The sequence below is a fragment of the Streptomyces chiangmaiensis genome (assembly GCF_036281785.1).
Lineage (GTDB): Bacteria > Actinomycetota > Actinomycetes > Streptomycetales > Streptomycetaceae > Streptomyces > Streptomyces chiangmaiensis.
In genome coordinates this window covers 1-96250 of the sequence record NZ_JAYWVC010000009.1, presented here as the reverse complement: position 1 = coordinate 96250, position 96250 = coordinate 1, and the positions used below count along the sequence as shown (strand labels likewise).

Below are 96250 nucleotides of genomic sequence, written 5' to 3'. Positions count from 1 at the left end.
TGCGTACCGGCCCCGCGACGTCGCCGGTGCTCAGCCCCCTGCCAGGGGCCGGGCCGGGGTGGTGCCGCGCGAGACCCGGTCCGAGTGCGGCGGGCGGCGGTTGCCCACCGGGGTGACCGGAGTGCGCTCCGTGCGGCTCGTGTGCGGACCGGGAGCCAGATAGACGGGCGCCCTGGTCGACCGGGTGGCGCCCACCGGCTCGCGGACCTGGGCCTCCGCGTCCGTGGAGGTGCGTGGGGTGACGACGAGACGGCCCGCACCCACCGGGGCCGGAGTGGGTACCGGGGCGACACGGCGGCTGCGCCGGCGGTCCCGCAGGTCGAGGATGGCGATCTCGGCGCGGGCGATCAGCGGCTCGAACCAGGGCAGTGCCAGCAGGATCAGCAGGCCGGCGGCCCAGCCGAGGAGCACATCGCTGAGCCAGTGCGTACCGAGGTAGACCGTGGTCAGGCCCACGCCGAGGGAGGTCACCGCAGAGAGCGCGGACAGCCAGCGTCTGGCGCGCGGCGTCGAGGCCAGATAGGCCAGGATTCCCCAGGTCACCACGGCGTTCGCGGTGTGGCCCGAAGGAAATATATCGCCGCCGCGCCACATCTCGTTCGATCCGATGACGGTCGCGTAGTGCGGTCCGAGGCGGCCCATCCCGTACTTGGCGGCGCCGACCGTGATGTTGAGCAGGAGCAGCGAGGCGCCCAGCGTGAGCAGCGGGCGCAGGGTGTGCTGGCGCCAGGAGCGCCACCCCAGCCAGGCCGCGACCATCACCGCGGTGGGGCCACGCTGACCCAGCACCACGTAGTAGTCGAGGAAGGCGTGGATCTGCGGCCACTGCTGGTACGGCCGGAAGAACATGACCTGCCAGTCGAGGCGGATCAGCCACGAGGAAACGACCACTGCCCACACGATCGCCGTGTAGAAGGCCAGAGTTGCCGAGAAGAGAACCACTCGGTGCCGACTCATCCTGGGCACGTCAATGTGGGCCGGCCGTTCCGGCTCACGGTCCAACCGGGCGAAGACCCGGTCCGGACGGCTCAGCTTTCGTTGGGTACGCACTCAATCGACGTTACAGCGAGTGAGCTGCGCACCCGCGCGAATCACCGAGGTTGTGATGACGATGTAATGTGGGATTCCTCTCAACAGCAGGTTTATTTCTGTGGATTCCGTAATCGCGGTCGTGTTCGGCCTTCAATTCCTTTGATCGACAAGGGTCTCCGTTTTATGGCCCTTATCTATTCGTTCACCGAATGCTGGGGTGGACTTGGTCGGACGCTCACCGCCTGTCGTCACGTGATCATGGTGGTCCGGAGCCGTTCAGCCAGAACGCTCCGTAGACGGCCGACACCACTGCGACACCGCCGAGGACCGCTGCCGACCTGGATGGACGCACTCGGGCGAGGGCCCGGGCCAGCGGCAGCAACAGGGGGAAGGCGGGCAGCAGGAGGCGCGGTTTGGAGCCGAAGTAACTCGACGCGCACAGGGCGAGCGCGGTGACGACCCCGGTGTACACGAGCAACGGCAGCGGCTGACGCTGGCGTACACACACCACGAAGAGCCAGACGATCAGTGCGACCCCGATGATCAACCCGACTCCCACCAGGGCCGAGGGCAAGGCGGTGAACTTGCCCGCGATGAAACGGGCGAAGGCATAGCCGCCGTCGAAGCCGTTGCGCCAGCCCGCTTGTACGTCGAGATAGCCGAGGGGGCCCTGGCCGGTGCGCCGACCGACCCACAGGACGTAGCTGGCGGCGCCGAGGGGCGCGAGGAGTACGCCCAGCACCCGGCCCAGGGCCGGTACTTCGCCGGCCGGCAGCGCACGCCGGTCCCGCACGTACGAGGTGATCGCCGCCGCCCAGACGGCCGCGACCACGGCCGCCCCCACCGGACGGGTCAGCCCCGCCAGCGAGGCGAGCCCGCCCGCCGTCAGCCAGCGGTCGGTCAGGACCGCGTACAGCGACCAGGCGGCGAGCGCCGTGAAGAGGGACTCGCTGTAGGCCATCGACTGCACGATCCCGACCGGCAGCACCGCCCACAACAGGACCGCGCAGACACCGGCCCGGCTTCCGTACACCTGGTCGGCGACGGCGAAGATCCCCCAGGCCGCGGCGAGCGAGGCGAGTGTCGTAACGAGCAGACCTGCGTCGGCGAACGACAGAGGGGTCAGCGCCTCGCCGAGCCGCTCCAGCCAGGGCAGCAGCGGGAAGAACGCGAGATCGGAGTGCACGTCGCCATTGGGCAGGCGGACTTCGTAGCCGTAGCCCAGGGCCGCGACCCGGGTGTACCAGAGCGAGTCCCAGCGGGCGGTCAGCAAGGTGTGCGGGCTCGTGCCGCGTGCCGCGCTCCACAGCGCGAGCGCGACGAGGCCCAGGGCACGGACGGCCACGTATCCCGCCAGGGCGGGGGCGGCCCGGCGCACGGCGCGGGTGGGGGCCGGCGCCGGGCGCGTTCCAAGATCGGTCACGCGCTCGATTATCGACGTCGTACGGAACCGAAGGCCCTCATGACATCGCGAGGGACCGGGGAGAGGTGGCGTACGCCACACCGTCTCGCCGCGAACGTGAGAGGTCCGCCACGCGACGGCCGCGGGGACTCGCGTACTCTGACGACTCACTCGCTTCGTTGCATGGGCCCGGGAGTACCGCGCCTCCCGGTCGCTGCCGCGGGGATGTCCCCACCCCGTGGATACGCCGATGCGAGGGACCAGCTGGGAGGTACGTACATGTCCGGGACGACCACGGCCGCCGCTGGGCTGCGCCGTCGGACGGCCGGGGCCGGTGCGAGCCGCTGGGTCGTCCTTGTCGTTCTCTGTGTGAGCCTGCTCCTTGTCGCCGTCGACGCCACCGTGCTGCACGTCGCGATGCCGGCCGTCACCGAGGACCTCAAGCCCGGCGCCGTGGAACTCCTCTGGATCGTCGACACCTATCCACTGGTCTGCGCCTCGCTGCTGATCCTCTTCGGCACGCTGGGCGACCGGATCGGCCGCAGACGGGTGCTGCTGCTCGGATACGGCCTCTTCGGCATCGCCTCAGGTGCCGCGGCCCTCGCCCAGGACGCACAGGTACTGATCGGCGCGCGGGCCCTGCTCGGCGTCGGCGGCGCAATGATCATGCCCGCGACGCTGTCCATCCTGCGCCACGTCTTCCCCGACCGGCGCGAGCGCGCGCTGGCCATCGGCATCTGGAGCGCGGTGGCCGCGGTGGGCGCCGCGGTCGGGCCGCTGCTCGGCGGCTTCCTGCTGGAGCACTTCTGGTGGGGCTCGGTCTTTCTCATCAACATCCCGCTGATGCTCGTCAGTCTGCCGGTCGGGCGGCTGCTGCTGCCGGAGTCGACGGGCGACCCCGACGGGCCCTGGGACGTCGTCGGCGCGCTCATGGCGGCGGCCGGCCTCTTCGGACTGGTCCTGGGCGTCAAGCGGCTGGGCGGTGGGGAGCCACCGCTGGACCCCTTCACGCTGCTGCCGCTCCTGGTGGGCGCCGCCCTGCTGGTGGCCTTCGTACGGCGTCAGCGGGGCCGTACCCATCCGCTGGTGGACCTGCGGATGTTCGCGCGTCCGGCGTTCAGCACGTCGGTCGGTTGCATCGTGCTGGCGATGCTGGCGCTGGTGGGCCTCGAGCTGATCGCGGCCCAGTATCTGCAACTGGTGCTGCACCTCTCGCCGCTGCAGACCGGACTGCGGCTGCTGCCGCTCACGTTCGCCGCGATGGCGGCGGGTCTGTTCGGCTCGAAGATGCTGCACCGCTTCGGCCCGCGGCGCATGGTCGCCTTCGGTTTCTGCCTCACGGCGGGGTCGGTGATCATGCTGACGGCCATGGGGGGGCAGGACAACGCGGCGCTGCTGCTGTCCGGTTTCGTCCTGCTGGGCTTCGGTATCGAGACGACGCTCTTCGGGGCCTACGAGTCGATGCTGAGCGAGGCGCCGCATGCGCAGGCCGGCGGTGCCGCGGCGATCGGCGAGACGTCGTACCAACTGGGTGCGGGCATCGGGATCGCGCTGCTGGGCAGCGTGATGAACGCCGCGTACGCGCCGGGTCCGTCGTCGGTGCCCGGGGTACCCGCCGCGGCCTCCACGGCCGCCGGTCATTCGCTGGGGGAGGCCTACGAGGTCGCCGACCGGCTGGGCGGCGCGCGGGGCGCGGCCCTGCGCCACGCGGCGCGCGACTCCTTCGTGCACGGTCTGCATGTGACGCTGCTGGTCAGTGCGGGGCTGTTGCTGCTGGGAGCGGTGATGGCACTGAGGCTGCCGCGGATCATGAACTGCGAGCCGCCGCCCCCGGCCGGCGCGGCCACGGTTCCCGCACAGCGGGAGGCCGCGGACTCCCGCGTCTCGGCGTGACGGGGCCGGTCGACCGGGTGGCGACCCGCGTCAGCCGACGCCCGGTACTGGACGTGCGGCGCGGGGCGTCGTACCGTCGGGCCGTCCGGTTCGGCTAGCGCTGCTAGTTTTCAGTGTCACGGAGGCTGCCCCCATGTCCGCGTCCTCGACGTTGCCGCCTTTCGAACCCGCCGATCCGCTCGGGATCGACGACCTGCTGGACGACGAGGACCTCGCCATCCGGAACACCGTGCGGACCTGGGCGGCCGAACGCGTGCTGCCGCACGTCGCCGACTGGTACGAGAAGGGGGAGCTGCCGCAGATCAGGGAGCTCGCCAGGGAGCTGGGCTCCCTCGGTGCCCTCGGCATGTCGCTCGTCGGATACGGGTGTGCCGGGGCCAGCGCCGTGCAGTACGGGCTGGCCTGTCTGGAACTGGAGGCCGCCGACTCCGGCATCCGGTCCCTGGTCTCCGTCCAGGGATCCCTCGCGATGTACGCCCTTCACCGGTTCGGGAGCGAGGGGCAGAAGCAGCAGTGGCTGCCCCGTATGGCCGCCGGCGAGGTCATCGGGTGCTTCGGGCTCACCGAACCCGACCATGGCTCCGACCCCGCCTCGATGCGCACCCATGCCAAGCGCGACGGCGGGGACTGGGTCCTCAACGGCCGCAAGATGTGGATCACCAATGGGTCCGTCGCCGGGGTCGCCGTCGTCTGGGCCCAGACCGACGAGGGGATCCGCGGTTTCGTCGTCCCGGCCGACAGCCCCGGCTTCTCCGCCCCCGAGATCCGGCACAAGTGGTCCCTGCGGGCCTCCGTCACCAGCGAACTCGTCCTCGACGACGTGCGGCTGCCCTCCGACGCCGTACTGCCGGCAGTGGTCGGGCTCAAGGGACCGCTCAGCTGCCTCTCCCACGCCCGGTACGGGATCGTGTGGGGTGCCATGGGGGCGGCCCGATCGTGCTTCGAGACCGCCGTCGAGTACGCGAAGAGCAGGGAACAGTTCGGCAGGCCCATCGGAGGGTTCCAGCTCACCCAGGCCAAACTCGCCGACATGGCGGTCGAACTGCACAAGGGGATTCTGCTCGCCCACCATCTGGGGCGGCGCATGGACGCCGGACGGCTCCGTCCCGAGCAGATCAGCTTCGGCAAGCTCAACAATGTGCGTGAGGCCATCGAGATCTGCCGTACCGCGCGCACGATCCTCGGCGCCAACGGGATCTCCCTGGAGTACCCCGTGATGCGGCACGCCACCAACCTGGAGTCCGTGCTCACCTACGAGGGCACGGTCGAGATGCATCAGCTCGTGCTGGGCAAGGCGCTCACCGGGCTCGACGCCTTTCGGTGACCCGGGCCCGAAGCGGGCAGGGCCGGTGAGCGGCCCTGCCTCAGCTCTGGTTGAAGAAGCCGCCGGCCCGCCGGCTCGCGGCGTCGCCGCTGACGATCTCCGTGTTCGCAGGGGTCAGCAGGAAGACGCGGTTGGAGACGCGGTCGATCGAGCCACGCAGGCCGAAGATCAGGCCGGCCGCGAAGTCCACCACGCGCTTGGCGTCGGCGGCCTCCATGTTCGTGAGGTTCATGATGACCAGGACGCCGTCCCGGAAGAGTTCGCCGATGACGCGGGCGTCCCGGAAGCTGTCCGGGGTGACCGTGCCGATCCGGCGGCCCTTCTCCTCCGCCGCGTCGGAGGCGACTCTCACGCGCGGGTCGGTCACCCAGGCGTCGCCGTGCTCCTGGCTCTCGGCGTAGTCGTCGTCGTAGTAACGCTCGTCATCGTTGTCGTCGACGAGGCCGAGCCAGGCACTCGCCTTGCGTACAGATCCCATGGACGCCTCCTCTCACAGCGGTCTTTCTAGCTTTCCGCAACCCCATGGTCGTCCATGATGCGGATGTAGCGCCAAGTGGATAGACGCCGCGCGGGGGTTTCGTGACGGTACTGGTGCACACCCAATACGTCGAGAGCCCGTAGACCCCAAGGGCTGTGACACATATGGCTGCTGACAGAGAGTGAAATAATATCGTCGTCGGCGTTCGGGTGGCGGGCGGTGCGTACGGGTGAACGAAGTGGCAGATAGGCTGCCGCAGCTCAACGTCGGACGAGCCTCGGGGGAGTGTCGTGTTCGGAATGGTCCGGCCTTGCCGTCATCGATTGAGTGAAGGCCTGAGAACGCAGTGGATGGCACATCTGTGCGGGCTGTGCCTCGCGCTGCGCGCAGACCACGGGCAGTTGGCGCGGGTCGTCACCAACTACGACGGGCTGCTCGTATCGGTCCTGACGGAGGCTCAGGCGGAGCGGACCACGGGATGGCGGCGCACCGCCGGGCCCTGCCCGCTGCGGGGCATGCGCACCGCCTCCGTGGCGCGGGGTGAAGGGGCGCGGCTCGCGGCCGCCGTCTCGCTGGTGCTCGCCTCCGCCAAGGTGCGCGACCACATGGCCGACGGGGACGGTCTGTTGGCACGCGGACCGGTGGCGTTCGCCGCGCGCCGGGTCGCCGTGAGATGGGACAGGGCCGGTGCCCGCACCGGCTCCGACGTCGGGTTCGACACCGCCGTGCTCGTGGACGCGGTGGACCGGCAAGTCGGGATCGAGGCGCTCGCCGGGCCCGGTACGCCGATCCTGACCGTCACCGAGCCGACCGAGACGGCCACCGCTGCCGCCTTCGCGCACACGGCGATCCTGGCCGGGCGGCCCGGCAACGCGGAGCCGCTGTCCGAGGCGGGCCGGCTGTTCGGGCGGCTCGCGCATCTGCTGGACGCCGTGGAGGACAGGGAGGCCGACGCCGCGTCGGGCGCCTGGAACCCGCTGACGGTCACCGGGACGTCCCTGGCGGAGGCCCGCCGCCTGGCCGACGACGCGCTGCACGGCATACGGCTCGCACTGCGCGAAGTGGCCTTCACCGACGGCCGGCTCGCGCATGTCCTGCTCGCGCACGAACTGCGGAACTCCGTCGACCGGGCCTTCGGCACGACCGCCTGCTCGCACGCGCCCGAACTGTACGGACCGCCGACCGCCGGGCCGTATGCGCCCGGTGGTCCGGGAGGCCCGGCCGGAGCGCCGCCCCCGGAGCCGCCCCGCCGTGACCGGCGAGGGCTGATCGCGGGCTGCGCCGTGTGGCTCGGGCTCGCCTGCACCTGCCAACTCTGCTGCGGAACCTACGAGGATCCCTGGACCCGGGAGCGCAAGGACGCGGCCTGCCAGGACTGTGGGGACTGCTGCGAATGCTGCGGCAATTGCTGCAGTGGGTGTGATGGTTGCGATTGCTGCGACGGCTGCGACTGCGGCTGCGACTGCTGACACCCGGGCGACGTCCACCGCATGCCTGGACCTGAGGTGATGGGGTCCGTCCGGCGAGGAGGGGGTGACCGTCCGACGGACCGTCATCCGGGCCACCACCGGCCGTCCTTCGTCGGCACCTCCGAGGCCCGCCGCGCCACCGGGCCGACGAGTTCGTCCGGACGGACGCGGCCGATGGGTTCATCCTCGGGCGCCGTTTCACCCCGGGAATGCGCGATGAGTTCGCGGGCCGGGTCGTGCCGTTGATCCCGGAGCGCGGTGCGTTCCGCGCGGAATACAGGGGCACCACGCTGGGCTCGCACCCCCGGCCTGCGGATTCCGTATGGAAGGGTTGATCACATGACGACGGACGTATCCGACGAGTGGAAGCAGTGGCACGAGCACCGTACCGCGCAGGTGTCGAAGCCCTACGGACCGCTCGCGCTGACCGGCACCTACTGGCTGGAGGACCATCCGGAGGGGCGGATCCCGGGCGTCCCCGGGCGGTGGACGGACGACGGTGACGCGGTGGTGCTGACGGCCACCGAGGAGGACGGACTGACTGTCGACGGGGAGCCGTTCACAGGCAAGGTCCGTCTCGAGGCCGACCCGGGACCCGTGTCCGCGGCCCGTGTCACGGCCGGCGAGCGCCGCCTGGTCGTCCTCGTCCGCGAGGGTGCGTGGGGTCTGCGCGACTACGACCCCGGCTCCCCGGCACGCCGGGCCTTCAAGGGGATCGACGCCACGCCGTACGATCCGCGCTGGTCGATCGAGGGCCACTTCACCCCGTACGGCGAGCACCGCACCGTACGGGTCGAGAACGCCGACGGACGGCACCGCGGGCTCGGCCTCGGTGGTGTGCTCGCCTTCACGCTCGACGGACAGGACCTCACCCTCCAGGTGTCGGTCGAGGACGACGGCTCGCTGTGGGCCGTCTTCGCCGACAACACCAGCGGGGACGGCAGTTACCGTTTCCGGTTCCTGCGGCCGTCGGCGCCCGGCGCCGAGGGGCGTACGACCGTCGACTTCAACCGGGCACTGCTCCCCCCGTGCGCGTTCGCCGACCACTTCGTCTGCCCCTTCCCGCCGCCGGGCAACACGCTGGCCGCCGCGATCGAGGCGGGGGAGCGGACTCTGCTGTAGAAGGTCCGTCAACCTGTCCGTCCGTCTGTAAGTTGAAGGCCGTACGGCCGAAAGGTGCCCTTGCGCCGGTCGGTCGTACGGCCGAATACTCCCCCACAGCGCTTGTCAGGGCCACGACTTGTCCGGAATCCGAGCAGGCCGTCCTTGGCTGCGCCTCACGGGCCCCAACCCCCACGTGGGCCCCCGACTTCCCTTGGAGGGAACGAAAAGTGAGGATCAAGCGCACCACCCCCACGAGCGGTTTCGCGAGACGGACCCGGCTGATCGCCGTGGCCACCGGATTCGTGGCCGCTGCCGCGATCGCGGTCCCCAACGCGAACGCGAGCGACGCCAAGACCTTCAGCGTCAACCAGCTCACCCAGGTGAGCGACTCGGTGCTCAAGTCCGATGTCGCGGGCACTGCCTGGGCCGTCGACCCCACGACGAACCGCGTGGTCGTCACCGTCGACAGCACGGTCTCCAAGGCGGAGATCGCGAAGATCAAGAAGGAGGCCGGAGGCAACTCCGGCGCCCTCACCATCAAGCACACCCCGGGCAAGTTCAACAAGCTGATCTCCGGTGGCGACGCGATCTATGCGAGTAGCTGGCGCTGTTCGCTCGGTTTCAACGTCCAGAGCGCCAGCGGCACCTACTACTTCCTCACCGCCGGTCACTGCACCGACGGCGCGGGCACCTGGTGGTCCAACTCGTCCCACACGACCACCCTCGGCACCACCGCCGGCTCCTCCTTCCCCGGCAACGACTACGGCATCGTGCGCTACACCAACAGCTCGGTGAGCAAGCCGGGCACCGTGGGCAGCCAGGACATCACCAGGGCGGCCACGCCCTCGGTCGGCACCACCGTCTACCGCCGCGGCTCCACGACCGGGACGCACAGCGGCCGGGTCACCGCGCTCAACGCGACGGTCAACTACGGTGGCGGCGACATCGTCTACGGCCTCATCCAGACCACGGTCTGCGCCGAGCCGGGTGACTCCGGCGGCCCGCTGTACGGCGGCTCCACCGCCTATGGCCTGACCTCCGGCGGCAGCGGCAACTGCACCTTCGGCGGTACGACCTTCTTCCAGCCGGTCACCGAGGCCCTCAGCGTCTACGGGGTCCACGTCTACTGACGCAACCCCGACCGGCGCACCCCCCACGCCCCGACCTGCAGCCGGCAGGAGGCGAGCCCTCGCACGCAACTCGGCGTGCGGGGGCTCCCCTTCGCCCGCTCGACGGAGTTACCGTCGAAGGACACACGGCACGTACGCGTGTACTCCCCTGAGCACGCCACTTCGGACCCTGGGGGCAGACATGGTCGAGGAGCTGGTGACGGCGGGCGTGGCTCTCGCGTCCGTCGGGGCCGTCTACGTGATGGCGGCGGCCCGGGTCGTCAAGCAGTACGAGCGGGGGGTGGTGTTCCGCCTCGGGCGGCTCAGGCCCGAGGTCCGGGGCCCCGGGCTCACGATGGTCGTCCCCTTCGTCGACCGGCTCAGCAAGGTCAACCTGCAGATCGTGACGATGCCGGTGCCCGCGCAGGAGGGCATCACCCGGGACAACGTCACGGTGCGCGTGGACGCCGTCGTCTACTTCAAGGTGACCTCGCCCGCCGAGGCGATCGTCCGGGTCGAGGACTACCGGTTCGCGGTGCTGCAGATGGCGCAGACCTCACTGAGGTCGATCATCGGCAAGAGCGAGCTGGACGATCTGCTCTCCAACCGCGAGAAGCTCAACCAGGGTCTGGAACTGATGATCGACAGCCCGGCTGTGGAGTGGGGCGTCACCATCGACCGCGTCGAGATCAAGGACGTGTCGCTGCCGGAGACGATGAAGCGGTCGATGGCCCGGCAGGCCGAGGCCGACCGGGAGCGGCGCGCTCGCGTCATCAACGCCGACGCGGAACTGCAGGCGTCCAGGAAACTGGCGGAGGCGGCACAGCAGATGGCCGACACGCCCGCCGCGCTGCAACTCCGGCTGCTGCAGACCGTGGTGGCGGTCGCCGCGGAGAAGAACTCCACGCTCGTCCTTCCCTTCCCGGTGGAACTGCTGCGGTTCCTGGAGCGGGCGCAGCAGCCGGTGGTGGTGACGCCCGAACAGCAGACCCCGGTGGCGCCGGCGTCGTCGCCCCGGACGGGTGAGCAATCGGTGCAGGAGCAACTCCCGCCCGCCGTACCCGATCTGGATCCGGAACCCGAGGGGCCGAAATCCGGACAGGACTAGACCTCGCCAGCGGCAGAGGGATAACCCTCGCGCGGCATTTGCAGCGGGAATCGAGCCGGGGAGAACAGGGATGGTCAAGCGATTGGGGGCGCACGCTCGTTGACCTGCGCGCGTCCTGAAGTCGGTCTTGTGTGCCCCCTGTGGGCCTCGGAATAGTGAGCGCCGCACGGTGGGTACGGACGTGGCTTCTGCGGTGTGCCGTCTCCGTGCCCCTACGCCTTCCGGCCGCGGCGGTCCCCACAGTCTCCGCAGCCGACCCCCCACAGGAGGACGTGAGTTGAAGCATCGACGCATATCCAGGCGGCGAGCCGCCATGGCCGGCGCGGCCGTCGCCGCACTGATCGCCGCGGGCGTCACCTTCCAGAATGCGAACGCGAGCGAGACCCCGAAGACCGGGGCGCCCCGCACCCTCTCGGTCGAAGCGGCCGGAAAGCTCGCCTCCGCGCTCGACAAGGACCTGGGTTCCGACGCGGCCGGAACGTATTACGACGCGAAGACGAAGCAGCTCGTCGTCAACGTGCTCGACGAGGCCGCCGCGCAGGCCGTCCAGGCGGGCGGCGCCAGGGCCAGAATCGTCCAGAACTCCCTGGCCGAACTGGCGGGCGCCCGCACCGCGCTCAAGAAGGACGCGACCATCCCGGGCACCTCCTGGGCGACCGACCCCAGGACCAACAAGATCGTCGTCACGGCCGACAGGACCGTCTCGAAGGCCGAGTGGGCCACGCTCACCAAGGTGGTCGACGGGCTCGGCGGGAAGGCCGAGATCAAGCGCTCGCGGGGTGAGTTCAAGCCCTTCATCGCGGGCGGCGACGCCATCACCGGCTCCGGCGGGCGCTGCTCGCTCGGCTTCAACGTGGTCAAGGACGGTCAGCCGTACTTCATCACCGCCGGACACTGCACCGAGGCCATCTCCAGCTGGTCGGACTCCAGCGGCAACGTGATCGGCCAGAACGAGCAGTCCAGCTTCCCGGGCAACGACTTCGGCCTGGTCAAATACACGGCGGACGTCGACCACCCGAGCGCGGTCGACCTCTACGACGGTTCCATGCAAGCGATCACCAAGGCGGGCGAGGCGACCGTCGGTGAGAGGGTGACCCGCAGCGGTTCGACCACCCAGGTGCACTCCGGCACGGTCACCGGTCTGGACGCCACCGTGAACTACGCGGAGGGCACGGTCAGCGGTCTCATCCAGACGGACGTCTGCGCCGAGCCCGGCGACAGCGGCGGTTCGCTCTTCGACGGTGACGCCGCGATCGGCCTCACCTCCGGCGGCAGCGGTGACTGCACCTCGGGCGGCGAGACCTTCTTCCAGCCGGTCACCGAGGCGCTTTCGGCCTTCGGCGCCCAGATCGGCTGATCTCCCGCAGCCCGACGGAGTCCCGCTCCCGGATCGTCTGGGAGCGGGACTTTTCCGTGTGCCGTGCGCCGGCGAGCCCCCGGCCGCTTCGCCCCTCGGGACCGATGGGGCCCACGGCCGGTCACCCCTCGGGGCCGGGGGGTCACTCGGTGTTCGCCCAGGTGGGGCGGGCTTGAACGGACGTCGCACGATAGTTCGAAAGGTGGTCTATGGTGGGAGCGGGGGATGGGAACGGATGTTCGAGAGCCGCATGCGGGGCTCACGGGTACGGGAGGTGCGTGTGCCGGGTTTCACGCATCTGCACACCGTCTCCGGGTTCTCCCTGCGATACGGCGCCTCGCACCCGGAACGGCTGGCCGAGCGCGCCGGTGAGCTGGGCATGGACACCCTCGCGCTCACCGACCGGGACACCGTCGCGGGCACGGTCCGGTTCGCCAAGGCCTGCGCGGCGGCGGGCGTCCGGCCACTGTTCGGGGCGGAACTCGCGGTGACGGAGCCCGAGCCCGTACGGCGGGTGGCGGTCCTCGCTCATGGGGATCCCGCCGATCGAGCGGGGGAGGAGCCGAGAGCTCGGGGGAGGCGCCGTGCCCCCGTGCGCGGGGGTGCCTTCATCGACGAGTCGACACCACGTGTGACCTTCCTCGCCCGGGACGGCGCCCGCGGCTGGGCCGACCTGTGCCGGCTCGTCACCGCCGCCCATACCGTCGAGGGCATCCCCCTGCTGCCCTGGGCCGACAACCATGCCGACGGTCTGACCGTCCTGCTCGGCCCCGCATCCGACGTGGGCCGCGCCCTCGCCGCGGGGCGGCCGGACCGCGCGGCGAGGCTCCTCGCACCCTGGCGCGAGGTCTACGGCGACGCCCTGCGTCTGGAGGCCGTCTGGCACGGCCGCACGGGTACCGGACCGGGCTCGTTGCGCCTGGCCGCCCGCACCCTGGGATTCGCCGCCGAGCAGGGTGTCCGTCCCGTGCTCAGCAACGCCGTACGGTACGCGGACCCCGGCCTGGGCCCGGTCGCCGATGTCCTGGACGCCGCCCGCCGCCTCGTCCCCGTCGACCCCACCAAGGAACTGGACTCAGGAGAGGCCTGGCTCAAGGACGCACCGGCCATGCTCAAGGTCGCCGAACGCATCGTCGAGGCCGCGGGCTACCGGCGCGACGCCGCGTACCGTCTGCTGGAGCAGACCCGGGACACCGCCGCCGAGTGCCTGGTCGACCCCGAGGACGACCTCGGTATCGGCACCGTCCACTTCCCCGAGCCCCACCTCGTGGGCGCCGGGCGCCGCACCGCCCAGCGCGTGCTCGCCTCCCGGGCTGCGGCGGGCATGGTGCTGCGCGGCTACGGCACCCGGCGCGCCTACTGGGAGCGTATGCACGAGGAGCTGGACATCATCGCCCACCACGGCTTCGCCTCCTACTTCCTCACGGTCGCCCAGGTGGTCGACGACGCACGGAGCATGGGCATCCGGGTCGCCGCGCGGGGCTCCGGCGCGGGCTCCCTCGTCAACCACCTCCTCGGCATCGCGCACGCCGACCCGGTCGAGCACGGGCTGCTGATGGAGCGCTTCCTGTCCAAGCGCCGCCTGGCCCTGCCCGACATCGACATCGACGTGGAGTCCGCACGTCGCCTCGAGGTCTACCGCGCGATCATCGACCGCTTCGGAACCGAGCGGGTCGCGACGGTCGCGATGCCGGAGACCTACCGTGTCCGCCACGCGATCCGCGACGTGGGCGCGGCCCTGTCCATGGACCCGGCCGACATCGACCGCATCGCCAAGTCCTTCCCGCACATCCGCGCCCGCGACGCCCGCGCGGCCCTCGACGAACTGCCCGAACTCAAGTCCCTGGCCGCGGAGCGGGAGAGGTACGGAAACTTCTGGGAACTGGTCGAGGCCCTCGACGCCCTTCCGCGCGGAGTCGCCATGCACCCGTGCGGGGTACTGCTCTCCGACGCCTCTCTCCTCGCCCGTACGCCGGTCATGCCGACCAGCGGCGAGGGCTTCCCGATGTCGCAGTTCGACAAGGACGACGTCGAGGAACTCGGGCTGCTCAAACTCGACGTGCTCGGGGTGCGGATGCAGTCCGCGATGGCGCACGCGGTCGGGGAGGTGCAACGGACGACGGGGGAGCGGCTCGACCTGGACTCCGTGGAGCCGGGCGACCCGGCGACGTACCGCCTCATCCGCTCCGCCGAGACGCTGGGCTGCTTCCAGATCGAGTCGCCGGGCCAGCGGGACCTGGTCGGGCGGCTCCAGCCGGCCGACTTCCACGACCTCGTCGTCGACATCTCGCTGTTCCGGCCCGGTCCGGTCGCGGCCGACATGGTGCGGCCGTTCATCGAGGCGCGGCACGGGCGGGCGCCCGCCCGCTATCCGCACCCCGACCTGGAGGAGCCACTGAAGGAGACGTACGGCGTCGTCGTCTTCCACGAGCAGATCATCCACATCCTGGACATCATGACCGGCTGCGGACGCGACGAGGCGGACCGGGTGCGGCGCGGGTTGTCCGACATGGAGTCGCAGGGGCGGATCCAGGTCTGGTTCGCCCAGCAGGCGGCGGCGAACGGATACACCGCGGAAACGATTCAGCGCACCTGGGAGATCATCGAGGCATTCGGCTCCTACGGCTTCTGCAAGGCGCACGCGGTCGCCTTCGCCGTGCCGACGTACCAGTCGGCGTGGCTGAAGGCCCATCACCCGGCCGCCTTCTACGCGGGACTGCTCACACACGACCCCGGGATGTACCCGAAGCGGCTGCTGCTGGCGGATGCGCGGCGCCGGGGGGTGCCGATCCTGTCGTTGGACGTGAACAGGTCGGGGGTCGCACATCGCATCGAACTGGTGTCTGAATCAATGGGCTCCACCGGTCGCTGGGGACTCCGGCTCGCCCTCTGTGACGTCCACGGCATCAGCGAGGCCGAGGCGCAACGGATCGAGGCCGGACAGCCGTACGCCTCCCTGCTCGACTTCTGGGAACGGGCCCGGCCGAGCCGTCCCGTTGCCCAGCGGCTCGCGCAGGTAGGCGCACTGGACGCGTTCGGTGCCAACCGCCGCGATCTGCAACTGCACCTGACCGAACTCCACCGGGGCGCCCGAGGCGCGGGCGGGGGCCAGCTCCCCCTGGCCGGCGGGCGGAGAACGGCCTCGGCGGGGCTGCCCGACCTCTCCGCGGCGGAGCGGCTCAGCGCCGAACTGGGCGTGCTCTCCATGGACGCCTCGCGCAATCTGATGGACGACCACCGCGCGTTCCTCGACGAGCTGGGCGTGGTGTCGGCGCACCGGCTGCGCTCGGCGCGGCACGGGGAGACGGTGCTGGTCGCGGGTGCCAAGGCGGCCACCCAGACCCCGCCCATCCGCTCCGGCAAGCGGGTCGTCTTCACCACCCTTGACGACGGCACGGGCCTGGTCGACCTCGCCTTCTTCGACGACTCCCACGACGCCTGCGCCCACACCGTCTTCCACTCCTGGCTGCTGCTGGTGCGCGGGGTGGTGCAGCGAAGGGGGCCGCGCAGTGTCAGCGTGGTGGGCACCGCCGCCTGGAACCTCGCCGAACTCGTCGAACTGCGTGCCGAGGGCGGCCTCGACACGGTGGCGGAGCGGCTGGCGGAACCCGCGCCGCGGCAGCCGGACGGCGACGCGGCGAAGGGCCGCCGTATCCGCATGGCCACGGGGTACGAGATGAACCCCTGGTCCGATCTGCGTCCCGCGGGCGAAGGCCCGGCGGGTGGAAAGAAGTTGTGGCACCAGAGTCCGGGGAGTGCGGGATGACCATCCTCTGCGTACGTTTCCAGCTGGCTCCGATGTACGAGGCGGCCCTGCCGGGGCTGCTCGGACTCCTCGAGGAGTTCACGCCCGTCGTCGAGGCGCTCCCGCCGGACGGGGCACTGGTCGATCTGCGGGGCGCCGAGCGGTACTTCGGGCGGGACGCCGCCGAACTGGCCACGGTGATCCGCGTGCGGGCCCTCGCGCACCACGGGGTCGACTGCGCGATCGGGGCCGGCCCCGGGCCGATGCTGGCCCGTATGGCGCTGCGGGAGGCGGCGCCCGGGGTGATCCGCCTGGTGCCCGAAGGGCGTCGGGCGGCCACGGAGTTCCTGGCCGGCCTGCCCGTCAGGGCGCTGCCCGGGGTCGGCGCCGTCACCGCCCGCACCCTGTGCGAGTACGGGCTCGACACCGTCGGCAAGGTCGCCGCCGCGCCCCTGTCCACGGTGCAGCGGCTCATCGGCGCCCGGGCCGGGCGCGAACTGCACGAGAAGGCGAACGGCGTCGACCGGGGCCGGGTCGTGCCGAACGGCGTGTCGCGCTCTTTCGTCGCCGAACGCCCCTTCACCCGCGACGAGCTGGACCCCGACCGGCACCGGCGCGCACTGCTGTCGGCCGCCGAGGAGCTGGGCTCCCGGCTGCGCAATGTGGACCGGGTGTGCGGCGTGCTCACCCTCACCGTGCGCTACGCCGACCGGTCCTCGACGACCCGCAGCCGCACCCTTCCCGAGCCGACCGCGCACTCGGCGGCGCTCACCGCCGAGGCGTACCGCATGTACGAGGCGCTCGGTCTGCAGCGCGCCCGGGTGCGCGCGCTCGCCCTGCGCGCCGAGGGGTTGACCCCCGCCGAGCAGGCGGCCCATCAGCTCACCTTCGACCCCGTGGACGACAAGGTCCGCCGGATCGAGGAGGTCGCGGACCGCGCGCGAGCGAGGTTCGGGCCGCGCGCGGTGATGCCGGGGACGCTGGCCGCGTAGGCGTCAGCGTGCCCACGGGGGAGCGATCCGCGTGCCGTCGGCCGGTTCCGCCTCCAGCCCGATGGAGGTGGCGACCCAGCGGAGCTGCTGGGAGAGGGCGAAATCCGTTCATTGCAACGTCAGTTGCTGCGTATCGCACCCTATGGGCCGGTCAAGCCCGCATGGTGATGAGTCGTCACATACGCCTGGGCCATTACCAGGAACCCCGGTGGTGTGGGGAGACAATCGAAATTTTTTACTGACGCGTAACTTCACAGTTGTCCTACTCGTCCGTAACTTGACGAGTGAACAGCATCCCGTGATCCGGATCGCAGGGGCGCAAGGCCGTCGCACCTCCCTCGAGCCGCAAGGAGATCACCCGATGCTGCCCTGGAAACGCCTGTTCAGACCGCTCGCAGCGCTCCTGCTGACCACCGCGGTCGCCGTCGTCCCCGCCGCCGGAGCAGAGGCCGCCGCGCCGAGCGGGGGAACGCCCTCGCTCCAGCAGAGCCAAGAGTCCGGGAGCGGCTGGAACGACTACTCCTGCAAACCGTCCGCCGCCCACCCCCGCCCCGTCGCCCTCGTCCACGGCACCTTCGCCAACTCCGTCGACAACTGGCTCGCCCTCGCCCCCTACCTGGAGGACCGCGGCTACTGCGTCTTCTCCCTCGACTACGGCCAGTTGCCGGGCGTCCCGCTCTTCTACGGACTCGGCCCCATCGCCGACTCCGCCGGGCAGCTTCGTACCTTCGTCGACAAGGTGCTCGCCGCGACCGGCGCCGCCGAGGTCGACATCGTCGGGCACTCGCAGGGCGGCATGATGCCCCGCTACTACCTCAAGTTCCTGGGCGGCGTGGCCAAGGTGAACGCCCTCGTCGGCATCGCGCCCGACAACCACGGCACCACCCTGAACGGCCTCACCAACCTGCTGCCGTACTTCCCCGGTGCCGAGGACCTGCTCTCCAGCGCCACCCCGGGCCTCGCCGACCAGGTGGCCGGCTCGGCGTTCCTGACCAAGCTCAACGCGGGCGGCGACACCGTACCCGGTGTCCACTACACGGTCATCGCCACCAAGTACGACGAGGTGGTCACGCCCTACAGCTCGCAGTTCCTCAGCGGATCCGACGTCCACAACGTCCTGCTGCAGAACCTGTGCGTGCTCGACCTCTCCGAGCACGTGCTGATCGGGCTGACCGACCGGATCGCCTTCCATGAGGTGGCCAACGCCCTCGATCCGGCGCACGCCACCCCGACCAGCTGCGCGTCCGCCTTCAGCTGACGCGCGACAGCCACCGCCGGACCTCCGCAGCCGCTGCGGCCGTCGCCGGGGCCTGTCCGACCTGAGCCGCCGGACAGGCCCCGGAGCCTCACCGCCCGACCCCGCCGTCGCCTCCACGGCGTGGGGCCACAGGGGGAGACTCCTCGGAACCATCCCGTGGGGGTGGTCAGCAAGCTAGCCCCAAGAAACCGTGAAATCCCCTGCTGGGGGCGGGTGGAGGAGATCCTTATGGCGCCGTTAAGGCAGGTCTAAGCGAGGGCTGAGGAAGAGGGGTTCGGAGGCCCCGGCTCACCTGCGCCTGTGGCCCCACCGTCCGCGGCAGTCCTTGTTCGTCCGCAGCCGGACGCCACGATCGGCTCCCAGAGTGGCTCCCCGCGTCGACGGCGCGCGCCCTTCAGGCCCTGGCGCTTCTTGCGCAGGAAGTGTGTAGGCCCGGATGCGACCTCACGCGATCTACGTCGGTGCAGTGCCGGCCGTTGATCGAACGGTCGTTGCTGGTCGTCGTTGGTCGCTGTGGGTCCCCCTTCGACGGCCCACGGACGGCCTCAGCGCCCCGCCCTATCGGCACGACGGTCGCTGAGGTCTGCCGAGCACGTCGGCCGGTCGCCTGGGGCTGGTAGCGCTCGGTTGCGGCCGCGGCGGTTGCTGTACCTGTACAGCAACCATGGCGACCACCGCTTCAGGATCCGTAGAGGCCCGGATAACCTCCCGCGGTGACCTCACCTGACCAGCCCCTCGTGGGCCCCGGTTTCGTCCTCCCGCACCCGCCTGCCACCGACCGCTTCCGCCTGGAGCCCCTCGGTCCTCAGCACAATGCTGCCGACCACGCCGCCTGGACCTCCAGCATCGCCCACATTCGGGCCAACCCCGACTTCGCCGGCCGCTCCTGGCCGCCGCCAGGGGGCATGACCCTGGAGGCCAACCTCGACGACCTGCGCCGGCACGCGGAGGACTTCGTCCGGCGCGTCGGCTTCACCTACACCGTCCTGTCGGTCCCCGGGGATGACGTCATCGGCTGTGTCTACGTATACGGCTCACGCCAGGAGCCTGGTGTTACTGACGTCCGCTCCTGGGTCCGCGCGGACCACGCTTCCCTCGACGCCGAGCTCTACCGCGTCGTCAGTGACTGGCTAGCCCGCGAGTGGCTCTTCGAGCGCGTGGCCTACACGCCTCGCTGAGCAGAGGAAGACCTGGACCTCGTGCTCCACCTCGGCGGGTGGCCCCTGACCGGCGGTGATGCCGGCCAGGGGCCCCTTGACGCGATCAGGCTGTGCTGACCGGCCTACGTCAGCCGTCGTTCTCCGCCGACGGGATGAACGCGCCCGGCACGTCCTGAGGCGTGTAGATCTTCTTCTCACCCGGGTACGGCTTCGTCCAGTTGTACCGCTCGTACCAGGCCAGGTGGTTCATCTGCGCGGGGGGAGCGTAGTCAGGCACGGCGTGGGGACCGGACAGCCGCTGCTTCGACTTCCACTGGTCCCACTCGGCGGCGAGGTTCTTCATGTCCGCCGGCACCGAGGCCGACGGCACGGCCGCCGCCGTCGGGTTCTGCGCCGCGGGGGTGTCCAGACCACAGGACGGCGCGCCGTTCTTCACACCGTCGGTCAGCGAGACCCGGTTGGGCAGCGCGCTGAACGGCGTGAAGTCCGGGCTCTGGGTGAACGCCGAGGCCATCGGGCTGGCCGCGGTGTCCTTCTGGTTCATCGGCTGGATCCCGAGGATCTGCTCGATGGTCCGCATCATGTTGATCTGCGAGTAGTAGTGGCTGTCCACCGTGCCGTGCTTGGCCCAGGGGCTGATGATCTGGACCGGGGCACGGTGGCCGTCGACGTGGTCGAGACCCGCCTGGGAGTCGTCCTCGACGACGAAGATCGCCGAGTCCTTCCAGTACTTGCTGTGCGAGATCTCGTCAACGATCTTGCCGACGGCGAGGTCGTTGTCCGCGACCTGGGCGGCACCGCTCACCGGGCCACCGGTGTGGTCGCTGGAGAGCCAGAACATGTTCAGGTTCGCCGGACCGTTCTTCTCGAAGTCCTTCTTCCAGATCTCGGCGCGGTAGACGTCCGGGACGCTGGTGTCGAACTTCGGGAAGCCGTGCACCGACACGTCGTTGAGCGACGGGATCGGCGACGTCGAGTTCAGCGGGTAGGCGGTGTCCTGACCGGTCGACGCCATGTTCTTGCTGTCGCAGTACAGGTTCTGCCAGCTCGCCCCCGACGGCTTGGTCAGGAACTGCTGGAACTCACCGAAGTTCCGCACGGACTTGCCGGCGTCCTGCGCACCGGTCCAGATGAAGCCGGTCCGCTGGTGGCCGAGGGCGTCGTCCTCGGTGTCGTAGCTGCGCGTGTACTCACCGGCGGAGGACTCGGTGTACTCCGGGTTGTCGGACTGCATCAGCCAGTTGTGGCCCTCGGCGGAGTTCGTGCCGATGTCGTACGTGTTGTCGTACAGACCGAACTGTTTGGCCAGGGCGTGCTGGTTCGGCGTGACGTTCTCGCCGTACTGCGCCAGCGACGGGTCGCCGTTGCCCTCCGGGATGTCACCGAAGACCTGGTCGTAGGTCCGGTTCTCCTTGACGAGCAGGAAGACGTGCTTGATCGTCGAGGGGTCGCCGAGCTTGACCGGGACCGGCACCGGCTTCGCCGGGGAGCCGTCGGTCTTCTTGAGCGACTCGCCGTTCCAGCCGTTCTGCTTGAAGACCTTGCCGGTGTAGGACCTGATCACGCTGTCGTCGGGCAGCGTGAACTTCTGCACGCTCGACGTCGTGTCGTGGGTGCCGTGACCGCTGGCCTTACGGCGGGCGTCGATACCACGGGTGTTGGAGACGTAGACCTGGTCGCCGACGGTGGTGATCTCCGAGGGGAAGTAGTCCGTCGGGAGCAGGCCGACGTAGCTCACCGGCTCCTGCGCGGAGGTGTACCGGTAGACGGCGACCGCGTTGGCACGGCCGAGGGTCACCAGCAGGTGCCCGTCGTCGGTGAGGGTCACCGCGTCGGGCTCGTAACCCACCGAGGCCTCGGCCCACGGCCGGGTGGCGATGGTCTGGACGACCTCGTCCTTCGCCGTGTCGATGACCGACACGTCGTTGGTCGCGGTGTTGGTGACGAACAGCGCCCCGTTCTTGGCGTACAGGGCGGTCGGGTGCAGACCGACCTCGATGCTGGAGACGGCGGCGTCCTGGTTCGTCAGGTCGATGACGCTGACCGTGCCGCTGGTGGTGGCAGCGGTCTTCTGGTCGGCGAGTACCTGCGTGCCGTACGAGTTGATCGTGGGCTCGCCGGGCTTGGCCGGGCGGCCGCCCTCGTTGCTGACGTAGAGCTTGTTGCCGACGACGATCATGTCGCGCGGGGCGTTGCCCACGGCCCAGCTCTGCTTGATGGTCCCGGTCGCCGCGTCGATGGCGACGACCCGGTTCTGGCCGTTGACCGCGGAGTACACGGTGTTGCCGTCGGCCGAGAACACCGCCTCGCCCACCAGGGCGTGCTTGGACCCCTGCGCCGGAATGGTGACGGTCCTCGGGCTGGAGACGCTGCCGTCCGCGTTCACGGTGAGCACGGTGTAGCCGTCCGGCTGGCCCAGCCACAGCTGCTTGCCGTCGGGCGAGTACGTCGGGCCTTCCTGGCCCACGTTGTTGCTGCTGATGCGGGGGTTGGACGACGCGGCGTTGCTGACGAGCTGCTGCGTCTTGAAGTTCTTCAGGTCCACGATGGCCAGGGCCGCGCCACCGTCGGTGACCGAGGCGGCCATGTGCGTGCCGTCCGGGCTGACCGAGGACGACATGATCTTGCCCTGGTTGATGACAAGACGGTCGCCGTACGGGGCGATGTACTGGTTGCTGGAGACGACCTGGCCGTCGTCGGTGACCTGACCGACCTGGTCGTAACCGAACTGGTGGGTCTGCGCGAGCGCCGTGCCGGCGGCCACGAGGGCGACAGCGGTGGTGCCCGCCGTCAACAGCGGTATCCGGCGGCCGATGAGTCTACCGAGGAGGCTGATCCGAGCTTCCTCGGCGAGCCTGCGGCGGCGAGTTACCTGCATTGGGTGCTATCCCTTCAGGGTGGTGTCGAGCAGTTCGACGTTGCCGTCGAACTGCCACAGCGGGTTCGGTGCGTCTCCTTCCGGGGTCCGCACCAGGAAGTAGCCGTTCACTTCCTTCGGTCCATCGCCGTCGGCCATGAACCGCCCGTCTGGGGTGACGTCGAGTTGGTAGATGGCCTGGCCTGTGGCCTCGACGCCGGGGAGATGCCAGGTGACGACGCAGCGCCAGTCGTTGCCCGGGCCTTGCGCTGCGCCCCTGGTGCTTCCCTTGTTGCACGCCGCCGTGGCCTTCAACTGGGCCTCGGTGACGGCGGGTCGGTTGAGTTGGTCGGTCTGCATGCGGTACAGGTGCGCGAACGCCGTGGCGACCGAGCGCTGCACCTTGTCCTGCTCGATCCCGGAGCCCGTCGCCGAGGTCGTCGCGGCGACGACAGCGAACGACACGGCGGCCACCCCGACGAGCGGCAGGACTCCGACGGTGATCGCGCGGCGGCCCGAACCGTCGTGGCTCAGGTTGGTGAATTCGCGCCGTACGAAGAGCACATAGGCCAGCACCGTCGCGACCATGGCCCATACGAGGCTGACGACGATGCCGATCAGCAGCGGGCCGAGCTGCTGCGGGCTGGTGAACAGTTCGTTCCAGGAGATGAAGGCGTAGCTGGGCAGGGCGACCCGGACGGCCACGGGGAGTGGCAGCATCTGGGCGACCGCCATCGCGAGCGACACGAGCACGGGCACCAGCAGCCCCATCGGGGACCGTCCCAGCGTGACCGACCCGAGGAAGCCGAGCGCGGCGAGCGCCAGGGTCGGAGCGAGGACGCAGATCCAGGAGAGCAGGACCTGGACGGCGGCGTCCGACGGTGCCAGGAGGTGGCCGTCGAGGCCGACCAGCGGCTGGTTGCCGACCGCCAGGAGGCCGCCGACCGTGCTGGAGACCGCAAGCCCGGCCACGAGCAGCAGCAGGACGGTGAGACTGGCGACCACCTTCGCCACGAAGATCCGCCGAGTCGAACGGACCGCCACGAGCAGCTGGCGCCAGGTGCCGAGCCGGTCTTCGGAGGCGAACACGTCACCGGCCACGACCGAGGTCAGCAGCGGGAGCGCCCAGGTCCCCGCGAAACCGAGCATCACCAGCGGCCCGGCCCACCCGGAGGCGTGCATCCACCGCCCGAAGAGGGTGTCCACGGGAAGCGTGCTCTGCCGGCTCACGCCGGCGACGAACAGGGCGGGAGCGATCCAGCAGGCGAGGACCAGCAGGCGGATCCGCCACTGGGAGACGAGCTTGACGAACTCGAAGCGGCACACGCGGGTGACGGGGACGCGACGGCCCCGGGTCACCTGCTCGTGTTCCTGTTCCCGGCTCTGGGTGAGGGTCGCGGTCATCGGCCGGCCTCCGGCTGCTCGGTGAGGGCGAGAAAGGCGGCTTCGAGCGGCGACACCACGGGAGTGAGCTCGCGCAGCGCGACGCCCTCCTCCACGAGCCGCACCACAAGGTCGTCCAGGGCGGGCACCAGGGCGCGTACGACGAGCAGTTCGGCGTCCTGCCGTACCCCGGCGTCGTCGACGACCCGGACCCCGGGCGCTTCGTCGGCCACCCGGCGGGCGGCCTGCGGGTCTGAGGTGAGCAGCCGGTAGTCGAGTTCACGGTTGTCGGTGGCCAGCTTGTTCAGCGGGCCGGAGAAGACGACACGTCCGGTGGCGACGATGGTCACCTCGGAGCACAGCGCCTCGAGGTCGTCCATGTTGTGGCTCGAGAGGACGACGGTGGTCCCGTCGGCTGCGAGCCGGTTGAGGACACCGTGCACGTGCTTCTTGCCCGCCGGATCAAGGCCGTTGGACGGTTCGTCGAGCACGAGCAGCCGGGGCTTGGTCAACAGGGCTGCGGCGAGTCCGAGCCGCTGGCGCATGCCGAGGGAGAAGCCGCGGGTGCGGTCGTCGGCGACGTCGGTGAGGCCGACCTCGGCGAGTACGTCGTCGATTCCCGCCGTGCGTGCGTCGTGGCCGCGGAGTGCGGCCAGCGCGGCGAGGTTCTGCCGTGGGGTGAGTGAGGGGTAGAGAGCAGGACCGTCCACGAAGCCGGCGACACCGTCGGGAGCGTCGAGTGCCCGTCCGACCGGTGTGCCCAGGACTTCGAGGCGACCGCTGTCGGCAACCGAGAGCCCCAGCAGAAGGCCGAGCAAGGTCGTCTTCCCGGCGCCGTTCGGTCCGACCAGGCCGTGGATATGCCCCTGCGTCACATCGAGGTCGATGCCGTCGAGCGCGACGACGTCACCGAAACGTTTTGTAACGCCGCGAGCCCGGATGGAGAGGAGTTGTTCCATGGGTCCCTTCCTTACAAAGGCCTTAAGGACCCTAGGGACTGACCAAAGCCGCTCAGGGGGTGAGGAGTTGAATGTTGAGGGAACGTGAAACGACTTGGCGTGCGCGACGTGATCGACGTCCGGCGGCCTGCCCCTGTCCCGTCAGCCTCGGGCGGCCAGGTACGGGAAGGGGTGGCCGAGGTGATGGCGGAGATGTCGACGAACTCCTCGGTGGCGTCGGACGTGGGGCCGGACGTCGCGACGGTGGGTGATGAGACGGCGTTGCCATGAGCAGCCGATACGGTGACCTTGCCTGCCGCGTGTCCGCCTGGCCGGGCCCGACAACCCTGACACTGCGACGACAAGGAGCCCGCCCATGCCCGAGGCCGGCAAAATCGCTGAAGTCGTATCCCACCCGATCGGCTGGGTGTCCGGTGGACGCCACGAGGTGTTCGACGACGCCTGGGGCGAAGTTGCAGCGATCATCCGGCTCGACGACAACCGGTTCGGGCCCGAAGCGCTCGCCGGCCTGGACGCCTTCTCCCACCTGGAGGTCGTCTATCACTTCGACCGCGTCCCGGTCAGCAGGATCGAGACAGGCGCCCGCCACCCGCGCGGCAACACGGAGTGGCCGCTGGTGGGCATCTTCGCCCAGCGCGGCAAGAACCGGCCCAACCGGCTCGGCGTCTCGCGCTGCCGCCTCGTCCGCGTCGTCGGCCTCGAAGTTCACGTACAGGGCCTGGACGCCGTGCACGGCACCCCGGTGCTGGACATCAAGCCCTACATGAGCGAGTTCGCACCCGAGGGCGTCACCAGCCAGCCCGCGTGGTCCACCGAGATCATGCGCGATTACTACTGATCCGGCAGACGTACAGGCGCGCTCATGGCCCCGCACCTCACCGGTGTGGGGCCTTCGTCAGACGGCCCCGGGGTCTTTGGTGTTCGCAGTCGACGACGCCAGGAACGGATCAACGCCACTGAGGAAAACGTGATCATCAGGAGGCCGGGGCACTGCATTGCCTTTGCGGAGCCTCTTGATCAGCTGATACGCCGGAAGTCTCCCCACGACAGAGAGGTCGGCGCAGTCGCCGGGACGGGGGAGGGGGGTCAGGTCGGCCGTTGCCGCCGATGTACCGGCGGTGCGGGCCGTGACCGATGCGGTCTACCACCCCCAGACCGAGCGCATCGGGGTGGTGCCGCAGCCCATGGAGGCGGACCATGCGGCGAACGTGGCCCATCGCAAGCGGCTGGACCGAGATTCCTTGACGTGCCGGGGGTGAAGGACGGGCTCAGCCGTCCGGCCACCAGATGCGTGCGATGTCCTTGCGCACCTCCGGGCGCTCCACGGGGCGCTCTTCGGCTTCGTCCCGGAGTCGGCGGGAGTCGGTCCTCTTCAGGGGCTTGTGCACAGTCACTCGGCGCATGGCTGCCTCCTTGTGCCTACCGGGTTCCTCGTTTGTCCGGAGGTAGACCCTTTGGGCGAGGGTTCCTCATCGATCGCGGTCTGTCTGTGGCGGCTGTCACGATTTCGGTGTCAGTGGCGGCTGTCACCCTGGCCTCATGACCAGGTACATGACCAAGAACATGGCCAGGAACGGGAACTCCGAAACCTCGGCGGGCGGAGGCGGGGGCGTGGACTGGGACGCCGCGGCCTCGACCTTCGACGACGAGCCGGACCACGGACTGCGCGATCCGCTGGTGCGCGAGGCGTGGGCCGCCCGGCTGGGGGAATGGCTGCCGGCACGGCCCGGCGATGTGCTGGATCTGGGCTGCGGCACAGGCAGCCTGTCACTCCTCGCCGCCGAACGTGGGCACCGTGTCACCGGTGTGGATCTGTCTGCGGCCATGGTGGCCCTGGCCCGCGCCAAGCTCGCGGGCCGTGACGCCGTGTTCCTCGTCGGTGACGCCACGGCTCCACCGCTCGGCGAACAGCTTTTCGACGTGATTCTCGTCCGGCATGTGCTGTGGGCCCTGCCCGACCCGGGCCGGGCCCTGCGGCACTGGCGGGGGCTGCTGCGCCCCGGGAGTGCGTCCCACGCAGGCGGCAGCGAGGGAGGACGTCTGGTGCTGGTCGAGGGTGTGTGGGGCACGACGAGCCCGGTCGGCCTCCCCGTCGACCGCCTGACGGCGCTCCTCGCACCCCTCGCCCTCGATGTGCGTGTCGAGGGGCTGTCGGACGACGCCAGGCTGTGGGGCAAGGAGGTCGACGACGAGCGGTATGCGGTGGTGGCGGTGTCCTGACCGGGCGGCTCAGGCCAGCAGTGTCTCGAAGCCGCCCTCCCGGGCGAGGAGTTCGAGGTCGTCCAGGGCCCGTGCCGCGGCCCTGGACGCCTGCGGGTCCGACACCGCGAGCCCGCTCGCCGCGAACTCGTCCTCGTCCAGGCGGACCACGGTCCGGCCGTCCGCGGAGCGCCACAGGTCCAGGTCGAGGTCCTCGACGACCAGTTCGCCGTCCGAGAGAGTGGCCGGGCGGGTGACGTCGCAGTACCAGCCCTTCAGCGCGCCCTGTCCGTCGCGGACCTCCTTGACCGCGTACCAGCGGTCGCGCCAGTAGTACTCCGTGAGGACGTCCCCGGGTTCGAACCGTACGAAGCCGAAGTCCCGGACGCCGTCGCCCGCCCAGGGCGCGCGTACCGCGATCCGGGTGCCGTCGTCGTGGAGCAGCTCGGCGCGGTAACGGATCTTCGTACGGCCCGCCTTGACCAGGACGACCTCCACCGGGTCCGGAACGTCAGCGGAGCTCGCGGACATACTGCACCTCCGTCGCGCAGATCTCGTAGCCGAACCACTTGTTGATCGCGAGCATGGGTCCGTTGCCGACGTCGTTGCCCGTGAACGCCTCGGTCAGCCCGGCGGCGCGGGCGCGGTGCAGGGAGTGGTTCTTGGCGAGCTTGGCGAAGCCGCGGCCGCGGTAGGCGCGGAGGGTGCCCGTCATGACGGTGCCGTAGCGGGTACCGTCGGTGCGGGCCGCGCTGAAGGCGACCGGACGGCCGTCCACGACCGTCACCGAGGTCAGTTCGCGGGACAGGAGCGGGTGGTTCCAGGTCTCCTTCAGCCACGCCTCGTAGTCGGTGAACTCACGGTCGACGTCACTCGGTTCGTCCTCGATCGTCTCCGCGTCCAGCGCGAACAGGGGGCGGGGGTCGTCGCCGAAGTCCGTGCCGGTGCGCAGATCCACGCCCGGCGGAGGGGGCTGCAGCGGGGGCAGTTGGCCGAGCGCCAGGTCGAGACGGAGGAAGTGGGCGGAGCGGCGGGGGCGATAGCCGCGCTTCTCGGCGAAGGCGCGCGGGGCGGGCGCGTCCGGCACCCAGGTGTGCAGCCTGGTCGCGCCCAGGCCGCGCAGAAACTCCTCGGCGGTGCGCACCAGCAGGGAGCCCGCGCCGCGCCCCACCCGGTCCGGATCGACGCAGACATTGAGGAATGCGTGGCCGGGCTCGGGGCTGTCGTACACCAGGCCGACCTGGGCCGTGCCGATGGGCTCGCCGTCCTCCACCGCCAGCAGGGGCCGGTAGTGGGCGTCCGGGTGGATGTGCCGCAGGTCGTAGGCGAGGGACGCGCCGGTGGAGATCATGTACGGCAGCGTGCGGCGGCGGATGCGGGCGAACGCGTCGGTGTCTGCCGGTGTCTCGGGACGGATGTCGCGCACGGTCACGGTCATGGGGCGCACGGTACGCGGCGGTTGCGGCCCGGTGCCTCCGAATTTTTTGCCGCTGAGGGACAATCGGCCTGTGACGTTGAAGATCCACATTGCGGAGGAGGGCGCTCCGTACGAGCAGGTGCGCGCCCAGATCGCCGAGCAGGCCCGGTCGGGGGCGCTGCCGGTGGGATACCGGCTGCCGACCGTGCGCGGGCTGGCCGAGTCGCTCGGTCTGGCGCCGAACACGGTGGCCAAGGCATACCGGGCGCTGGAGACGGACGGGGTGATCGAGACACGGGGCCGCAACGGGACGTTCGTGGCAGCCGCGGGCTCGGCCGCGGAGCGTGAGGCGGCGGGCGCCGCCGCCGCGTACGCCGAGCGCGTGCACCGCCTCGGCCTCACCGAGGCGGAGGGACTGGCCGCGGCGCGGGAGGCCCTGCGGGCGGCGTACGCGAAGTAGGGTTCGGCTGCCGGCCCGGACCGGGTCGTGATGGGCGAGGGCCGCCGCCGCGGAAGGCAGGCCGCGCCGGCGGGGAGGGGTCATCGCCGTGCGGCGTGCCTAGTGCTGCGCCGTGTCCATGGCAGCCGCCGGCAGGTGGCGCGGAGTGCGTGTCACTCGCAGGCCCGCCGCCGTCGCCACGCGGGCGAACGTCATCGCGTCCAGGACCGCCGCAGCGTGCGGGTCGTTGTTGAAGTAGGCGTAGACGTCCCGGCCGTCCGGCCAGGCGGCATCGATGCGCTGGACCCAGGACGTGAGGGACCGGCGGCCGTAGTGCGGCCACGGACGGGCGCGACCCGCGTGGAAGCGGACGTAACCCCAGTCGGCGGTGCGCCACAGCGGGGTGACCGGGCGGGACAGCACATCGGCCCAGCACAGCGCCGCACCCCGGGCCTCGAGCACCGCGCGGACCTCCGGTGTCCACCACGAGTCGTGGCGCGGCTCGACCGCGATCCGGGTGCCGCGGGGGAAGCAGGCGAGGCAGTCGTCGAGAAGGCCCGGGTCGGCGCGCAGGGTGGGCGGCAGCTGGAGCAGAACCGGCCCGAGCCGGTCGCCGAGGCCCGCCGCGTGGCTCATCAGGCGGTGCACCGGCTCCTCCGGGTCCCGCAGTCGTTTGATGTGCGTCAGATAGCGGCTCGCCTTCACCGCGACCACGAAGTCCTGCGGCACCCGCTCCCGCCAGCCCTCGAAGGTCTCCTCGGACGGCAGCCGGTAGAACGCGTTGTTGATCTCGACCGTTGCGAACCGGGTCGCGTACTCCTCCAGCCACAGGCGCATGGGCACGCCGGACGGGTACAGGACGCCTCGCCAGTCCTTGTACTGCCACCCCGACGTGCCGACGAACACGGTCATACGACCATCAAAGCACCGCTCGCGGGCTTTCCGCCGGTGCGGCTACAGGTACAGTCCCGAGTCCGTTCCCGACCGCTGATCCGGCACCGCCGTCGGGGACGTGCCCCGCTGCAGCGCGTAGAGCTCCGCCAGGGTCGCCCCTTCGCGGCGCACGCCGTCCTCCCGGCCGAGCCAGTTCACCGCCTCGGGGCGGGTCAGAGGGCCCACCTCGATCCGGGCCAGACAGCGGCCGGGGCGGACGACGGCCGGGTGGAGCCGCTCCAGGTCCTCGTTCGTGGTGACGCCCACCAGCACGTTCCTGCCCTGTCCGAGCAGTCCGTCGGTCAGGTTCAGCAGCCGCGACAGCGCCTGTCCCGCGGTGTGCTTCGCCTCGCCGCGGATCAGCTCGTCGCAGTCCTCCAGCAGCAGCAGACGCCAGCGCCCCTTGCCCGCCCCGTCCTCCTCGCCGATGGCGATGTCCATGAGGTAGCCGACGTCGGAGAACAGACGTTCGGGGTCCAGGACGCAGTCCACCTGGCACCAGTCCCGCCACGAGCGGGCCAGCGTGCGCAGGGCCGACGTCTTGCCCGTGCCCGGCGGGCCGTGGAGCAGCAGCAGTCGGCCCGCGATGTCCTCCGGTGTCGTCTTCATCAGGCGGTCCATCGCATCCGCCACCGGCGCCGTGTAGTTGGGGCGGACCTCTTCCCAGGTGCCGGCCGCGATCTGCCGTGTCGTACGGTGCGGTCCGCGTCTCGGCGACACGTACCAGAAGCCCATGGTCACGTTCTCCGGCTGCGGTTCCGGCTCGTCCGCCGCGCCGTCCGTGGCCTGGGTGAGCACCTTCTCGGCAAGCTCGGCGCTGGTCGCGGTCACGGTGACGTCCGCGCCGCGGTTCCAGCGGGAGACCAGCAGGGTCCAGCCGTCGCCCTCCGCGAGAGTCGCGCTGCGGTCGTCGTCGCGGGCGATGCGCAGCACCCGGGCGCCCGGCGGCAGAAGCGTGGCCCCGGAACGTACGCGGTCGATGTTCGACGCGTGCGAGTACGGCTGCTCGCCCGTCGCGAAGCGGCCGAGGAACAGCGCGTCGACGACGTCGGACGGCGAGTCGCTGTCGTCGACGTTGAGCCGGATCGGCAGAGCGTCGTGTGGGTTCGCGGACATGTCGCCATGATCTGTCACGCGGGCGTCCCGTGCACCCGCTTTCCGAGGTGCGCCGGGTGTGTCGGCTGTGCCCCGTGCTCCCGGTCCGTCCCCTACGTCCTGTTACAGGGCTGTCGCAGACGGAATCTGTCCCTGGGTCGATCCCCGCCGTTAGTGTGGCCCATGATGGGACGTCATGAGTGGGATACGGGGGCATGGCGGTGGCGGCTCACCGCGCTGCTCGGGGTGGGGGTGGCCGCTCTGGCCCTGGTGGTGACGCTGATCAGCCAACTGCCGGGGGACGGTGGGAGCACCAGCGGTACGACGCGCGACGGCGACAAGGTGCACGGCACGCCGGCCACTCCGCCGAAGGAGGCGAAGCCGGACGTCGGCTGGGGTTTCACGCACACGCAGTACAGCGCCGACGAGGGCAGCGGCAGCGCCACCGCGCGTGTCGAGGACCTGCTCTCGGGTACCGGGCTGCCGGAGAACCAGCACATCATGGGCTGGGGCGCGGACAATCCCGAGCCGGTCAAGGGCCATTACGACTTCGGAGCGATGGACCGCCGTATCGACTTCGTCCGAAAGGCGGGCGGCACCCCGGTCGTCACCCTGTGCTGCGCCCCGGACTGGATGAAGGGCGGCAAGGCGGGCGCGAACAACACCGACTGGAGCAAGACCGCCCTGGAGACCGCCCCGGCGCCCGACCACTACCAGGACTTCGCCGCGCTCGCGGCGACCGTCGCCAAGCGCTATCCGGACGTGCGCCACTTCGTCGTCTGGAACGAGTTCAAGGGCTTCTGGAACAACTCCGAGGCGCGCTGGGACTACGAGGGCTACACCCAGCTGTACAACCTGGTCTACAAGGCGCTCAAACAGGTCAACCCGGAGATCATGGTAGGCGGGCCGTACCTGGTCATGGACAGTGTCGACCCGCGGCAGAAGGAGAACGCCTCCACGGCCCAGCGCGGCTCCTGGGGAGCCATGGACCAACGGGTCCTCGACGCCTTCGACTACTGGAACAAGAACAAGGTGGGCGCCGACTTCGTCGTCGTGGACGGCTCCAGCTACACCAACGACGACGACCTGCTGCCCGACGAGTTCGCCGCCACCGACAAGCTCACCGCCGTCGGTGACTGGGTACGGCAGCAGACCCACGACCTGCCGTTGTGGTGGGCGGAGTACTACGTCGAACCCGCCGACGGCAACGACGACCGCAAGGGTTGGACGGAGGCCCACCGTGTCGCCGTGCAGGCCGCCGGGATGATCGCCATGGTCAAGGGCGGCGCCGCCTCCGGCTTCTACTGGAACCCGGAGGAGAAGACGGGCACCGACTGCCCGGGCTGTCTGTGGACGCCGACCGACACCGCGGACGGCGGCAGGGCGCTGCCCATGTACGACCTGGTCTCCCGCTTCGGCAAGGAGTTCCCGCCGGGCACGCGGTACCGGACGGTGCCGGTCGCCCAGGACGACGTCCCCAACGTCCGCGTGCTCGCCACCGACACGGTCGTCCTCGTGGTGAACACCCTCGACCGGACGATCAGCGCCCGGATCGACGGCAAGCGGTTCGACATGAAGGCGTACGAGGTGAAGTGGCTCAAGCGCTGAGCCACTTCACCTCGTACGCCGGAGGACGCTCAGCCTTTCCCCATGGTCAGGAACCGCTGCACCAGCGAGGCCAGCAGCACTGCCAGCAGCGGCAGCGAGAACCAGAAACTGGACTGCAGCCAGCGCAGTTTCCGCACGCCCGGCCGGACCGCGACACGTACGATCTCGCGTGCCGTGAGCATCAGGACCAGGGCAACGGCCGCGAGGCCTCCGACGACCGACCACGGTGTCCAGGTCACGCGCGGTCCGATCGGGCCCGGATCCGGCTTGGCGACGCTGCCGGCGGGCTGCTCGCGCAGCGCGTACATGGTCACGTCGTCGTTGGCGAGGACCTTTGTCAGTTCCTGGCGGTCGTCCAGGTTCTTGATGAGCCGGGACTCCCACGTCGCCGAGTAGCCCACGTCCATCCGGAGGTAGGTCACCTGGCTGACGTTGATCATGAGGTAGGAGTTCGGGCCCGCGTCCTTGAGCGACTTGACCAGGCCCGACACCAGGACCGGATCCGCGGGCGCGAGAGTCGGTACGTACTGCACCTTCTCCATGTCCCTGGCGCCCCACGGCATCGCCGGCGTGACGTTGTCGACCGTGTCGTTGCTCAGCCACAGCAGCCGTACCGTCGGGTCGTCATGGGCGTACACGTAGTCCATCGCCGCGACCTCGCCCGGGCGGATCCGCTCGAAGGACTCGTTGCCCCAGCGGGCCACCAGGAAGCCGCCCATCAGCAGCAGACCCGCCATGAGGGCCGCGAGCGGTGCGAGACTCGCCCGGTCCTTGTCCCGCTCCTCGGACGTGGCACCCGTGCGCGGGAAGAGGGCGAGCCCGGCGAGCAGGGCCGCGCCCGGCACGGCGAACATGAAGACGCGCAGGGCCATTTCGCCGCCGTAGGACTGCATGCCGAAGCCCAGGAACGGCACGAAGGTGAGCACCAGCAGCGACCGCTCGCGGTACTTGTTCTCCCGCCGCCGCCACCAGCCCCAGCAGGCGAAGGCCATCACGGCGCCGGCGAGCGCCACCCGCGTGTAGAGGACGAGCTTGTGCGTCGAGTCGCCGCCTTGGATGCGTCCGGAGACGGACGTCGACACATTGCTGCCGACGCCGCCGACGCCGCCGAAGAGCTCGTTGAAGTGCCCGGACCAGTAGGGCTCGGCCATGAAGCCGAGCCAGAAGGCCACCAGCACCGCGAACAGGACGGGCAGGCCGCGCAGTTCGGAACGGCCGATCAGGACGAGCGCCGCGAGCACGCCCAGCATCACGAACGGGGTGAGCTGGTGGGCCGGGACGCTGGCCGCGTACAGGCCGATCAGCACCATCAACAGCACGGCGCGTTGCCCGCGCCCGGTCGGCTCGACCTCCGCCTCGCCGGGGCGTGCCTTCGTCCAGATCACGCGCGGTGCACGGAACCACACCAGCAGGATGGCCACGAAGGCCAGGTAGAGCAGATAGGTGAAGCCCTGCGGGGAGAAGTAGTCCTGGCCTACCCAGCCGCTGAGCACGAAGATCCACAGGCCGGTCCACTTGGCGCGCCAGCTCGCCCGCAGGGAGCGCAGCAGCAGGAACATCGGTGCCAGGTAGAGGAGCTGGACGGTCAGCGGCCACCAGCGGATGACCTCGGTGAGATCGGTGACCCCGCACGCCTTCGCGACGAACGCCGCCACCGCGAAGAAGCCCGGCCAGCTCCAGCGGGCGTCCAGATCGGGCACGGCCGACCCGGTCCGGTCGATGTAATCGAGGAACCCGAGGTGCTGCCAGGCCGTCGCGAACCGCGGTTCGGTCTCGATCGCGGCGGGCAGGGCGTGCAGCGACACGACCGTGGCCAGGAGCGTGACCAGCAGCAGGCCCTTGGACTCGCGGCCGCGCCACAGCAGCGCGGCGAACACCACGACCAGCAGGGCAGCCCCGACGAGGGTCGGCAGCGGCAGGACCGAGATCAGCCCCAGACCGCCCATCCGCTCGAGCGAGCCGTCGTCGAGGCCCAGCACGGGCACCCAGTAGAGCAGCAGGGCCGAGACGAGCAGACAACCGAGGAGCAGTCCCCCGAGCGAACCGAAGGGGCGCGGGTGCTCCTTGGGCTGCGGCTCCGTCACGGCAGGGCGTGCGCGCACGGTGGAGCCGCCCGATGTCGCGTCCCGCGCCCCTGACAGGGCACGCTCCTCCGTGCCCGGCTTTCGTTCCTCCACCGGCAGGCCGACCGGACGGACCGGTCCCGGCAGCCCGAGCGGCCGCGTGGGACGGTCACCCTCGCCGGAGACTGCGGGTGTTCCGCTGGGCGGGGTGCCCGGACCCGGGCGTACGTCGGGCCGGCGCTCCACGTGGTCGAAGTCGACGTGGATGCCGAGCGCGAGCGTGTCGGCGTCGAGTTTCTTCGCCCAGGACGGACCCCTCCGCGGCACGGGGACCTCACGTGCCCCCAGGTCGGCGAGGTCCCCGTCCGGTGCCGCGTTCTCGGGCACGGCGTCCGCCGGGGCGGCACGCACGATCGTGAACAGCTTCGGCGCGGCGATCGCCACGATCACCGCGAGGCTGGAGATCTCCGCGACACCCGCGCCGGTCAGCCCCATACGGGGGAGCAGCAGCACGGTCAGCCCGAGCACCAGAACGCACAACAGGCCCTGGAGGTAGGCGAGTCCCAAGGTGCGGCTCTGGGCGCGGAGCACCGCGAAGTACGTCTCCATGACGACCCGCAGCAGCGCTCCCACCGCGAACCAGCGCAGCAGCGAAGTCGCCGCGTGGGCGTAGCCCTCGCCGAAGACGCGCAGGATGTAGGGCGCGCCGAGGAACAGCAGCCCGCACACCGGCAGCATGATCCGGGCCATGCGCTTGAGCGCGGCCCGGGTGTTGGCCGCGAGCCGTGCCGGGTCGTGCGAGCCCTCGACGGTCAGCGAGGCGCCCATGTTGATGGCGAGCAGGTTGGTCGTGCCGCCGATGGTGGTGGTGATGTAGAAGTACGCGTTGTCCGCGGCGCTGACCTGCGAGGCCACGATGACCGGGACGAGGTAGACCACCGCGAGGGAGAACAGCGAACCGGTGTAGTCGCCCGCCAGGAAGCGCCCGATCTCCTTCACCGACGGCGGCGCCGCGTGGTCCTCCGTCGCCTTGACGTGCCGGGGCACCAGGCGCCGGAACACCATCCAGCCGAGCGGCAGCACGGATGTGGCGATGGCCGCGACCCAGGAGACGAAGACGCCCATCACGGGGATCGCGGCGGCGAGCCCGATGAGCAGCACCAGCTTCACCGCGGAGAACACGGTGTTGCCCACCGGGACCCACAGCGCGCTGCGCAGCCCGGTCAGCACACCGTCCTGGAGGGTGAGCAGGTTCCAGGCGATGACGGCCACCACGAAGACGAGCGCCGGGGCGGGCCCGTGCAGGAAGCGGTACGAGGGTCCCCACACGTGCAGCGTCAGCAGGAAGACGCCGGCGGCGAGCGCCACGACGATGGAACTACCCGCGTAGGTGCGGAGGATCAGGCGGCCGGTGGTCCGTCCCGAGATCGGGATGAAGCGGGCCAGGGCGCCGGTGAGGGTCACCGCGGTGAGGCCGGCGAGGAGCTTCATCGCGGCGATCGCAGCCGAACCCTGGCCGACCGCGGCGTCCGAGTAGTAGCGGGCGGCCACCAGCCAGTAGCCGAGGCCGAGCACCGCTGAGATACCGGTGTTGAGCATCAGCGCATAGGCGTTGCGGAACAGCTGACTGCCGCCGCCCCCGCCGCGTCCGGGCAGGCGCAGGCGGCGCCCGGACTGCTCGGGCGCCGCGGTCGAGGTCTGTTGAACCTGGGCTGTGGTGGTCGTGTCAGACACGGGAACCGATGGCCTTCCGGCGAACCTGTCGTGCTCTTCGGACCACGGCGTACCCCTTGGTGAGGGCGCGGTCCCTGGCGAAATTGAGGGCGATCGCACGGCCCTGGACGAGCCGCTCGAACTCCTCGGCGCCGGTGCCGCGGCGCACGGTGACACGTTGCAGCGCGTACGGTCCCTGGCGGCGGCGCGCGAGACCGTTGCCCACGGCGAGCGACTGGCGGTATCCCGCCTCGCGCACCCTCCGGCGCACCCGGCGACTGGAGTAGCCGTACGGGTAGGCGAACGAGACCGGGACGGAGCCCAGTTCGTCGGTGACGATCTCCTTGCAGCGCAGCAGCTCGAACCACAGCGCGTCGTCGTCGACCTGGTCCAGCTGCGGATGGGTGTGGCTGTGCCCGCCGATCTCGACCCCGCCGCCCGCGAGGTCGCGTACCTGGTCCCAGTCGAGCATGGTGTCCAGGCCGCCGCCGGTGTCGTGGGCGCCCCGGATCCAGCCCGTCGAGACGAACAGTGTGGAGACGAAACCGTGCTCGGCGAGCACGGGCAGGGCATGGCGGTGCACGCCCTCGTAGCCGTCGTCGAAGGTGATGAGGACGGGCCGCTCGGGCAGTGGACCGCCCTCCCGCCAGCTGCGGGCCAGCTCGGTGGTGGTGACGGGCGTGCATCCCAGGTCCGCGAGCTGAGCCATCTGCTCGGCGAAGGCCTCCGGCGCCACCGACAGGGCGTGCGTCGCCTCGTTGGGCGCCGTCGCCACCGAGTGGTACATGAGGATCGGCACGGCCTGTCCGCTCATGCGATGTCCCCCTCGCAGACCGGGATCCGCACCACGGAGAAGGCGGCGCCGCCCCTGGGCGCCCGGACGCTTCCGAGCACGTACCCACCGGCGGCCGTGAGTACCCCGGCGACGATCGCGCCGGCCCGGCCCGCGCCGCCGGGGCGGGCCAGCAGTGCGTCACGCAGTCCGCGGACCACACCGGCGGGCAGCACCCGGGTGGTGTAGCGGCGCTCCGACTCCAGCCCCTTGTCGGAGCCGACGCTGCGGGCCACCAGCGCCTTGGAGAGGCCCTCGGCGTAGGTACGGGTGCGGAAGTACGCGAAGTGCTCACGCGGCTCGGGCACCCGGTGGTGGATCACCGCGCGGTCGTCGATCAGCAGGATCGCATCCGGCCGGGCCCGGCTGAGGCGGATGCACAACTCCGTCTCCTCGCAGCCCAGGGGACGCTTGTCGCCGTCGCGTCCGATGCCCGTGGCGAAGCCGCCCGCCGCCACGAACGCGGTGCGGCGGAACGAGGCGTTGCCGCCGAGGACGTTGCGCACCCGTGCCCGGCCGGGCGGCAGCCCCTTGTATGTGCAGCCCACCACCCAGTCGAACTCCTCCGGGAACCAGGCCGGGCGGCGGCCCGACGCCCAGATCGGCATCGTACGGCCGCCGACGGCCATGACCCGCGGGTCCTCATAGCCCTCGGCGAAGTGCTTCAGCCAGTCCCGCTCGGCCACGGCGTCGTCGTCCAGGAACGCGATGATCTCCCCGTGCGAGGCAACGATCCCGGTGTTGCGGCCCGCGGACAGGCCGCGGGGGCCCGCGTTGGCGAGCACGCGGACCTCCTCCACCTCCTTGTACTCCCCGGTCAGCCGCTCCAGCAGAGTCTCGTTGTGGTCCACGACGAGCAGCGTCTCGCGGGCCGGCCGGGACTGCGCCCGCACCGAGGAGACCGCCGCGAGGATGTCCTCCCAGCGGTCCTCGGTGTAGACGCAGATCACCACGGAGATGTCCCGACTGTTCAAGACACCTCTCCCTGGGTTGAGTTGAGTGCGATCGCGTGCGGACGGCTGCGCAGGGCACGCCGGTTGGAGCGCTCCTTGAGGATGACCTTCAGCACCCGGAGCCCGTCGCGCACCGCACGCAGGTTGCTCGCGCCGTGGATGCGGAGGTACTCGTGACTGGGAATCTCCTGCACCTTGAGCCCGGCCTTGACGACCCGGATGTTCATCAGGGTCTCCACCTCGAAGCCCGTGCAGTCGAGGTCGATCTTGTCGAGGCAGTGCCGCCAGAACGCGTTGTATCCGTAGCAGAGGTCGGTGTAGCGGGCCCCGAACTTGGCGTTGACGATCGCGCACAGCACCCGGTTGCCCAGTTTGCGGATCGGCGTCATGTCGGAGGTGCCGCCGCCGTTCGCGAACCGCGAGCCCTTCGCGAAGTCGGCTCCTGACACCAGTGCGGAGACGTAACTGACGATCTCCTGACCGTCGGCCGAGCCGTCGGCGTCGACCATCACGATGATGTCGCCGGTGCAGGCCTCGAAGCCGGTGATCAGGGCGTCCCCCTTGCCCTTGCCCCGCTGTCCGACGACCTTCACGTCCGGCCACAGATCACGTGCGACCTGGACCGTGTCATCGGTGGAATTGCCGTCCACAAGGACCACTTCGTGAATCCAGTCGGGAAGTGTCTTGAAGACGTACGGGAGATTCTCCGCCTCATTCATGGCGGGGATCACCACGCTCACCGGTGGCGCGATGGCCAGGTGAGAGGAGATGGGCCGATATTTGCCCTGAGTTAACGGACCTTGATCCGAAACTGCAGGGCGCAGAACAGAACTCATGAGTCTTGTCCCTCTCGTCCGGTGGACCGTCCGCCCCTGGACGGTCCGGCTCTTTGTCCGGTTCGAAAGGGGGGTTCTCACTTACGGCATGCCGAAATGGATCTCCGTGCATGCCGGGTGAGCTGGCAAAGCTGGCCGCCTGCCGGGAAAACGGCAGCCGGTCGCGCGGCACGACTCGAACGACTGTGGTCGCCGAGCACGGCACCCCCCTACCGCGCCCCGCGCCGGGACCATCGCGGTACCTGAGCCCTCCCCTGGAGCCGCTTGATGGTGGACCGATGCGGTTGATGTATGACGGTATTGACGATTGCGACTTTATGGCAAGACCTGGGATGTGTCCCCGGTTTTGGCCGATATGGTCGAAACTCGACCCCCGGAACGGATTTTCCCCATCCGTTTGAGGATCCGGTCGGCCGGCTCGAAGAGTTCCGGCCGAGACAGCACCGCATTGCGCAGTGCCCGGACCGGGGCGCGGTGCGCCCTGTGTCCGAACGCGACAGGGTGACGGCGCGTCACCCACCCTTCGGACACGTAGAGATCGCGTGTCTTCAGGGAGTCCTTGTATTCCTTCTGGCCCCGCCCGAGATCCAGATGGGCGATGCCGTCGGCGGCGGCCGCCCCGGCCATCCGCAGATGCAGGACGAGGCCGGGCGAGTACTTCGCGAACGCCGGGTCGTAAGCCGGGAACCAGCAGGCCAGCACCCGATCGGTGCGCAGTCCGAAGTGGGCCGCGATCGGCCGTCCGTCCGCGTAGAGGACGGACAGAATCCCCCCGAACCGCTCCGCGCGGGTGTGGAACAGCTGCTGCACCAACTGGTTGATCCAGGCGTGCGCGAAGCGGTCGCTGCGCCCGGTCCTGCGGTACTGAGCGGACTTCCAGCTCATCAGCGTCTGCAGGACGGCCGGGTCACGCTCGTCGTGGACATAGCGCACCTCTCCGGTGTCCCGCCCGAGCCTGCGTTCCTTGGCCAGCGTCGTGCGTGTGAACTTCGGTGATCGCGCGCGCAGTTGGCGCATATACGCCTCGTACCCCTGGTCGACGTCCAAGACCGGGGACGGGAAGGTACCGGAGGCTCCCGCCTCGAACGGCGCCTGGCCTTCCACCAGGTGGTCGAACTCCCAGACAGCGAGCCCAGAGGCCCGCAGGACTTCAGAAGCGTCCCACGTGAAGCCGGGCCGGTGCACCATGCCCTGGCAGTCCGAGACTCCCAGGCCGACGGCCCGGCCGACTCCGGCGGCCGTTCTCTGGAACGGGAAGAAGGCGGCCGGCTCGCCGTCCTCGCGGACGATCGCGATGCGAACGCCACGCCTCGTCCGGCCCACGGCCAGCGCGAACTCGGGCGACAAGAAGGGGTTCGACAGTTCGGGCGACCCGTTGAGATGGGCTTTCGACTGCAGAGCCGTCCATGCCGCCCGGTCGGCGGCCCTGAGTTCGCCGGGGCGGTACACGCTGATGTCCACGTCTTCAGGCCCGTCTTCTCGCCGTACGGTGGCGTTGCCGCCGTACCGGAATCAGCAGGAGAGCGACGGCGCTGATCACGGTCACCACGACGATGCCACCGGTGACCGACCACCGGTGCACCGCCAGCATGCCTTGGGCGATCAGCAGATCGATCGCGATCGCTCCGGCCACGGACACCACCGTGCGGGCGAAGGGTTCCAGCCCCCGCAAGCTGGCGCCGAGCGCCGATGCCGGCGCGGCGAGCAGGAAGAACAGCGTGAACGGGCCGCGCAGCGGCGAGTCGGTGCCGTTGAGCGCGAGGAACGCCCCGACCCCTGCGACGACGACCGCCGCGCCGGCGAGCAGGGGGAACAGGCCCCTCCCCGGATCCTGTCCCGGTCCCCCGTCCTTACCTGATGACGGTGGCTTGATGCGTATGGTCTGCATTGGCGACTTTGCCCCCCGAAGCGCCGGATGCCGGGCTTCAATGTGGCGCAGTGGGCCGGGGGCCGTCAAGATGCGGAGGCGCCACCCACAGGGCATCGGCTCCGTTCGCACAGGTGTTGCCCGGAAGTGCGGGTGCTCCGGGGAACCGGCGTCCGGGCCTCGAGCGGTGTTACGGGGCCGTCCTCGGGACAGCGTTCAGTGAACCGCTGCCCCGAACACGGGGATTGACGCTCCGCCGGGCGAATGTCATGCGCGCGTGGTCGAACGGGACGGTGAACGGACCGCGTGCGTCGTCACGCGCCGAAAGTCTTGGCATGGACACTTCCTGTCAACACGCGTAGCTGCTACCACAGTTGTGGCAGAGATCCTGCTAAAGGGAGGTTCCATGATACGTTCCCGATTTGCGGCGTACGTGACTTCACTGCTCCTGGCCGTCGGCTTCGCCCTCACCGGGGCGGCCGCGGCGCAGGCGTCCCCTCAAGCGGCGGCCACCGGCTATGTGGCCCTCGGTGACTCCTACTCCTCGGGTGTCGGCGCCGGCAGCTACATCAGCTCCAGCGGCGACTGCGACCGCAGCACCAAGGCCTACCCCTACCTGTGGCAGGCCGCCCACGCCCCTGCATCGTTCAGCTTCATGGCCTGCTCGGGCGCCCGTACGACGGACGTGCTCAACAATCAGCTGGGCACGCTGAGCGCGTCGACCGGTCTCGTCTCCATCACCGTCGGCGGCAACGACGCCGGGTTCGCCGACGTCATGACGACGTGCGTGCTCCAGTCCGACAGCTCCTGTCTGTCGCGGATCGCGACGGCCAAGGCGTACGTGGACTCGACCCTGCCCGGCCGGCTGGACAGCGTCTACTCGGCGATCAGTGCCAAGGCCCCGTCGGCCCATGTGGTCGTGCTGGGCTACCCCCGTTTCTACAAGCTCGGCACGACCTGTCTCGGGCTGTCCCAGACCAAGCGGTCCGCGATAAACGGCGCCGCCGACCACCTCGACGCCGCGATCGCCAAGCGCGCCGCCGACCACGGCTTCACCTTCGGCGATGTGCGCACCACCTTCACCGGCCACGAGATCTGCTCCGGCTCCTCCTGGCTGCACAGCGTCAACTGGCTGAACATAGGCGAGTCCTACCACCCGACCGCGGCCGGCCAGTCCGGCGGCTATCTGCCGGTCCTGAACGGCGCGGCCTGACGGTCATGAACTCGAGGGGGAGGCCCCGTCCGTCGGGGTCTCCGTCTCACAGGTCACCGAGAACGGCACGGAGTCGGACGTGACCCGCACCGGATCGCGCACCTCCACACCGATCTTGTTCTGCACCGAACCGCCCGCGTCGTACGTGGTCACGACGACCTGCCGCTGCTGGGTCCGCCCACCGTCCGCGGGGAACGACAGGGTCTTCCAGCCGGGGTCCGAGACGTGTCCCGTCCCGGTGACCCAGCGGTAGGTCAGGTCGACCGGCACCCGGCCCACGGTGAACGTGGCCGTGAACGCCGGGGCCTGCGCGTCCGGCGGCGGACAGGTCCCGGAGTAGTCGGTGTGCACGCCGGTGACCGTCACCCGGACCGACTGAGCGGGCGGGTTCGTCGTACGACCGCCTCCGCCGTTTGAGGTGCCTCCGCCGCTCGGAGCGGGGCTCGAGCCGGTGTCCGTACCGGGACCACTGGAGTTCGTGCCGTAGGCGTCGTCGCTGTGCGTGGACCCGCTGCTGGTACCGCCGTTGCCCCCGCCGTTCTCTCGGTTCACCAGCACGTATGTCAGCCCCGCCACGGCCAGTACCAGGGCGGCCAGACCCGCGATCAGGACCACGGCGGCACGGCGGTCGCGCTCGGGCGGCTCGGCGGGGGTCCCGTACCCGGGCCGGGACTCGGTGGTGGGGACATGGGCCGGCTGCGCGGGCGTGGGCGGCTCGCTCCGGTACGCAGCGACCGTCGGCGTGTACGCCGGGACGGCGCCGGTGCGCGGGGTGCCGCCCGCGCCGACGATCCGCAGGTCCCGCTCCGCCTGCTCCGCCGGGATGCGCTCCGCCGGATCCTTGCGCAACAGCCCCTCGATCACGGGGGTCAGCGGACCCGCCCGCCGTGGCGGCGGCAGTTCCTCGTCGACGACAGCCCGCAGAGTGTTCAGCGGAGTGTTCTGCCGGAACGGCGAGTTGCCCTCGACCGCCGCGTACAGCAGCACGCCGAGCGACCACAGGTCGGACTCGGGGCCCGGGGTGCGGCCGAGCGCACGCTCGGGGGCGAGGAACTCGGGCGAGCCGATGACCTCGCCGGTCATGGTCAACGCGGAGCTGCCCTCGACCATGGCGATGCCGAAGTCGGTGAGGACCACCCGGCCGTCGTTGGCCAGCAGCACATTGCCGGGTTTGACGTCGCGGTGCAGCACTCCGGCCGCATGCGCGGCGCGCAGGGCGGCCAGCACCTCCGCGCCGATGTGCGCCGCACGTTGCGGGGAGACCGGCCCCTCCGCGTCCAGCAGGTCCGACAGGGCGATGCCGCGGATCAGCTCCATCACGATCCACGGCCGCCCGTCCTCGTGGGCCACGTCGTAGACCGTCACGACATTGCGGTTGGCCACCCGGGCCGCCGCCCAGGCCTCCCGTTCCAGCCGGGTGTACATGCGCTGGACCTCGGACGCCGGAAGTCCGGCCGGGGCGCGCACCTCCTTGACGGCCACCTCGCGGTGCAGCACTTCGTCACGGGCGCGCCATACCGTCCCCATGCCGCCCTGGCCGAGCGGGGACAGCAGACGGTAACGGCCCGCGATCACACGTTCATGGCCTGGATCTTCGGACACGGGCGTCCCCCATTCGCATCCGCGTGATGTATCCACTCCGCGCGTTTTCTCCCCAAAAGTAGCTCAACCGAGCGCGGATGCGGCCCCCTTGAACAGCAGTCCGGCCCCGAGGGCCACGACGACGAAGGCCGACCCGAGCGGCGCGGTCCTGCGCACCAGCGCGGCCATCGGCCCGGCGGTCCAGCGCGGGCGCCGTTCCAGTACGCGGTTCATCCCGCTCCCCAGCTTGACCACGGCGACCCCTGCCGCGGTCAGTGTCAGGGCCAGGCCGACGCCGTAGGCGACGACGAGCAGGAGCCCGAACCAGGCCTGGCCGAGCGCCGCGGCACCGACCAGGACGACCACGGCGGAGGGGCTGGGCACCATCCCGCCCGCGAAACCGAGGAGGATCGTGCCCCGGAGCGTGGGCGCGGTGGGGTGGGTGTGCGTGACCCCGCCGTGGGTGTGGGGGATGCCGGCGTCATGCCGGTGACCGTGTTGTCCGTGTGTTGGGTGGGTGTGGCCGTGATCGTGCGTGTGACCGGAGTGTCCGGGTGCCCGGCCGTGCCGGTGCGCCTCTCCATGGCCGTGACGTCGGTTGTGCCACGCCCGGCGCACGAGCGACGCGCCGGCCAGGGTGACCAGGACACCACTGGCCAGGCCCAGCCAGGCGATCACCGACGGCGTCGCCGCGGAACCCGCCGTGACCAGCAGCCCCAGGGTGACCACGCCCAGGGTGTGGGTGACCGTCACCGACGCGGCCAGGGGCAGTACGTCCTTGAGCCTCGCCCGGCCGCCGCGGGCCGCCGCGGTCGCGGCCATCAGGGTCTTGCCGTGGCCGGGCGCGAGCGCGTGCATCGCGCCGAGGCCGATCGCGATGACCAGGGCGAGCGCGGCGAAGCCGAAGGTGAGGTCGTGCCGGGCGACCAGGTCGTCCAGGGCCCGGGTCCAGCGGTCGGCACCGCGGGGAAGGACGGAGGCGGCCGGTGCGTCCGCCCGCTCGCCGCCCAGGGCGGGGCCCCCGGGCCGCACCCGCAGGGAGGCCGTGACCGTATCGGCCGGTGAGGAGAGCAACTGCGCCGGGTAGCCGGTCAGTTCGCGGGACACGGAGCTTTTCGGCACGTTCGACGCGAGGAGCGTCGTTCGGTCGCCGCGTGCGGTGATCTCGCGCCAGCCCGGCCCGGTGGCCCCGCCCGCGCTCCGGAAGCCGAGGCCGACGGTGCCGGCCTTGGGCAGCGGCGCCGTCAGCCGGCACTCCACGCGCAGGGTGTTCAGGCCGGCCTGACCGGGCCGCAGCCGGGCGTGGCTGGTGCCGACGGTGAGCGGCACCGAGCGCCCGCCGACGGTGAGCCTGCTGCCCTCGGCGGCCTCGGCGCACCGCCGCCGGGCCCAGCCGGTCAGACCGAACTCGGCGATGTCGGGCTTGGCCTGGGTGGCCGGGATCTCCGCGAGGTCCTCGACGTGGTCGATGCGCAGGTGTCCCGGGGCGGCGACCAGGCCGTCGTAGCGGTTGACGGTGAAGTTGCCGAGCGGGTGGGCGCTCGCGGGGCCCGAAGGGACCAGAACGAGAGCGCAGGCGGCTGTGAGGACCGCCGCGCCGGAGGCGACGAGGCGACGGAGGTTCACTTCATCGCCTCCAGGGCCTTGCGGGCCTCACGTGCGCCCAGCGGTGAGAAGCCGGCGTTGAGCTCCAGGGCCGCGGTGAGCGAGGCGCGGGCCCGGTCCGCGTCACCGGTGGCGCGCTCGATCATGCCGCGGTGGTACAGGAAGGTCGCGTTGCGGTAGCCGGTGGCCGTGGCGCGCCGCGCGTACGGGAGGGCCTCCGCGTCACGTCCGTTGACGTGCAGCGCCCAGGCGAGGGCGTCCGCGGTGTGCACGGTGTGGCGGCGCCTCCACTCGGCGCGAGCCGCTGTCAGCGCGGCCCTGCGGTCGCCGTGGTCGGCGGCGGCGAGGGCGGTGTCGAGGTCGGCGTCGACGCCGTTGGCCCGGGCCAACGAGACCCAGGCGTCCACCAGGGCGTACTGGTCACGGGCCTTGTCCCGGTCGCCCCGCCTGCCGCGCACCTCGTACAACTCGCCCAGCGCCACCAGCGGTTGGGGAAGCGGATAACGGTCGACGACCAGCTCCATGCCGCGGATCGCGTCCTCGATGTCGCCCTGGGCGGCCTGGGCACGAGCGCGTCCTTCGAGTGCCGGAAGGCAGGTGTCGTCCGCGGCCAGCGCGCGGGCGTAGTGAGCCAGGGCCGTCCTGTCGTCACCCTGGTTCCAGGCCAGCTGGCCCAGTGCCGTGGCCACGTACGCGATGTCGCCGCGGGAGGTGGCCGTGGCGAGCGCCTGCTCCAGGACACGGCGGGCGGTCCCGACGTCGCCCCGCAGTTCGTGGACGTAGGCGTAGCGGGTGAAGACCGGGACGCCGGGGCGGCGGGAGCCGGCAAGGTCCGCGGCCTTCGAAGCGTCCGCGTAGCGGCCGAGTTCGACGAGCGCGTCGATACGGGAGGACAGGGCCCGCTCGCTGTACGGGTTCTGAGTGAGGGCCAGGTCCGCGTACCTGAGGGCGCCGGTGAAGTCGTGGCGGGCCGCGGCCAGGGCGGCGCGGCCGGCGAGTGCGGCGTCGTTGCCGGGGCGCAGCCTCAACGACCGGTCGAGGGCGCGCTGCGCCTGCGGATAGCGGGAGGGGTCGCCCTTGCCACGGGCCTGCTCGACATACGCGAGGCCCAGGGTCGCCCAGCCGCCGTGGTCCCGTGGCTGGGCACGGAGGTGAGCCTGCAGGGCACGGATGCCCGCGTCGAGATCACCACCGGCGAGCAGTTCGGGGGAGACACCGCCGGGGGAGGAGGCGACGGGGACCGTACCTCCGCCGTCCCGAACAGCGCTGATGACCACGGTGCCGGCGATGAGGGCGACGGCCAGCGACGCGGCACAGAGCCCGAGCTGCGCGGCCCGCCACCGCCGCCCGGACGCCGAGAACCGCCGCAGGGCCACGACGCGCTCGTGGGTGCGGCCGGACGGCTCGGGGACCACGTCTGTGCCGTCCTTCGGACGGGACGACGACTTTCCGGCGTCCGGGGAGCTCCGCTCGGGCGTGGTCTCCGCCGCGCGGGAGGTAGGGCTCGCCTGCCCGGCCTCCCGCCGGTCGCCGGGCCCGTTCTCCGGCGCGCTCTCGTTCGTACGCGGGGACATGCCCTTCTCCTCGATCTCCTGGGCGGAAGCGGTCGTTGTGGGGGTGGGGCGGCGCGGCCCGCGCCGTGGGGGATGGAGGGGTACGGGCCGCGCCGGTCGAGAGGACGGGGCCGTGGGGACGGCCCCGTCCGGTGGGCGGTCAGTACGGCCGGTAGCGGCTGGTGCGCCGGCGCCACCAGAACACCGCGGTGCCGATCAGCAGCACCCCGGCGACGCCCGCCGCCGCGGAGCTCGCGATCAGCGTGGTGTCGGTACCGCTCGTACCGGTCGGCTGGAGTCCGCCGCCCAGTTGGCTGCGCACGTCGGTGCCGGTGCCGGTGCCCTTGGCCAGCGGGCCGCGCGAACCCGAGGCGGGTTCGGCCAGATACGGGAAGGAGCGGCCGAACTCCTTGTCGTTGGCGTTGACCGCGTCACCCAGGTCGTTCTTGGACCCGACCAGTTCGCCCTCGACGACCTGAAGAGCCTCGTCGAGCACGTCGTCGGTGAGCCGGCGCCCGTTCGGGAATCCCGCGTTGTCGCCGTCGAGCACGCCGAGCCGCTTCGGGGAGACGGTCGGCTTGATCGAGGTGTTGAGCCGCAGCTCCTCCGCCGGACGTACGTGCGGCGGCTGGTTGAGGCCCTTCACACCCTTGAGGAAGACGTCCACGAGGTCGTTGCGCGGCTCGGCCGGCGCCTTGATCTTGTAGATCGCCTCGATCAGCTTCGGCACCTCCGGGTTGGTCACGTTCTTCAGGAACTGCCCGTCGTTCCACGGCGCGGACGCGTTGAACCTGTCCTTGTCCTTCTGCGGGTTGACGACCTCGTTGACGAGCGGGTTGCCGAGCCGCGAGACCTGCGTCCAGTCGCCGCGTGCGTCCTTGCGCTGGACCGTCGACCAGATGCCGACGATCGGCTGCTGTGCCGAGGATCGGATGTAGTCGTTCGGCACCTGCAGCGCCAGGGAGTTGACGTTGTATCCCTTGAGCGTGTCGTTGCCGACCTCCGAGAGGTTCCCGCCGTACAGCAGGTCGAAGACGCGCAGGTCGGCGAAGAACGGGTCGTCCGCCTGCCCGGCGAACGTCGTCGAGCCGCCCGCCAGCTCGTGGACGGCCTGGTCGCGCAGCTTGCCGTAGTCCGGCATCGACGCCTTGCCGACGTTCGACGGGGCCACCGGCACGTCGTCCGCGATCTTCGTCCGGGAGACCAGCTTCTGGTTGTGCAGCTTGAGCAGGTCGATGTCGTACGTCTGGGTGATGTTCAGGTCCGGGTCGTCAAGGCTGGTGACCGGACCCGTGTTGTAGAGGAAGGTGCTCTTGTTCTTCGTGTGTGTCTTGAAGGTGTAGCGGAAGAGCAGTTCGCCCTGCGCGTCACCGTTGTTGTCGATGTGGATGTCGTACTGGGCGTCGTCCGCGAACGTGTAGAAGTTGGGCCCGCCCGCCGGTTCCTCGAACGGGACGAAGTTCGCGATGACCGTCGTCGTGTCCGGCTTGTCGGGGCTCACGAACGCGTACAGGTCCGTGTTGTCGTACTGCGGCTGCCCCGAGATCAGCGGGGCTTCCCGGTGGGAGGAGGCGGAGGCCGCCCCCGGTTCCAGCGCGGTCACGCCGGCGGCTGCGAGCCCCCCGGCGGCCAGCGCACCACAGATGAGGGCCGCGATACTCCTGCGCCCCGAGCCGCTCCTCGCGTTTGGTGTCATGCCGTCCGTCCTCAGTGCCAACTTGCCTGACGCACCGGGATTCGGAACTGCCGCCGCGGCGGATTGGTCGATTCTGAAAAATGTTTTCGTGCCTGTTCGACCCGCGTTTCGGGCCCGCTGATCCGTATCCCATCCGAGGGCGCGAGCGCAGCGAATGCCACAGTGGAGCGAGCAGGCCGTGCACGGCGGCGGAGAGGGGGGTCACGGGTGGAGGCGGACGAACTTCTGGTGCTGGTGGCCGGGGGTGACCAGAAGGCCTTCGAGGAACTGTACGGACTGGTGTCCGGGCCGGTGTTCGGCCTGGTACGCCGGGTGGTGCGGGACCCGGCGCAGTCGGAGGAGGTGGCCCAGGAGGTGCTGCTGGAACTGTGGCGTTCCGCCCCGCGGTTCGACCCCGGACGCGGCAGCGCCCTGTCCTGGATCCTCACCCTCGCGCACCGCCGCGCGGTCGACCGGGTGCGCAGTGCCCGCGCCGCCGGAGAACGCGAGCAGCGCGAGGCCCGGCGCGCCCACCACCCCGCCTTCGACCAGGTCGTCGAGGAGGTGGAGGCGGGTCTCGAGCGCGAGTGGGTGCGCCGCTGCCTGGACCGGCTCACCGCCCTGCAACGCCAGTCCGTCACACTCGCCTACTACGACGGTTACACGTACCGTGAGGTGGCCGAGCGGCTCTCACTGCCCCTCGGCACGGTCAAGACGCGGATGCGCGACGGACTCACCCGGCTGCGCGAATGCCTGGGAGGAGTCGCATGAGCGCCCCGTACCGCCTGTCCGGGGCCCGGCGCACCCGCGCGGTGCCGCTGCCGGACCACGCCCTCCGTACTCGCGGGGGAGGTGGCGCATGAGTCTCTTCTCCCGTCTGCGCTCCGGCGATCTGCACTCGCTCGCCGCCCCCTACGCGCTCGACGCCCTCGACCCCGACGAGCGGCGGCGGTTCGAGCGGCACCTCGAGGGCTGCGACCAGTGCGCCGCGGAGGTGCGGGCCCTGTCCCAGGACGCCGTCCGCCTCGCCTGGTCCACGACGGCCATCGCCCCGCCGGGGCTGCGCGACCGCGTCCTCACCGCCGTACGGAGCACTCCTCAGGACCCCGCACCCGTACCGGATCCGCCGGCGTCCCGGGCACGCGCTCCGCATCTACCGCCGCATGTGTGGGGCGCAGAACCGCCACCCGCGCGCGTGCGTGCGCCCCGGCTTCGCCCCCTCTTCGCCCCCCTCGCCACGGCCACGGCCGCGGCTGCACTCGTCGTCGCCGCGCTCTTCGGCGTCCAGGCCGCTCAGACGCAGGACAAGCTCGACGCCGAGCGCGCACAGGCGCGTGAGATCGCCCACGTCCTCGCTGCCCCGGACGCCCGTGCGACCAGTGACAAGGACGCCGAGGGCCGAGGTATCGGAGTAATCGCTTCCGCATCCGAGGGGCGCGCGGTTGTGACTCTCAGCGGGCTCGATGCGTTGCCCGGTGGGCGCGTACATCAACTCTGGCTGATGCGCCCCCATGCGCAACCTCGCTCCCTCGGGCTCTTCCACGGCGACACGCCCCTGGTCGCGAGCGGTCTGACCAAGGCGGCGACGTCACTCGCCGTGACGGTCGAACCCGAAGGCGGATCACCGAAGCCCACCAGCCAGCCGGTCGTCCAACTCGCCCTGCAATCCCTCGGTTTCGGACAGTAGTCGTCAACCCCCTTACAAGGAAGGTGAATCCTGTGCCCGCGATACACGAGTGCCGCCTGGGAGCGATAGGGTTACTCTGCCCGGGCCGGGTGGACTCGTACGGGTGGGGAGTGACATGGAACAGATAACAGTGCGCAGGGCCAGGGTCCCTGCGATCACCTGCGGGAGCAGCGCGACCAGTTCGCGTCTCGACCGCCATCTCTCGGTGCTGGCGGGTCCTGCCGTCCCGCAGCGTGAGACGGCCGAGGCGACCTCACTGATGCGCGAGCTGACCGCACATGACTCCACGCACGAGCGCAGTGCCAGGGGTAAGCGAGTGAGCAAGGTCTCCCTGTTCGCGCCGCTGCGCCGGCTGCGTCGTTCGCTGTTCGGCGGGCGCTGAGCTCCGGCGTTCCTCATCATGGCGCCCGCGACGCGGGCGCTCGGCAAGGGCCCGCGCTCAGGCCGCCGCACCGTCCCGGCGCAGCACCGCGACCACGTCGTCCGTCATCCCCACGGCAGGCGGCAGCGCCCCGGTGTGCGTCCCGAGCGCGGGTACATTCCCCGTCCGTGTCTCGTTCCCGCCCGGCAGCGTGATCGACGGCAGCAGCGCTCAGGGTCCCCGCCCCCACCATCCGCCACCGCTCTCCGGCCGTCGGCGGCGGATGGTCGGCCACGGCCCACAGCTCCCTGAGGTGCGCGTATACGATGGCGGTCGCCTCCGGGCCGGGTCTCCGCCTCGCTCGCGTCGAGCGCGCCCAGCGCCGGCCGACCAGCTCGTCCATGTGTTTCCGTCGAGGCGCTGACGGCGTGCGCCGGCCGGGTGCGCGCCGAGGGAGTGCAGCGTGCATCGCATGGCGCTGGGAGCATGCCCAGGGAGCGGTGGCTTCCCGGGCGGCCGGTCACCTCTGCCCGTCAGCCGTTCACCGTTCCCCGTGGGCGTAGCGACGGACGGCGAGGGGGGCGAACACCGCGATCAGCACCGTGCACCAGGCCAGCGACCCGGCTACGGGGTGGGCCACAGGCCAGGCGGCGCCACTGGGGAGGGGTGCGTTGCCGAAAAGGGCGGGCCGGGGGCCGAAACCGGCCTACAGCCGTGCCGACATCGCGGCCGCCGCGGTGCGGATCGCCGACGCGGAAGGGCTCGACGCGGTCTCCATGCGCCGGGTGGCGGCCGAGCTCGGCTGCGGCACCATGTCGCTGTACAACTACGTCCCCCGCAAGGAGGACCTGTACGAACTGATGGTGGATGCCGTCAGCGGCGAGCACGAACTGTGGGAGCCGTCGGGCGACTGGCGGGCCGACATGCTGCGGGCGGCGCACCAGACCCGCGGCCTCATGCGCCGTCACCGCTGGCTTCGGCGCCTGATGTCGAGCCTCTACGGCTTCAGCCCCAACGCCCTGCGCTACCTCGAGCACTGCCTGGCCTGCCTCGACCCGCTCGAGGTGTCCTACGGCACCAAGATGGAACTGGTCGCGATGGTCAACAGCGTGGTGACCATGTACGTGGCGAACGAGCTGGCCACCGCCGAACGCGCCCGGTCGTTGCCCTGGTCGGAGGAGCAGGAGAGCGCGGTGCGGATCGCCTGCCTCGGCGGGCGGATCGCCACCGGCGCGTGTCCGCGGATGGCGGCGGCCTTCGCGGAGGACGCCGGGCCGATCGACCTGGAGGCGGTGTTCGAAAGGGCGTTGGGGCGGGTGCTGGACAGCTTCGAGCCCAGGAGCTAAAGCAGCGCGAACTGGCCCGCAGGGCCCTCCTCGTGGTGGTCGAGCACCGACGCCGGCCGGCGTGCCGCGGTCGGTACCGGCAACACCCCTGCCGTGCGCAGCGCGGTGGCCGTGAGAGGGGCGGTCACCTCCCCTGAGGCCTGCCGCGGACGCAGCTCCGCGAGGAGCGCGAGGATCGTGATGAGCTCCAGCAGCTCGGACGTCCAGGTCTGTGGCCAGGTCGCCGGGCGGATCGCCTGCAAGGTGCCGGGCCCGGCCTCGAAGGTCCGGGCCGCGAACCACTGCTCCAGGACGCGGTCCCCGCCCACCTCGAAGTCCCAGGCCTCGGGCGGTACCGGGGAGATACGGCCGTCCTCGAGGTGCAGACTCTCCTCGCCACGGTCGTAGTGCAGCGTCAGGGGGCGTCCGGGCAGCGGGGCACGGACATAGGGCCGGCGGCCGCCGGGGAGCTTCGGTCGCTCGCCGTCGCGGCGCATCAGCCAGAGGATGCGGTGTCCCAGTTCGACGCCGTGCGTCCAGACGTCCGGGTCCTCGGTGAGGGGGACGGCCGGTCCGCCGGGCCCGGGACGTACCGTCGCCATGGTCCAGGCGAGGACGTCCACCGGGGTGGGGGACAGGCCCAGACGGGCGCCGAGGTGGTCCAGCAGGCCGGGCGTCAGGTTGGGTTCGACGCCGCCGGGACGTCGGTACAACGGGCGGATACGGCGGGCCCGGAGTACGGGCGGCAGCGAGGTCGCGAGCAGGACCGGGCCGGGCGAGTCGGGCACGGCGGCCGTCTCCACGGCGAAGATCTGGTGCTCGTCCGCGACCCGCCACAACTCCGGTCGAGCCACGTCGATCAACCGGTGGTCGGGGATCAGCCACTGCTCGTCGAACGGCGCGTGCAGGACGCGGACGGGCTCCGGGCAGGGGCCCGAGGCACGCACCAGCTTCTCGGTGCCGCCGGCCCGGCCCGGCAGTTGTCCGACCGCCGAGTACAGCGTGCGCGAACGCGTCGGCTCCAGCAGTGCCTCCCGGTCGGGCCCTTCGGCCTTCACGAAGGCGTCCCATCGTGCCTTCAGCGAGGCCGGGTCGGGCGCCGACGGCCAGGCGCGGCCCGGCCGCAGGGGTGCGACGGACCACGGTATGAGGTCCGCGAGCAGCGGAGCGTCGTCGTGCGTCACGCTGGGCATCGTACGACGTGGTCAGGTGGCCTCGAGGGTGACCGTGAAGGAGAACCGGTCCCCGCGGTAATGGATCACCGCCACGTCGAGCGGCCGCCCATTGGCGTCGAACGTGATGCCCGTGTAGTGCAGGATGGGGCTGAGCAGCGGGACTTCGAGCAGGCGGGCCGTCTCGGGATCGGCCAGCCGTGCCTGCACGGTGTCCGTGATGCGGCTGATGTCCGCACCCACCACGTCCCGCAGCACCTTGGTCATCGGCCACCGCACCAGGTCCTCGCGGTCGATGCGTTCGGCCAGTTCGGGACGGACGTAGTTGCGGGCGTGATTGGTCGGCTCGCCGGTCTTCTCGTCGCTGCGCAGCCGGTGGTACGTCGCCACCTCGGCGAGATCCGGGAAGTGGTCGGCGAGTTCCGCGGGCACCGGGGCCCTGCCGTGGTCCAGCAGTTCGGTCGTCATCCCGGACTGCTGTGCCACGATCGCGTCCACCGAACCCAGCAGCCGCACCGGGGTGCCCCTTCTCGCGCTGGGCTCGATGAATGTGCCGCGCCGGCGATGGCGCGAGATCAGCCCCTCGTCCTCCAGCTCCTTCAGTGCCTGCCGCATGGTCAGCACGCTCACCCCGTAGTGCCCCGCCAACTGCTCCTCGGTGGGCAGGCGCAGCGGGTCCCGGGGCGAACGGCCGAGTATCGAGGCGCGCAGCGACTGCGACACCTGGTACCAGAGCGGCAGCTTGCGGTTGAGGACGATCGAATCCGGGGCGAAGGAGGTCACGGGCTATCCGTACCGGTCGTGGGCGCTCAGTGCAACGGGCGGAAGTGACGCTCGAGGCCCTGCCAGACCCCGTCGTACCCACGTTGCAGGTGATCGGCGCGGGCCGCGTGTGCGGCCAGGGTCACCGGCCAGCGGGTCTCGAACATGAACGCCAGCCCGTCATCGATCTTCCGGGGGCCGAGCTCGGCGGCGCTCGCCTGCTCGAACGTGTCCCGGTCGGGACCGTGCGCCGACATCATGTTGTGCAGCGAGCCCCCGCCCGGCACGAAACCCTCCGCCTTGGCGTCGTACGCACCCTCGACGAGACCCATGTACTCGCTCATCACGTTCCGGTGGAAGTACGGGGGCCTGAAGGTGTCCTCGCCCACCAGCCAGCGCGGCGCGAAGACCACGAAGTCGACGCCCGCCAGACCGGGAGTGTCGCTCGGCGAGGTCAGCACGGTGAAGATCGACGGGTCCGGGTGGTCGTAGCTGATGGTGCCGATCACATTGAAGCGGCGCAGGTCGTAGACGTACGGCACATGGTTTCCATGCCAGGCGACGACGTCCAGCGGCGAGTGGTCGTACATCGCCGACCAGAGGTTGCCGCAGAACTTGTTCACCACCTCGACCGGGCCCTCGACGTCCTCGTACGCGGCGACCGGCGCCCGGAAGTCCCGGGCGTTGGCAAGGCCGTTGGCGCCGATCGGGCCGAGGTCGGGAAGGCGGAAGGGGGCTCCGTAGTTCTCGCAGACATAACCGCGGGCGGAGCCGTCGAGCAACTCCACGCGGAAGCGGACGCCCCGCGGAATCAGCGCCACCTCGGCGGGCTCCACGTGCAGCAGCCCGAACTCCGTGCGCAGCAGCAGCCCGCCGCGCTCCGGCACGATCAGCAGCTCGCCGTCGCCGTCGCTGAAGACGCGGTGCATGGAGGCGTTGGCGTGATACAGGTGCACGGCCATGCCGGTGCGCTGAGTGGCGTCGCCGTTGCCGCCGAGCGTCCACAGGCCCGCGAGGAAGTCCGTCCCCGGGGCCGGCTCGGGCAGCGGGTTCCAGCGCAGCCGGTTGGGGTCGGGCACCGTCTCCGTGAACGGCGCCGAACGGATCATCCCGTTGTCCGCACGGCCGAACGCCGGGTGGGCGGCCGACGGGCGGATGCGATAGAGCCACGAGCGCCGGTTGTGGGCCCTCGGCTCGGTGAACGCCGTACCGCTGAGCTGCTCCGCGTACAGCCCGAGCGGCGCGCGCTGCGGTGAGTTGCGGCCCTCGGGCAGTGCGCCCGGCACCGCCTCCGAGCTGTGCTCGTTGCCGAAACCGGAGAGATAGGACAGCCCCTCCGCGGTCTTCCTCGCGTCCCCGCTCATCGCCGCTCCCTCATCGCTGATTCCTATGCATCACCGTAGGATTCGGTGATCGGGTGCGCAAGGGGGCAGGCGGACATGAGCCCCGAGAGTGCCCGAGTCGCGGGACCGCCGGGCCCTCGAGGGCGGAAGAACCAGCCCTGAGGGGGATTCCGCCGTCGGACGGGTGCAATACGCTCCCGGCCATGTCGTGGACGCGCGGACTGCTCGCAGAGCTCGCGGTGGGTGCCCTGTTCGGCGGCTCGGCGGGCTGCGGCCCGGGTGACGCGCGCGAGCGGGGGAGCGAGGTGTCGGTTTCGCCGGTGGGCAAGGTGCTGGACGACACGGACGAGGAGGGACGGCACTACCGTGAGGTCGACGAGAAGAGCGCGCCCCAGGTGGCGATCCAGGTGCAGCCCGACCCCGGTGACGACTGGGACGCGCGGCTGACCGTCCACAACTTCCGCCTCTCGCCCGACGGAACGCGGCCGGTGGCCGAGGCCGGTCGCGGTGTCGTCCGGCTCTACCTGGACGGACGCGCTCTCACCCGGCTGAGGGTCGTCGACTACCACCTTCCCGCCAGGCTCGTCCCGCGCGGCACGCACCATGTGACGTCCCGGCTGTACGCGGACGACCGGACGGTGTGGGCGGTGCACGGCAAGCCCGTGGAGAGCACCGCGGACATCACCGCGTCCGGTGCCGGGACGACGGCGAACCGGGAGGAGGAGTGACCGCGGGGGTCGGCCGATGAGTGCTGAGCCCACCGGTTTCCGTACGGACGGGCGAGATTCACCGGTCCCTGGCGGAGAGGCATCATGAAGCCCGTGCCCCGAGCGACATCGCTGCGCCGTGCGCCCGTCCAACGCCGCAGCGCCGAACGACTGACCAGAATCCTCGACGCCTGCGCCGAACTCCTCGACGAGGTCGGCTATGACGCCCTGAGCACCCGGGCGGTGGCGCTGCGCGCGGGTGTGCCCATCGGCTCCGTCTATCGCTTCTTCGGCAACAAGCGGGCGATGGCCGACGCCCTCGCGGAACGCAACCTGGAGCGCTACACCGAGCACGTGACCGGCCGTCTGGCGGGCGCGGAGGGCGAGGGGGGCTGGCGCTCGGCCATGGACGTCGTGCTCGACGAGTACCTGGACATGAAGCGCACGGCCCCGGGCTTCTCCCTCGTCGACTTCGGCAACCAGATCCCGGTCGGCTCCCGGTACGGCGAGCCCAACCACCGCGTCGCCGACCGGCTGACGGACCTGCTCTCGGCCTACCTCGACCGCGAACCGGACGACGACCTGCGGCGCACGGTCCTGATCGCCGTGGAGACCGCCGACACCCTGGTCCATCTCGCCTTCCGGGTGGCCCCGGAGGGGGACGAGAAGGTCATCGAGGAGACGCGGGAGTTGCTACGGGCCTATCTGGGCAGGGTGCTCGACTAGTGCCGTGCCGGGCGTCGCGAGGCGGTGAACCTGTCCGGTCGCGGCACCTGGCAGTCACCGGTGGCGGGCGAGCGCGCCGGGGTCCTCGGGGCGGTGACGGCCGGAGCCTGGTCCACCCCTCCCCCTGGTCCATACCGGTCGGTATGCTCGGCCCCGTTCGTGCGTCACCGCCGCCACCCCTATGGGAGGACCCGTGTCCCGCACCGCCCTGCGCATCTGTCCCCTCTGCGAGGCCACCTGCGGACTGACGCTCACCGTCGAGGGTTCCCGTGTCACCGGTGCCCGGGGCGACCGTGACGACGTGTTCAGCCAGGGATTCATCTGCCCGAAGGGCGCCTCCCTCGGGGCCGCCGACTCCGATCCGGACCGGCTGCGCACGCCCCTGGTGCGTCGCGAGGGAGAACTGCACGAGGCCACCTGGGAGGAGGCGTTCGACGCCGTGGCCGCGGGGCTGCGGCCGGTCGTCGAGCGGTACGGGCCGCACGCCGTCGGTGTCGTTCTCGGCAACCCGAACGTGCACACCATGGCCGGTGCTCTCTACCCGACCGTCCTGCTCGCCGGTCTGCGCACCCACAGCCTCTTCACGGCCTCCACACTGGACCAGATACCCAAGCACGTCTCCAGCGGCCTCCTCTACGGGGACGCGAACGCCATCCCCGTGCCCGACCTCGACCGCACGGACCACCTGCTGCTGATCGGCGCCAACCCGCTGGAATCCAACGGGAGTCTGTGCACCGCCCCCGACTTCCCCGGCAAGCTCAAGTCCCTCAGGGCCCGGGGCGGCACCCTCACCGTGATCGACCCGCGCCGCACCCGGACCGCCCGGCTCGCCGACCGGCACGTCGCCGTCCGCCCCGGCACCGACGCGCTGCTCCTCGCCGCGATGGCCGACGTCCTCTTCGAGGAGGACCTCGTCGACCTGGGGGACCTCACCCCGCATGTGCAAGGTGTCGAGGAAGTGGCCGCGGCCGTACGGGACTTCACACCCGAGGCCGCGGCCGGGGCGTGCGGCGTGGAGGCGGACACCATCCGTACCCTCGCCCGCGAGCTGGCCGCCGCACCCACCGCCGCCGTCTACGGCCGCATCGGCAGCTGCACCGTCCCGCACGGCACCCTGGCCAGCTGGCTGGTCGACGTGCTCAACGTCCTCACCGGCAACCTCGACCGGCCCGGCGGCGCCCTCTTCCCGCTGTCGGCCACCGACCGGACGCCCCGGCCCGCTGGGCCGGGCCACGGGTTCGCGCTCGGGCGCTGGCACTCGAGGGTGAGCCGGCACCCGGAGGCCAAGGGCGAACTGCCGATCTCCGCGCTCGCGGAGGAGATCGACACCGCCACCGGCGAGGGCAGCCCGATCCGCGCGGTCATCGCCGTCGCCGCCAACCCGGTGCTCTCCGCGCCGGACGGGGACCGTCTCGACAAGGCGCTCGGCTCGCTGGACTTCATGGTCAGCGTCGACCCGTACCTCAACGAGACCTCGCGCCACGCGCATGTTCTTCTGCCGCCGCCCCCGCCCTCCCAGGCGCCGCACTTCGACTTCGCCTTCAACACCCTGGCCGTGCGCAATCAGGTCCGCTACACCCGTGCCCCCGTCCCCCTGGGGCCGGGGCGCATGGCGGAGACCGAGATCCTCGCGAGGCTGGTGCTCGCCGCGACCGGCATGCACGGCGCCGACCCGGAGGCCGTCGACGCCATGGTCGTCGACCAGACCCTCGCCAGGGCGGTCACCGAGGCCAACTCGCCCGTCCACGGCCGCGACCCGCGCGAGCTGGCCGGTCTGCTCACCGGTGACAGCGGCCCCGAGCGGCGGCTCGACATGATGCTGCGCCTCGGCCCCTACGGCGACGGATTCGGCACCCGGTCCGACGGGCTCAGCCTGGAGAGGCTGCTCGCCCACCCGCACGGCATCGATCTCGGACCGCTCCGATCCCGCCTCCCGCGACCGCTGAAGACGGTGAGCGGAAAGGTCGAACTGCTGCCGCAGCCGATCGCGGACGACCTTCCGCGCCTGAAGCAGGCCCTGGGTGAACGCGCCGACGGTCTGGTGCTCGTGGGGCGGCGTCATCTGCGGTCCAACAACAGCTGGCTGCACAACGTGCCCGCGCTCACCGGCGGATCCAACCGGTGCACCCTGCACATCCACCCCGAGGACGCCGATCGGCTCGGGCTCGTCGACGGCGAGCCGGTGCGGGTCAAGGGGGCGGGCGGGGCGGTCACCGCGCCCGTCGAGGTCACCGACGGCATCCGGCGCGGCGTCGTCAGCCTGCCGCACGGCTGGGGCCACGACCGACCCGGCACCCGGATGAGCCACGCCGCCCTCGACCCGGGCGTCAATGTCAACCAGCTCCTCGACGGCAGCCTTCTCGACCCGCTGTCGGGCAACGCTGTGCTCAACGGCGTACCCGTCGAGCTCGCACCGCTCCACACGCCGGGCTGACCCGGACGGCCACGCTGACTGCCCGCGCCTGGACGGCCTCGTCCTCCATCGCACTCCGCTCGCCCCGAGGCCGGCCCGGGAGACGGACTCGGCGCGCGGTTCGCGGCTCGGGGACGACCGTGGGCTGCCGGCGCGACATCCGATGTGTCGTGGCCCGGGCGTGAGATCGTCGCACCGTGAGCGGGCTCCGCGCCCACGGGCCCGGAGGCCTCTGGCGCGCCAAAACTAACGGCGCTAGTTTGGGGCCGGACGAGGCTGCCCGGCCCGGGAGGAACGACGATGAAGGCACATGACGGCATGTACATCGACGGCGCCTGGCGTCCCGCCGCCGGTCCGGACGTCATCGAGGTGGTGAACCCGGTCGACGAGCAGGTCATCGGCCGGGTCCCGGCCGGGACCGCGGAGGACGTCGACGCCGCCGTGCGTGCCGCCCGCACCGCCCTCCCGGCCTGGTCGGCCACCTCGCCCACCGAGCGCGCCGCCCGGCTCACCGCCCTCCGGGACGTGCTCGTGGCCCGCAAGGACGAGATCGCCGAGACCGTCACCGCCGAGCTCGGCTCACCACTGCCGTTCTCACAGAACGTCCACGTGGGCATGCCCATCATGGTCGCCGGCTCGTACGCCGAACTGGCCGCCACCCACGCCTTCGAGGAAAAGGTCGGCAACTCCACCGTCTACCAGGAGCCGGTCGGGGTCGTGGGCGCCATCACCCCCTGGAACTACCCTCTCCACCAGGTCGTCGCCAAGGTCGCCCCGGCCCTGGCGGCGGGCTGCACGGTCGTCCTCAAGCCCGCCGAGGACACCCCGCTCACCGCCCAGCTCTTCGCGGAGGCGGTCCACGAGGCGGGCGTGCCGGCCGGGGTGTTCAACCTCGTCACCGGACTCGGCCCGGTCGCGGGCCAGGAGCTGGCCGCGCACCAGGGCGTCGACCTGGTCTCCTTCACCGGCTCCACCGCGGTCGGCCGGCAGATCGGCGCGACGGCCGGAGCCGCCGTCAAGAAGGTCGCACTGGAGCTGGGTGGCAAGTCCGCGAACGTCATCCTGCCGAGCGCGGACCTCGCCAGGGCCGTGAACGTCGGCGTCGCCAACGTCATGTCCAACTCCGGCCAGACGTGCAGCGCCTGGACGAGGATGCTGGTGCACCGAGAGCAGTACGAGGAGGCGCTCGAGCTCGCCGCCGCGGCCGCGGCGAAGTACGGCGACCGCATCGGCCCGGTGGTGAACGCCAAGCAGCAGGCGCGGGTGCGGGGTTACATCGAGAAGGGCATCGAGGAGGGCGCGCGCCTGATCGCGGGCGGCCCCGGATCCCCGCGTGAGCGCGGCTACTTCGTCCGGCCCACGGTCTTCGCCGACGTGAGTCCGGACATGACGATCGCCCAGGAGGAGATCTTCGGCCCGGTGCTCTCCGTCCTGCGCTACGAGGACGAGGACGACGCCCTGCGTATCGCCAACGGCACCGTGTACGGACTCGCGGGCGCCGTCTGGGCGGGCGACGACGCGGAGGCTGCCGCGTTCGCGCGGCGGCTCGAGACCGGGCAGGTCGACATCAACGGCGGACGCTTCAATCCCCTTGCGCCCTTCGGCGGTTACAAGCAGTCCGGGGTGGGCCGTGAACTGGGTGCGCACGGGCTCGCCGAGTACCTCCAGACCAAGTCCCTCCAGTTCCAGGAGCGCTGAGCCAGATGGTCCGTGCCGCCGTCCTGCCCGCCGTCGGTGCCCCGCTCGAGGTCACCGGCATCGAACTTCCCGAGCCGGGCCCCGGCCAGGTCCGGGTCCGATTGGCCGCCGCCGGGGTCTGCCACTCCGATCTGTCCTTGTCCAACGGCACCATGCGGGTGCCGGTACCCGCGGTGCTCGGCCACGAGGGCGCGGGAACCGTGGTGGCGGTGGGGGACGGGGTCACCCATGTCGCGCCGGGCGACGGCGTGGTCCTCAACTGGGCCCCCTCCTGCGGGACCTGTCACGTCTGCACGCTGGGAGAGGTGTGGCTGTGCGCGAACGCCCTGGCCGGCTCCGGTGACGTCCACGCCCGCCGTGGCGACGACGGCACCGACCTGTATCCAGGTCTGAACGTCGCCGCGTTCGCGGAGGAGACGGTGGTGGCGGCGTCCTGTGTGCTGCCGGTGCCCGACGGTGTGCCGCTCGCCGACGCGGCCCTGCTGGGCTGTGCCGTGCTCACGGGATACGGCGCCGTGCACCACGCGGCGAAGGTCCTGCCCGGGGAGACCGTGGCGGTCTTCGGTGCGGGCGGCGTGGGCCTGGCGGCACTGCAGTCCGCACGGATCGCGGGGGCGGAGCGGATCATCGCGGTGGACGTGTCCCCCGACAAGGAGGAACTGGCGCGGCGTGCGGGCGCCACCGACTTCGTGCTCGCCTCCGACACCACACACCGTGAGATCCGCGGCCTGACGGACAAGCAGGGCGTCGACGTGGCCGTGGAATGCGTGGGCCGCGCCGTCACCATCCGCGCGGCATGGGACTCCACGCGCCGCGGCGGCCGTACCACGGTCGTAGGCATCGGGGGCAAGGACCAGCAGGTCACGTTCAACGCCCTGGAGATCTTCCACTGGGGCCGCACGCTCTCGGGCTGTGTCTACGGCAACTCCGACCCGGCCGAGGACCTGCCGGTCCTGGCGGAGCACGTGCGGGCCGGGCGCCTGGACCTGGGCGCGCTGGTGACCGAGCGGATCGCGCTGGAGGGGATCCCCGCGGCGTTCGAGAACATGCTGGCGGGCAAGGGAGGTCGCGCGCTGGTGGTGTTCTAGGACTCCGCTGCCGGTACCGTCGCGCGCGGCTTCGGGACCGGTACCGTCCGGCATGGGCGCGACCGGGAGACCGCCACGCCGGCCAGGCCCAGCACGCCACCTTCGAGCGTCAGCAGCCCCGGCACCTCACCCAGGAAGAGCCACCGCCCGCTCGGAACCGATGCGCACGCACCAGCCGGCCTCCAGGGCGGGCCGGCACAGGGTCGCGCCCGCCGCGCCCGCGAGATGGGGACGGCGCTCGGTCCAGTCGAGGCAGGCGCGGACCAGCGGGCGGCGGCCCCGGCGGTCGAGATCGATCCCGGCGGCGTCGAACCACGCCATGCCCGCGTCGGTGAGCGCGAACCCGGTGTCCTGGCGCAGCAACCCGCCCGCCGTCAGCGCATCGGTGACGGCGATGCCCAGCCGACTACCCGGGACGCCGTGACTGCTCGTACTGCCGCTCCAGCCCGTCCAGCAGCGCCTTCAGGCCCGTCTCGAAGGCGCGTTCGTCGATCTTCACCTGCTGCTCGGCGAGGAGATGAGCCTGGCCGAGGTGGGGGTAGTCGGCCGGGTCGTACGCCGTCTCGTCGTCGACGAAGCCGCCCGCGAAGGAGCCGAGTGCGGAGCCCATGACGAAGTAACGCATCAGCGCGCCGATGGAGGTCGCCTGCGCGGCCGGCCAGCCCGCGTCCACCATCGCGCCGTAGACGGCGTCCGCGAGGCGCAGCGCGGCCGGGCGGCGGCCGGGGCCGTGCGCGAGGACCGGCACGATGTTGGGGTGCTCGCGCAGCGCCGCCCGGTAGGAGACCGCCCAGTCGTGCAGCGCCGTCCGCCAGTCCCGGCCGTCCTCGAACATCGACAGGTCGACCTGGGCGCTGACCGAGTCGGCCACCGCCTCCAGGATCTGGTCCTTCGTACGGAAGTGGTTGTAGAGCGAGGGCCCGCTGACCCCGAGTTCGGCGGCGAGCCGTCGCGTGGAGACGGCCGCGAGGCCCTCCGAGTCCACCAGTGACCGCGCCGTGGCGACGATGCGGTCGGTGCTGAGGAGGGGCTTGCGGGGTCGGGCCATGGCGCACATAGTAGGGCTGCCCTCCGAAACTAGCAGTGCTAATTTAAATGTGCGGCATTCAATGACCATCCGGACCTTCCCTTGGGGTGACGCATCGTGAACCTGGAGCTCAGCGAGGAGCAGGTCGCCGTCCGGCGGCTGGCAGAGGACTTCGTGGAGCGTGAGATCGCTCCGCACGTGGTCGCCTGGGACCGGGCCGAGGAGGTCGACCGGTCGATCGTGAAGAAGCTGGGCCAGGTCGGGTTCCTCGGCCTCACCATCGGCGAGGAGTACGGCGGGTCGGGCGGCGACCATCTCGCGTACTGCCTGGTGACCGAGGAGCTGGGCCGCGGCGACTCGTCCGTGCGCGGGATCGTGTCCGTCTCGCTGGGGCTCGTCGCCAAGTCCATCGCGACCTGGGGGAGCGAGGAACAGAAGCGGCGGTGGCTGCCCGGACTCACCTCCGGCGAGTACGTCGGCTGCTTCGGGCTCACCGAGCCGGGCACCGGTTCCGACGCGGGCAATCTCGCCACGAGGGCGGTTCGGGACGGCGACGACTACGTGATCAACGGCACCAAGATGTTCATCACCAACGGCACCTGGGCCGACGTCGTGCTGCTGTTCGCCCGCTCCACGGACGCCCCCGGCCACAAGGGCGTGTCCGCCTTCCTCGTACCGACCGACACGCCGGGGCTCACCCGCCGCACCATCCACGGCAAGCTCGGACTGCGCGGCCAGGCCACCGCCGAGCTGGTCCTCGAGGACGTCCGGGTGCCTGCCTCCGCGATGCTGGCACCCGAGGGCAAGGGTTTCTCCGTCGCCATGTCGGCCCTCGCCAAGGGGCGCATGTCGGTCGCGGCGGGCTGTGTCGGCATAGCCAGGGCCGCCCTGGACGCGGCCGTCCGGTACGCCACGGAGCGCGAACAGTTCGGCAGGACCATCGCCCATCACCAGCTGGTGCAGGAACTGATCAGTGACATCTCCGTCGACGTGGACGCGGCGCGGCTGCTCACGTGGCGCGTCGCGGATCTGATCGACCGGGGCCTGCCCTTCGCCGTGGAGTCCTCCAAGGCGAAGCTCTTCGCCTCCGAGGCGGCCGTACGCGCCGCCAACAACGCCCTCCAGGTCTTCGGCGGCTACGGGTACATCGACGAGTACCCGGCGGGCAAACTCCTGCGCGACGCCCGGGTGATGACCCTGTACGAGGGCACGAGCCAGATCCAGAAACTGGTCATCGGGCGAGCGCTGACCGGGGTCTCGGCGTTCTGAGTACCGGTCTGAGTACGTCGGCGGATGTGATGCGCGCCACGTCCGCCGATCCTGGTCCGCATGAGTGACACACCGGTCAAGCAGCAGAACACGGCCGCCTTCTACGGTCAGGCCGTCGCGTCCTTCTCCGTCGCCATGGCGGCGACCGCCATCGGCATCGTCAGGCTGAACGCCGATGCCTGGGTGCGGGCCTTCCTGGGCATCGCCGTCCTGTACCTGGTCACCTCCGCCTTCACGCTGGCCAAGGTGATCCGGGACCGGCAGGAGGCCGGTCAGCTCGTCAGCCGTGTCGACCAGGCGCGGCTGGAGAAGCTGCTCGCCGAGCACGACCCCTTCGAGAAACTCTGAACGCGGAGCACGCCGCTGAGCGGGCAGACTAAGCGCCCGCTCAGCTTCGGGGGTATGGTGTTCGTCCTGCCATCGGAAGGGGCGAGCGATGAGTACGGCGGAGGAGATGGCCGGCGGCGAGGCGGAGCCGTGGGTCGAGGTGACGCCGGACGCGGCCCGGCGACTGCTGGTCGCCGCGGTCGAGGCCTTCGCCGAGCGTGGCTACCACGCCACGACGACGCGCGACATCGCGGGACGCGCCGGCATGAGCCCGGCCGCGCTCTACATCCACTACAAGACCAAGGAAGAGCTGCTCCACCGCATCAGCCGGATCGGCCACGAGAAGGCCCTCGAGATCCTGCGCACGGCGTCACGGCGCGAAGGCAGCGCGACGGAGCGGCTCGCCGACGCCGTGAGCTCCTTCGTCCGCTGGCACGCCGGACGGCGCACCACCGCCCGGGTGGTGCAGTACGAACTCGACGCGCTCGGCCCGGAGGCCCGCGCGGAGATCGTCGCGCTGCGTCGCCAGTGCGACGCCGAGGTGCGCGGCATCATCGAAGAGGGCGTGGCCTCCGGCGAGTTCGACGTGCTGGACGTCTGGGCCACCACGCTCGCCGTGCTTTCGCTCTGCATCGACGTCGCTCGCTGGTTCAACATCGAGGGTCCGCGCACACCCGACGAGGTCGGCGCGCTCTACGCCGACCTCGTCCTGCGGATGGTGGGGGCAGGGGCGCGGTTCCCCCGGGCTCAGAGGTAGTAGCGCGACACCGACTCCGCCACGCACACCGGCTTGTCGCCGCCCTCGCGCTCCACGGTGAAGGCGATGATCACCTGGATCCCGCCGGGCACGTCCTCCACACCGGTGATCGTCGCGGTGGCGCGCAGCCGCGACCCGACCGGAACGGGGGCGGGGAAGCGGACCTTGTTCGCCCCGTAGTTCAGGCCCATCTTCACGTCCTCGACGCTGATCAGCTGGGGCCCGAAGAGCGGGAGCAGCGACAGCGTGAGATAGCCGTGCGCGATGGTCGTCCCGAAGGGGCCCGCGGCCGCCTTCTCGGGGTCGACGTGGATCCACTGGTGGTCGCCCGTGGCGTCCGCGAACAGATCGATGCGCTTCTGGTCGATCTCCAGCCAGTCGGTGTACCCCAGCTGCTCGCCCACCGCCGCCTTCAGCTCGTCGGCCGACGTGAAGATCCTCGGTTCTGCCATGTTCCCGGCCTTTCGCATCACGATGTCACCATGCTAAGCAACTGCTTAGCATGGCCGGGTCCCATAGACATGTCAACGGACCGGGCGTGCTGCACCGTCGGTAGGCTCTGAGGGGTGCCCCAGATCCCCGGGAAGATCCACGAGCTGACCGTCGGCCAGCTGGCCGCGCGCAGCGGCGCCGCCGTCTCCGCCCTGCACTTCTACGAGTCCAAGGGCCTGATCAGCAGCCGCCGCACGGCGGGCAACCAGCGCCGATACCAGCGCGACGCGCTGCGCCGGGTCGCCTTCGTGCGCGCCGCCCAGCGCGTCGGCATCCCGCTGGCCACCATCCGCGAAGCCCTCGCCGAACTCCCCGAGGAGCGCACCCCCACCCGTGAGGACTGGGCGCGGCTCTCGGCGGCCTGGCGCGCCGAACTCGACGAGCGCATCAGCCAGCTGAACCGGCTCCGTGACCACCTCACGGACTGCATCGGCTGTGGCTGCCTGTCCCTGGAGACATGCATCCTGTCCAACCCGGACGACGTCTTCGGTGAAGGGCACTCGGGCTCGCGCCTGATGGTCGAGCGCGGGACCGGTCGGCAGAAGCGGAAACGGGGGGAGGAGCCGGAGGCCTGCCGCTGAGCGGCAGGCCTCGGGCTCGTGGGTGCCGGACCGCGCGGCCCGGCACCCGTCGGCCCCGGGTACCGACCGGCGCGGCCACCCGTCGTTCGTCCTTCCGCGCCGAACGGGCCGGGCCTCCTGCCTCACTCGTACTCCGTCCCGCCCTTCCGCGTCGGGTACGCAGCCGCCGAATCGGGCAGCACCGCCGGCGACAAGGCCACGGCTGTGCACTCGGCCGCTCCCCGGGGCCCGTTCAGGCCGACCTGCGGCATGTCATCGACGGTGCCGCACGCCGCTGACAGCGGGGGGTGCGGCATCCTCGGCCGACCCCCGCACCCCAGGGCTCTTCGTCACGCCGACACCAGCAGCCGCGCGCGCCTGGACTCCGCCAGGGCTTCGGGCGTCAGCAAGGGAGTCGGCACCACGACGCCGCAGTCCGTGCAGACCGGACTCGACGAAGGCTCGTGGGTCAGGTCGTACGTCCATACGAGTCGCTCGCCGGCGCACACCGGGCAGACCGAGCCCGGCTCACGCTCCAGCGCGGCGATGAGCCGGCGCAGTACCTCGGCCAGCGGTTCATGAGGGTGGACGCGCGGGTCGTCGCACCAGGCGACCCCGAAACCGCCCCAGGTCAGCCGGTGCCAGTCGTCCACACTGCCCGGCCTGCGCAGTCCGTCGTGCTTCTCCCTCTTGCGGCGTTCGGTGAACTCGGCTTCGTAGGCGAGCCAGACGGAGCGGGCCTCCTCCAGTTCCTCCAGTGCGGCCACGAGCCGCGCCGGATCGGGGGAACGGTCCTCGGGTCCGAACCCGGCCCGGGAGCACAGATGGTCCCAGGTCGCCCGATGCCCGTAGGGGGCGAACTTCTCAAGGCACTTGCGCAGTGAGTAGCGGCGTAGTGCCAGATCGCACCGCGGATCGCGAACCTGTCTCGCCAGACTCCTGAATCCGGCCATCGCCCTGCACCTCCGTCACACCTGTACCTGTACTCCGGTCACTTCGGCGTCGTCGTACGGACGTCGCCGAATAGACGTATCGACAGTCGATTCGGCTCCATCCGATGTTCGATGACCTCCAAAAAACGCCTGCCAACCAGTTGAAAAGTGACGCATGTTCACCTTCAATCGCGGGGGGTACCGGCGGTAACGTCTGCCCACCCCCTCCCCCAGGCTCTCGGGTCGCTCGAGCAAGGGGGGGACCCCATCGTCGGGAGGAGCTGCCATGCCACGGCGCACCCCACGCAACGCCCTCGACAGACTGAGAACTCCTCGCAGATTTCCGAAGTTCCTCAAGACCGCCGCGATATGCATCCTCGTGGGCGGTCTTTTCTCGCCGATCTCCCAGGCGGCCGCGGCCGACACCGCGGTCGCCGGCGACTACTGCGGCGGCCAGTGCTCGGACATCCTCCCGCCGGGCGAGAACGGCAACGCCACGCTCGCCCAGATCCTCCTCAACCAGGCCTTCGGTACCCAGCCGGCTCACGCCGAGGACCAGCTCGGCCCTTACGCGGGCCTGGTCACCGGCTACTCCACGCTCACCGACGCGAAGATCAACTCCTTCTTCAACGACGCGTCGTTCGGCGTGCCTTCCGATCAGATCGCCTCGAGTGAGAAGCCCGCGGGCCGCAGCGACGTGACGATCGTCCGCGACAAGAAGTCGGGCGTCCCGCACATCACCGGTACCACTCGATACGGCACCGAGTTCGGCGCCGGTTATGCCGCCGCCGAGGACCGGCTGTGGCTGATGGACGTCTTCCGCCACGTCGGACGCGGCCGGCTGACCTCCTTCGCGGGCGGCGCGGCGTCCAACCAGGGCCTGGAGCAGGAGTTCTGGCGCAATGCGCCCTACACCGAGGCCGATCTGCAGGCCCAGATCGACAACGCGGTGGCCGCCGCAGGCGACCGCGGCCGGCAGGCCCTCGCCGACGTCAGCGCCTACCTGGACGGGGTCAACTCCTACATCGACGCCTCCGACAGCGGCCGCTATTTCCCCGGTGAGTACGTTCTGACCGGGCACAAGGATTCCATCACCAACGCCGGCACCATCGACCACTTCAAGGTCACCGACCTGGTCGCGCTCGCCTCCGTGGTCGGCGCGCTCTTCGGCTCGGGAGGCGGCGGAGAGGTCAACAACGCGATCTCCCTGCTCGCCGCCCAGTCCACGTACGGAGTGGAGCAGGGCACCAAGGTCTGGGAGTCCTTCCGAGAGCGCAACGACCCCGAGGCCGTCCTCACCGTCCACAACGGCGAGAGCTTCCCGTACGCGACGAAACCCGACAGCCCCCAGGGCGGGGCACTGCCCGGGGCCGGCTCGGTGAGCCGGGAGCCGCTCGTCTACGACCGCACGGGGAGCGCGGGCACCTCCAGCGCCGCCCGAGCCTCGAAGACCGCGGCCACCACGGCCCTGACCTCCGCCAAGCGCGGCATGTCCAACGCCCTCGTGGTCAGCGGCAAGTACACCGCGAGCGGCCACCCGATCGCCGTGTTCGGGCCGCAGACCGGCTACTTCGCGCCCCAGCTGCTCATGCTCCAGGAGATCCAGGGGCCGGGCATCAGCGCCCGCGGCGCCTCCTTCGCAGGCCTGAGCATGTACGTCGAACTGGGCCGCGGTCAGGACTACGCGTGGAGCGCCACGACCTCCGGTCAGGACGTCATCGACACCTACGCGGTCGAGCTGTGCCAGGACGACCACCACTACCTGTACCACGGCACCTGCACGGCCATGGACAAGGTCGAGCAGAAGAACTCCTGGTCCCCGACCGTCGCCGACGGAACCGCGGCCGGCTCCTACACGATGCGGGTCTGGCGCACGAAGTACGGGCCGGTGGAGTACCGCGCCACGGTCGGCGGCAAGAAGGTCGCCTACACCACCCTGCGCTCGTCCTACCTGCACGAGGTCGACTCGATCATCGGCTTCCAGATGCTCAACGACCCCGACTACGTCAAGGGCCCGCAGGACTTCCAGAGCGCGGTGCAGCACATCAACTTCACCTTCAACTGGTTCTACGCCGACTCCCGGCACACCGCGTACTACAACAGCGGTGACAACCCGGTGCGGGCGAGTGGCGTCGACGCCGAGTTCCCGGTGTGGGCGCGGGCGCCGTACGAGTGGAGGAACTGGGACCCGACAACGAACACGGCCGACTACACGCCGGCCTCCCAGCACCCCAACTCCATCGACCAGGACTACTCCATCTCCTGGAACAACAAGCAGGCCAAGGACTACACGACCGTTCCCTGGGGCGACGGCTCGGTCCATCGCGGCAACCTGCTGGAGGACCGGGTGAAGAAGCTCGTCGCGGCGGGCGGTGTGACCCGGTCGTCCCTGGTGAAGGCGATGGCGGACGCGGCTCTCGCCGATCTGCGCGCCGAGGACGTGCTGCCCGATCTGCTGAAGGTCGTGAACAGCTCGACGGTGACCGATCCCACGGCCGCCGCGGCGGTGAGCAAGCTGTCCGCGTGGGTGTCGGCGGGAGCCAAGCGCACGGAGACCTCGGCCGGTTCGAAGAGGTACGCCGACGCCGACGCGATCCGGATTCTGGACGCCTGGTGGCCGCTGCTGGTGAAGGCCGAGTTCGAGCCGGGACTCGGCGGCGACCTGTACACGGCCTTCACCGCCAACCTGCCGGTCGACGAGTCGCCCTCGGCAGCGCACGGCCCGACCGGTTCGCATGCCGGAAGCTCCTTCCAGTACGGCTGGTGGAGTTATGTCGACAAGGACATCCGGGCGGTGCTCGGTGAGTCGGTCCAGGGCCCGTTGGCGCAGAAGTACTGCGGAGGCGGCGACTTCGGAGCCTGCCGGGACGTCCTGATCGGCACGTTGAAGCAGGCCGCCGGAATGACGGCGTCCCAGGTGTACCCCGGCGACGACCAGTGCTCGGCGGGTGACCAGTGGTGCGCCGACTCGATCGTCCAGCGCACCCTCGGCGGTATCAAGCACGGCAAGATCAGCTGGCAGAACCGGCCGACGTACCAGCAGGTGGTGGAGTTCACGTCGCACCGGTAGGTGATCCCGAGCGGCGGCGGGTCAGCTCACCCGGCCCGCCGCCAGCACCACCTGGGCCAGTTCCCGGTGGACGATGTCGCTGTGGGCGCCGGACGGCGGTCCCCCGTGGCGGACCACGGCGGACGCGTCGATGTTCACACATCCCGAGGCCGGCAGTTTCCTCTTCAGCGCGTCGGCGAGCGCGAGCCGCTGGGTGCCGTCCACCGCCTGCACCCCGTCGTGCCCCATCGCCCCCCACTTCGGCCCCAGGACACGTCCGATGCCGAACTCCTCGGCGATGCCCGGGGCCTCGCCGGCCATCGAGCGGTCGTCCCCGGCCATCCGTGACGCCAGTGGGTACAGCGTGCCGAGGGCCGAGTCGAAGCGGGAGTAACAGCACACCAGGGGCCCGTCGATGCGGTGCTGGCACCCGCTGAGGGCGCCCTCGGCGTGCGGAGCGTCGGGCAGCCGGGGCGCGAAGGCGTAGTGGGAGAAGGCTCCCTGGAGGAGCGTCACGGACTTCACGCTGTCCACACCCTCCGGCAGCCCGCGCAGCGCGAAGGACACCAGCCGCCCGCCGAAGCTGTGCCCGACCAGATGCACGCGCACGTCCGGCGCGGCCTGAGCCAGCCGTCCGAGCACCGGCCCGAGGCCGTGCTCGCCGACCGCGCCCGCGCGCCGTTTCATCGCGTAGTAGGTGGCCTGCCGCAGCAGTTCGTGCGCCCCGTCCCACAGACCCTTCGGTGTGAACGAGAACGCCTCGGTCCCTGATGCCTCCCCGTCCCCCGACTCCACCCGCTCCAGCGCCCCTGCGAAGTCCCGGCACACCTGCGCCGTGTCCCAGGTCAGCATCCCCGGTTCGACGGCGGACGCCCCCTCCGTGAGCAGGTCTGCGGCGCACGAGGCCTGCGGGCCCTCCGGCCGCACCTCGACGAGCAGCCGAACGAGTCGCCCGAACTCCTCCAGCGAGGGACCGTCGTCCGGGTGCTGTTCCAGCAGCCGGACGATCTGCTCCACCACGGACGCGCGGCCGGGGAACACCTCCAGCAGGGCGCGCCTGCTGTTCTTGTCCAGCTGGGGCCGCGGGGGAACCGGGACGGCGGCGGCCGACGGAGGGAAGTCCGGGATCGGCTCGTCCGCGAACATCATCGACGGCCAGATCACGCCCACGTACCCGAGGCGTGCCTTCGGCGCGAGCGAAGTCACCGGCGCGAAGAAGCGGCCGTAGAGCCGGGTCGCGCCGGAGCGTTCGTTGTTCCAGCCGTGCGCGAAGACCAGCAGGTCCCGCACTCCGCGCCGGGACACGTCCGTGAGCAGCCGGTCCCGCTCCGGCCCGTCCACGTCCCCGTCCGCGTCGAAGGTCAGCTCCCAGTAGGGGCTCACGCCGATTGCCGGTGCCGCCATGGAGGGTCCCCTTGCTCCGAGGTCCAGTGCGCTCCGGGCGCATCGTCCTGCCGGCGGGGACGGTTGGCCATAGGCCACGAATCATCGGTACAGGAGATACCCCTTGCGGATCCGGCGGAAGGCGGCCAGCTCGTCCTGCCAGGCGGCCACCACGTCGTCGGCCGTCGCCCCGGCGTCGATCATCGTGCGCACCCGGGTGGATCCCGTGAGCGTGTCGATCCAGTTGTCGGACCGCCAGGCGAAGCCGCTCCACACCTTCTTCGCGCTCACGAGCAGTGCGATCCCGCTGCGTATGGGGTCGTACGCGGCCCGGTCGTGCACATGGATCTGCAGCCCTCCGACGGTCTTCCCCTGGAACTTGGAGAAGGTGGGGGCGAAGTAGGCCTCCCTGAAGTGCACACCGGGCAGTCCCAGCCGCTCCGCTTCGGCGGCCCACCGCCCGTCGATCCCTTCGGCGCCGAGGAGTTCGAAGGGACGGGTGCTGCCGCGCCCCTCGGACAGGTTCGTGCCCTCGAAGAGGCAGGTCCCCGAGTAGACCAGCGCGGTGTCGGGGGTCGGCATGTTCGGGCTCGGCGGCACCCAGGGCAGCCCGGAGGTGTCGTAGAAGTCCGACCGCTTCCAGCCCGTCATCAGAACGGTCTCCAGTGCGACCGGTGTGGCGAGGAACTCCTCGTTGAACAGCCGCGCCAGCTCCGCCACCGTCATGCCGTGCGCCTGGGAGATCGGCTGCCGTCCCACGAACGTGGCGAACTCCTTGTGCAGGACGGGTCCCTCCGCGGACCGCCCGGTCACCGGGTTCGGCCGGTCGAGGACCACGAACCGCTTGCCCGCGAGCTGTGCCGCCTCCAAGCAGTCGTACAGCGTCCAGATGTAGGTGTAGAAGCGGGCGCCCACGTCCTGGATGTCGAAGACGACCGTGTCCACGCCGGACGCGGTGAAGATGTCCGCGAGTGCCCTGCCGTACGTGTCGTAGACCGGCAGTCCGGTCGCCGGGTCGTCGTAGCGGCCCTCCGAGCCGCCTGCCTGGGCGGTGCCGCGGAATCCGTGTTCGGGTCCGAAGACCGCCATCAGGTTCACCCGGGGGTCGGCGTGCATCACGTCGACGATGTGGCGCACGTCCCTGGTCACCCCGGTGGGATTGGTGACGATGCCGACCCGCCGGCCGTCCAGCAGCGCGTAGCCGTCCGCTTCGAGCCGTTCGAAGCCGGTACGGGTCCGCCGTCCGGCCCCCGTGGTGGACGCGGCGGACGCTGCGGGCGCGGGGAGCGCCACGGACGCAGCGGTCGCGGCCAGCAGCCCTCGTCTGGACAGCCTCATGCGGTGACCTCCGTGATCGACGGAATTCCCATGGTCGCACAAGCTAATGCGCCATCCCGGGCCGCGGAAGGAAGCGGACCGGCCGGATCCGTGACCAGAGGCATAGGCAGCGCCTCTTCCCGCAAAACATACCGACTGGTTAGTCTGACGTCCGCAGCACAGCCGATTCGCGTCGTGCCGAAGGAGACCGATGGTGGAAGCCGTGCGGGATGCGGGAGTGGTCGTCACCGGAGCGGGAGGCGGCATCGGGGCGGCGCTGGCCCGCCGCTTCGCCGCCGAGGGAGCCAGGGTCGTCGTCAACGACCTGGACGCCGACCGGGCGAAGGCCGTGGCCGACGAGGTCGGCGGCATCGCGGTCCCGGGCGACGCCTCCGCGATCGTGTCCGAGGCGCGGGACGCCCTCGGGGGCACGGTGGACGTCTACTGCGCCAACGCGGGGCTCGGCTCGGGCGGCACCGAGGCCGCCGAGGAGGAGGTGTGGGCGCAGGCCTGGGACGTCAACGTCATGGCGCACGTCCGCGCCGCACGCGCCCTCCTGCCCGCCTGGCTGGAGCGGGGCGAGGGCCGGTTCGTCTCCACCGTCTCGGCCGCGGGACTGCTCACCATGATCGGCGCCGCGCCGTACAGCGTCACCAAACACGGGGCCTACGCCTTCGCCGAGTGGCTCTCGCTGACCTACCGGCACCGCGGCCTCAGGGTTCACGCGATCTGTCCCCAGGGTGTCCGCACCGACATGCTCACCGCCTCCGGCAGTGCCGGAGAGCTGGTACTCGCCCCGACCGCCATCGACCCCGAGGACGTCGCCGACGCACTCTTCGCGGGAATCGAGGAGGACCGGTTCCTGATCCTCCCGCATGCCGAGGTCGCCGGGTACTACCAGTCGCGCGCCGGCGAGCCGGACCGATGGCTGGCCGGCATGAATCACATCCAGCAGAGGTGGGAGGCCGCCCGGTGAGCACGTCGCGCTACGCCGCCAAGCCCTGGCTCGACCTGCTCGACGAGGCACAGCGGGCCCCCGTCCGCCCCCCCGACTCGCTGGTGCACGCGTTGCGCGGTGCTCCCGCCGACCGCACCGCTCTCGCCTACTTCGACGGGCGGATCACCTACGCCGAACTGGACGCGCTCACCGACTCCGTCGCCGGACACCTCGCCGCTCGCGGCCTGGAGCGCGGCGACCGCGTCGCGATCCTGCTGCAGAACTCCCCGCACTTCGTGCTCGCCCTCCTCGGCGCCTGGAAGGCGGGAGCGATCGTCGTGCCCGTCAACCCGATGTACAAGTCGGGCGAGGTCACCCATGTCCTGAAGGACTCGGAGGCGGCCGCCCTGGTGTGCTCCGACCGCGCCTGGGAGTCGTATCTGCGCGAGACGGCCGCCGGCTCGTCCGTCCGGATCGTGCTCACCGCCTGCGAACTTGATCTGCAGACCCGCGACGACGCGCGTGTGCTGACCTTCGAGCGGCTCGAGCAGGTCCCTGACGCCGACGACCTGGTCACCGTCGCCCAGCAGGGCCACAAGGCGCCCGAGGGCCGCGACCCGGGCCCGTCCGACATCGCGCTGATCAGCTACACCTCGGGCACCAGTGGCACTCCCAAGGGCGCCACCAACACGCACGGCAACATCATGTACAACGCCGAGCGGCAGCGGACGGGCCTGGGGCTGCCCGAGGCGCCGGTCTACTTCGCCCTGGCACCCCTGTTCCACATCACGGGCATGGTCTGCGAACTGGTCGCCTGTCTCACCAGCGGGGGCACGCTCGTGCTCGCCTACCGCTTCGAGCCGGGCGTCGTCCTCGACGCGTTCGCCGAGCACCGGCCCCACTACACCGTCGGTCCCTCGACCGCCTTCATGGCACTGACGGCCCACCCGGCCGTCACACCGGACCACTTCGCCTCCTTCCGGGTCATCTCCTCCGGCGGGGCCCCGCTGCCGCCCGCCCTGGTGGAGAAGTTCCGGGCCGGTTTCGGGCCGTACATCCGCAACGGCTACGGCCTCACCGAGTGCACGGCCCCCTGTGCCTCCGTGCCGCCCGGCCGGGAGGCACCCGTGGACCCGGTGTCCGGGACGCTGGCCGTGGGCGTGCCGGGTCCCGACACGGTCGTCCGCATCCTCGACGAACGGGGGGAGGAGTTGCCGTTCGGCGAGCAGGGCGAGATCGTCGTACGGGGGCCCCAGGTCGTCCCTGGTTACTGGCGGCGCGCCGAGGCCACCGCCGAGACCTTCCCGGACGGCGAGCTGCGCACCGGCGACATCGGTTTCATGGACGAGCAGGGCTGGCTGTACGTCGTCGACCGCAAGAAGGACATGATCAACGCCTCCGGCTTCAAGGTGTGGCCGCGCGAGGTCGAGGACGTCCTGTACACGCATCCGGCGGTGCGCGAGGCGGCCGTCGTCGGGGTGCCGGACGGATACCGCGGGGAGACCGTCAAGGCCTACATCAGCCTCAGGCCGGGCTCCGAGGCGGACCCGGATGTGCTCGCGGCGTACTGCAAGGAGAGACTGGCCGCTTACAAATACCCGCGTCAGGTGGAGATCCTGCCCGACCTGCCGAAGACGGCGAGTGGGAAGATCCTCCGTCGGGAACTGCGTTCCCGCTCGTAGGCGAGTCGGTGGACGCCCTCGGGGGCGAGCCAGCGGACATCACGGAAGGCAGGTGGCGGCAGTGCCCAGAACGACGGACGGGGACGGCATGCCCGTCCCGCAGCGGCTCCTGGCCGCCGCCACTCGGCTCTTCGCCGACCAGGGGTACGACCGCACGTCCGTGCAGGAGATCGTCGAGGCGGCCGGCGTCACGAAGGGGGCGCTGTACCACTACTTCGGGTCCAAGGACGATCTGCTGCACGAGGTGTACGCGCGCATGCTGCGCGTCCAGCAGGAGCGCCTGGACGCCTTCGCGGACGCCGACGAGCCGGTCGAGAAGCGCCTTCGGGACGCCGCCGCGGACGTCGTCGTCACCACGATCGAGAACCTCGACGACGCGATGATCTTCTTCCGGTCCATGCACCATCTGAGCCCGGAGAAGAACAAGCAGGTGCGCGTCGAGCGGCGGCGCTACCACGAGCGGTTCCGTGCCCTGATCGAGGAAGGCCAGAAGGAGGGCGTGTTCTCCGCCGCGACGCCCGCCGACCTGGTCGTCGACTACCACTTCGGCTCGGTGCACCATCTGTCGACGTGGTACCGGCCGGACGGCCCGCTCAGCCCCCAGCAGGTCGCCGACCACCTGGCGGACCTGCTGCTGCGGGCGCTGCGGCCGTAGCCGCTCGGCGCACATGGGCGAGGGCGGACGCCACCGCGTCCGCCCTCGCCCATGTCTCACAGGTACTTCCGCAGTTCCCGGCGCGCCAGCGACCGCTGGTGCACCTCGTCCGGGCCGTCCGCGATCATCAGCGTGCGCGCCCCCGCGTACAGTTCGGCCAGCGGGAAGTCCTGGCTCACGCCACCCGCGCCGTGCAGCTGGATCGCCTTGTCGATGATGCCGACCACGGTGCGGGGAGTGGCGATCTTGATGGCCTGGATCTCTGTGTGGGCGCCCCTGTTGCCGACCGTGTCCATCATCCATGCCGTCTTCAGGACGAGCAGCCGCATCTGCTCGACGGCCACGCGCGCGTCGGCGATCCAGTTGTGGACCACGCCCTGCTGGGCCAGTGCCTTGCCGAACGCCGTACGCGAGACGGCGCGCCTGCACATCAGCTCGATCGCCCGCTCGGCCATGCCGATCAGCCGCATGCAGTGGTGGATACGTCCGGGACCGAGGCGGGCCTGGGCGATGGCGAAGCCGCCGCCCTCCTCGCCGATCAGGTTCGACACCGGCACACGTGCGTGGTCGAAGACCACTTCGGCATGCCCGCCGTGGTAGTGGTCCTCGTAGCCGAAGACCTGCATCGCGCGCGTGACCGTGACGCCCGGGGTGTCGCGCGGGACCAGCACCATGGACTGCTGACGGCGGAGGTCGGGCCCGTCCGGGTTCGTCTTGCCCATCACGATGAAGATCTTGCAGTCCGGGTTCATCGCTCCGGAGATGTACCACTTGCGGCCCGTGATGACGTATGTGTCGCCGTCCCGCTCGATGTGCGTGGTGATGTTCGTGGCGTCCGAGGAGGCCACCTCGGGCTCGGTCATCGCGAACGCCGAGCGGATCTCCCCGGCGAGCAGCGGCTCGAGCCACTGCTTCCTCTGCCGCTCGTCGCCGAACTGTGCGAGCACCTCCATATTGCCCGTGTCCGGTGCCGCGCAGTTCAGCGCGGTGGGCGCCAGCTGCGGGGAGCGGCCGGTGATCTCGGCGAGCGGGGCGTACTGGAGGTTGGTGAGTCCGGCGCCGTACTCGGAGTCCGGCAGGAACAGGTTCCACAGTCCCTGCCGGCGGGCCTCCGCCTTCAGCTCCTCCACGATCGCGGGGGTGTCCCACGGCGAGGCCAGTCGTGCGCGCTGCTCGTGGGCGACGGTCTCCGCCGGGTAGACGTACTCGTCCATGAAGGCGAGCAGTTTGGCCCGCAGCTCCTCGGTGCGCGCGTCGAATGCGAAGTCCATGGCGGATCAGCCTTCCTGAAGAGTGGTCAGGCCGTGTTCGATGAAGACGGGCACCAGCCCGCCGATGCGGTCGAAGCCCGGTCCGACCGTCTGGCCGAGGGTGTAGCGGTAGTGGATGCCCTCGAGGATCACGGCGAGCTTGAACCAGGCGAACGCCGTGTACCAGGAGACGGCGGCGAGGTCCCGCCCCGAGAGCCGGGCATACCGCTCGATCAGCTCCGCGGGCTCCGGATGACCGGCGGCCTCGGCGGTGGTGGAGACGGGGGAGTGGGGCGCGCCGAGCGGCACGCTGTACATCACCAGCAGGCCCACGTCGGTGAGCGGGTCGCCGAGCGTGGACATCTCCCAGTCCAGGATGGCGGTGATCCGGTCGTCGTCGCCGAGCAGCACGTTGTCCAGGCGGTAGTCGCCATGGATCACCGTGGGCGCGGGGGAGGTGGGCAGTTCACGGCCGAGCGCCGCGTGGAGCTCGTCGATGCCGGACAGCTCCCGGTTGCGGGAGGCGTCCAACTGCTTGCCCCAGCGCCGCAGCTGACGGTCCAGGAACCCCTCCGGGCGGCCGAAGTCCGCGAGGCCCACCTCGGCCGGGTCCACGGCGTGCAGCTCGACCAGTGTGTCGACCAGGCCCAGGACCGCCTCCCGCGTGCGCTGCGGGCCGAGCGGCTCCAGTTGCCCCGCGGTGCGGTACGGGGTGCCCTCGACGAAGTCCATCACGTAGAAGGGGGCGCCCAGCACCGACTCGTCCTCGCACAGCAGGACGGGACGCGGCACCGGGACGGCGGTCGGGTGCAGCGCGCTGATCACCCGGTGCTCGCGCTTCATGTCGTGCGCCGTGGCCAGGACGTGTCCGAGCGGGGGACGCCGTACGACCCACTTGGAGGTACCGTCCGAGACGGCGTAGGTGAGGTTCGACCGCCCGCCCTCGATCAGCCGCCCCGTCAGCGGGCCGGTGACCAGTCCGGGCCGCTCGGCGTCGAGCAGGCCGCTCAGCCGGTCGAGATCGAGACCTGGCGGGTGGTCTGGGCTCATCGTTGCTCCTCCGTGCGCGGGAAACAGGACCTGAATCATGATGCCGACCGGTCGGTATGTCGTCCAGTGCGCGGAGTGAACGTGATCGGCGCCACGGTGCCATGGTGGCGCCCGGGGGTTTTCGGCCGGTCGCGTGCGGCCACCGTGACCCGTGCGGGGCGATGTGGCGTCAGTGGTCGTCCCAGTGCCCCTCGTGTTCGGCGTGACGGTGGCCGTCGTGCAGGTAGTCGACGTGGTCCCCGTGCCGGACCGGGCGGTGGCCGCAGCCCTCGCCGTGCTGGTGTCCGTGCTCGCCCTCGTGGGCGACATGCATGCTGGGCTCGCACTCGTCCCAGTGGCCGCGGTGCAGATGGCCGTCGTGCGCGTAGTCGACGTGATCCCCGTGCGGCACGGCCTCGTGGCCGCAGGCCGGGCCATGACTGTGGTCGTGCGCGGCGTGTTCCTGGTGGAGGGTGCTCATGGCGCTCACCTTCGGAGGTGTCGTGCAGTGACGGCTCAGGCTAACGGGATGAAGTGGTGCATTTCCGGCTCATCCGGCAGGTGTGCCGTCCTGGTGCCCCGAGCCGGTCGCAGCACTAGAACACCAGCGCCACCGCGCACACGGCGAGGGCTACCGTGCAAAGGGTCGCGCCGACGGCATGGCGCACGGTGAGACGGGGCGGCCGGCCGGGGGCCGCCGTCGCCAGAGCGTGGATGCGCAGGTGGGCGAGGGCCAGGAAGCCGAGCCAGAGCAGACTGCACAGGGCGACGGCGGCGAGGCCGGCCGCCGTCCCGGTCCGCAGTGCCGTCTTCGCGGCCAGCACGGCGGCCACGGTGCCCGACAGGGAGGTGCGCCGCCAGGCGAGCCGGGTCCGCTCCGGCTGGAGCCCCGGGTCGCGGTCCCGGTCCGGGGTGCTCATCCTTCCCAGCCGACGACGACGACCACGACCATGACCACGGCGACCACGGCGACCACGATGCTCAGCAGGGCCGGGAAGCGGGAGGCGGGAAGGTCCTCGCCGCGTCGCATGGCCCGCTCGCAGCGCACCCAGTGGTTGATGGCGCGCAGTGAGCACAGGACCCCCGCGCCCAGCAGTGCGAGGGCGAGCCCGACGCGCCAGGCCGAGCTCAGGTTCGGCAGGAACTGGTCCACGGCGAAACCGCCGCCGATCAGCGCCAGAGCGGTGCGCAGCCAGGCCAGAAAGGTGCGCTCGTTGGCCAGCGAGAAACGATAGTCGGGCGTACGGCCTTCCTCCCGGACCTCCTGGGGTGCGAACCACAGCCGGACGTTCCGTACGAATTCGCTCACGTGGAGGACCCTACAGGGCCGGTCACGCACCGCGCGCAGGGCCCGGGGCGGCGGGATGGCGGTCAGCCCGCGGCGCGCCGGAACTCCTTGAGGCGTTCGTAGGCGGCGAGCCCGTCCGGGACCCACTCCCACTCGGACAGGCGGCGTTCCACCTCGTCCTCGGGCAGGAAGGCGTGCCAGGCGACCTCCTCGGCCTGGGGGCTGACAGGCAGGTCACAGCGGACCTGGTAGACCGACGACCACCAGGTGCGGCCGGCGCCGTCGTCGTACAGGAACTTGAGGACCGGCTCGGGCCGGGGCAGACCGCTGACGCCGAGCTCCTCCGCGGCCTCCCGCAGGGCGGCGTCGTCGTAGCTCTCTCCCGCGCCGACGACCCCGCCGACGAACATGTCGTACAGGGACGGGAAGACGAGCTTGGTGGGGGTGCGGCGGTGGACGAAGAGACGGCCCTCGACGTCCCGCGCCTGGATGAACACGCACCGGTGTCGCAGCCCGCGCGCATACGCCTCCCCGCGCGGCGACTGTCCGATGACCCTGTCGTTCTCGTCCACGATGTCGAGGAGTTCGTCAGCGGCACTCATGGCCCCATCCAAGCAGTCACGGACCCGGGGAGCACCGGGGGTCACGGGTTGTCGGCCCCGGCCCGTCACCGCGGCTGCAGGTCCTTCTCCCGCTCCGGCTCTCCCAGTCCCCGTGGCAGGGCCGGGTGCAGGCCGAGCAGCACGATGCCGAAGACGATCGCCGCGAGCCCGACAGCCTCCCAGGCCAGTGCACCTGTGTCCGTGTGCAGCCGGTCCCCGAGGAAGCCCACCCCGCACAGGATTCCGGCCAGCGGCTGGGCCGCGGTGAGTGCCGGCAGCGACATCCGCAGCGGCGCCGTCTCGAACGCGCTCTGCACCAGGATCAGCCCCGTCACCCCGAGCACCAGCACGCCGTAGGGCTGCCAGCCGGTGATGAACTCGGTCCAGCCGCCCTCGGTGAGCCGCTGCCCGCTGACCCGGGTCAGCGCGTCCTGCACGCCGTACAGCAGACCCGCCGCGAGTCCCAGCAGCACCGGCCCGATGATCAGCCTCGACTTCTTCGCATACGTCGTCAGCAGCAGCGCGACGCCCACGACCACGCCGATGATCAGCCAGTGCCGCACGGGATCCGTGACCGCGTTGCCCGCTTGGGGCTGACCGGCCACGATGAAGGCCGTGACGCCGCCGGCCAGCAGCAGGAGCCCGGACCAGCCCTGGCGCCCGAGGGGCTGCTTGGTCTGCCGGCGGGACTCGGCGAGGGCGAACAGCAGGTTCGTGGCCACCAGCGGCTCCACCAGGGAGATCTCGCCGTGGGCCAGTGCGATGGCGCTGAGGATCATGCCGGTCACCATCAGGCCGAGGCCGCCGAGCCAGCGCGGCATCCTCATCAGGTCCAGCAGCAGCCGCGGCGAGAGGAAGTCGCTCAACGGCGCCTGCTGGGCGGCGCTCTGCTGCAGCACGAACCCGGTGCCCAGGCAGAAGGCGGCGCTCACGGCGAGAGCCAGAACCAGTACCGACACGCTTTACCTCGATGATTCGGCGGAGTCACGGGATGCGTATCACGCCGACTGTAGCGCTCACCGCTGTGCACTGCCCGCGCTTGACCGCTTCTCGTCGGGCCCCGCCCGCGGAACGGCCGTTGGGCACGAGTACCCGTTCACACCCGGTTGACTCGCTCACCCTTCTGGCCAAAGATCTGGGCCGTCGGCAACAAGGTACCGACCGGTAGTCACCGCGAGAGGACGGGCGCATGGCCTACGACGCTGATGTCATCGTGATCGGGGCAGGCCTCGCCGGGCTCACGGCCACCGCGGAACTGGTGGACGCCGGCCGGAAGGTGATCCTCCTCGACCAGGAGCCGGAGCAGTCGATGGGCGGCCAGGCGTTCTGGTCGTTCGGCGGCCTGTTCTTCGTCGACTCGCCGGAGCAGCGCCGCCTGCGGATCAAGGACAGTCACGCCCTCGCCCTCCAGGACTGGATGGGCACGGCCGCCTTCGACCGCCCCGAGGACCACTGGCCGCGCAAGTGGGCGGAGGCGTACGTCGACTTCGCCGCCGGTGAGAAGCGGGCCTGGCTGCACGGGCAGGGCATGCGCTTCTTCCCGGTCGTCGGCTGGGCCGAGCGCGGTGGCTACGACGCCACGGGGCACGGCAACTCCGTGCCCCGCTTCCACATCACCTGGGGAACCGGTCCGGGAGTGATCGCACCGTTCGTGCGGCGGGTACGGGCCGGGGTCGCGCGCGGTCTCGTCGAGCTGAGGTTCCGGCACCGCGTCACCGGCCTCGCGCGCAGCGCGGGTGACGTCGACACCGTCACCGGCGAGATCCTGGAGCCGTCGGACGTGGAGCGGGGCAAGGCCAGCAGCCGCGTGGTGGCCGGCGCCTTCGAGTACCGGGCCCAGGCGGTGATCGTCACCAGCGGCGGCCTCGGGGGCAACCATGAGCTGGTGCGCGCCAACTGGCCGGAGCGTCTCGGCACCCCGCCCGAGCGCATGGTCTCCGGTGTGCCCGCGCACGTCGACGGCAGGATGCTCGGCATCGCCGAGGAGACGGGCGCCCGGCTGATCAACCGCGACCGCATGTGGCACTACACCGAGGGCCTGCACAACTGGAGCCCCATCTGGGACAACCACGGCATCCGCGTCCTGCCGGGCCCCTCCTCCCTCTGGCTCGACGCCCGCGGCCGGCGTCTGCCGGTCCCGCTCTTCCCCGGCTTCGACACGCTCGGCACGCTCGAGCACATCATGAGGACCGGGTACGACTACACGTGGTTCGTGCTGGACCAGAAGATCATCGGCAAGGAGTTCGCCCTCTCCGGCTCCGAGCAGAACCCCGACCTCACCGGCAAGTCGGTCAGGGATGTGATCGGGCGGGCACGAGCGGAGGTGCCGGGACCGGTCAAGGCGTTCATGGACAACGGCGTCGACTTCGTCGTCGAAAAGGACCTGGGAGCGCTGGTGCGCGGCATGAACGCGCTCACCGAGGAGCCGCTCATCGACGAGAGCGAACTGCGCCGCGAGATCGTCGCACGCGACCGGGAGATCCAGAACCCCTTCACCAAGGACCTCCAGGTGACGGCGATACGTGGCGCCCGCAGGTTCATCGGCGACCGGCTGATCCGTACGGCCGCCCCGCACCGCATCCTGGACCCCAAGGCGGGACCGCTGATCGCGGTGCGCCTGAACATCCTCACCCGCAAGACGCTCGGCGGTCTTGAGACCGACCTCGCCTCACGGGTGCTGACCGAGGGCGGCGCCCCGCTGCAGGGCGTGTACGCGGCCGGGGAGGCGGCGGGCTTCGGCGGGGGCGGGGTGCACGGCTACCGGTCCCTCGAGGGCACATTCCTCGGCGGCTGCCTGTTCTCGGGACGTACTGCCGGCCGGGCGGCGGCGAAGGCGGTCGGATAGGCGGCCGAGGGAGGCGGGTTCGGCGGTGCGGCCGGAGCGGGCCCGGACGCGGCGCCGCTCGATTGGTCGAGCGGTCAACCCTCGTGCCATGCTGGCGAGTTGAAGCGGATATCGTGTGGGTTCACCCTTGACGCAAACCGTTGGTATGGGGTTCACTGTGCGTGATCGAGCCTTGACGAACCGCGTTCTGTGAGGAATCCCCGCGGTGCCACCCCCACCCCCACCCCCGCCGTCTTTCGGCCGCGGCCGAAAGCGTGCGGCCCAGGTCTTCGACGCCGCGCTCGACGACACCGAGCTCGTCGCCGCACGGGCCGCCCTCGCGCGGGGGCGCTGGGCCGCCGTCCGATCCCTGCTCGCCGTGACCGGCGACGACTGGGACCGCCGCGGCCACCGGGTCACCGTGCTCGCGCAGGAGCCCACCGCCCTCGGCTGGGCCCGTGACTGGCAACTCGCCGAACCGGACTCGCCCGGTGCGTCCGCCCTCGCTGCCCACGCGCTCGTGCACCGCGCGCTGGAGGGCAAGGAGCGCCCGGACACGGCCCGCGAGGCCTGTCTGGCGGCGGCCGCACTGGCCCCCGAGGATCCCACGCCCTGGCTCGGCCGGCTGATCCTCGAGCGCTCGCTCGGCACCGAGGAGGAGGTGCTCCGCCTCTTCGACGAGGTCCGCGCCCGTTACGCCGACCACCATCACGCGCACCACCTGATGATCGCCCGGCTCGCCGAGCGCTGCGCCGACGCCGGCCAGGACCCGCTGCACGAGGTGTACGACTTCGCCAATTGGGCCGCCGAACAGGCCCCCGCCGACTCGCCGCTCGCCATCCTCCCGGTGGTCGCGCACGCCGAGCGGTACCGCGTGCTCGCCGCCGGCGTCGAGTCCGCCGATCCCGTCGCTTCGGGGCACTGGGTGGGGCGGCGGGCCCGCCAGGTGATGAATGCCGCGTTCGACTGGTGGCTGGAGTGGGAGCGCGAGGACCACCCGCGTCGTCATGTCGACCTCAACTTCCTGGCCCACGCCAAGCACTGCGAGGGCCGGGGCGCCGAGGCCGCGGCCCTGTTCCACCGCATCGGGCCGTACGCGACCCCGGCGCCGTGGTCGTACCCGGACCGCGACCCACACCAGGCATTCCGTACCGCGCGCGCATGGGCGCTCGGTGCGGTGTGACGGCTCCCCGCCGGAACGATCCGAAAGTCCCGCTCACACGATCCGAAAGGACAACCGCGAGATGACGACCGGCAGTTCGAGTACGAGCAGACCGGCCGCCGCCGACGGCGGCGCCATCAGCACCTTCAAGGGGCAGGAGCGCGCGCTGCGTGCGGACCGGCTCGGCACGGCGGGACTGCTGCTGTCCGTGCTGGCCGCGACCGCGCCCCTCATGGTGGTTGCAGGTGTCATGCCCACCACATTCGGGGTGATGGGCATCGTCGGCCAGCCGCTGCTCTTCGTGATTCTCGGGGTGGTGCTGGCCCTGTTCTCCTTCGGGTACGCGGAGATGAGCCGTCACGTCCACAACGCGGGCGCCTTCTACGCCTACATCGCCCGCGGTCTCGGCGGCACGGCGGGCGCGGCCTCGGCGGTGGTCGCCCTCGTCGCCTACAGCGCCCTGCAGTTGGGGATCTACGGCATCTTCGGCTTCGAGGTCTCCGGGCTGTTCGCCACTTATCTGGACCTCCAGGTCGCCTGGTGGATACCGGCGCTGGCCGCCGTCCTCGTCGTCGGCGTGCTCGGCTGGCTGAAGATCGACGTCAACGCGCGCGTGCTCGGCGTGCTGCTGCTGATCGAGGTCGCGCTCGTCGTCATCTTCGATGTGGCAGCCGTGGGCGACCCCGCCAAGGAAGGCCTGTCACTGCACGCGTTCAACCCGGACACGCTCACCGGCGCGGGCGTCGGCACGGCGCTGTGCTTCTGCATCGCCGCCTTCACCGGCTTCGAACAGGCGCCCGTCTACGCCGAGGAGACCAGCCGCCCGCACGTCCTGGTGCCCCGCGTGATGTTCCTCGCGATCGGCTTCGTCTCCGTCTTCTTCGCCATCAGCTCCTGGGCGCTGACGATCGCCGCGGGGCCCTCCGCGATCGTCCCGGCCGCACAGAAGCAGAGCGCGGGCCTGCTGTTCTGGCTGACCGAGTCCCTCCTCGGCCACACCTTCACCGACGTGCTGCACGTGCTGTTCGTGACGGGTATGTTCGCGGCGCTGCTCAGCTTCCACAACGTCGTCGCCCGGTACGCGTTCGCCATGGGCCGAGAGGGCCTGCTGCCGACCGTCTTCGGGCGTACGACGGGCGCGAGCGGAGCCCCGGGCTCGGGATCGCTGCTGCAGAGCGCGGTGTCCACGGTGGTCGTGATCGCCTTCGCGGTGACCGACGGCAAGCCGAGCGGCGATCCGACCGCGCCCGTGCTGCAGCTGTTCACCTGGTTCGGCAGCGTCGGCGCGCTCGGTGTCACCCTGCTGATGGTGGGAGCCTCCGCCTCGGTGATCGTCTTCTTCGCGCGCCGCGGGTCTGCGGGCGCGCAGGCCTGGCGGCTCGTCACCTCCGCGGTGTCGGGTCTCGCGCTGCTCGTGATCGTCGGCTACACGGTCAAGGACTTCGACGTCCTGGTCGGCACGGGTCCGGACTCCGTCCTCGGATGGCTGCTCCCGGCGATCATCGGCGTGGCCCTGGTGCTCGGTCTTGTCCAGGGGCTGCTGCTGCGCTCGCGCAGACCACAGGCACACGCCCGCATCGGCCTGGGCAACGAGGCGTTCCAGCTGGAGAAGGCGGCGGAGTCGGCGGGCTGACCGGGCGCGGGCGGAGATCCACTTCATGAGAACCGGTTGAGAAGTGGTTACGGAATCCTGACGGGCACCCGGTCCCCCTGGCCCCCAGGGGGTGCCGGGTGCTCGAATCGTGGTGTGAACCCTAAGCGACCCGAAGAGGGGGACGCCCCGAAGCCCGCGGGCCGGGAGGCGCCGGAAGACAGGGCCGCCGGCAGCCCGATCGGCCGCCGGGTCCTGCTGGGCACCCTGGGGCTCGGCGCGCTCGGCGTGGTCGCCGCGCCCGTGCTCCAGCGCGGCCTGGAGACCTTCCTCGGCGGTGTCTCCGGCAAGGACCCGACGGGCCTGACCGGACTGCTGCCCAACGGCGGTGGCTTCCGCTACTACTCGGTGACGGCGTCCGTCCCCCGCAAGACCGAGACGGACTACCGCCTCACCGTCGACGGCATGGTCGACCATCCGGCGACGTACACGCTCGCCGACCTGCGCGCCCTGCCGCAGACCCGGCTCGTGCACGACGTCCAGTGCGTCACGGGCTGGCGGGTGCCGAAGACGCCGTTCGAAGGGGTGCGGCTCTCCACGCTGCTGGACGCCGCGGGCGTCGATCCGTCCGCCGGCGCGGTCCGCTTCACCTGTTTCGACGGCGCGTACACCGAGAGCCTCACTCTCGACCAGGCACGCCGGAGCGATGTCCTGGTCGCCCTGAAGATGCAGGACAAGCCGGTCAGCCACAACCACGGCGGCCCGGTGCGCCTCTATGTCGCTCCCATGTACTTCTACAAGTCGGCCAAGTGGCTCTCCGGCATCACCGTGACCCGCGGTGTGCGCCCGGGCTACTGGGAGGAGCGTGGGTACGACGTGGACGCGTGGGTCGGCAGGTCGAACGGACGCGACGATGCACCCACCAGTTGAGGCCCCGGCCCGTGCCGCGCGCGTACGCCGCTTCAGCCGAGGCGAGAAATGGGTGCACCGTGTCACAGCCGTGCTGATGGGCGTGTGCGTGGCGACGGCCGCCTGCCTGTACATCCCGGCGTTCGCTGAGCTGGTGGGCCGCCGCGAACTGGTGGTCGGGATCCACGAATGGGCCGGCCTCATGCTTCCGGTCCCGGTCCTGGCGGGCCTCGTCTCCCGGGCCTTCCGCAAGGATCTCGGCCACCTCAACCGATGGGGGCCGCACGACCGGATCTGGCTGCGCGCGGCGCTGCGTCGCGACCATCGCCGTGCCTCGCGTCCCGCCGCCAAGTTCAACGCGGGGCAGAAGACGTACGCGGCCTGGATCGCGGGTGCCACGCTGGTGATGCTCGGCACGGGGCTGCTGATGTGGTTCACCCACCTCACCCCGTTGGTGTGGCGCACCTCGGCGACCTTCGTCCACGACTGGCTCGCCCTGACCATCGGCGTGGTCCTGGCCGGGCACATCGGCATGGCCCTCGGCGACCCGGAGGCGCGGCGGGGGCTGCGGACGGGCGAGGTCAGCCGGGAGTGGGTGGAGCGGGAGCACCCCTTGTGGCGGCCGTGACCGGCACGGCCGCCACGCTCAGGGCCCGAGGTCCGGCAGCACCTTGCAGGACCGGCTTCGGTCCGCCGCCAGCACACGCCGTCCCGCCACCGGTCCGGCCCGCGGTACCGCATGCATCGCGACGGCCGGCGGTTCGGTGAGTGCCGCCCGACGCAGCCCGAGACCTGCCGGAACGGCCCTCAGCCGGTCGGCGGGAACGGTCACCCGGGCCGCGAACCCGCCCTGGTACATGCGGGGATCGGGCCGTGCTGCCGAGGTAGCGGGTGTCCCGGCACACGTTCCGGCGTCCGTCCGCGCACTGTTGCTGTCCAGGATCCGGTGCCAGCCGGAGTCCGTGAACTCGGGCAGTGGCGCCCGCAGTTGCATGCCCGCGTTGTCGACCAGGATGTCGAGCGGGCCCACCCGCTCCTCGACGTCCGCGACCCCGGCGGCCACCGAGGGGCCGTCGGTGACGTCGAACACAGCCGTGCGGACGTCACCGGGCGGCCCGGCTGCCGCCTCGGCGAGCCTCGCGGCGTCCCGTCCGTCCAGGACGACCGTGCAGCCGGACTCGGCGAGGCCGCGGGCCGGGGCGGGCCCGATGCCGCGGCTGGAGCCGGTCACCGGTGCCGTACGACCGCCGATGTCGAAGAGGGGGTGAGCCGTCATCGCCGCACTAGATCACCAGGGACAACAGCAGGACCAGACCGCCCGCGACCACCGAGATGATCGTCTCCATGACGGACCAGGTCTTGACGGTCTGTCCGACGCTCAGTCCGAAGTACTCCTTGACCAGCCAGAATCCGGCGTCGTTGACATGACTGAAGAACAGCGAGCCGGCGCCGATCGCCAGCACGAGCAGCGCCGCGTGGGTCGTCGACATGTCGGCCGCGAGCGGTGCGACCAGACCGGCCGCCGAGACAGTGGCGACGGTCGCCGAACCCGTCGCGAGCCGGATGGCCACCGCGATCAGCCAGCCCAGCAACAGCGCGGGGATCGACCAGTCCTTGGATATGTCGAGGATCATCTGGCCCACGCCGCTGTCGATCAGCGTCTGCTTGAAGCCGCCGCCGGCACCGACGATGAGCAGGATGCCGGCAATGGGCATGAGCCCCTTCTCGACGGTCTGCGAGATCCGCTCCTTGCTGAACCCGGCCGGGCGGCCCAGCGTGAAGATGCCGACGATCACAGCGGAGAGCAGCGCGATCAGCGGCGAGCCGATCACGTCGAACACACGCTGTACCGTCTTCGCCGGGTCGTCCACGACGATGTCGACCAGCGCCTTGGACAGCATCAGGACGACCGGCAGCAGCACGGTGGCGAGGGTGGGTCCGAAGCCGGGGCGCTTCTCCAGTTCCTCGGACGGACGCGGCTGGATCATGCGCTCCGGGACCGGGACGTCCACCCAGCGGGCGGCGACCTTCGAGAACAGCGGACCCGCGATGATCACCGTGGGGATGGCGACCAGAACGCCGAGCGCCAGCGTCACTCCGAGGTTGGCCTTGACGGCGTCGATGGCGACCAACGGGCCCGGGTGCGGGGGGATCAGACCGTGCATCACGGACAGGCCCGCGAGCGCCGGGACGCCGATGCGCATCAGGGAGTAGTTGCCGCGCTTGGCCACCATCAGCACGACCGGGATCAGCAGCACGATGCCGACCTCGAAGAACAGCGGCAGACCGATCACCGAGGCGATCAGGACCATGGCCCAAGGCATCGCGCGGCCCTTCGCCTTGGCGAGGATCGTGTCGACGACCTGGTCCGCGCCGCCGGAGTCGGCGAGCAGCTTGCCGAGGATCGCGCCCAGCGCGATCAGTACGCCCACACCGGCGACGGTCGAGCCGAGCCCGGTGGTGAAACTGGTGATCGCCTTGTCGAGCGGCGCCCCGGCGAACGCGCCCAGTGCGAGCGAGCCGATGGTCAGGGCCAGAAAGGCGTGGAGCTTGAACGTGGTGATGAGCAGCACGATGACGGCGATACCCGCCAGTACCGCGATGCCCAGCTGAGCGTGGCCCGCCGATGTGATCGGCTCGACGGTGTCCGCTGCCAGCATCTCGCTGAGTCTGGTCACGGGGGGTTCCCTTGGGTGAGGAGAGGAACTCTCGGTTTCGGGTGAGGAAAGCCCTCGGCACGGCGGCCCCGGGGAGAGGAGCACGCCACAAGAGCCGAGGGGTAGTGCGAGGTTGGGGACCTACGGCGCGGTGGAGGACCGCTCGAAGTCCCGCAGGGCGTTCACGGCGCGGTCGGTGATCGCCTCGGGACTGCCCGAGACGTCCACCGCGACCCCCGGCTCGTCCGGCTCCAGCGGCTGGAGCGTGGCGAACTGGGAGTCCAGCAGTGCGGTGGGCATGAAGTGCCCCTGCCGGTGCGCCATCCGGTCCTCGATGAGCGAGCGGTCGCCCGTGAGGTGCACGAAGACGATGCCGGGAGCCGCGGCCCGGAGCCGGTCGCGGTAGGCCCGCTTCAGCGCCGAGCTGCTGACCACCCCGCCGAGCCCCGCCCGCTCGTGGGCCCAGGCGCCGATGGCGTCCAGCCAGGGCCAGCGGTCCTCGTCGTCGAGCGGGATTCCGGCCGACATCTTGGCGATGTTGGCCGGGGGGTGGAAGTCGTCGCCCTCGGCGTACGGAACGCCGAGCCGGGAGGCGAGCAGGGGCCCGATCGTGGTCTTGCCCGTGCCCGCGACGCCCATGATCACGACGACGTGGGGGGTACTCATCGCTTCCTCGCTGTCTTCGCCGACTGTTGTCGACGTCACTGAAACCGATTAGGTACGACGAATTCAAGAGTCTGTGACAAATAAGTCTGACTTTTTCTTCTCGTGACCTGCCTCGTACTCTGAGTGCATGAGCACACCGGGCCGGGGGCTGCACGGCCGTGTACTGGACTCCCTCGGCCCCGCGATCACCGCGGGCGCGTACCCGCCGGGCAGCGTTCTGCGCACCGACGAACTCGCCCAGCACTTCGAGGTGTCGCGGTCCGTGATGCGCGAGGCGGTGCGCGTCCTCGAGTCGATGCACCTGGTGGAGTCCCGCCGCCGCGTGGGCGTCACGGTCCGTCCGGAGTCCGAGTGGAACGTCTACGACCCCCAGGTCATCCGGTGGAGGCTGGCCGGCGCCGACCGCCCGCGGCAGTTGCGCTCGCTGACCGTGCTGCGCTCGGCGATCGAACCCGTCGCCGCAGGACTGGCCGCGCGGCACGCCACGGCCGAGCAGTGCGCCGAGCTCACCGAGTGCGCGCTGGGCATGGTCGCCCACTCACGCGGCCATCAGCTGGCGGGCTATCTGGTGCATGACGTGGCCTTCCACCGGGTGATTCTGGACGCGTCGGGCAACGAGATGTTCGCCCGCCTGGGCGATGTCGTCGCCGAGGTCCTGTCGGGCCGGACCCACCACGACGTCATGTTCGAGGACCCCGATCCGGCCGCGGTCACCCTGCATGTGCAACTTGCGGAGGCGGTGCGGGAGGGTGACCCGGTCCGCGCGGAGCAACTGACCCGAGAGATCACGGTCGGCGCGCTGCAGGAACTGGACATCCTGGCGCCCTAGTGCTGCGACCGGCAAGATTCACCGGCTCGCGACGCCCGGCACGGCACCTCGCCGCGTTGTCGTGTCACCCGAGTACATCCAGTGCGCGGGTGATGCTGCGCCTTGCGGTGCTCCCCCCACTGCCCGAAGGGCGTGAGAGGTGCCCCCAGGACGCCGCGAGCTTTCCGGCAAACCCTTCCGGCCACAGCACTGGCCGGGGCGCCGGCCCCGGAACGCCCGGCGGTCAGGGGCGCCGCCCGGTGCCGTCAGTCGAGGAAGTCCCCGTCGACGTACACCCATGCCCCGTCGACCTGTTCGAACCGGCTGCGCTCGTGCAGGGTGCCGCCCCGGTAGGAGGCACGGAACGTCACGGTTCCCGCGGAATGGAAGGCCGACCCGCCGGTCGTCTCCAGGACCTCGAGACCGGTCCAGCGCATCCCCGGGTCGAGGTCGAGCCGCGCGGGCCGGGTGCGCGGATGCCAGGTCCGCAGCAGATACCCCGTGTCCCCCCTCACGAACGCGCTGTACCGGGACCGCATGAGCGCCTCGGCGGTCGGCGCGACCCCGGCGCCCGCGTGGAAACGGCCGCAGCAGCTCTCGTACGCCTCGGGCAGCCCGCACGGGCAGGAACGCGTGGTCATGGCGCCATTCTGCCCGCTCCGGCGAGGCGCCCCACGGGCACCATGCGGCACGCGGCCATCGGAGTCACAGTGGAAGAAAGCCGCTCGCTCCTGTGCCTCGCTGCCTCGTACGGGTGTGAGCAGGTGTGAGGAGGACGGAAGATGACTCGAGCGACAGGCAACCGGCCTCCGTCCGCCAAGGAGTGGAGGCTGAACCTGTACCTGTCCGAACGCGACCCTGCCACCAGGGCCCGGGTTGTCCTGGACACCGGTGACAACGTTCTGGAGAGCTGTGCCGAGGCCCACCGGAACCCGTACGACTCGGCGGTGCCCGAGATCGGCGACGAACTCGCCGCGGGACGGGCCCTGATCTCGATGGGCCGGCAGCTGCTGCGCGCCGCAGCGGGCGGCATCACGGCGGCCGGGGCCCCGGAGGACGCCCCGCCCGCTCCGCTCTGGTTCCCCCAGGAGTGAGGAGGCGGCATCGTGGTCTTCACGGATCGTCTCGAAGCAGGCCGGCAACTGGGCGAACGCCTGCGACACCTCAGGGGAGAGGACGTCGTGGTCCTGGGGCTGCCCAGGGGAGGCGTGCCGGTCGCAGCGGAGGTCGCCCAGGTGCTCGGCGCCCCGTTGGACGTCTGCCTGGTCCGGAAGCTGGGCGTGCCCTTCCAGCCTGAGCTGGGGATGGGCGCGATCGGCGAGGACGGTGTGCGCGTGATCAACGACGCGGTGGTCCGCGAGGCGCGCGTCACACCGTTCGAACTGGCACAGGTCGAGGAGCACGAACGCGACGTACTGGAGCGACGCGGCCTGCGCTACCGGGGCGGACGCCCACCGGTCGGCGTCGAGGGACGCACCGTCGTGATCGTCGACGACGGCGTGGCCACCGGATCGACCGCGCGGGCCGCCTGCCGGATCGCCCGTGCCCGAAGAGCGGCGCGGATCGTGCTCGCGGTGCCCGTCGCGCCGCGGGACTGGACCGCGCGGCTGAGTGGGGAGGCCGATGAGCTGGTCGCCCTGGACACGCCGGTGGACTTCTTCGCGGTCGGCCAGTTCTACATCGACTTCGCCCAGGTCGGCGACGAGGAGGTGGCCAACTGCCTGGAACGGATGGCGGGCCGCCCCAGCGGGTTCGCCGGAGCCGGGCCCACGGACCGGGAGGTGGAGGCGGCTGCCGGTGCCGTCCGGCTGCGGGGCCGGATGACCGTGCCCGAGGGCGCGAGCGGGATCGTGCTCTTCGCGCACGGCAGCGGCAGCAGCCGGCACAGCCCGCGCAACCAGTTCGTCGCCACGGGACTGAACCGGGCCGGGCTCGGCACGCTGCTGTTCGACCTGCTCACCGAGGAGGAGGAGCGGGACCGGGCCAATGTGTTCGACACCGGTCTGCTGGCGGAACGGCTGGCCGACACTACCGACTGGCTGCGCGGACAACCGGAGGCCGAGAGTCTCGCCCTTGGATACTTCGGCGCCAGCACCGGCGCGGCCGCCGCCCTGTGGGCCGCCGCGGAGCCGGGCGCGGAGATCGCGGCCATCGTCTCCCGCGGCGGTCGGCCCGACCTCGCCGGGCCCCGGCTTGCCGCCGTCGGCGCACCCACGCTCCTCGTCGTCGGCAGCGCCGACCTGACGGTGCTCGACCTCAACCGGCAGGCCCAGGCCCGGCTGCGCTGCGAGAACCACCTCGCGATCGTGCCCGGCGCCACGCACCTGTTCGAGGAGCCCGGAGCGCTGGAGGCGGTGACCGAACTGGCCCGTGACTGGTTCACCGACCATATGGCCCCCGCCCACGTCTAGTGCTGTGGCCGGAAAGGTCTGCCGGCAAGCTCGCGTCGCGAGCCGGTGAACCTTTCCGGTCGAAGCACTGGCGTCCGGGATCCGCGCCGCCGGTGCCTCGCACCGCGCCCGCGACCGTCTTAGCTTGGGAGAGTGCAAGGCGACGTCGTCACCGTGTTCTTCGGCGGTGACGTGATGCTCGGCCGGGGCGTCGACCAGATCCTCCCGCATCCCGGAGATCCGGCGCTGCGGGAGTCGTACATCCACGACGCCCGGGCCTATGTCGGTCTGGCCGAGGAGGCGAACGGGCCCATTCCCCGGCCGGCCGCCTTCTCCTGGCCCTGGGGCGAGGCGCTGCCGATCCTGGACGCGGCCGGGCCCGACGTGCGGGTGATCAACCTGGAGACCTCCGTGACCCGGGACGGGGACTTCGCGCCCGGCAAGGGCGTCCACTACCGCATGAGCCCGGGCAACCTGCCGTGCCTGGCCGCCGCCCGGCCGGACGTCTGCGCCCTCGCCAACAACCACGTGCTCGACTTCGGCCGGCGCGGACTCGAGGAGACGCTCGACTCCCTGGCAGGAGCGGCGCTGCGGACGGCGGGGGCGGGCCGGGACGCCGTAGCGGCGCAGCGCCCGGCCATCGTCCCCCTGCACACGGGCGGCCGTGTGCTGGTGTTCTCCTTCGGGATGGCGTCCAGCGGGATCCCGGACGACTGGGCCGCCGCCGAGGACCGAGCCGGTGTCGACTTCGTCAGGGAGCCGTCGGTGGCGGCCGCGGCCGCGTTCGCCGGCCGTCTGCGGCAGATGAAGCGCCCGGGCGACATCGCGGTCGCCTCCGTGCACTGGGGCGCCAACTGGGGCTACGACGTCTCCCGCGCCGAGATCGGCTTCGCCCATGCGCTCGTCGATGCAGGGGTCGACATCGTGCACGGGCATTCCTCGCACCATCCGCGCCCGCTGGAGGCGTACCGGGGCCGGCTCGTCCTGTACGGCTGCGGTGACCTGGTGGACGACTACGAGGGCATCGGCGGCTACGAGAGGTACCGCGACGACCTGCGGCTGCTGTTCCTGGTGTCGGTGCAGCAGGACTCGGGCCGGCTGGCCGGAGTCCGGATGGTGCCCCTCCAGGCACGCAGGATGCGGCTGGAGCACGCATCGCCCGAGGACACACGGTGGCTGCGTGACGTACTCGACCGGTGCGGCCGGGAGTTCGGCTCCCGCGTCGACGCCGAGTCCGACGGCACGCTCACGCTCCGTCCCCTGCGCGCGGCACGGCCCGTGTGACCCGCCCCGCCACCGCGGCGCCGCTGCCTCCGGGCGGTGTCCGTCCCGTGGCGGACCCGAGGAGGGTCACGCGGACGCGCCCTTGCGCAGGAACCGGCGCAGGCTGCGCAGCGGCCAGGTGTTGATCACATCGTCGGGGGTGAGCCAGCCGCGCTGCGCGGTGCCGATGCCGTAGCGCAGCTGGGCGAGGTGGAGAACGGAGTGGGCGTCGGTGTTCACGGCGAACTTCGCGCCGTGCTCCTTGGCGCGCAGGATGTCCTCGTCGCACAGGTCGAGCCGGTCGGGCTGGGCGTTGATCTCCAGCGCGGTACCGGTGCGTGCGCAGACGGCGAACACCTCGTCCCAGTCGGCGTCGACTCCCTTGCGTTTGCCGATCAGCCGAGTCGTCGGGTGGCCGAGGACGTTGACGTGGGGGTTCTCGCAGGCGCGCACGAGCCGTGCGGTCATCTCCTTGCGGCCCAGGTCGAAATGCGAGTGCAGCGAGGCCACACAGATGTCGAAGCCCGCGAGGAACTCCTCGGGCCAGTCCACGTCCCCCTCGGGGCCGATGTTGAGCTCGGTACCGTGCAGCAGCCGCATTCCGTGACGGGTGCCGTCCAGCGCCCGTATCCGCTCGCGCTGGGCGAGGGCCTTCTCGTCGGTCATGCGCTGCATGTACAGACGGGGCGCATGGTCCGTGATCGCGTAGTACGCGTAGCCGCGTTCGGCGGCGGCCGCCACCATCTCCTCCAGCGGTGCGAGACCGTCGGTGAGGTCCGTGTGGGTGTGCAGGTCGCCGCGGATGTTCCGCTCGGTCACCAGGTCCGGCAACTCGCCGCGCAGCGCGGCCTCGATCTCCCCCCGGTCCTCACGCAGCGTAGGTGGTATCCAGGGCAGTCCGAGCCGGGCGTACACCTCCTCCTCGGAACGGGAGGCGACCGACTCCCCGCTGTCCACGTCGAACAGGCCGTATTCGGAGAGCTTCAGCCCCTGGCGGACGGCCATGGTGCGGGTGCGGATGTTGTGGGCCTTGCTGCCGGTGAAGTACTGCAGTCCTGCACCCCACGACTCGGGCGGCAGGACCCGCAGGTCCACCTGGACACCCTTGGTGGTGCGGATCGACGTCTTCTTCGTGCCGTGGGCGATCACCTCCGCGGCCGACGGCAGCGCGGCGAGCGCGTCCATGAACGGCGCCGACCGCTGCGCGGCGACGAGGACGTCGATGTCGCCGATGGTCTCCTTCATACGCCGCAGGGACCCGGCGTGGGTGCAGCGCCTGCAGCCGCTCACCCCCGAGAGCTCGGAGACGATCTCCTCGGCGGTGTCGAGGGCGAGGTGCAACGGGATACGGCCGCCTGCCTGTTGCATCAGGTCGATGCCGTGCAGGAGGTTCTCCTGCGTCTTCTCGCCGAAGCCCTTCAGATCGTGCAGTGCGTCCGCCTCGATGGCCGCGGCCAGTTCGCTCACCGAGGAGATGTGCAGGTCCTGGTAGAGCCTCATCGCCTTCTTCGGGCCCAGTGTGGGGATGGTGATGAGCTCCCGTACCCCGGCGGGGATCTTCGCCCGGCGTTCCTCGACCGCCGTGACGGTGCCGGTGCGCAGGTACTCCATCACCTTCTCGGCGATCGATCTGCCCACGTTCGGGATGTCCCGCAGACCGTCGGCGTCCAGCCGTGAGACGTCGGCGGGATGGCCGCCGATGGCGCGCGCGGCCTTCTCGTAGGCGCGCACCTTGAAGGCGTCGCCTCCCGTGATCGCTATGAGGTCCGCGTACTCCTGAAGGAGCGCCTCGACCTCTTCGTTGGGCCGGGCCACACCTCAGAGTCTAGGAAGGGGCGCGCTCGGGGGGCCAGCGGAGGCCGCGCCCATGCGGGAGTGGAAAACGCGAATGGTGCCGACCGGGACCCGGTCGGCACCATTCGCGGTGAAA

General features: G+C 70.9%; 83 protein-coding genes and 6 pseudogenes. 44 read left to right on the top strand and 45 right to left on the bottom strand.

Annotated elements, in window-relative coordinates; genetic code table 11:
* Nucleotides 1-30: 30 nt before the first annotated feature.
* Nucleotides 31-1050, bottom strand: coding sequence for a phosphatase PAP2 family protein (locus VXC91_RS05345; protein WP_329505472.1), 1020 nt, complete (start codon nt 1048-1050; stop codon nt 31-33).
* 238 nt (nt 1051-1288) lie between these two features.
* Entirely contained in the window at nt 1289-2455 is a 1167-nt protein-coding gene (locus tag VXC91_RS05340; RefSeq protein ID WP_329505470.1) for a glycosyltransferase family 39 protein, read from the bottom strand.
* 258 nt (nt 2456-2713) lie between these two features.
* Between VXC91_RS05340 and VXC91_RS05335 the strand changes: the two genes are divergently transcribed.
* Nucleotides 2714-4327, top strand: a complete 1614-nt coding sequence (locus VXC91_RS05335) for an MFS transporter (protein WP_329505468.1) — start codon at nt 2714-2716, stop codon at nt 4325-4327.
* 133 nt (nt 4328-4460) lie between these two features.
* Nucleotides 4461-5651: an acyl-CoA dehydrogenase family protein gene (locus tag VXC91_RS05330; RefSeq protein WP_329505466.1), complete on the top strand. Its 1191-nt coding sequence runs from the start codon at nt 4461-4463 to the stop codon at nt 5649-5651.
* Nucleotides 5652-5691: 40 nt separating this feature from the next.
* Here VXC91_RS05330 and VXC91_RS05325 read toward each other — a convergent pair whose 3' ends face one another.
* Complete coding sequence (locus tag VXC91_RS05325; RefSeq protein ID WP_329505464.1) at nt 5692-6129, bottom strand: cell division protein SepF; 438 nt, start codon at nt 6127-6129, stop codon at nt 5692-5694.
* Nucleotides 6130-6419: 290 nt separating this feature from the next.
* On the opposite strand from VXC91_RS05325, the gene VXC91_RS05320 reads away from it, so the two are divergent.
* The 7 genes from VXC91_RS05320 to VXC91_RS05290 all read left to right on the top strand — a co-directional run bounded on the left by VXC91_RS05320 (nt 6420) and on the right by VXC91_RS05290 (nt 17013).
* Entirely contained in the window at nt 6420-7598 is a 1179-nt protein-coding gene (locus VXC91_RS05320; RefSeq protein ID WP_329505462.1) for a DUF5685 family protein, read from the top strand.
* A 339-nt stretch (nt 7599-7937) separates the two neighbouring features.
* Nucleotides 7938-8720, top strand: a complete 783-nt coding sequence (locus VXC91_RS05315) for a DUF1684 domain-containing protein (protein WP_329505461.1) — start codon at nt 7938-7940, stop codon at nt 8718-8720.
* Between the two features lie 209 nt (nt 8721-8929).
* Nucleotides 8930-9832, top strand: a complete 903-nt coding sequence (locus VXC91_RS05310) for a S1 family peptidase (protein ID WP_329505460.1) — start codon at nt 8930-8932, stop codon at nt 9830-9832.
* Nucleotides 9833-10013: 181 nt separating this feature from the next.
* Nucleotides 10014-10919, top strand: coding sequence for a slipin family protein (locus VXC91_RS05305; RefSeq protein WP_329505458.1), 906 nt, complete (start codon nt 10014-10016; stop codon nt 10917-10919).
* A gap of 277 nt (nt 10920-11196) precedes the next feature.
* Nucleotides 11197-12276: a S1 family peptidase gene (locus VXC91_RS05300; protein ID WP_329505457.1), complete on the top strand. Its 1080-nt coding sequence runs from the start codon at nt 11197-11199 to the stop codon at nt 12274-12276.
* Between the two features lie 280 nt (nt 12277-12556).
* The gene (locus VXC91_RS05295) at nt 12557-16042 is read left to right on the top strand and encodes a DNA polymerase III subunit alpha (RefSeq protein ID WP_329505477.1); all 3486 of its coding nucleotides are present in this window, start codon (nt 12557-12559) and stop codon (nt 16040-16042) included.
* Nucleotides 16039-17013, top strand: coding sequence for a DNA polymerase Y family protein (locus tag VXC91_RS05290; protein WP_329505455.1), 975 nt, complete (start codon nt 16039-16041; stop codon nt 17011-17013). The genes VXC91_RS05295 and VXC91_RS05290 overlap by 4 nt, the downstream gene beginning before the upstream one ends.
* Nucleotides 17014-17016: 3 nt before the next feature.
* Here VXC91_RS05290 and VXC91_RS05285 read toward each other — a convergent pair.
* Nucleotides 17017-17097 (bottom strand): annotated as a pseudogene (locus tag VXC91_RS05285) (cupin domain-containing protein); the annotation flags it as partial.
* A gap of 277 nt (nt 17098-17374) precedes the next feature.
* Here VXC91_RS05285 and VXC91_RS05280 point away from each other — a divergent pair.
* Nucleotides 17375-18271, top strand: coding sequence for an esterase/lipase family protein (locus VXC91_RS05280; protein WP_329505453.1), 897 nt, complete (start codon nt 17375-17377; stop codon nt 18269-18271).
* Nucleotides 18272-18984: 713 nt separating this feature from the next.
* Nucleotides 18985-19449 (top strand): GNAT family N-acetyltransferase, encoded by a 465-nt coding sequence (locus tag VXC91_RS05275; protein WP_329505452.1) that lies wholly within the window; start codon nt 18985-18987, stop codon nt 19447-19449.
* A gap of 109 nt (nt 19450-19558) precedes the next feature.
* Here the strand turns inward: VXC91_RS05275 and VXC91_RS05270 are convergent, their stop codons facing one another.
* From VXC91_RS05270 to VXC91_RS05260, 3 genes are read right to left on the bottom strand one after another with little or no spacing between them, the layout of a single operon-like run.
* Complete coding sequence (locus tag VXC91_RS05270; RefSeq protein ID WP_329505450.1) at nt 19559-22309, bottom strand: alkaline phosphatase family protein; 2751 nt, start codon at nt 22307-22309, stop codon at nt 19559-19561.
* Nucleotides 22310-22315: 6 nt separating this feature from the next.
* Nucleotides 22316-23692 (bottom strand): ABC transporter permease, encoded by a 1377-nt coding sequence (locus VXC91_RS05265; RefSeq protein WP_329505449.1) that lies wholly within the window; start codon nt 23690-23692, stop codon nt 22316-22318.
* Nucleotides 23689-24630, bottom strand: coding sequence for an ABC transporter ATP-binding protein (locus VXC91_RS05260; RefSeq protein WP_329505447.1), 942 nt, complete (start codon nt 24628-24630; stop codon nt 23689-23691). The genes VXC91_RS05265 and VXC91_RS05260 overlap by 4 nt, the downstream gene beginning before the upstream one ends.
* Before the next feature lie 84 nt (nt 24631-24714).
* Here VXC91_RS05260 and VXC91_RS05255 point away from each other — a divergent pair, with 84 nt between their 5' ends.
* The 3 genes and pseudogenes from VXC91_RS05255 to VXC91_RS05245 form a co-directional block, all read left to right on the top strand.
* Complete coding sequence (locus VXC91_RS05255) at nt 24715-24900, top strand: hypothetical protein (protein WP_329505445.1); 186 nt, start codon at nt 24715-24717, stop codon at nt 24898-24900.
* Nucleotides 24901-24985: 85 nt separating this feature from the next.
* Nucleotides 24986-25468 (top strand): SAM-dependent methyltransferase, encoded by a 483-nt coding sequence (locus tag VXC91_RS05250; protein ID WP_329505443.1) that lies wholly within the window; start codon nt 24986-24988, stop codon nt 25466-25468.
* A gap of 280 nt (nt 25469-25748) precedes the next feature.
* Nucleotides 25749-25844, top strand: a pseudogene (locus tag VXC91_RS05245) (GNAT family N-acetyltransferase); the annotation flags it as partial.
* A gap of 54 nt (nt 25845-25898) precedes the next feature.
* Here the strand turns inward: VXC91_RS05245 and VXC91_RS05240 are convergent.
* Nucleotides 25899-26033 carry a hypothetical protein gene (locus VXC91_RS05240; RefSeq protein ID WP_329505441.1) on the bottom strand — a complete coding sequence of 45 codons (135 nt, stop codon included), beginning with the start codon at nt 26031-26033 and terminating at the stop codon, nt 25899-25901.
* Nucleotides 26034-26193: 160 nt separating this feature from the next.
* Here VXC91_RS05240 and VXC91_RS05235 point away from each other — a divergent pair, with 160 nt between their 5' ends.
* Entirely contained in the window at nt 26194-26850 is a 657-nt protein-coding gene (locus VXC91_RS05235; protein ID WP_329505476.1) for a class I SAM-dependent methyltransferase, read from the top strand.
* A 9-nt stretch (nt 26851-26859) separates the two neighbouring features.
* On the opposite strand, the gene VXC91_RS05230 is transcribed toward VXC91_RS05235, so the two are convergent.
* A complete protein-coding gene (locus VXC91_RS05230) occupies nt 26860-27360 on the bottom strand; it encodes a DUF402 domain-containing protein (protein ID WP_329505439.1) in 501 nt (166 codons plus the stop codon).
* Nucleotides 27341-28267 (bottom strand): GNAT family N-acetyltransferase, encoded by a 927-nt coding sequence (locus tag VXC91_RS05225; RefSeq protein ID WP_329505437.1) that lies wholly within the window; start codon nt 28265-28267, stop codon nt 27341-27343. Before VXC91_RS05225 ends, VXC91_RS05230 begins: the two co-directional genes overlap by 20 nt.
* A gap of 70 nt (nt 28268-28337) precedes the next feature.
* Here VXC91_RS05225 and VXC91_RS05220 point away from each other — a divergent pair, with 70 nt between their 5' ends.
* Entirely contained in the window at nt 28338-28706 is a 369-nt protein-coding gene (locus VXC91_RS05220; RefSeq protein ID WP_329505435.1) for a GntR family transcriptional regulator, read from the top strand.
* 99 nt (nt 28707-28805) lie between these two features.
* On the opposite strand, the gene VXC91_RS05215 is transcribed toward VXC91_RS05220, so the two are convergent.
* Nucleotides 28806-29597 (bottom strand): DUF72 domain-containing protein, encoded by a 792-nt coding sequence (locus VXC91_RS05215; protein ID WP_329505433.1) that lies wholly within the window; start codon nt 29595-29597, stop codon nt 28806-28808.
* Nucleotides 29598-29639: 42 nt separating this feature from the next.
* Entirely contained in the window at nt 29640-30734 is a 1095-nt protein-coding gene (locus VXC91_RS05210; RefSeq protein ID WP_329505432.1) for a DUF5925 domain-containing protein, read from the bottom strand.
* Between the two features lie 165 nt (nt 30735-30899).
* Here VXC91_RS05210 and VXC91_RS05205 point away from each other — a divergent pair, with 165 nt between their 5' ends.
* Complete coding sequence (locus VXC91_RS05205) at nt 30900-32321, top strand: GH39 family glycosyl hydrolase (RefSeq protein WP_329505474.1); 1422 nt, start codon at nt 30900-30902, stop codon at nt 32319-32321.
* A gap of 29 nt (nt 32322-32350) precedes the next feature.
* On the opposite strand, the gene VXC91_RS05200 is transcribed toward VXC91_RS05205, so the two are convergent.
* The 6 genes from VXC91_RS05200 to VXC91_RS05175 all read right to left on the bottom strand — a co-directional run bounded on the left by VXC91_RS05200 (nt 32351) and on the right by VXC91_RS05175 (nt 40606).
* Nucleotides 32351-36118 (bottom strand): lipopolysaccharide biosynthesis protein, encoded by a 3768-nt coding sequence (locus VXC91_RS05200; RefSeq protein ID WP_329505431.1) that lies wholly within the window; start codon nt 36116-36118, stop codon nt 32351-32353.
* A complete protein-coding gene (locus tag VXC91_RS05195; RefSeq protein ID WP_329505430.1) occupies nt 36111-36911 on the bottom strand; it encodes a polysaccharide deacetylase family protein in 801 nt (266 codons plus the stop codon). Before VXC91_RS05195 ends, VXC91_RS05200 begins: the two co-directional genes overlap by 8 nt.
* A complete protein-coding gene (locus tag VXC91_RS05190) occupies nt 36908-37903 on the bottom strand; it encodes a glycosyltransferase family 2 protein (RefSeq protein WP_329505429.1) in 996 nt (331 codons plus the stop codon). The genes VXC91_RS05195 and VXC91_RS05190 overlap by 4 nt, the downstream gene beginning before the upstream one ends.
* Nucleotides 37900-38718: a glycosyltransferase family 2 protein gene (locus tag VXC91_RS05185; protein WP_329505428.1), complete on the bottom strand. Its 819-nt coding sequence runs from the start codon at nt 38716-38718 to the stop codon at nt 37900-37902. Before VXC91_RS05185 ends, VXC91_RS05190 begins: the two co-directional genes overlap by 4 nt.
* Before the next feature lie 315 nt (nt 38719-39033).
* Nucleotides 39034-40179, bottom strand: coding sequence for a GNAT family N-acetyltransferase (locus VXC91_RS05180; protein ID WP_329505427.1), 1146 nt, complete (start codon nt 40177-40179; stop codon nt 39034-39036).
* A gap of 4 nt (nt 40180-40183) precedes the next feature.
* On the bottom strand, nt 40184-40606 hold the full coding sequence (locus tag VXC91_RS05175) for a hypothetical protein (protein ID WP_329505426.1): 423 nt from the start codon (nt 40604-40606) through the stop codon (nt 40184-40186).
* A gap of 385 nt (nt 40607-40991) precedes the next feature.
* Between VXC91_RS05175 and VXC91_RS05170 the strand changes: the two genes are divergently transcribed.
* Nucleotides 40992-41798 carry an SGNH/GDSL hydrolase family protein gene (locus tag VXC91_RS05170; RefSeq protein ID WP_329505425.1) on the top strand — a complete coding sequence of 269 codons (807 nt, stop codon included), beginning with the start codon at nt 40992-40994 and terminating at the stop codon, nt 41796-41798.
* Between the two features lie 3 nt (nt 41799-41801).
* Here VXC91_RS05170 and VXC91_RS05165 read toward each other — a convergent pair whose 3' ends face one another.
* The 4 genes from VXC91_RS05165 to VXC91_RS05150 all read right to left on the bottom strand — a co-directional run bounded on the left by VXC91_RS05165 (nt 41802) and on the right by VXC91_RS05150 (nt 48233).
* Nucleotides 41802-43400, bottom strand: a complete 1599-nt coding sequence (locus VXC91_RS05165; protein ID WP_329505424.1) for a serine/threonine-protein kinase — start codon at nt 43398-43400, stop codon at nt 41802-41804.
* A 63-nt stretch (nt 43401-43463) separates the two neighbouring features.
* Nucleotides 43464-45005 carry a HoxN/HupN/NixA family nickel/cobalt transporter gene (locus tag VXC91_RS05160; RefSeq protein WP_329505423.1) on the bottom strand — a complete coding sequence of 514 codons (1542 nt, stop codon included), beginning with the start codon at nt 45003-45005 and terminating at the stop codon, nt 43464-43466.
* On the bottom strand, nt 45002-46558 hold the full coding sequence (locus tag VXC91_RS05155) for a tetratricopeptide repeat protein (protein WP_329505422.1): 1557 nt from the start codon (nt 46556-46558) through the stop codon (nt 45002-45004). Before VXC91_RS05155 ends, VXC91_RS05160 begins: the two co-directional genes overlap by 4 nt.
* 139 nt (nt 46559-46697) lie before the next feature.
* The gene (locus VXC91_RS05150; RefSeq protein WP_329505421.1) at nt 46698-48233 is read right to left on the bottom strand and encodes a DUF4331 domain-containing protein; all 1536 of its coding nucleotides are present in this window, start codon (nt 48231-48233) and stop codon (nt 46698-46700) included.
* Between the two features lie 162 nt (nt 48234-48395).
* On the opposite strand from VXC91_RS05150, the gene VXC91_RS05145 reads away from it, so the two are divergent.
* The 3 genes from VXC91_RS05145 (at nt 48396) to VXC91_RS05135 (ending at nt 50281) form a co-directional block, all read left to right on the top strand.
* On the top strand, nt 48396-48983 hold the full coding sequence (locus VXC91_RS05145) for a sigma-70 family RNA polymerase sigma factor (RefSeq protein WP_329505420.1): 588 nt from the start codon (nt 48396-48398) through the stop codon (nt 48981-48983).
* An 88-nt stretch (nt 48984-49071) separates the two neighbouring features.
* Nucleotides 49072-49899 carry an anti-sigma factor gene (locus VXC91_RS05140; protein ID WP_329505419.1) on the top strand — a complete coding sequence of 276 codons (828 nt, stop codon included), beginning with the start codon at nt 49072-49074 and terminating at the stop codon, nt 49897-49899.
* 115 nt (nt 49900-50014) lie between these two features.
* The gene (locus tag VXC91_RS05135) at nt 50015-50281 is read left to right on the top strand and encodes a hypothetical protein (protein ID WP_329505418.1); all 267 of its coding nucleotides are present in this window, start codon (nt 50015-50017) and stop codon (nt 50279-50281) included.
* Between the two features lie 520 nt (nt 50282-50801).
* On the opposite strand, the pseudogene VXC91_RS05130 reads toward VXC91_RS05135, so the two are convergent.
* Nucleotides 50802-50942 (bottom strand): annotated as a pseudogene (locus VXC91_RS05130) (ABC transporter permease); the annotation flags it as partial.
* Here VXC91_RS05130 and VXC91_RS05125 point away from each other — a divergent pair.
* Nucleotides 50932-51606: a TetR/AcrR family transcriptional regulator C-terminal domain-containing protein gene (locus VXC91_RS05125; RefSeq protein ID WP_329505417.1), complete on the top strand. Its 675-nt coding sequence runs from the start codon at nt 50932-50934 to the stop codon at nt 51604-51606. The pseudogene VXC91_RS05130 and the gene VXC91_RS05125 sit on opposite strands and share 11 nt — an antisense overlap.
* Here the strand turns inward: VXC91_RS05125 and VXC91_RS05120 are convergent.
* The 3 genes from VXC91_RS05120 to hmgA are packed head-to-tail and all read right to left on the bottom strand — an operon-like array spanning nt 51603 to nt 54883.
* Entirely contained in the window at nt 51603-52778 is a 1176-nt protein-coding gene (locus VXC91_RS05120; RefSeq protein WP_329505416.1) for a type ISP restriction/modification enzyme, read from the bottom strand. The two genes, VXC91_RS05125 and VXC91_RS05120, sit on opposite strands and share 4 nt — an antisense overlap.
* A 12-nt stretch (nt 52779-52790) precedes the next feature.
* Nucleotides 52791-53540 (bottom strand): GntR family transcriptional regulator, encoded by a 750-nt coding sequence (locus VXC91_RS05115; RefSeq protein ID WP_329505415.1) that lies wholly within the window; start codon nt 53538-53540, stop codon nt 52791-52793.
* 26 nt (nt 53541-53566) lie between these two features.
* On the bottom strand, nt 53567-54883 hold the full coding sequence (gene hmgA / locus VXC91_RS05110; RefSeq protein WP_329505414.1) for a homogentisate 1,2-dioxygenase: 1317 nt from the start codon (nt 54881-54883) through the stop codon (nt 53567-53569).
* A gap of 182 nt (nt 54884-55065) precedes the next feature.
* On the opposite strand from hmgA, the gene VXC91_RS05105 reads away from it, so the two are divergent.
* From VXC91_RS05105 to VXC91_RS05085, 5 genes are all read left to right on the top strand, one after another.
* Nucleotides 55066-55590: a hypothetical protein gene (locus tag VXC91_RS05105; protein WP_329505413.1), complete on the top strand. Its 525-nt coding sequence runs from the start codon at nt 55066-55068 to the stop codon at nt 55588-55590.
* A gap of 84 nt (nt 55591-55674) precedes the next feature.
* Nucleotides 55675-56295: a TetR/AcrR family transcriptional regulator gene (locus VXC91_RS05100; RefSeq protein WP_329505412.1), complete on the top strand. Its 621-nt coding sequence runs from the start codon at nt 55675-55677 to the stop codon at nt 56293-56295.
* Nucleotides 56296-56488: 193 nt separating this feature from the next.
* The gene (locus VXC91_RS05095; protein ID WP_329505411.1) at nt 56489-58729 is read left to right on the top strand and encodes a molybdopterin oxidoreductase family protein; all 2241 of its coding nucleotides are present in this window, start codon (nt 56489-56491) and stop codon (nt 58727-58729) included.
* A 279-nt stretch (nt 58730-59008) separates the two neighbouring features.
* Nucleotides 59009-60406 carry an aldehyde dehydrogenase family protein gene (locus VXC91_RS05090; RefSeq protein WP_329505410.1) on the top strand — a complete coding sequence of 466 codons (1398 nt, stop codon included), beginning with the start codon at nt 59009-59011 and terminating at the stop codon, nt 60404-60406.
* A gap of 5 nt (nt 60407-60411) precedes the next feature.
* Nucleotides 60412-61494, top strand: coding sequence for a Zn-dependent alcohol dehydrogenase (locus VXC91_RS05085; RefSeq protein ID WP_329505409.1), 1083 nt, complete (start codon nt 60412-60414; stop codon nt 61492-61494).
* A gap of 126 nt (nt 61495-61620) precedes the next feature.
* On the opposite strand, the pseudogene VXC91_RS05075 reads toward VXC91_RS05085, so the two are convergent.
* Together VXC91_RS05075 and VXC91_RS05070 are read right to left on the bottom strand one after the other, a co-directional pair.
* Nucleotides 61621-61899: pseudogene (locus VXC91_RS05075) on the bottom strand (transcriptional regulator); the annotation flags it as partial.
* 1 nt (nt 61900) lies between these two features.
* Nucleotides 61901-62542: a TetR/AcrR family transcriptional regulator gene (locus VXC91_RS05070; RefSeq protein ID WP_329505408.1), complete on the bottom strand. Its 642-nt coding sequence runs from the start codon at nt 62540-62542 to the stop codon at nt 61901-61903.
* A 96-nt stretch (nt 62543-62638) separates the two neighbouring features.
* On the opposite strand from VXC91_RS05070, the gene VXC91_RS05065 reads away from it, so the two are divergent.
* From VXC91_RS05065 to VXC91_RS05055, 3 genes are all read left to right on the top strand, one after another.
* Complete coding sequence (locus tag VXC91_RS05065) at nt 62639-63790, top strand: acyl-CoA dehydrogenase family protein (RefSeq protein ID WP_329505407.1); 1152 nt, start codon at nt 62639-62641, stop codon at nt 63788-63790.
* A gap of 60 nt (nt 63791-63850) precedes the next feature.
* Complete coding sequence (locus tag VXC91_RS05060) at nt 63851-64138, top strand: YiaA/YiaB family inner membrane protein (protein ID WP_329505406.1); 288 nt, start codon at nt 63851-63853, stop codon at nt 64136-64138.
* Nucleotides 64139-64226: 88 nt separating this feature from the next.
* Entirely contained in the window at nt 64227-64874 is a 648-nt protein-coding gene (locus tag VXC91_RS05055) for a TetR/AcrR family transcriptional regulator (RefSeq protein ID WP_329505405.1), read from the top strand.
* Here VXC91_RS05055 and VXC91_RS05050 read toward each other — a convergent pair.
* Nucleotides 64865-65326 (bottom strand): MaoC family dehydratase, encoded by a 462-nt coding sequence (locus tag VXC91_RS05050; RefSeq protein ID WP_329505404.1) that lies wholly within the window; start codon nt 65324-65326, stop codon nt 64865-64867. The two genes, VXC91_RS05055 and VXC91_RS05050, sit on opposite strands and share 10 nt — an antisense overlap.
* A 114-nt stretch (nt 65327-65440) precedes the next feature.
* On the opposite strand from VXC91_RS05050, the gene soxR reads away from it, so the two are divergent.
* Entirely contained in the window at nt 65441-65947 is a 507-nt protein-coding gene (gene soxR, locus VXC91_RS05045; protein ID WP_329505403.1) for a redox-sensitive transcriptional activator SoxR, read from the top strand.
* 329 nt (nt 65948-66276) lie between these two features.
* Here soxR and VXC91_RS05040 read toward each other — a convergent pair whose 3' ends face one another.
* Complete coding sequence (locus VXC91_RS05040; RefSeq protein WP_329505402.1) at nt 66277-66879, bottom strand: hypothetical protein; 603 nt, start codon at nt 66877-66879, stop codon at nt 66277-66279.
* 265 nt (nt 66880-67144) lie between these two features.
* On the opposite strand from VXC91_RS05040, the gene VXC91_RS05035 reads away from it, so the two are divergent.
* Complete coding sequence (locus tag VXC91_RS05035; protein ID WP_329505401.1) at nt 67145-69928, top strand: penicillin acylase family protein; 2784 nt, start codon at nt 67145-67147, stop codon at nt 69926-69928.
* 21 nt (nt 69929-69949) lie between these two features.
* Here the strand turns inward: VXC91_RS05035 and VXC91_RS05030 are convergent, their stop codons facing one another.
* Together VXC91_RS05030 and VXC91_RS05025 are read right to left on the bottom strand one after the other, a co-directional pair.
* The gene (locus tag VXC91_RS05030) at nt 69950-71311 is read right to left on the bottom strand and encodes a serine-threonine protein kinase (protein ID WP_329505400.1); all 1362 of its coding nucleotides are present in this window, start codon (nt 71309-71311) and stop codon (nt 69950-69952) included.
* A gap of 81 nt (nt 71312-71392) precedes the next feature.
* Nucleotides 71393-72628 (bottom strand): exo-beta-N-acetylmuramidase NamZ family protein, encoded by a 1236-nt coding sequence (locus VXC91_RS05025; RefSeq protein WP_329505399.1) that lies wholly within the window; start codon nt 72626-72628, stop codon nt 71393-71395.
* A gap of 190 nt (nt 72629-72818) precedes the next feature.
* Between VXC91_RS05025 and VXC91_RS05020 the strand changes: the two genes are divergently transcribed.
* The 3 genes from VXC91_RS05020 (at nt 72819) to VXC91_RS05010 (ending at nt 75881) form a co-directional block, all read left to right on the top strand.
* On the top strand, nt 72819-73583 hold the full coding sequence (locus VXC91_RS05020) for an SDR family oxidoreductase (RefSeq protein ID WP_329505398.1): 765 nt from the start codon (nt 72819-72821) through the stop codon (nt 73581-73583).
* Entirely contained in the window at nt 73580-75226 is a 1647-nt protein-coding gene (locus VXC91_RS05015) for a class I adenylate-forming enzyme family protein (protein WP_329505397.1), read from the top strand. The genes VXC91_RS05020 and VXC91_RS05015 overlap by 4 nt, the downstream gene beginning before the upstream one ends.
* A 61-nt stretch (nt 75227-75287) precedes the next feature.
* Nucleotides 75288-75881, top strand: coding sequence for a TetR/AcrR family transcriptional regulator (locus VXC91_RS05010; RefSeq protein ID WP_329505396.1), 594 nt, complete (start codon nt 75288-75290; stop codon nt 75879-75881).
* A gap of 56 nt (nt 75882-75937) precedes the next feature.
* Here the strand turns inward: VXC91_RS05010 and VXC91_RS05005 are convergent, their stop codons facing one another.
* The 7 genes from VXC91_RS05005 to VXC91_RS04975 all read right to left on the bottom strand — a co-directional run bounded on the left by VXC91_RS05005 (nt 75938) and on the right by VXC91_RS04975 (nt 81009).
* Nucleotides 75938-77152, bottom strand: coding sequence for an acyl-CoA dehydrogenase family protein (locus VXC91_RS05005; protein WP_329505395.1), 1215 nt, complete (start codon nt 77150-77152; stop codon nt 75938-75940).
* A gap of 6 nt (nt 77153-77158) precedes the next feature.
* A complete protein-coding gene (locus VXC91_RS05000; protein ID WP_329505394.1) occupies nt 77159-78181 on the bottom strand; it encodes a phosphotransferase family protein in 1023 nt (340 codons plus the stop codon).
* 169 nt (nt 78182-78350) lie between these two features.
* A complete protein-coding gene (locus VXC91_RS04995) occupies nt 78351-78641 on the bottom strand; it encodes a hypothetical protein (RefSeq protein ID WP_329505393.1) in 291 nt (96 codons plus the stop codon).
* Nucleotides 78642-78756: 115 nt separating this feature from the next.
* The gene (locus VXC91_RS04990; RefSeq protein ID WP_329505392.1) at nt 78757-79080 is read right to left on the bottom strand and encodes a DUF202 domain-containing protein; all 324 of its coding nucleotides are present in this window, start codon (nt 79078-79080) and stop codon (nt 78757-78759) included.
* Nucleotides 79077-79469 (bottom strand): YidH family protein, encoded by a 393-nt coding sequence (locus tag VXC91_RS04985; protein ID WP_329505391.1) that lies wholly within the window; start codon nt 79467-79469, stop codon nt 79077-79079. The genes VXC91_RS04990 and VXC91_RS04985 overlap by 4 nt, the downstream gene beginning before the upstream one ends.
* A 62-nt stretch (nt 79470-79531) precedes the next feature.
* Nucleotides 79532-80050: an NUDIX hydrolase gene (locus VXC91_RS04980; protein ID WP_329505390.1), complete on the bottom strand. Its 519-nt coding sequence runs from the start codon at nt 80048-80050 to the stop codon at nt 79532-79534.
* 65 nt (nt 80051-80115) lie between these two features.
* Nucleotides 80116-81009, bottom strand: a complete 894-nt coding sequence (locus VXC91_RS04975) for a DMT family transporter (RefSeq protein ID WP_329505389.1) — start codon at nt 81007-81009, stop codon at nt 80116-80118.
* Nucleotides 81010-81239: 230 nt separating this feature from the next.
* On the opposite strand from VXC91_RS04975, the gene VXC91_RS04970 reads away from it, so the two are divergent.
* The 5 genes from VXC91_RS04970 to VXC91_RS04950 all read left to right on the top strand — a co-directional run bounded on the left by VXC91_RS04970 (nt 81240) and on the right by VXC91_RS04950 (nt 87164).
* The gene (locus VXC91_RS04970; protein WP_329505388.1) at nt 81240-82895 is read left to right on the top strand and encodes an FAD-binding dehydrogenase; all 1656 of its coding nucleotides are present in this window, start codon (nt 81240-81242) and stop codon (nt 82893-82895) included.
* A 205-nt stretch (nt 82896-83100) separates the two neighbouring features.
* A complete protein-coding gene (locus VXC91_RS04965; protein ID WP_329505387.1) occupies nt 83101-84057 on the top strand; it encodes a hypothetical protein in 957 nt (318 codons plus the stop codon).
* 61 nt (nt 84058-84118) lie between these two features.
* Nucleotides 84119-85669: an APC family permease gene (locus VXC91_RS04960; protein ID WP_329505386.1), complete on the top strand. Its 1551-nt coding sequence runs from the start codon at nt 84119-84121 to the stop codon at nt 85667-85669.
* A gap of 114 nt (nt 85670-85783) precedes the next feature.
* Nucleotides 85784-86557, top strand: coding sequence for a molybdopterin-dependent oxidoreductase (locus VXC91_RS04955; protein WP_329505384.1), 774 nt, complete (start codon nt 85784-85786; stop codon nt 86555-86557).
* Nucleotides 86541-87164, top strand: coding sequence for a cytochrome b/b6 domain-containing protein (locus VXC91_RS04950; protein WP_329505383.1), 624 nt, complete (start codon nt 86541-86543; stop codon nt 87162-87164). Before VXC91_RS04955 ends, VXC91_RS04950 begins: the two co-directional genes overlap by 17 nt.
* Before the next feature lie 69 nt (nt 87165-87233).
* Here VXC91_RS04950 and VXC91_RS04945 read toward each other — a convergent pair.
* From VXC91_RS04945 to VXC91_RS04930, 4 genes and pseudogenes are all read right to left on the bottom strand, one after another.
* Nucleotides 87234-87465 (bottom strand): annotated as a pseudogene (locus VXC91_RS04945) (L-idonate 5-dehydrogenase); the annotation flags it as partial.
* A pseudogene (locus VXC91_RS04940) lies at nt 87465-87812 on the bottom strand (SDR family NAD(P)-dependent oxidoreductase); the annotation flags it as partial. The pseudogenes VXC91_RS04940 and VXC91_RS04945, both read right to left, overlap by 1 nt.
* Nucleotides 87813-87819: 7 nt before the next feature.
* A complete protein-coding gene (locus tag VXC91_RS04935; RefSeq protein ID WP_329505381.1) occupies nt 87820-89214 on the bottom strand; it encodes a GntP family permease in 1395 nt (464 codons plus the stop codon).
* Between the two features lie 120 nt (nt 89215-89334).
* Nucleotides 89335-89859, bottom strand: a complete 525-nt coding sequence (locus VXC91_RS04930; RefSeq protein WP_329505380.1) for a gluconokinase — start codon at nt 89857-89859, stop codon at nt 89335-89337.
* A 127-nt stretch (nt 89860-89986) separates the two neighbouring features.
* Between VXC91_RS04930 and VXC91_RS04925 the strand changes: the two genes are divergently transcribed.
* Complete coding sequence (locus tag VXC91_RS04925) at nt 89987-90688, top strand: FadR/GntR family transcriptional regulator (protein WP_329505378.1); 702 nt, start codon at nt 89987-89989, stop codon at nt 90686-90688.
* 245 nt (nt 90689-90933) lie between these two features.
* On the opposite strand, the gene VXC91_RS04920 is transcribed toward VXC91_RS04925, so the two are convergent.
* Nucleotides 90934-91308, bottom strand: a complete 375-nt coding sequence (locus VXC91_RS04920) for a YchJ family protein (RefSeq protein WP_329505377.1) — start codon at nt 91306-91308, stop codon at nt 90934-90936.
* Between the two features lie 141 nt (nt 91309-91449).
* Between VXC91_RS04920 and VXC91_RS04915 the strand changes: the two genes are divergently transcribed.
* The 3 genes from VXC91_RS04915 to VXC91_RS04905 all read left to right on the top strand — a co-directional run bounded on the left by VXC91_RS04915 (nt 91450) and on the right by VXC91_RS04905 (nt 94341).
* Nucleotides 91450-91761, top strand: coding sequence for a dsRBD fold-containing protein (locus tag VXC91_RS04915; protein ID WP_329505375.1), 312 nt, complete (start codon nt 91450-91452; stop codon nt 91759-91761).
* 12 nt (nt 91762-91773) lie between these two features.
* Nucleotides 91774-93078: a phosphoribosyltransferase family protein gene (locus VXC91_RS04910; RefSeq protein ID WP_329505373.1), complete on the top strand. Its 1305-nt coding sequence runs from the start codon at nt 91774-91776 to the stop codon at nt 93076-93078.
* A gap of 132 nt (nt 93079-93210) precedes the next feature.
* Complete coding sequence (locus tag VXC91_RS04905) at nt 93211-94341, top strand: CapA family protein (protein WP_329505371.1); 1131 nt, start codon at nt 93211-93213, stop codon at nt 94339-94341.
* Between the two features lie 66 nt (nt 94342-94407).
* On the opposite strand, the gene polX is transcribed toward VXC91_RS04905, so the two are convergent.
* On the bottom strand, nt 94408-96135 hold the full coding sequence (polX, locus tag VXC91_RS04900; protein WP_329505370.1) for a DNA polymerase/3'-5' exonuclease PolX: 1728 nt from the start codon (nt 96133-96135) through the stop codon (nt 94408-94410).
* Between the last annotated feature and the right edge of the window lie 115 nt (nt 96136-96250).

Bases quoted from the DNA above. Each gene is read 5' to 3' on its own strand.
- VXC91_RS05060 (WP_329505406.1), top strand. From the start codon at position 63,851: ATGAGTGACACACCGGTCAAGCAGCAGAACACGGCCGCCTTCTACGGT.
- VXC91_RS05085 (WP_329505409.1), top strand. From the start codon at position 60,412: ATGGTCCGTGCCGCCGTCCTGCCCGCCGTCGGTGCCCCGCTCGAGGTC.
- VXC91_RS05230 (WP_329505439.1), bottom strand. From the start codon at position 27,360: ATGTCCGCGAGCTCCGCTGACGTTCCGGACCCGGTGGAGGTCGTCCTG.
- VXC91_RS05235 (WP_329505476.1), top strand. From the start codon at position 26,194: ATGGCCAGGAACGGGAACTCCGAAACCTCGGCGGGCGGAGGCGGGGGC.
- VXC91_RS05290 (WP_329505455.1), top strand. From the start codon at position 16,039: ATGACCATCCTCTGCGTACGTTTCCAGCTGGCTCCGATGTACGAGGCG.
- VXC91_RS05305 (WP_329505458.1), top strand. From the start codon at position 10,014: ATGGTCGAGGAGCTGGTGACGGCGGGCGTGGCTCTCGCGTCCGTCGGG.
- VXC91_RS05185 (WP_329505428.1), bottom strand. From the start codon at position 38,718: ATGAGTTCTGTTCTGCGCCCTGCAGTTTCGGATCAAGGTCCGTTAACT.
- VXC91_RS04960 (WP_329505386.1), top strand. From the start codon at position 84,119: ATGACGACCGGCAGTTCGAGTACGAGCAGACCGGCCGCCGCCGACGGC.
- VXC91_RS05270 (WP_329505450.1), bottom strand. From the start codon at position 22,309: ATGCAGGTAACTCGCCGCCGCAGGCTCGCCGAGGAAGCTCGGATCAGC.
- VXC91_RS05150 (WP_329505421.1), bottom strand. From the start codon at position 48,233: ATGACACCAAACGCGAGGAGCGGCTCGGGGCGCAGGAGTATCGCGGCC.
- VXC91_RS04930 (WP_329505380.1), bottom strand. From the start codon at position 89,859: ATGAGTACCCCCCACGTCGTCGTGATCATGGGCGTCGCGGGCACGGGC.
- VXC91_RS05225 (WP_329505437.1), bottom strand. From the start codon at position 28,267: ATGACCGTGACCGTGCGCGACATCCGTCCCGAGACACCGGCAGACACC.
- VXC91_RS05330 (WP_329505466.1), top strand. From the start codon at position 4,461: ATGTCCGCGTCCTCGACGTTGCCGCCTTTCGAACCCGCCGATCCGCTC.
- VXC91_RS05135 (WP_329505418.1), top strand. From the start codon at position 50,015: ATGGAACAGATAACAGTGCGCAGGGCCAGGGTCCCTGCGATCACCTGC.
- VXC91_RS05105 (WP_329505413.1), top strand. From the start codon at position 55,066: ATGTCGTGGACGCGCGGACTGCTCGCAGAGCTCGCGGTGGGTGCCCTG.
- VXC91_RS05050 (WP_329505404.1), bottom strand. From the start codon at position 65,326: ATGGCAGAACCGAGGATCTTCACGTCGGCCGACGAGCTGAAGGCGGCG.
- VXC91_RS05120 (WP_329505416.1), bottom strand. From the start codon at position 52,778: ATGCCCAGCGTGACGCACGACGACGCTCCGCTGCTCGCGGACCTCATA.
- VXC91_RS05090 (WP_329505410.1), top strand. From the start codon at position 59,009: ATGAAGGCACATGACGGCATGTACATCGACGGCGCCTGGCGTCCCGCC.
- VXC91_RS05140 (WP_329505419.1), top strand. From the start codon at position 49,072: ATGAGTCTCTTCTCCCGTCTGCGCTCCGGCGATCTGCACTCGCTCGCC.
- VXC91_RS05035 (WP_329505401.1), top strand. From the start codon at position 67,145: ATGCCACGGCGCACCCCACGCAACGCCCTCGACAGACTGAGAACTCCT.
- VXC91_RS04920 (WP_329505377.1), bottom strand. From the start codon at position 91,308: ATGACCACGCGTTCCTGCCCGTGCGGGCTGCCCGAGGCGTACGAGAGC.
- VXC91_RS05030 (WP_329505400.1), bottom strand. From the start codon at position 71,311: ATGGCGGCACCGGCAATCGGCGTGAGCCCCTACTGGGAGCTGACCTTC.
- VXC91_RS04970 (WP_329505388.1), top strand. From the start codon at position 81,240: ATGGCCTACGACGCTGATGTCATCGTGATCGGGGCAGGCCTCGCCGGG.
- VXC91_RS04980 (WP_329505390.1), bottom strand. From the start codon at position 80,050: ATGAGTGCCGCTGACGAACTCCTCGACATCGTGGACGAGAACGACAGG.
- VXC91_RS05195 (WP_329505430.1), bottom strand. From the start codon at position 36,911: ATGAGCGGACAGGCCGTGCCGATCCTCATGTACCACTCGGTGGCGACG.
- VXC91_RS05055 (WP_329505405.1), top strand. From the start codon at position 64,227: ATGAGTACGGCGGAGGAGATGGCCGGCGGCGAGGCGGAGCCGTGGGTC.
- VXC91_RS05335 (WP_329505468.1), top strand. From the start codon at position 2,714: ATGTCCGGGACGACCACGGCCGCCGCTGGGCTGCGCCGTCGGACGGCC.
- VXC91_RS05025 (WP_329505399.1), bottom strand. From the start codon at position 72,628: ATGAGGCTGTCCAGACGAGGGCTGCTGGCCGCGACCGCTGCGTCCGTG.
- VXC91_RS05170 (WP_329505425.1), top strand. From the start codon at position 40,992: ATGATACGTTCCCGATTTGCGGCGTACGTGACTTCACTGCTCCTGGCC.
- VXC91_RS05315 (WP_329505461.1), top strand. From the start codon at position 7,938: ATGACGACGGACGTATCCGACGAGTGGAAGCAGTGGCACGAGCACCGT.
- VXC91_RS05240 (WP_329505441.1), bottom strand. From the start codon at position 26,033: ATGCGCCGAGTGACTGTGCACAAGCCCCTGAAGAGGACCGACTCCCGC.
- VXC91_RS05265 (WP_329505449.1), bottom strand. From the start codon at position 23,692: ATGACCGCGACCCTCACCCAGAGCCGGGAACAGGAACACGAGCAGGTG.
- VXC91_RS05215 (WP_329505433.1), bottom strand. From the start codon at position 29,597: ATGACCGTGTTCGTCGGCACGTCGGGGTGGCAGTACAAGGACTGGCGA.
- VXC91_RS05020 (WP_329505398.1), top strand. From the start codon at position 72,819: ATGGTGGAAGCCGTGCGGGATGCGGGAGTGGTCGTCACCGGAGCGGGA.
- VXC91_RS05260 (WP_329505447.1), bottom strand. From the start codon at position 24,630: ATGGAACAACTCCTCTCCATCCGGGCTCGCGGCGTTACAAAACGTTTC.
- VXC91_RS05210 (WP_329505432.1), bottom strand. From the start codon at position 30,734: ATGTCCGCGAACCCACACGACGCTCTGCCGATCCGGCTCAACGTCGAC.
- VXC91_RS04925 (WP_329505378.1), top strand. From the start codon at position 89,987: ATGAGCACACCGGGCCGGGGGCTGCACGGCCGTGTACTGGACTCCCTC.
- VXC91_RS05040 (WP_329505402.1), bottom strand. From the start codon at position 66,879: ATGGCCGGATTCAGGAGTCTGGCGAGACAGGTTCGCGATCCGCGGTGC.
- VXC91_RS04915 (WP_329505375.1), top strand. From the start codon at position 91,450: ATGACTCGAGCGACAGGCAACCGGCCTCCGTCCGCCAAGGAGTGGAGG.
- VXC91_RS04950 (WP_329505383.1), top strand. From the start codon at position 86,541: ATGCACCCACCAGTTGAGGCCCCGGCCCGTGCCGCGCGCGTACGCCGC.
- VXC91_RS05325 (WP_329505464.1), bottom strand. From the start codon at position 6,129: ATGGGATCTGTACGCAAGGCGAGTGCCTGGCTCGGCCTCGTCGACGAC.
- VXC91_RS05100 (WP_329505412.1), top strand. From the start codon at position 55,675: ATGAAGCCCGTGCCCCGAGCGACATCGCTGCGCCGTGCGCCCGTCCAA.
- VXC91_RS04995 (WP_329505393.1), bottom strand. From the start codon at position 78,641: ATGAGCACCCTCCACCAGGAACACGCCGCGCACGACCACAGTCATGGC.
- VXC91_RS05070 (WP_329505408.1), bottom strand. From the start codon at position 62,542: ATGGCCCGACCCCGCAAGCCCCTCCTCAGCACCGACCGCATCGTCGCC.
- VXC91_RS05205 (WP_329505474.1), top strand. From the start codon at position 30,900: ATGGGACGTCATGAGTGGGATACGGGGGCATGGCGGTGGCGGCTCACC.
- hmgA (WP_329505414.1), bottom strand. From the start codon at position 54,883: ATGAGCGGGGACGCGAGGAAGACCGCGGAGGGGCTGTCCTATCTCTCC.
- VXC91_RS05005 (WP_329505395.1), bottom strand. From the start codon at position 77,152: ATGGACTTCGCATTCGACGCGCGCACCGAGGAGCTGCGGGCCAAACTG.
- VXC91_RS05155 (WP_329505422.1), bottom strand. From the start codon at position 46,558: ATGTCCCCGCGTACGAACGAGAGCGCGCCGGAGAACGGGCCCGGCGAC.
- VXC91_RS05000 (WP_329505394.1), bottom strand. From the start codon at position 78,181: ATGAGCCCAGACCACCCGCCAGGTCTCGATCTCGACCGGCTGAGCGGC.
- VXC91_RS04990 (WP_329505392.1), bottom strand. From the start codon at position 79,080: ATGAGCACCCCGGACCGGGACCGCGACCCGGGGCTCCAGCCGGAGCGG.
- VXC91_RS05250 (WP_329505443.1), top strand. From the start codon at position 24,986: ATGCCCGAGGCCGGCAAAATCGCTGAAGTCGTATCCCACCCGATCGGC.
- VXC91_RS05280 (WP_329505453.1), top strand. From the start codon at position 17,375: ATGCTGCCCTGGAAACGCCTGTTCAGACCGCTCGCAGCGCTCCTGCTG.
- VXC91_RS05175 (WP_329505426.1), bottom strand. From the start codon at position 40,606: ATGCAGACCATACGCATCAAGCCACCGTCATCAGGTAAGGACGGGGGA.